This window comes from Enterococcus sp. AZ095a (assembly GCF_050546735.1).
Lineage (GTDB): Bacteria > Bacillota > Bacilli > Lactobacillales > Enterococcaceae > Enterococcus_D > Enterococcus_D entomosocium.
The window spans coordinates 1,125,001-1,240,000 of the sequence record NZ_CP172953.1 but is presented as its reverse complement, the minus strand read 5'-3'; the positions used below and the strand labels follow the sequence as shown (position 1 = coordinate 1,240,000).

Here is a 115,000-nt window from a genome sequence, read left to right as displayed (position 1 = left end):
CAATAAGTCATATTGTTTGGCAATTTGAACAGCTTCAATCAGATCCTTTTCTAGAAAGCCTTGAATCGAGCCAACGGAAGGCAGTAACAAAATATCTGCCCCAGCTTCAGCGTAAGAAATGATGGCTTCTCGATCAACCACAGGCTCATCTGAGCCGGCACTGTGCATTTTTCCAGCGATGATCAACCCAGAGAAATGTTCTTTTGCCAATTTTACTGCTTTAGCGATTTCTCGGTTGGTCACACCTGTTCCAGGATTGCCTGTAAAGCAGAGAAAGTCCACCCCGAGTTCTTGGGCTTTTTTGATGGTGTCAACCGAACTTGTTCGGCCTTGACTGATGCTGATCTTTTCACTCATCATCTCCGTCGTAGCTGGGATCGGCTCAAGATTGATGCCGACAGGTCGTCCAATCAGTTGTTTTAGTTGAGGAATCGGGTTTTCAATCGGTTGTTTAGGATCAAGCAGCTGCTCCAATGTGATACCAGGCATCCCAAAAATAGCTGGGCGATAACAATCAAACCCATTCAACAAAATTAAGTCAGCCCCAAAAGCTGCCGCGACTTCTGCGTTGGTGATATCGCCAGCTTGCGGCATGGTTTGAACCACCGTTTCACAGACGATTACTCGTCCTTCGCTCGCTTTAATGGATTGTTTCAATTCTTGCGCCGACATTTCTTTGATTTCACTATAGTTTGCACTTATCAATCGTTTGACCATGTTTTTCTTCCTTTCTTTTCCTTCTCATCTTGCGAGAAACACGAATAACAGGTAAAATATAGCTATTGTGTTCCCTTAGTTAAATGGATATAACAAGTCCCTCCTAAGGATTAGTTGCTGGTTCGATTCCGGCAGGGAACGTTTTTTGAAGAAAAAGATTCCTTATTTTTAAGGAATCTTTTTTTGTTGGAAAGTAAATACCTCTGCCTCGATTTGCTTAGAAATAATCTTCCAGAATCGGCTTTCCGTCTGGTAAGTTTTCCTGAATCATCACTGCAGCTTCCTTCTCCGTTTCCATTTGCTGGAAAAAGACCAGAGAATCGAGGGATTGTGCCTGCAAGAACAGCTGCACAAAACGCTGAATCGACAAGGTTGCTTTTGGCAGCTTGGTGGCCGTCGTTTTCGTGACCTGATGCTGAGCGTTTTCGATTGTCACTTCATAACACCCATTATTCCATGGGGCATATTCATCCCCTTGAATTTCTATGGCAAAACCGCCGGCTTTTTTCAATGTGAATGGATAACTTTTTAGAAACCCTTCCACATCGATGACGCGCGCCATCATGTCCGGGCGCACTTGGTAGTGAGCCAATGGTTTGGCCGCGTTTGCTTGTAGGACTTCCCCATCAAACCCTGGTCGATAGTTAATCTGTGCTACTGAATCTGCATGGGAGACGATAAACCGATTAAATCCTTGGTAAGCATTCGCAGTCAAATAGCCCCACTCTTGAATATCGAAACGTCCTCCCTCGATAAAGTAAATCAAGTAGCCTTCAGGGACCCCTGCTTCATTGCGATAAATCGCAAACGTATACGGTCGGCGCAAAACAAACTTGATTTCTTCCCACCAGGGTTGGCGAATCAGTCCGCCCTTTTGATGGCGCGGCAATTGATGATAAATCTCGTGAATGATCGGCTGTGCTTCCTCCCAATTCATGCGTTGAATCGTTCCATTTACTTTCTTGCCATCGGGCCATTGATGCGCATCGACTTCATAAACCGTCCGTTCAAAAGTATACTCATACCCATATCTACGATAAAAAGCAAAGGAGAAAGGTGCCAGATAGGAAAGAACGATTTTTTGTTCATAGCAGTCCTTAATGATTTGTTTCATGATCCGATCGATCCGACCTTGGCTGCGATACTCTGGATACGAAGCCACAAAACCGATCCCTGCCATCGGATAACTCGTTCCATGAAAGTTCACATCAAAAATCGTTGCCATGATTTGGCTCGCCAATTTTCCATCCCCATCGTAGGAACCATAATTCCAAGAATTTTCCGCAAGCTTGCGATAGCGCTTGATATTTGTTTCATTCAATTCCCACTGAAAGGCATAAGAAACCAATTCCAGTACTTCTTGCGAACCAAATTCGGTCATTTTTTTGACATCTGTCATTCCTTCATCTCCTCTACTTGAAAACACGCAAGAAACGCAAAAAAGGCGTCAGTCGACCCCTTAATATGTTTCTTCCATCATACTCAACATTTTTTTAAATTGCTTGCGTTTGAAATATCCTAGAATCGTACCTAAGAGCATGTCATTTAATTGCTGAATCATGCCTTCAGAAGTCATTTTTTCTTCATAATGCAAGTTGCAGTGCGACTCGTCTATCGCTTCGATCTGATAGTGTACACGGAAGGTATTTTTTTTCGTCGCCGTTTGGAACGCATAGGCTTGATTCTTCTTGACCGTTTCGATTGTTATGGTGGCATTACTATCTTTATAAAACTGTTTAAGATAGCTGTATCCTTCTAATTGCTCTTCAGTAAGTGTTTGATCTGTCGCTTGTTTAATATCATGTAAAACGGAATCGATGATCGTCTTATATAAAAAGTCAGCGGGTACATTCATTTTTTTAGTGATTTCCATCTTGCGCCTCCTTGTCTTTCTTGTTGCGTTTGTGTCCAATTGAAGCCATGATTCCTCCAATAGCCATTAGAATGACTGACGTGATGAGATTCACCCAGTGGTATTCACCTGACTGCGCGTTAGCGCTGTATATAAATAACATACTACCGATGCTTATAAAAAACAATCCATTTTTAAACATGATATCACCTCACTATTGACTAACGACGTTAAAGTATAGTACTCGACCCCAATCAGTATTTTTGATTGCGTCTTTGGCAAGTTTCGCTGCTTTTTCTTTGTCTTCTGCCGTTGTTTCAAAAATCAACTGAATCCCTTTTTTTTCTTTAAAGGTATACTTGATCTCACCTTCTGTCAGAGACTCAAGTAATGCTTTGATGTTGTCTTGTTGCATCGCGGAATTTACAATAATCATTTTTTCTCCTCCTAAAAAAGATAGCTAGATGGGTGAAGCCACCCATCTAGTTTATTTGATTAGTTCTCTTGGTCTGCTGGATTGATTTTGTTGGCAGCAATAATAAATGGTGCCCAGATCAATAAAGCTACAGCCAAATTGATAATTGTCAAGATGATCGCACGCCAGTCTCCACCGGTAGCTAAGAAGCCGCTTAGGATCGTTGGCATTACCCAAATCACATTTACCACAACTGGTGCAACTAACCCTAAAGTTGTTGCAAAGTAAGCAATCGTTGCTGTAACTAACGGTGCAACAATAAATGGAATGATAAACAATGGGTTTAACACGATTGGTAGACCAAACATTACTGGTTCATTGATATTGAACAACCCAGGTCCAATCCCTAGTTTACCAACTGTCTTATAGTCGGCACGTTTAGAGAATAGCAAGATTGCGATCAAGAGCATTAAAGTCACACCTGCTCCACCAGGCCAAACAAATGCTTCGAATGAACCTGCTACCCATTTATAAGGAACAGCTTCCCCTAATTGATAAGCATTAGTATTTTCAACCATTGCCACACCGTAGATCGATTGTAGAACAGGTCCCATGATATTTGTTCCATGTAATCCAAAGAACCACAAGACATGGACAAGTAAAACAATGATAAATACGGCAAAGTACCCTTGAGAGAGACCCAATAATGGTTTTTGGATCGATTCGGAGATCCAGTCAATTATCGGCATACCGACAAAGCGTTCAAATAAATAGTAAATCAAACCTGAAGCATATAGTCCGGCAATCCCAGGGATAATCGCTGCAAAGGCACGGGAAACTGCTGGTGGCACTGAATCTGGCATTTTGATAATAATATTTTTTTGCATCAATTTTGCAAAGATAATAACTGAAACGAAACCAAAGATGATTGCCGTGAACAATCCAGAGCCACCCATATAGGCGCTAAATGGGAAGTAGCCCCAGCCTGCAGCGCTGATCGTTGAACCATCTGCTGCAAATCCTGATGTAGCACTTGTACTGTTGATCATGTCTACCACGTTTGCTGGTAGTGCTTCTTCTAACGCTAAAGAAAGAGAAGCAGATTGTGGAATACCCATAATAAATGCTGCTAAAGAGACCAACGCACCTGATAGTGCATCAACATTGTAAGCCTTCGCTAAATTATAACCGAATGAAGCTGAGAAGATAACCGCCATAATTGCTAAGGTACCTGTCCAAACTAAACCATTGACTGCGATCACTGGCGTGAAAAATTTCGTGATTGCATTGTCCGCACCAAGATAAGTGTTTGGAAAATCACGCATGAAGGCGTTCAATAATACTGCAATTGCCCCAGCCATCGTTGCTGGCATCATTCCGATAAAAGCATCCCGCAAGGCAACCAAATGCTTTTGCGCACCAATCTTAGCTGCAACCGGGAGAATGTGTCTCTCCATCCAACTTGTTAATCCATCCATTCTTAATTCCTCCTATAAGTTCTATTCGTCAAAGAAGATTTTTTGATTCATCGACAATAACTACTTCTATCCGTTCAAAGATTATTCGTTATTTAGACGTCGATAGACATCAATGATTTCTTTCGCTAAATCGGTAAATGCGATTGATGTCATTAGGTGATCTTGTGAATGCACGGTCAACAATGTCACGGTCATATGATTGCCTTGCGCTTCTTGTGTCAACAATCCTGTTTGCGAATGATGCGCTTCCACAAGAGATGCTTCAGCATCTTTGATTTTTTGGTCAGCTAATTCGAAGTTCCCTTCTTTTGCTGCCGCGATTGCTTCCATTGCGTCACTTTTTGCATTACCACCATACATGATCAATCCCATAATGGCTTCCAAATTTTGCTCATCCATCTTTAAAAATCCTCCTTACACTTCGATCCTAAAAAATCTTAGTTCATTAATGTTTCTGCTTGTTGCAATACTTTTTCGCCGTTCATCATGCCATAGTCTGCCATGTTGATCACGTCCAAAGGAATGCCTTTTGGTGCTAATTTTTGTTCAAATTGTGATTTCATGAAACGTACTTGTGGTCCTAACAATAGAACATCGACTGGTTTTGACTCCAAATGTTGGTCGGCTTCTGAAGCTGAAACAGCAAAGATATCTGCTTCCATTCCTTTAGCTTCGGCTGCTTTTTGCATTTTTGTCACCAATAGACTGGTACTCATTCCTGCTGAACAAACCAGCATAATCGTTTTTTTCGCCATCGCGCATCTGCTCCTTTCTGTTGTAAGTTACACTTTACTATAAAGCAAAAAGTGTGCCAAAAAAAAATAAGTTCAGACCTTTATTTATCAATGGTCTGAACCAATTTCTCGTTTACACACTCGCAGTTTTTTTATTACACACTAAAATTGTGTGCGGATTCATCATAATTTTTGATTTTGTTTTCTAAAAACATTTGGGTTAAATAGGCGATCTCATCTTCAGAAAATTTGATTTGATAATTTTTTTCAATTTGTAATAAATGGGTTCGTAAAACATCCATTTCAATTCGGTACCGTTTTTGGAAAGTAGCTAAGTTGACGAAAGTACGGGAAGGCTCCTTCTTCAATAAACTTTCTACCAAAAAGGCTAAATGAATGACTAATCCTGCATCGACGGTTGGTTCTACAATCACATGCAATTGATTTTGAATCTGATGAACGATTCGTTGCAGACTTTCGATCAGATGATAGACGGACCCAACATGAGTTATCGTATTTTCCAATGAACGCACGATCTTTTCGATCGGCACTTCATCTGAAGCGATTCGTTTTAGCACATTCAAGCGATTGTCATCAAAAACATCATAGGCGGAGAAAAACGGAATGTTTTGATAATCGATCTCGACGGTGCCGGCAATAGCTTTGATCTCATATTCTTCTAGCAAGCCGTCAATATGTTTTTTGAAGGTTTCTTTTTCAATAAATTGCATTTGGATGATCTCGACTTTTGATTGATCGACGACGGGATAAATTCGTTGATAAAGTTTGGCAGCGACACCTTCCCCAGTAAAGCAAGTAACGATGACTGCCTTTTTATTTCCTTTTGCTTCACGAACCGTACGGAACTGTTCTTGTACGATGGTTTCAAAAGAACGCTGAATGTTTTGGTAGATATCTTCTAAACTGCGCCCACTCTCTGCCATCCGCAAAGCTTCTAAAACAATCATCGTGCTGACCATCGAAATAGCTTTCGTACGAATCCCCGTCTCTTCGGAAATCAAATTCGCAAAGGAATTGAGGGAGCCCATATCGGTTAAAAGCAATAAGCCATTGCTCATCTTCTCTTTGTTTTCATTGATATAATTCAACAGCTGGTCATACATTTGCCCGACTTCCATATCCAAAGACATATTCATTGCCTTGCCATGGTCGGTCTCCAGCAGCTCTTGGGCTGTCTCCAGCATACTGCTGGCAGTTGCCTTGCCATGCATCAAGACAATGATCTCGATTTTTTCAAGGGGCAATGGCGAAGGCTGTTTGACTTGAATCGCTAAAAACATACTGATAAAGCCGATTTCATCAAATGGGATCTCGACATGACGTTCCTCTTCAATGATCGTCGATAAATCCATTGCCACTTGAAATTCGGATTTTAAGTTTTTTCTAATCGTGTTCAAATCCGGATGAACGATCATATGTCCCTCTTTAACACGTTCCAGCGTACTTTGCAAATGCAACGCAAAGGCAAAACGGGCTTTTTCACTATAAGTTCGATCTAACCTCTGACCTGCCAAGTCATAAAGAACATTGGTCAGTTTCCAAATGTCTTCTGGAATCAACTCTTTATGAACAGGGTTTTGGATCAATTCTTCGACATATTTTTCAAAGTAGGCATCCACATCCTTAGAGATCAAGTTTTCTAAATCAACATTGGCTACACCGGTTTCAATCAGTGTGCTGACTTTTTCTTCGATCTCATTGTACACCTGCATATTCCGTTGCGGATCACGAGACCAGACAACATCTGGGTCGCCGGGTTCGAAACTCAGAAAGTCGCCTTTGCCATCTAAAAACCGATCCAAGCGTTCTGACATTTCTTTGATCTTCAACAGCCCTTTTTGAACTTGCAGTGAGCAATCGCCTTTTCGAATCAGGAGGTGTTTTTTCCCATAGGTCCGATAATGTAAGAATGCCTTCGCACAGACGAGTTTCAGGTCTCGCTTGATTTGACCGATGTTGCCTTCTGCATCATAGAGCATAAAGGCCAATATCGCATCTCGCTCGACATCGATCCGCTGATTTAGACGGGTCGCCTCTTGCTTGATAAACAAGGAAATGATTTCATACCGTTCATCTAGCGAACGACTTTCCACATTTGGCAAAGTAATAGCCATGGGAATTCGCCGATTGAAGGTCGTCAAAAAGGTTTCTGATGATTCAGTGGTGGCACCAATGATCTGCACGGCGGCTTCATGAACTTGGTTGCTTTCCCCTAATGGGCGGTAGATCCCTTTGTCAATGAAGGTAAAGAGCATTTCTTGGCCTTCTGGCGGCAGTCGATGGATCTCATCCAAGAACAATATGCCGCCATCGGCTTTTGCCATAAGTCCTGGACTATCTTCTGCAGCACCTGTGTAGGCCCCTTTTTTGATGCCAAAGATGTGACCAAACAACAACTGCGGATTTTGTGCATAATCCGCACAATTAAACGATACGAAAGGAGCATCTTTTTCTAACATATTTGATTCAACCGCAAAGTGATACATACATTCGGCAAATAAGGATTTACCGGTACCTGTCTCTCCAAAAATAATGGTATGGAGTCCTCTAGGCGGATATAAAATTGCTGCTTTGGCTTGCTGGATACTTACTTTTAAAGAAGCTTGAACCCCAACAAGACTTTCAAAACTCACTTCAGAGGAAACATCCACATGCACCGTTTCTTCTAATGGCTCATAAACGACCGGACGGCCGGAACGTTTGCCGATTTTCTTTTCTTTATAAAGCTCACTGAGATAACGGCTTGCATTGCTGCGATCGATTTGTAAGATTTTAGCGACGTCAACTGCGGTCAACCCTTGCTTATGCAGTTCGATCGTTTGAAAAATCTCTTCTTTTCGCGAATTCATTCGATAGCCTCCTCATTTTTTTACACACTAATAATAAACAACGTTAATGGTAACACAAAAAGACGCTCAATGGCGTCTTTTTCCTTTGTCTTTTTGCTTTTTCGTCTTTTTCTTGGTCTTTTTAACAGGAGTGTGTAATTTTTCAGATGTTTTCTTGGAAATTTTCTGCACACTTACTATTTTCGTTTCTTTCTTGCTTTCCTTTTCGATAACAGGTGCTTCTGTGTGTAATTGTCCCCCATGCAGATAGACTTCCTTGAGTTCTATGGACAATTGATTCGCGATTTTTTTCAAATCCTTCAACGAATGGTCTTGAACGATCGTGACGACGGTTCCTTCTTTGCCCATTCGTCCAACACGTCCTGCCCGGTGCAGATAGGATTCTTTTTCTAACGGGACTTCCGTATTGATGACATAAGGCAAATCCACCACATCTAAGCCGCGAGAGGCGACATCGGTCGTCAATAATTCTACTAGTTTTCCTTGACGGAAGCTCTCCAGTGCGCCTTTTCGGGCAAGTTTGTTTTGGTCAGATGCTAATGATGCCACCGGCAAGCCGTGAAACAGCAGTTTTTCTTCTGCATTTCCCATTGCGCTTAATTCATTGAAGAAAACCAAGGCTTGAAAGCTTGGTAAATGAGCAAAGCGCCTTAAAGCATCCACGATTCGTCGTTGCGGATAATTCAAATAGTAGTGATGGATCACGCCTTTGCTCTGATCTTCTTGGGTAACATCAATGATCAGCGGCTCTTTTGTCACCAATGGTCGAATCTCATCAATCACTTCGTTAGCGGTTGCTGAAAAGAAACTACGCTGGATTTGTTTTGGCAATGTTTGATTGATCTTGGCAGCCAGTGTGAAGGCCCCTTCTTTCAATAATTGGTCAACCTCATCTAATACCAACGATTGCAACTGCTGGGTCTTGATTTTTTTTGCTTTGATCAATTCTAACACTCGGCCTGGGGTGCCAATCAAGACCTCGGGCTTGTCTTTCAGTCTTTCCACTTGGCGTTTTGTACTTGCGCCACCAATTAGCGGCAGAACGGTCAAACCAATGGCTTGGGCCCATTCCCGGGCCACTTCTGTGACTTGCATCGCTAATTCTTGTGAAGAAGTCAAAATCAGCAACTGATTGCCTTGCTTTGCCTCGACTTTTGTTAACAGTGGCAAGAGGTACGCCAAAGTTTTACCAGAACCGGTCGGTGAGACTCCAATGACAGACTCACCATCTTTTAAAGGGCCAAAGGTTTTCTCTTGTATCAAGGACGGTGCGTGATACCCTGCCGCCTGCCATTTTTCCTGCCAGATGTCTGGCAATTGTGTCAATTCAAATACTGTCATAAATGTTCCATTCCTTATTTTTTATCTGCATCAAAAATGATGCCTGCTTGTTTACGCATAAGAGCGATGGTTTCATTGACACTGCGAGCAAGTTCCACCCATTCCTCATACCGTTGTCCTTGTTGGGGATCATTTTTGTTTTCGATGATGTCTGCAAAGTCTTGTGCTTCTTCGATCATCGGGTTTTCTAAAGCACTTACTGCTAATGCCTGGGTTTGTTTTGTTTTTCGCTCATAAAATGCGGCTTCTTCGATGGCATTGACGGCATTTAGGTCTAATGTACCGTCTTCAAAATAGATTTCTGAACGCAACTCTGAATCAGCGATTTTTCCTGTTTGGATTGTGACATCAAAGTCAGCATAGCGCAACACTGCAGTCCCGATACCATCTACACCAGTCGGTAATTTACGGGCAAAATAATGAACATCTTGCGGTTTGCCAAACCAAGCGACCGCCGCATAAATCGGATAGACGCCCAAATCTGCTAAGGCACCGCCAGAAAAATGTGGAGAAAAAATATTTGGTTCCTCCCCAGCTAGTACAGCGTCATAACGAGACGAATATTTCATATAAGAAAAGTTCGCCCCAAGAATGGCACCGCGTGTCGGTAAGAATTCGGCTACAGTAGAAAAACTTGCTTCATGGATGTTGCGAGCTGCTTCAAAGAATAATACCTGTTGCTGATTTGCCAATTCGATGATCTCCGCCATTTCCTCAGGCGTTGAAAAGGCTGGCTTCTCCACAATGACATTTTTTCCTGCTAAAATACCTTGCTTGGCTTGTTCAAAGTGCAAACTATTCGGAGACGCGATGTAGACCGTGTCCATATGAGCTAAGCCAAAAAAAGTGTCCAGATCGGTCGCATACTCGATATCCCCATATTTTTCTCCAAAACGTTGTGCCGTTGCTAACTTTCTTGAGTATACGGCAACCAATTGATAGCGTTTGGTTTCGTGGGATGCTTGTACAAATTGATCGGTGATCCAATTTGTGCCGATAATCCCTAAATGAATCATGTTTTTTCCTTCTTTCTTCTATAGATTAGGGTCGTCAAAGACGACATTCAAATCAAAAGGGATTGGTTCTTTGACCGTGATCATCCCTTGGTTTACTTGGCAATTATAGGCAAACACTTCGACACCCTTGCTTTGCGCTTCAGCGATTTTAGTGGCCAGATCCGGTTGCATCTGTCGATGGATCGTGGCGATTTGCACCGCTTCAAATTGGATCATAAACAAAACCGCCGCATAATAGCCAGCTTCTTTGGCATGGATCAATTCATTGACGTGTTTCAAGCCACGAATGGTTGGTGCATCTGGAAAAGCACCGACTTGCTTGTTTTCAAGGGTCATTCCCTTGATTTCTAAAAAGCCTTTTTCTTGTTCATCTGTTTCAAAATAAAGGTCGAATTTTGATGTCCCATAGACAACTTCCCTTCGCAAAAGCGCGATTCTCCCTTTGATATTTGGCAACTGGATCGTGCCATCCAAGAGGCCTTCATAGCCTAAACGATTCGGTACTTGACTATCGATGTTGATCCATTGGTCTTGTTTCTTGACTGAGATCAAGTCGTAATTGGTTTTGCGTTTCGGATTGTCCCAATATTGCAGGGTAACAAGCGCACCTTTGTGCAAGAGCTCTTTTCCTCGTCCGGTATTTTTTACATGGACGATTACTTCTTGACCGTCAACGAGACATCGGGCAATGAACCGGTTGTCTCGCACGAGAAACGTGGCTAAAAGGGTATTCGGATAATTCATTTTCTCACCTGCTCTTTTGAATCATAGCATATTTTGATAAAAACTTCTAAACTTCAAACTAAAGTACCATGCTTTTTTACCTTCTCATGGTATACTTATGGCAATTATTTTCTAGTGCGAAAAAGTGGACACCTGTCCACAAGGCACAACTTGATGAATCGTAAATGATAGGACGTGTATAAATGAAGAAAAGGTCTATTTTGATTGGTTTATCTCTTGCAACGGGCGTGGTCAGCTCCTTGCTGTTGCGAAAAGAAAAACAAAAAAATGAGAATCGCCAGAATTTCATTGGTAATTGGCGTTTTACTTCCAAGACAAAAGAAGATGTCACGATAGAAATAGCCAATGATTATTCGTTGACCATCGAAGGCAAGCCTTTGACTGCTTCCATCGTTGAATTGACTCCGATGCGGTTAGTTTTACTGGACACATTTGGCTATCATTTAGTTCTTGAACAAAAAGGCTCCGTCATTACTTTATATGATGAAGCAGAAGATTGCCACTATTCTTTGACAAAAATCATCTAAAATCGCTGAGAAAGACAAGTTCATGTTTTCTTCACATTTTCTTCGGTCAATTCTCAGACTTTTTATCAGCATTTCTTGGCAATCCATGCTATCATTAACTTAACAAGTGGTTGAACAAGGTGTTCCGTTGAGTGATGTTTGATCGTTCATAGATTAAGGTGTAGGTTCGATTCCTACCTTCCACATTTATTTTAAATAGAAAGAAGGGATTTTTATGTTAACGACCTTTATTTCACTCTTTTCCATCTTTGCTTTAGCTGCATTGTTAGCTGGGACATTCTTTTTAGCAAAATTGGCTATGCAACAAGAAACGAAGGCGGTGAAAGTTCCCGTCAGAGTCCAAAACCAAAACCCGAGAATCCATTCCAATCGTCGCTAAGTGAATCAGTTTGACCCTATGTCAATTCACAAAAACTTGCCTTCTATTTTATAGGAAGGTAAGTTTTTTTGTTAGCTATTATTTACAGTAACCAACCTTAGTCACGTAACGTCTCAGTTTGTCTACTGAGGGATCGGTCTTACGCAATTAAATGCTAAGTTTTCTCTTAGAGTATTGCAACGGTGGATACTCTTTGTTAAAATTTTTGCTTAGATACAACTTTAAAGGAGCTACTACATATATGCAGAAAATAACCAAGTTCGGGTATTCCATCGTTGCTGCTTTGGCAATCCTCTTTGCTGCTGCCGGCTTACCCGTCGTTTCGTATGCTGATGATACAGCTATGAGCGCCGAAGAGATCCAAGATTTTTCAGTCGATGCAAAAGCCGCTTACTCCATTGATTTTGACACAGGCAAAGTGTTGTATGATCAAGATGGTGAGACCGCCATGGGCATCGCCTCCATCACCAAGATCATCAGTCTCTACCTTGTAGCTGAGCAAGTAGAGCAAGGAACCATCGCTTGGGATGATCCTGTCCCTATTTCAGATTATGCCGCGAATCTCAGCGTGTCGCCAAACTTATCGAATGTCCCTTTGCATCAAGACGTTACCTATACAGTAAAAGATTTGTATGATGCCAGTTATATCCAATCTGCAAATGCTGCAATCGTAGCGCTCGCGGAGCTGATTGCTGGGTCTGAAAGTGCCTTTGTTGATCAAATGCAAGAAAAAGTGCAATCATGGGGCATTACCGATGCAAAGATCGTTAATGCTTCTGGCTTGAACAATACTTATTTAGGGGACAATATCTATCCCGGGTCAACTTCCACTGACGAAAACGAACTATCCGCAAAAGATGTCGCCCTGATTGCTCGCCATTTGCTGCAAGACTTTCCAGACGTTTTAGAAGTAACAAGTCTTTCCACCAAACAATTTGGCGAAGGTTCCTATTCGCCTGTCGAGATGGTCAATTGGAACTGGATGCTTCCAGGTTTTACGAATACTAAAGATGGTGTTGACGGTCTTAAGACTGGTACGACAGATATGGCAGGCGCCTGCTTTGTCGGAACCGCCGTCAAGGATGGTCAACGAATTATCACCGTCGTGCTAAACGTTAATGGTCATGCGGAAAATCCAAGCGTACGTTTTATCGAAACAGGTCGGTTGATGGACTACTCCTTCGATGCTTGGGAACAAGTAGAAATTATACCAGAAAATGCACAGTTAGAAGATACACAGACGGTGGCAGTCAAAGATGGGAAAGAATTGAGTGTTCCCGTTGCCTTAAATCAAGGTTTGACCTTATGGGTACGTGGAGATATGGATGCAACAGCCTTTGAAACAACCATTGACTTTAATGAGCATTATCGTGATTCTGCCCTGCAAGCGCCATTGACTGAGGGCACAGAAGTCGGTACTGTAAGTGCTTCGATTCCAGCTGATACGCTTGGTTATATTGATGCTTCTGATCATGACGAAACTGCAGGATTGGTCACAACACAAACGGTAGAAAAAGCCAACATCTTTGTTCGTGCTTGGCGCGGTGTGTCTACCTTTTTCGAGAATCTTTTTTAATCCAAACCAAAGAAAAAATCTGTCCTGAGCAAAGATTGCTTCTCGGACAGATTTTTTTTATTCTACCGTTTCCACCGTTGCTGCTGCCAAAGGCTCAACAGGGAAAAACAATTCAACTTCCCCTTCTTTAAAATGAGGAAGATATCTTTCTTGGATCGCTGCTGACAAGTGGACGTTATTTTCTGGTAAAACTTCCATCAACATTTTTTCAGTCATCATGGTCAAGTTTTTTTCATCCGTTTTTACAACGAGATAGGTCATTGCGGGCATTTCCCAACGGACCCAACCGACTGGAGGAAAATTTTCTGTATGGACTTGAACGCCTGCCAAATAACGGCCGGTTTCTTGCCAAGGCTCTAACCAATTAGTGCCATCACTCATTAAGCCCCAAAATTCCAGTTCTTCTGCCTTTTGATCGCTCACTAGAAATTCGATCTCTTCAAAATCCTTTGTTGCAAGTTCCCATAGCGCTGGTACCCAAGAAGCTCCTTCTTCCGCTAATCCCTTGCCTTCTTTTCCGATCACATAAAAAGCGGGCCGTTCAACACGAATCACTTCACCTAATTGCATGTTCCTTCCTCCTTCTTTTCTTCATTTTAGCGAATTGCAAGAAATTCAGCAACTTTGACCTTAGCAACAAGCAATTTTTGTCATTTTTCGGTATACTAGGTGTATCGTTAAAGGAGTGAAAAACATGGATTTTACGCAATTGCTGATTTTTGCCATCAGCTATTTGACGGGTGTGATCGTCGTTCAAAAGTGGCGCAAGAGTAAAGATGAGCCAGATATTTTCTTTTTTGAGTGCTGTTGGACGATTTTAGCCCTGCTGATTTATTTAGCCGTCTCAGAATTACGGACAGGCAGTTTCTTTATTCTAATACCAGTCGCCTTCGCCGGCCTTTTTTTATTTTCTTATCGGCGCAACAAGCACCGACTCGTAAATGGCTTGCTCTTTAATTTGTTTGTCTTAGCATTTGGTGGCTACCTAGTCATTAATCTATACCGAACACAAGATATTCTTGTAGGTGGTCTATTGGCTGTTTTGCTAGCGATCTTCTTTGCTGTATTATTATTCGGCTTAGCCATTCTCGTGGTCTTTCTTTACTGGAATTCCATTATTGTTTTACGAAGAGAGTCGCGATCAATCGCCAATCTATTGACCCTGATCTTAGCAGTGGTTTTGACCGTTTTATTATTTTCAGATACCCTTTTGCACTTTTTCCCAGATTGGATCCGAACCTTATTCGGCGTTGTTCCCCTAAGTCTGATGTATCTATTTGTGGTCTTTTTGAACTTTTTATCGATTTCAGTCATTTATCAGTTCAATCATCCTCGTTACAATCAAGATTTTATCATCGTCTTAGGAGCAGGTCTTTTGAATGGCACCACGGTCTCCCCTTTATTGGCCAAGCGTATCAATAAAGCAATCTCGTTCTACGAAGCGCAATTTAAAGCGAAAAAAACCGCTCCTCGGTTACTGATGTCAGGCGGCCAAGGAAGCGATGAAAAGCTGCCAGAAGCTGTCGCGATGAAAGAATATGCAGTTGCGCAAGGAGTGCCCGAAGGAGAGATTTTAGTAGAAACAAATTCCACGACTACTTATGAAAACATGAAGTTTTCGAAAGAAATCATGGATTCCTTAAAGCCAAATGGCTACAAAGTTATTTTTTCCTCCAACAATTACCATATTTTTCGTGCCGGTCTCTATGCAGATCAAGCACAACTTAAAGCGGATGGTATCGGAGCACCCACCGCCTTTTACTATTTACCAAATGCCTTCTTACGAGAATTCGTAGCGATCCTTTTTATGCACAAAAGACGACACTTAATGGTATTGATCACCTTACTGATCCTTTATGTAGGCGCAGCGATCCTCCAACTTATTTTTGGCTAAGCAAACAAAAAAAGTTCTTTGAACCGGCTGGTTCGAAGAACTTTTTTCTTATTGAATCGTACGATGTTTCTTCCAGAAACGTTGTTGCCATTTTTCTTTCATACTTTCTGTAAGTGGTTCTGATGCTTCTTTGATCGCACAATATTTGTCAACCATTGTGACAATATAGCTTTCTTTATAACGTGGCGGCGCAATCGTTGCTCCCCACATATGTTTCAAGATGATATCTTTTTCTAGATCACTTAGTTCAGTGATTTTTTCAGCATTTTTTACTGCAATTCGTGGATGCATATACGCATGGGTACCTTCATCAAACTTTGTGGTACGCCAGTCATAGTAGAATAAATCATGAAGGAGTCCTGCACGAGCTGTTGCACGAGCATCGCCGCCCCATTTCTTGGCCAATTTGTAACTATAATAAGAGACGCTGATCGAATGTTCCAAACGTGTGGAGTTCATATGCTGCACAAAGTTGGCTAATTTTTTTACAGCTTCTGTTTCTAACAGGTCAGCCACGTAAGACATATATTCGCTATCTTCTTGCCATTTTTCTGTCATAAATTTTTGTCTGCCACCTTTTTTTGATCTGCTTGATTGTTACAAGACAAAGTATAGCACCTATTCATCGAAGATTCTAGGTGAGGTGCAATAGATTCAAATAGTTTAACAGTTCCTTAAAAATCTAACTGACAGAAAAATACATCAAAATTCCGGCTGCAATGGCGACGTTCAATGATTCCGCCTGACCATAGATGGGAATATACACATTTTTGTCAGTCAAAGCCAACAGTTCTGGGTGAACCCCTTGTCCCTCGTTACCTAAAATGAAGGCAGCTGTTTGTTCTTTAGGAATCTCGGTATAAGGAACGGCTTCTTTATTTAATTCGGTGCCATAAATCGTCACGCCAGCTGAGCGTAGCTGCTTTAGAAATGGCGGGATCGCTCCTTCTAAAATCGGTAAATGATAGTTGCTTCCTTGCATGCTGCGCAAGACTTTTGTGCTGTAAAGATCTGCTGTTCCTTCGCCGAGAAACACCCCGCTAAATCCAGCAGCATCCGCTGTTCGAATCATGGTACCAACGTTCCCGGGATCTTGCACATTATCTAAAATCAACCAATTACCCGTCAGTGTCTGTAAGTTTTGCTCTTGCTTTTCCACCACGGCAAAAATTCCTTGTGGTGTTGGTAAATCAGAAAGCATCGCTGCGATCTCCTCTGTGATCAAATAGCTTTCTTCCTGATAATCATCGAGCTGCCCGTTGGCTTCACTTAACCCTCGCGGTGTCACCAACAACGCTTTGATAGGTACTTTGGCCTGCAGCGCTTCTTGCACTAAATGCCAGCCATCGATCAAATACGTATTGGTCTGTGTACGGTGTTTTTTTTGTGTTAGTTTTTTGATTTCCTTGATAAAGGTATTTTTTTTCGATTGAATTTCTTTCATGTGGTCACCTCGATTTATTATAGCATGAGTCAATCGATCTAACTTGTTCTTTTACTGAAAAAACGCTATCATTATAAGCAGAGGAGGGATTGTCCATGAAGAAACTACGAATCCATGTTCAAGGGCGTGTCCAAGGTGTCGGCTTTCGTTATACCACGAAAATGCTTGCCGATCAATTAGGGGTCACAGGATCTGTAAAAAATGAGGCAGATGGTTCTGTTTCGATTGAAGCGATGGGAGATGAAAAAATCATCGATGCCTTTGTTGCCGGAGTGAAAGATTCTCCTTCTCCCGCTGGAAAAGTGAACCAAATCGACATCCAACCAGACGATACCATTAAAGAACGTACTAGCTTTGATGTAGTCTATTATTGATAATTGAATGTTTTCTAAGTCGAAAGATTGATTTTTCAATGAATTTCTCTTTGTACATTGAAATAGTCGGTCTTTTTTAGTATAGTTATTTTTGTCTAAATTTATTGTGAAGAGGAAGAATAGAATGTCTAAAATGAATAAATGGCTGCTTTCATCAGGATTATTTGGCCTGTTATTAGCATTATCAGGCTGTGTCAGTACCAATGCTGATGGTACGCCGAAAGAAACAGGAATGATTTATCGCTTTTTGGTGAAACCTTTAGGTGATATGATCACGATGCTCGTTGAAAACTTCAACTGGTCTTACGGCTGGGCGATCATCGCCGTAACGATCGTTGTCCGCGTCATTATCTTACCATTAGGGATCCATCAGTCTCGAAAAACGATGATTCAAAGTGAAAAAATGCAGTTTCTGAAACCTCAAGTGGATATTGCGCAAGCCAATTTGAAGAAAGCAACCACTCGGGAAGAACAAATGCAAGCGCAAGCGGAGATGCAAAAAATCTATTCTGAAAACAACGTCAGTATGTTTGGCGGTATCGGTTGTTTGCCTTTACTGATTCAGATGCCGATCTTCTCTGCCCTCTACTTCACCGCCCGTTACACACAAGGAATCCAAAACTCTGAGTTCTTTGGCGTATCATTAGGTGACCCCAGCATCCTCTTTGTGGCGATTGCTGGTATTTCCTACCTGGCACAAGGATACATCTCAACCATTGGGATTCCGGAAGAACAGAAAAAAACGATGAAAACCATGTTGATCGTTTCTCCATTGATGATCGTTTTCATGTCAATGAGTGCACCAGCTGGTGTGACGCTTTATTGGGTAGTCGGTGGGGTCTTCAGTTGTATCCAAACATTTATCACGAATGTCATCATGAAACCAAAAATTCGTGCCCAAGTCGAAGCAGAAATGAAAGCCAATCCGCCAAAAACGGTGGTTACGCCTCGCAAAGATGTAACTCCTGAAAAAACAGAAGCTGTCAAAAAAGCGTTGAACACGACAAAGCCTAATGGAAAAGGTCGTAACGCAGGCAAGCAGCAACGTTAGTAATTCTTGACCAAATTGCTCAATGAGTGGTTTGGTTTTTTGTTGTTTTCAAATGGGAATCAGTTGCTTCTTCTTCTGCCTTTCGCTATAGTAAATGAGAGGTGAGCACATGTTTCAAGCATATATCAATATTTTTGTCATTTTCAGTCTCATGTTTATCGGTTATTGGTTGTCTTACAAACAATGGTTTTCTAATCGAACCGCCGATACGTTTTCAAAATTGGTATTAAATGTCTCATTACCAGCCAATATGTTTTTAACGATTATTAAAAATTTTACGAAAGATGAATTTCTTTCATTGGTTTCGGGGATGATCATCCCATTACTTTCCATGATGATCACTTACTTCGCTGGTTATTTATGGCGACGTTTCGCGCAAATTGAAGCCAAACACCAAGGCGCATTTTCCGCCATGTTTACCTTTTCCAATACGATCTTCATCGGCTTACCGATCAATTTAGCTATTTTTGGTGAAAAAGCCGTTCCTTATGTGTTGTTGTACTATATTGTAAATACGACATTATTTTGGACCATCGGTATTTTTGAGTTAGCAAAAGACAATCCTGATTTTGGTGAAGCCCGGATTTCCTTTCATCCATTGGTCATGCTAAAAAAGATTTTTTCACCAGCCTTGATTGGTTTCATCATCGGTTTAATCTGGATGCTATTCACCTTACCGCTGCCCTCATTTGTTGATGGCCTTGGAAGCTATCTAGCAGATTTGACGACACCCTTATCAATGTTTATTATCGGAATCATCGTCTACTTTGGGGGACTCAAAAATTTGCGAATGACGAAAGACATTGTCGGTGTTTTGTTTGGTCGTTTCGTTCTTTCGCCCCTCGTTGTGTGGCTGTTAAGCAGAATCATCCCTGTTCCTGAATTGATGCTTTCTGTGTTTATTATTCAAGCCTCTATGCCCGTCCAAAACTCTGTCCCGATCCTTGTACGAAACTACCAAGGGGATGAAGAATTTGCAACTTCATGTCTAGGCTATTCCGTCTTACTGTACATGGTGTATTTGCCTGTTTTGCTTTTTTTCTTTTTTTAGCTATTTAACGAACTTTGTCGAAAAATACTCGTTACCAAAGGCATTCGCTTCTTTCGGTAACGAGTATTTTTCTCCTCTTTGTATGGTAAAGGTTCGATTGATTCGCTACCAAGGCTGGGCCCCTATGATTTCCCACAATAGACCACGATCTTTCTGATTTTCGTCAGATTGTGGCTGCTTAGATCGATTTCACAAACAAGACAAAAAAGCACATCATGCAGAAACTAGCTATACTAGCCATTATGATGATGTGCTTATTTTTTATCTTAAGTGAACAGCCGGTGGTTTACAACATATCAAACAACGACAACTGATTTTCATCAGGTAAATCTTTTAGAACACCGTTATCCGTCATGTATTCAATCAAAGTCTTAGAAACTTTCCCGCGATTGGCGAGATCTTCTTTCGATAAGAAAGGACCATTTTTCCGTGCTTCCACGATTTGTTTCGCTACGTTTAGTCCCAAACTCGGCACTGCTCGAAATGGTGCGATCAATTTTTTTCCGTCGATCACGAAGTTTTCCGCATCCGATTTATACAGATCGATCATCCCAAATTCATAACCGCGCTCTAACATTTCATTGGCTAACTCCAGAACGGTTAACAGATTCTTTTCTTTCGTTGACGCATCCAATCCTTTGTCAGTGATTTCTTGCATCCGTTCTTTTACGGCGTCTTTTCCTTTTGACATGGCAATCAAATCAAAATCATCCGCCCGGACAGAGAAATAAGCACAGTAATAGAGAATTGGGAAGTACACTTTAAAGTAAGCCACCCGCAACGCCATCAAAACATACGCCGCCGCATGGGCTTTCGGGAACATATACTTGATCTTCGAACAAGAATCGATATACCATTCAGGGACATTGTTCTCCCGCATCGCTTGCAAGTAAGTGTCCCGCAAGTCGTCAGGGATCTTGTTCCATTGCCCTTTACGAACCGTCTCCATGATTTTAAAGGCCATCCCGTCATCTAAGCCAGCATGGATCAAGTACACCATGATATCATCCCGACAGCCGATTACTTCTGCTAGACTGGCATCTCCGCGACGAATCAGTTCTTCGGCATTGCCCAACCATACATCGGTACCATGGGAAAGACCAGAGATCTGCAAAAGCTCTGCAAACGTCGATGGATGGGTTTGATCCAACATCCCCCGCACAAATCGGGTCCCAAATTCTGGGATGCCTAATGTACCTGTTTTGGAGTAGATCTGCTCTTCAGTCACACCTAGCACGTCCGTACCACCAAAAATACGCATCACTTCCGGATCATCCGTGGGGATCGTTTTAGGATCGATTCCTGATAAATCCTGCAGCATCCGAATCACCGTTGGGTCATCGTGTCCCAGGATATCCAGTTTTAAAATATTGTCATGAATGGAATGGAAATCAAAGTGGGTCGTTTTCCATTCTGAATTTTGATCATCTGCTGGGTATTGAATCGGCGTGAAATCATAGACATCCATATAGTCTGGAATAACGATGATTCCCCCCGGATGCTGACCAGTTGTCCGTTTGACGCCAGTTGCACCCTTAGCCAATCGATCGACTTCAGCTGCTCGATAATGGAGATTATGATCGCGCTCAAAGCCTTTTACGAAACCGAAGGCTGTTTTATCGGCTACTGTACCGATCGTTCCGGCACGATAGACATATTCTTCGCCGAAGAGCACTTTCGTATAGTTATGGGCCTCTGGCTGATATTCCCCAGAGAAGTTCAAATCGATATCGGGGACTTTATCGCCATGGAAACCAAGGAAGGTTTCAAAAGGAATATCATGGCCATCTTTGTTCAGACGTGTGCCGCATTTTGGACATTTTTTCTCTGGCATATCATAACCAGAACCATACGAGCCGTCTTCGTAAAACTCAGAATACTGGCAATCGGGACAATAATAATGAGGGGCTAATGGATTGACCTCAGTGATCCCAGTCATCGTTGCTACGAAACTAGAACCGACTGATCCCCGTGACCCTACTAAGTAGCCGTCTTGATTGCTTTTATGAACCAGTTTTTGTGAGATCAAATAGATCACGGAAAACCCATTCCCAATGATCGAATCAAGCTCTTTTTTCAAACGTTTTTCCACAATTTCTGGTAATGGATCACCGTATAGCTCTTTGGCACGGTTGTAACTCAAGTCGGTGATCTCTTGTTCAGATCCGGGAATCTTTGGTGTATACAGATCATCTTTTACCGGAATGACTTTTTCACAGAGATCAGCGATTTTATTTGGGTTCGTCACCACAATTTCTTTCGCTACTTCCGGACCTAAAAACTGAAAGGCGGTCAGCATCTCATCGGTTGTTCGGAAGTGTACATCCGGTAAACTATGTCGATTCAAGGGATTGGCGCCCCCCATCGAATTGATCAAGACCTTACGATAAATGGCATCTTCTTCGTTCAGGTAGTGGGCATTCCCAGTAGCAACAACGATTTTCCCTAACTCCTCACCCATTTGGATCAAATTCCGAATAATGTCTTCTAGGTCTTTTTCGCTTTTCACGAGCTCCGTTTCTAGGAGATGGGCATAAACTGCTTTGGGCATGACTTCGATATAGTCATAAAACTTAGCAAGTTCCCGCGCTGCATCAACCCCTTTTTGCATCATTGCGACAAAGACTTCCCCTTTATCACAAGCGGTTCCGACTAACAATCCTTCCCGCAATTTCACCAATTCTGAGCGCGGGATCCGCGGGACTTTATCATGGAAGTACTTCACATTCGACATCGAGATCAGCTTGAATAAATTCTTCAATCCCGCCTGTGTTCGGGCTAAGATCGTGGCATGAAAAGGCCGAGCTGCTTTATAGGAGTTCTCGCCCCCAACGTGTCGGTTCAAATCTTCGTGCAGCAGCATGTCATGTTTTTCCATCGCTTCTTTGACAAAGATCCACGCTAAATGACCGGTTGCCTCGGCATCGTAGATCGCTCGGTGATGTTGCTCCAAACTAACGCCGAATTTTTTGGAAAGGACACCTAAACCGAATCGCTTAAACTCTGGATACAAATAACGAGCGAGTTCCAATGTATCAATGACGGGATTTTCTGCTTCTGGAATACCGTATTTTCGATAACTTGTATTTAAGAAGCCCATATCAAATGACGCATTGTGGGCAACTAGAATGGCTCCTTCAGAAAACTCACGGAACAAACGTAAGACTTCTTCTTCCGATTTTGACCCCCGAACCATTTCATCGGTGATCCCCGTCAATTCTACGGTCGTTCGTGATAAAGGATGGCCAGGATCGATGAATTCATCAAAGGAGCCTTCCACGTTGCCTTTATGCATCCGCACAGCGGCCAATTCAATGATGGTGTCGTACACTGCAGACAATCCGGTGGTCTCCACGTCAAACACGATATAAGTGGCATCAGTCAGTGGGACAGGCTTCGGATTATAGGCAACCGCTACCCCGTCATCCACGATATTGGCTTCCACACCGTAAAGAATTTTTACCCCGGCTTTTTCTCCGGCGTGATGGGCATCAGGAAACCCTTGTGCGCCGCCATGATCGGTGATCGCAATCGCCTTATGGCCCCACTTGCCAGCTTGAGCGACAAAGTCTGCCACATTGTTGGTTGCATCCATCGTACTCATATTGGAATGCAGGTGAAGTTCGACCCGTTTTTCGCCTTCAGGTGCATAATCTTTGCGGGCCTCGTGTTTGACTTCCAGCAAATCTTGCGCATTCATAACGAGATCTCGCATAAAAGTATCTTCTTGAACACTACCACGCACTTTGACCCAACTACCTTTAGCAATGGCATCAAAGACTTGTTCATCTTTTTCATTATTGGAGAATTTTTTCACACTAAACGACGACGTATAGTCGGTGATTTTCAAAATCAAAATCTTCCGTTTTGAACGCAATTCTCGAACTTCTTTATCAAAGACATACCCTTGGATCGTAACTCTGCGTTCTTCCTCAATGATATTGATCATCGGTGTCACAGGTTCATCGGCAGGAATATTACGTCCCAAGGCAATTGGTCCGTCAAATTCGACTGTTTTGACTTCTTTTTTGCGTTGCTCGTGGGCCATTAAGTTCTCAGCGGCTTGCAATTGGAAGGCTGCCGTTTGTTCTTCTTTTCGTGCTTCAAGTTCTTTCAAGGCTGCCTCAGCCTGTTCTTTGTCTAGCTGCGGCAAGATCCGAAATTTTTGAAACCCGAAAGTCCCATAATTTTCCTCAATGATCGGTAAGTACTGTTGCTGCAAAATCGTGATGACCGCATCATTGTTGACGGGTAAAATCACTTTGTTCTCTTGAATCATAGGCATTTGATTTTTAATCACTTGATGAACTAACGGCCGATCACAATTTTGATTGGCTAACGCTAATGGCCAGTATTCTTGAATGAACTGCTCATCGAAGGAACCATCTTGAGCTTCAATGACAATGCGAACTTCCGCGATCTCTTTAAACGCTAGTTCAATGTGTTGTTTAAAGGATTGATACACCATCACCGGTAATAAACGTTCAAATTGGAAATAAAACGTCCACGCTTTTGATTGTCGATGCACGGTTACTTGTCTGATTTGGGCAGTCTGCATCAACGGATGCTGCCGAAGATTTGGGGCAGCTGCAATTTGGTCTAATAATATCTCAAAGGTCTCTCTTTCTTTTGACAATTGAAGATCCTCCTTTTCTCAGTACTCACTAGTATACCTCTTTTTGTCTTCACTTTCATTAAAAAATCGAGAAAGGATTTCCTCTCTCGATCTACCATTTGTTCCGATTTATTCTTGGTTGGCTAATAAAATCGTCAAGGTCGAAGCGACTTCTTCTTTCCTCACTTCAACGGTTGCGCCAGTATGCTTGATTTTGATCTCCACGATGCCTTCTACGGCTTTTTTACCGATGGTCAAGCGAATCGGACAACCAATCAAATCGGCATCTGCAAATTTGACCCCTGCACGTTCATTGCGGTCATCCACCAATACTTGATAGCCGACTTGGTTCATCATTTCTTCTACTTCTTCACTTAAGGCATTTTGATAGCTATCTTCAATCGACGTTTGGATGATATGCACATCAAATGGGGCAATTTCTTGGGGCCAATCGATCCCAAACTCATTGCCGTATTGTTCGACGATTGTTGAAAGCAGCCGAGAAACGCCCAGACCATAACAGCCCATGATGATTGGTTGTTCATCGCCATTTTCATCGACAACCGTCGCTTCTTGGGCCTCGCTGTACTTGGTTCCTAACTTGAAGATATGCCCAACTTCGATTCCTCGCGTAAAGGTTAAGGTTCCTTTTCCATCTGGGGAAGGATCGCCTTCTTGAACCAAGCGAAAATCGGCAAAGGCTAGTGGTTGAAAATCACGGCCTACATTTGCATTGAGAAAATAGCTCTGTTTTTCTGCCGCTGGGACGATCAGATTCGCCATATCTTGGACATGCTGATCCGCATACAATTGGATCGAATCAGCAAGCTCAATGGGGCTGCGAAGTTGTGTGTCACTGGTCAGATAGGACTCGGCTTCTTCAGCAGTCAGGACCTTCACTTGATCAGCCGCTAAAAAATGCTTGATTTTTGTTTCATTGAGACTGTGATCACCTCGAAGCAATACCATAATGACTTGCTCGTCAACGAGCAGCAAAAATACTTGAACGATTTTTTGCAAATCCGTATCGTGTGTTTTCGCCAGTTCCTCTAACGATAATGATTCTTTATGAACGACTTTTTGTAACTCTAAGTAGGTCTCATGAGATTTTTTAGCGATATACTGACTAGTTGCTAGTTTCCAATTGGCGACATAGTCGCTTTCAGTCGAATAACAGATCAGCTCTTCGCCGATTCCAGACAATGCCAAAAACTCTTTTGAATCTCGGCCACCCATCAAGCCATTATCCCCGACCACTGCCCGATACTCGATCCCACAGCGTTTCAATATGGCATGGTAAGCCATTTCGTAGCGATTATAGGTTTGATCTAAGCTGGCTTCATCGGCGTGAAAAGAATAGCCATCTTGCATGATAAATTCACGGCTGCGAATCAATCCAAAACGCGGCCGCTGTTCGTCCCGATATTTCGTTTGGATCTGATATAAGCTCAAAGGCAGCCGCTTATAAGACGTGATCTCGTTTTTGATCAATGTCGTGAACGGCTCTTCGTGAGTGGGCCCTAAAACGATCTCTCGTTCGTTTCGATCCGTCAACCGATACAAAGACTCACCATACAATGAGGCCCGTCCAGACTCCTTCCATGGTTCATACGGAAGCAAAGAAGGCATCGCCATCTCCACAGCATCGATTTCTGCCAGCTCCTCACGAATGACCCGTTTGATCTTTTCTAACACCCTTTGAGCTAATGGCAAGTAGACATAGATGCCTGCCGCCACTTGTCGAATATACCCTGCCCTAACTAACAGTTGATGACTTAACGTCTCCGCATCGCTGGGGGTTTCCCTCAATGTCGGAATCAAACATTTTGACTGTTTCATTTTTTTCTCCTTTGCTACAAAAAATCATGTTCACCCGATCAACAATTGATTTGCTTGTGCGTCTTATTTTTAAAAGAAGAAACGTTGGATATCATTCCAGGTAACGAGAACCATCAGCAGCATCAAAAACCCAAACCCAATCAGGGTAATGATGCCTTCTTTTTCTTGACTGATTGGCTTGCCTCGCACACCTTCTAAAATATTTAAAACCAGTTTCCCACCATCTAATCCAGGAATCGGCAATAAATTAAAGATCCCCAAATTGATGGAAATCATCGCCATCATGGCGATCACCGTTGTGACACCTTGCGATGCGGCTTGAGAAGACAGTTGGAAAATCGCTACCGGTCCGCCCAATTTATTGATATCTGGTTGGGCGATCAAGTTGCCGACTGCTCTAAAAATAACCAGCGAATTGTCAATGGTCGTTTGTAAGCCACCCAGTAAGATGTCTCCGATCCCAGTTTTTAACGAAGCCGTGATCCCTAAGAAACCGATCGTGGTCTCCCCTGATTCTTGACTCGCAGGAGTTGCTGTCAAATCAAGTGTTTCCGCTCCTCGTTTGACTTCTAGAGTAATCTGAGTAGCTGGGTACTTTTGGATCTCTGTCGTCAATTCTGACCAGTTGGAAACATCGACGCCTTCAACTGCTAGGATTTCGTCGCCATTTTGCAGCCCGGCTTCAGCAGCCGGGGTTCCTGCTTCGATTCCTGTCACGACGGTTGCATCTTGATTCGCGACACCACCTTGCGCAAACACCAACCCAGTGAATAAAACCAAGGATAAAATAAAGTTATTCATCGGTCCTGCAAAATTCGTCAGCATTCGTTGCCACAGCTTTGCAGACTGGAATTGAACGTCTTTTGGTGCGATCCGAACTTCAACGCCATCTTCATGAATGATCGTTGCGTCATGATCCACAGCGTACGTAACCGCTTCTTGTTCATTGCCGTTGATGAAGCCAGTGATCGTCAACTTCTCCTCCAAGTCAAAGTCGGTCACTTCCATGGGGATCGCTTGCGGCAATTGGATCTTTTTGCTTGTATTGATTTTGATGACTCTGCCAGTTGCATCTTGAACCAAGGAGACTGGCATGCCAGGCGTTAATTCAGTCTCATCTTCGCCCCAGCCTGCCATTTGGACATACCCGCCTAATGGCAGCATCCGAATCGTGTAGGTCGTCCCATCTTTCGCTTGATGCGCGAACAATTTAGGCCCCATACCGATGGCAAACTCTCTTACTAAAATACCTGCCCGTTTTGCAAAGAAGTAGTGTCCAAATTCGTGAATCACTACCACCACGGAAAAGATAATGATAAATACAAGTATCGTTTTCATGCTCGTTCCTCTCTTTCACAGCATCCCTCTCATTCAGGGCAGCCTTTCCTTATTTTATCACACCGGTTCCCGTTGAGGAACTCACATTCCCGTTGTAACAAGAATTTAAAAAAAGAAGCGCAAGCCAAGCCTGCACTTCTTAAAAATTTTCTAAAAGACACCGAATAAATACATGATTGGAAACACAAACAACATGCTGTCGAAGCGATCTAAGATTCCTCCGTGACCTGGCAGGATATTCCCTGAATCCTTCACGCCATAGTGACGTTTGATCGCGGATTCCACTAAATCACCAAATTGCCCAGCGATCGAAAAGAGGACCGTCAATAAAATCATGATGGCACTACCGTGTCCAAAATAATCTTTCCCAGGAAATGCTAATAGATACAAACCAGCTACGACCACCGCAGCAGCAATCCCGCCTAGGGCCCCTTCGATGGTTTTATTAGGAGAAATCTCCGGCCATAATTTTCGTTGGCCGTAACGCCGTCCCACCATGTAAGCCCCAATATCCGTTGCCCACACGATAAACAGCCCGAAAACTAAAACAACTAATCCATCCGTTGCTGACCGTGCCGTCAAGAAACGTTCAAACCCGACACCGGTATATAAGCTAACGATCACCGGAAACCCAGCTTCATCGATGGTATACGTATTTTTCGAAATAACCGCGATCCCTAGTAACAAAAGAACGATCAGATAGTACAAGGCACTTTTATCTGTCCCCTCTGGCAAAAAGAAAAACCAGCGTTCTTGAGGCAAAACTAAGATCACCGCTCCGAGGATTGAAAGAATTCCTTCAAAACTGAAAATAGCTAGTCCTTTCATCCGAAATAATTCATAAACACCAATTCCTGCCATTGCTGCTGCCAGCAATTCGACGGCAATACCGCCAACATAAATAATTGGCAGGAAAAAGGCTAATGCGACGACCGCAGTGATTACACGTTGTCTCACTCTTCTTCCTCCTCTGTTTTCAAACCGCCAAAACGCCGGTTTCGTTGTTGAAAGCTCCCAATCGCGTCCTCTAATAACGCAGCATCGAAATCAGGCCAGAGCGCCTTCGTAAAGAATAACTCGCTGTATGCAATCTGCCATAACAAGAAATTACTGACACGTTCCTCACCACTCGTTCGAATCACCAATTCAGGATCCCGCAAAGGGCTTGGTAAAAAACCAGTCATCAAATGCGTCCCCAGCATGTCTTCCGTGAGCTCTGGTAGGGCTTCGCCGGAAGCCGAGAGTTCTTCATAAAGCGCTTGGACAGCTGTCAAAATTTCTGCGCGGCTGCCATAATTCAAAGCAAAATTCAAGATCATTCCCGTATTGTCTTTGGTTTGGTCGATCGCTCGCTTGACCGCTTCTTGCGTGTGTAGGGGTAAAGAATCCGTGAACCCCATCACTTTGACTTGAACATTTTCTTTGATTAGCTCAGGAACAAAGGTGTCGAAAAAGTCGACTGGTAGTTGCATCAAAAAGTCTACTTCCTCGTTCGGCCGTTTCCAATTCTCTGTAGAAAATGCATAAAGCGTCAATACCTTCACACCTAAGTGTGAAGCGTGTTTCGTGATTTTCTTTACCGTCTCCATGCCTTCTTTGTGGCCAGCTACTCTTGGCAAGCGCCGATTTTGCGCCCATCTGCCGTTACCATCCATAATGATCGCGATGTGTTGGGGAATCGGCAGTGATGGATCAAATTCATGTTCAGCCGCTTCTTTGATATATTTGTCTTTTTGTGGAAAAAAACGCAGCATCGTATTCGCTCCTCTTCCAATTCTTGAAATTCATCTTTTACATTATAACAATAATCAGATTTCTTGCCTATGAAAACCAAGAAAAGATTTCCATATTAAGAAAAAACAAAAAAACAGCTGTCATATTCAAGTACATGAGCTAGTTTCGCCCATAAAAAAAGAGCCGCTGAAGCGACTCTTCGTCATTCCTTTTAAACTTCAAGTAATTCTTGTTCTTTTTCAGCTGCGATGGCATCGATTTCTTTGATGCTGTTATCTGTAGCAGTCTGCACTTCTTTTTCAGATTCCCGCAAATCATCTTCTGTGATGTCGCCAGCTTTTTCTTGTTTCTTGTAAGCTTCCATGGCATCCCGACGAATGTTACGGACGGCGATTTTCGCATTTTCAGCTTCTTTTTTCACGTCTTTTGCTAATTCTTTACGGCGTTCTTCCGTTAATTGAGGAATCACCAAACGAATCACTGTTCCGTCATTGGCAGGCGTGATACCAATATCACTTTGCATGATGGCTTTTTCAACTTCTTGGATCATTGTTTTGTCAAAAGGTGTGATCATCAAAATTCTTGCTTCTGGAATCGTAATTGAAGCCATTTGGTTCAAGGGTGTTGGTACACCATAGTAAGTAACCATTACGCGGTCTAAGATGCTCGCGTTCGCGCGGCCAGCACGGATTTGTCCTAGTTCCCGCTGCAAGTTTTCTGCTGCTTTTTTCATTTTGTCTTTTGCTTCTGTTAAAATTTTGTCAGCCATGTTATTTCCCCCTTACTGTCGTTCCAATATGTTCACCTAAAATGGCGCGGCGAATGTTTCCATGCTCATTCAAGTTGAATACGACTAATGGAATATCGTTGTCCATACTTAATGAACTTGCGGTTGAATCCATTACTTGCAATCCTTTGGAAATGACTTCTAAATGAGTCAATTCTTCAAATTTCACAGCACTTTGATCCGTTTTAGGATCTGCTGAGTAGACGCCATCAACATTGTTTTTTGCCATCAAAATGACATCGGCGTTGATTTCAGCTGCCCGTAAGGCTGCGGTCGTATCAGTTGAGAAATAAGGATTCCCGGTTCCGCCAGCAAAAATGACGACCCGTCCTTTTTCTAAGTGGCGTTCTGCTCTACGACGAATATAAGGCTCAGCGATTTGACGCATCTCGATTGAAGTTTGGACACGCGTTGGTACACCAGCGTTTTCTAGTGTATCTTGTAATGCTAAAGCATTCATCACAGTCGCTAGCATGCCCATGTAATCAGCTTGGGCTCTTTCCATCCCCATTTGCGCACCGATTTGTCCACGCCAAATGTTTCCGCCGCCGACCACGATCGCCATCTGTACACCTAATTCGTGGACTTCCTTGATCTCTTTAACGATCTCCTGGATGGTCGGTGGTTTGATCCCAAAGCCTTCGTCACCCGCTAATGCTTCACCACTTAATTTTAATACAACACGTTGATATTTTGGTTTGCCCATCATGATTCCTCCGTACATTCTCCAATACTATTGTAGCATATTGGTGCTCTTTCGTTGAAAATTATCTACACTATTTCTTCAAAAACCGTTTTTGCTTAAAAAAAGGGAGCGCACTTCCATGCGTTCCCATCTGTTCGAGGAACAGAATTATTTTTTCACTTGGCTCATTACTTCTTCAACGAAGTTGTCTTCGCGTTTTTCGATACCTTCGCCGACTTCAAAGCGGACAAAAGATTTCACAGTTGCGCCTTTTGATGCAACATATTTTTCAACTGTCATATCTGGGTCTTTAACGAATGGTTGGTCAACCAAAGCGATTTCTGCTTTAAATTTCTTCAAGCGTCCTTCAACCATTTTTTCAACGATGTTCGCTGGTTTGCCTTCGTTCAATGCTTGTTCTGTCAAGACTTGTTTTTCATGATCCAATTCTTCTTGAGAGATTTGTGCTTCGTTCACGTAGCGAGGGTTGATCGCTGCAACGTGCATTGCAACATCTTTCGCAACTGATTCGTCAGTTGTTCCTTCAAGAACAGTCAACACCGCAATACGTCCGCCCATGTGTAGGTAACCGCCGAAAGCAGCATTGTCATCTTTTTCAACAACTTCAAAACGACGGAAGCTGATTTTTTCTCCGATTACTTGTGTTGCTTCGATCAACGCAGCATCCATTGTGCCTTTAGAGGTTTCTAATTTTAAAGCAGCATCCATATCAGCTGGTTTGTTCGCTGCGATTACTTCAGCGATTTCTTTTACTAAGTCTTGGAACATTTCGTTTTTAGAAACGAAGTCAGTTTCTGAGTTCACTTCAACGATTGCTGCTGTGTTGCCGTTGATTGCTACAGATGCTAAACCTTCAGCAGCAATACGGTCGTTTTTCTTCGCAGCTTTTGCCATACCTTTTTCACGTAATAAGTCAACGGCTTTTTCGATGTCGCCTTCTACTTCAACTAATGCACGTTTTGCGTCCATCATTCCTACACCAGTCATATCGCGTAATTCTTTTACTAATTTAGCTGTTACTTCTGCCATTTTTGTTTCCTCCTAAATGTTTTTAAACAAGATTGCTTGTCTTTAAAAAAAGCTGTTTCAAAGGAGAGTGAGGCTTGGCGCCTAGCCTTTGAAACAGCTCCATCATTTATTATTCAGCTGATGCGTTGTCGCCTTCGACAACATCAACGATTTCTTCGATTGAAGTTGCGTTTTCTGTTGATTCAGCAGCAAAATCTTCTTCTGCTACTTGGTCTTCGCCTTGGTTACCTTCGATGAAAGCATCTGCCATTTTCGCAGTGATCAATTTAACGGCACGAATAGCGTCATCATTTGATGGGATAACAACATCGATTTCGTCTGGATCACAGTTTGTATCGACCATCGCTACGATCGGGATATTTAATTTGCGTGCTTCTTGGATCGCGATACGTTCTTTACGTGGGTCAACAACGTACATTACATCTGGAATTCTTGGCATATCAGCAATACCGCCTAAGAATTTTTCAAGACGTTCGCGCTCTTTGTTCAAGCCAACGACTTCTTTTTTAGGAAGAACAGCAAATGTACCATCTTCTTCCATTTTGTTGATTTGTTTCAAACGAGCAACACGTTTTTGGATTGTTTCCCAGTTTGTCAATGTTCCACCTAACCAACGATGGTTAACATAGTATTGACCTGAACGGATTGCTTCTTCTTTGATTGCTTCTTGTGCTTGTTTTTTAGTACCTACGAACAATGCAACGCCGCCTTCTTCAGCAACATTTTTCATGTAGTCGTAAGCTGCGTCTACTAATTTCACTGTTTTTTGCAAATCAATGATGTAGATGCCGTTTCTTTCTGTGAAGATATATTTCTTCATTTTTGGGTTCCAGCGACGAGTTTGGTGACCAAAGTGTACGCCGGCTTCTAGTAATTGTTTCATTGAGATTACTGCCATGTTGTGTTTCCTCCAATTTGGTTTTTTATTTTCCTCTCTTGCTCTTTTACTCCTTGAAGAACTGAATCGATCAGCACCGCTTCGCAGATGGAACAAGATGTGGGATTGACGTGAAAAACTCACGCCTTAAACAGTATACAGTAGCTAAAAAAGAAATGCAACTGATTCAAATGAAAAACTACGATTCGCGATCCAGCTTTTTTTAACACTCTAAATCTTTTCTTATAATATCTAGGTTTTTTCGGCGTTATCTGCTATGATAAGGCTGACTTAATCAATCATGCTTAAAGGAGTTTACCTATGCGAAAAGCTGATCGCCATTTACTTATTAGACAAATCATTACTGAACATACTGTACGCACGCAAGAAGAATTATTGCATCAATTGGAAGCCCAAGGCGTCTCCGCCACGCAAGCGACTATTTCTCGCGATATTCGTGATTTGAAAATCGTGAAAGTGCCCGATGAGTCAGGTCAGACAAAGTTTGTCATTTTTCAAGGAATGCAAGCTTCTGAGGATGAAAAAGAAGAAGAGCAGCGTTTGATACAGATGATCGAAGACGTTGTCACTAAAGTAGATCGTGTGCAATTCATGACCTTGATCCATACCGTTGCGGACAATGCGCCTTTGCTTTCGGCAGCGATCGATGAAGTGACCATGCCAGAAAAAGTTTGCTCGTTGGCGGGCTTTGATACAGTAGCGGTGATTTCCCGCAGCGACGAAGACGCTGAAACTTTTTATCAATTTATCAGAAACCACGCGGTCTTATAGCGCAAAAACAGCTATAGGATCTAGCTGCATTCTTCACTACAAAAAAGCTGTGCCCTTGTCGAAACAAGAAGCACAGCTTTTTTTGTTACATTTTGTCGGGTGCGTGTAAACCAAGCAACCGTAAATCTTCTTTCAATAGAGTAGTTACTGCATAAACAAGAGCTAGACGTGCGTCTTTTTCCGTATCTTCGGCTAAGATTTTGACATTGGCATAATACTTGTTAAAGGCTTGTGCCAACTTGATGGCATGTTTGGCAATGACGGATGGTTCATATTTTTCCGCCGCTTGCATGACCGTTTCTGGGTAGCGCTGAATCAATTTGATAACTTCCCAGCTCTCAGCGTCTGCCAACGCCAGACTGCTGACAGCAGCGGGATCAAAGTTGGCTTTTTCAAGAATGCTCATGGCACGGGCATGAGAGTATTGCACGTATGGTCCGGTCTCTCCTTCAAAACGGACGACTTCTTCTAGCGTAAAGTCGAAATTATTCAATCGGTCATTTTTCAAATCGTGGAAAACGACTGCCCCGACACCGACTTGTTTTGCTACTTCTTCTTTGTTTTCAAGTGTTGGGTTCTTTTCAGTGATTTGTTCTTTCGCTGAATCGATCGCTTCATTCAATACTTCTTCCAAAAGAACAATCTTGCCTTTTCTTGTAGACAGTTTTTTCCCATCTTTGGTGATCAACCCAAATGGTACGTGGGTCATATCATCTGCCCACTCAAAGCCCATTTCCTTCAAAACAGCTTTTAATTGTTTGAAGTGATAACTTTGTTCATTCCCTACCACGTACAATGATTTTGCAAAATTGTAGGTCCGTTTGCGGTAAAGCGCTGCAGCCATATCCCGTGTGATGTAAAGGGTCGCACCATCGGACTTACGGATCAACGCCGGATTTAAGTCATAGGCAGCCAAATCAACGATTTCTGCCCCTTGGTCTTCTTTTAGCAAGTGTTTTTCTTCTAATAATTCCACGACTTCTGTCATTTTATCATTATAGAAAGCTTCGCCATTCAATGAATCAAAGGAAACTTCCAACATATCATAGATTTTATTGAATTCTTTTAATGATTCATCACGGAACCATTGCCACAAATCCATTGCTTCTTGGTCACCATCTTCTAGTTTCTTGAACCAAGCTCTCGCATCATCTTCTAATTGCTTATCTGTCTCGGCTGCTTCATGAAAATCAACATACAAACGTAATAGTTCGTTGATTGGTTCCGCTTTGACCGCTTCTTCTGACCCCCACTTCTTATAGGCAACGATCAATTTCCCAAATTGTGTGCCCCAGTCGCCTAAATGGTTGATGCGAATTGGCTGATAACCGATTTTTTCTAAAATAAAGCCGATCGAGTTACCAATCACAGTGGAACGCAAATGCCCCATTGAGATGGGTTTGGCAATATTTGGTGAAGACATATCGATCGGTACTGCTTGCTGATTGCCGATGGTTTGATCGCCAAAATGATTTTTTTCTTTGAGAACCAGCTCTAAGACATGGGCAGAGATTGCTTTTTTATCCATAAAGAAGTTTAAATACGGACCGACCACTTCAATTTTTTCAAAAGACGCTTGATCGATTTTTTCTGCTAAGTCTGCGGCAATTTGCTGCGGCGCTTTCCGATAGACTTTTGCTAGCGAGAAGGCTGGGAATGCCACATCCCCATGGTCGGCTGACTTTGGATTTTCCAGTAATTGCTGAACTTGTTCGATCGATAGATCTTCTTTTACTACTTGATGGATCGCTTGTGCGACGATTTCTTTGTTATTCATAGTATCCCTCCTATAATGACTGAACCCATTTTTTGATGAAACGTTGTTTGAAGCAAGCAAACAGTTGTATGTTTTTCATGCAAGAAATGATTGATAAAAACAAAAAAGCCTCTAGCGCATAACTTGCACTAGAGACGAGATTTCCCGCGGTACCACTCTGATTGTCCTTTTCGGACCCACTTTTTTCTGATAACGGCAGAATTCCGTTTGCTTAGCAAATTCTCACAAGTGCGTTTCACAATCTGATCAATTCGGCTTCCACCACCCCGAACTCGCTAACTGATACTCGAATCGCTACTTCTCTTGTTTCATCAAATCAAGGCTATTTACTTCCCAGAAAGTATAGCAAAGAAATGTTTGTTTGGCTAGCGAGATTCTGGCATTTTTCAAAAATTTTATTTTTATACTTTAGGAATAAATAGATCCCCGGCAGTCACTGCCATGATCGCTTTGATTGAGTGCAAACGATTTTCGGCTTGATCAAATTGACGAGCATACTTGCTACGAAAGACCTCGTCAGTGACTTCCATCTCAGAAATCCCATACGCCTGCGCTGCTTTTTTGCCATAAATAGTTTGTTCATCATGAAAAGCCGGTAAACAGTGCATAAAAATCACTTGGTCATTTTGCGTTTTTTCCATCAACGATTGGTTTACTTGATAAGGCAGCAGCTGTTCGATCCGCTCTTGAAATTTTTCTTCTTCGCCCATTGAAACCCAAACATCGGTATACACGACATCAGCGCCTAAAACACCTTGATCCACGTCATCCGTCACCAGGATCTTTGCGCCAGAGTGCTGAGCATAGGCTTGTGCTTGTTCGATAATGTTTGCTTCTGGTTGCAAGGCCTTCGGGGTGACGACATGAATATTGACCCCTAAAATCGCACTCGTCACTAACAAAGAATTGGCGACATTGTTGCGCCCATCCCCACAGTATGCGATGGTCAAGCCAGTCAGTTCACCGAAGTTTTCTTGAATGGTTAAAAAGTCAGCGATCATTTGTGTTGGATGCCAGTCATCCGTTAAGCCATTCCAAACAGGCACGCCTGAATAGTTGGCCAGATCTTCGACGACCTGTTGGCTAAAGCCGCGAAACTCGATCCCGTCAAACATGCGTCCGAATACTTTGGCGGTATCTTCAACGGATTCTTTAGACCCCAACTGAATATCATTGGCCCCTAAAAATTCCGGATGCGCCCCCAAATCCACCGCTGCAACCGTAAAGGCTGCTCGCGTCCGTGTTGAATTCTTTTCAAACAAAAGCGCAATATTTTTTCCTTCTAAGTAGCGATGTGGTTGATTGTTGGCTTTCATCCCTTTTAAGTGCTGGGAAAAATCAATTAAATATTGCAGTTCTTCTTTTGTGAAATCTTTCTCTGCTAAAAAACTGCGTCCTTTAAAAACTGATGTCATTGCATACCCGCCTCTCAAATAATTAATAAATATACATCAGAATATCAAATAATGAAATATAATACAACTATATCTTCTGTTTGCTCATAAATGAAACAAAAAAAACACCTAAGAACGGATCTTAGGTGCAATCATCTTAAGAAATCCTATGGGCAAAGCTGACACTTGGATCAGCATTCAATGAAAGGCCTGCTAGGTGCTGCTTTTTCAACGCAACATGGGCATAGGCACCAATCATGGCCGCATTATCTCCGCAAAGGCGCAACGGTGGAATCAACAGTTCTACCTCCGGCAATTCCTGCATTGCTTTTTGTAAAGCGTCACGCAAGCCTTGATTCGCGGCGACCCCGCCAGCGACGATCAGTTGTTTTACCGGATAGGCTTGGCATGCCCGCACTGTTTTGTGAACCAATACTTCGACTACGCTGGCTTGAAAACTGGCTGCTAGATTTTCTACTGACAATGCTTCCTCTCTTTGCTGTGCATTATGCACAAAGTTGATAAAGGAACTCTTCAAGCCACTGAAACTAAAATCAAAATTATCTTCTTGCATCATTGCTCGAGGAAAGTGATACGTATCACTACCTAGATGTGCAAGGCGATCAATTTCTTTCCCACTAGGATAAGGCAAACCGAGAACTCGACCAACTTTGTCATAGGCTTCACCAGCGGCATCATCTCTCGTTTCTCCGATGATCTCAAAAGAGCCATCTTCTGCCATATACACCAATTCGGTGTGGCCGCCGCTGACCAATAATGCCATTAAAGGAAAAACCAATGGCTTCACTAGGCGAGCTGCATAAATATGTCCTGCCATGTGATTGACCGGAATCAGCGGTAAGCTGTGGGCCCACGCAAAGGCTTTCGCTGCAGAAAGCCCAATCAACAGTGCCCCAACCAACCCTGGACCATAGGTGACAGCCACGGCTGATAATTCTTCTGGTTGTGTGTTGGCTTGGGTCAATGCTTCGTCGATGCACAAAGTAATCTGTTCGACATGGTGACGACTAGCGACTTCTGGTACGACACCGCCGAAGCGCTGGTGGCTCTTGATCTGCGAAGCAACAATGTTACTTAAAATGGTGTCGCCGTTTTTAATCACTGCCACACTGGTTTCATCACAACTGCTTTCAATGGCTAAAATCAATTCATTCATTTGATTTTTTTCCGCCTACTTTCTTTTCCATAATCAACGCATCCTCTTCAGGATGACTGTAATATTTTTTTCTACGACCGATGACCGTATAGCCCATGCGCAAATAAAGGGCCTGTGCTTGTAAATTCGACACACGTACTTCAAGATAGATCCGCCGACCATCGGTTTGTTCCACGAGCGATTCCATTTGTTTCAACAATTCTTTCGCCAAACCATGCCCTTGATATGCTGGTAAAACCGCTACATTAAACAGCTCTGCTTCATCCAGCACTTGCTGAAAACAGAGAAACCCAATCAGCTCTTGGTTGGTTTTTCCATAACGAAACAAATAGCGACTGTTGCTGTTTTGCAAATCTTGCTGAAATTGCTGCAAATTCCAAGGCGAGCCAAAGGGATAGCTCTGATCCGCCAATGACCAGAGCATTTGCGGTGTCGGGATCGTTTGATCTGCTTGTTCGTTAGTCATTTAAAAATTTCACCATATCCAATGCGTCTTCATTGCCTTCAGTGTAATACGCCGTTTTGATCGCCTGTGAAACAAACCCGAGGGTCCGATACAAACGTTGTGCATCACGATTGCCCAGGCGAACTTCTAATGTCAAACGGTCGCATTTGTTTTTCCTCGCATAACGTTCGATTTCTCCTAGCAAGAAAGAACCGATCCCTTTTCCTTGATAATCAGGAATGATCGCGATATTGGTGATATGGGCATCAGCGCCTAAAATCCGCACCCCGATAAACCCAATCATCCGTTCATTATGCAAGATGCCCAAATAAAGATGTTTGACCCGTGAATAAAGTTCTGACAAAAAGGCGCTCTTGGTCCAAGGCAGTTCCCCAGCATACACGAGACGCTCCACCTGCAGCAGCTCTTTAATGTCATCACCGACTAATTCACGAACAACATACGTTTCCCCTCGTATCTCTTTTTTACGCTCTGGATATTGAATCTGACGGAAAAGAGCCAACTTTCCCGTCATCGTTTTAAATTTTTTCAACATAAGCATCCACTCCCGGTTCATGCGAGGCTAACCATTTTTCTTCGGCTTCAACTAATTTTAAATAGTCCGGTACAAAATCATGGATCGAAGCCACCGGCGCTTCTTCTTTCGCAATAGCAGCTAAAATAACGCCATTCGGGTAATTCCAAAACGACACTTGATTGATATGGGCTGTCGGCAGTTCCGCCTCGATCATGTCTTTAAATTTGACGGTATCGGCGCCGACAAATAGCACTTCTTGACCATCAACTGCTTTTAGCTGGGTCAATAACTCAGACAGTGAGATATGCTGGTCTTTGATCCTTGTTTCTAAGGTACCATTATGCCATTGGTAGGCACCTGCGTAGACATTTTGACGGCGAGCGTCAAACAACGGGACGATCACTTGCGATACGCCCACGCAATTGGCAGCGACTGCTTTCAAACTAGAAACACCAATCAGCGGGATGTTCAATGTTTGTGCCAGCGTTTTTGCTGTTGTGACACCGATGCGCAAACCCGTATACGAACCAGGACCTTTCGCAACAACGATTTGCTCCAGCTCTTTAGGGGCCATCCCCACTGCTTGCATCAATCCATCGATGGCAGGCATCAATGCTGTGCTGTGGTTTTTGATCGCCATCGTCTGGCTTTGTCCCAACACTTCTTGACCATCGACCACCGCAACCGCCAGTGTCTGGTTTGAGGTATCAATCGCTAATGTTTTCATCTATCTTCTCCCCATTCAAAAAACTCTCTCATATTCTACCATATTCTAATCAAATGCCCAACCAAGTCTCCAAAAAGATGCCTGTGTTAAGAAAAAAAGCAATAGGACAACAATACCCGAACCTTTGAAAAAAGCAAGCGCGGTTGCAGCTGCAAACCAGCGGGGCTGTTTAAAGGTTCGGGTAAGGCGATATTCATTTTTTTGTTATTTCATTAAAACTCAGTTGACGTGTGTAACGGTATCCTCCGATGATTCAACTGGTTGCTAAGAAGATTGGCGCGTAATCAGCTCCGTTGCGATCGTAACTTTTCGAGGAACGGGTGCTGCATTCGTAATGATATCCAGCAAGGTCGTCACTGCCAGCTCCCCCAGCCATTCCGTATGAACTTTGATGGTTGACAGAGTCGGAAAGACGTACTTTGCGACACTGACATCATTGAAGCCGATAATTGCGATCTCATCTGGAATCTTGATGTTTTTTTCTTGCAAAGCACGCATAGCGCCAATCGCTAAGGCATCACTGGAAGAAAATAAGGCACTTGGCAACTCTTTGTTTTGCTGCAAATACTCTTTCATCGCCTCATAACCGCCCTCTACTGTAAACGGTGCGCTGAGATGATATTGCGGGTGGTGCAACTTCAACCGACGAAGCCGTTCCTCAAAAATCCGGCGCCGAGGGTCTTCGATTTCTTGGTGATGGTCCTTGGTAAACTCAACGCCTGATAACAAGCCGATCCTTTGGTGGCCTTTTGCAATAAAGTCATCGATCACTAAATCGACCGCTTGTTGAAAGTCCACCACCAGAGAATTGACGCCCTGGGCCAATGCGTCAAAATCGACCATCAACAAATTGGATTGGCTTTTTTTCAATTGACGAATCTGGTGATCATCGAATTTCCCTAGCGCGATCGTTCCATCGACGGCGGTATCAGACAATCCTTCATAGGGTTCTTTCAGCAAACGGATCCCTAATTCTTCGGTTTTGTTTTCAATCCCGATACGGATCGCTAAATAGTAAAGATCCGCTAATTCTTCCTCGGTATCAAACCATTGGATCAAGCGCATACTACTGGTTTCTGGCTGACTCTTTTTTTTATGTTTTGTGTAATTGAGTGCTTCTGCGGCTTTAAAAATTTTTTCTTTGGTTTCAGAGCTGACCGATAATTCTGAATCGTAATTCAGCACCCGTGATACAGTGGCTGGCGAGACGCCAGCCTGTTGTGCAATATCTTTGATCGTTGCCATCTTCCAGCCTCCTTTTTTTGCGGGGAACTTTTTTATAAAGTAGCTATAAAGCGAGCAAAGGCCGTTTGCCCTGTCTGGTCTCGTTTAAAGACGCCCGCATGCGTCAATACTTGCGTAAAGACTTCTCCTAATGCATTGCGCAAAATCTGCGACACGTTTTCGGCATTGCATTCTGGGTGCTGGGCTTTGATCGCATCTGCCCACGGTATATGGTAAGCCGCGATCTGATTGGGCTGATCCAATAGATAAGCAGTCACTTCTTCTAGTTCCGGAGCTAAACGCGGTGGGAGAACTGCCAAACCCATGACTTCAATCAATCCGATATTTTCTTTTTTGATATGCTGCACTTCTTGATGTGGATGAAAAATGCCGTCAGGATGTTCTTTGGAAACATTATTATCCCGCAAGACTAAGTCCATTTCAAACAGCTCTCCTTGCTTGCGGGCGATCGGTGTCACCGTATGATGCGCCGTCCCATCTTCTGAAAAAGCATGGATCGAAACACTTGGATCTGAGTACTGTTGCCATTGGGCTAACACATATTGGCAAGCGGCGGCTAATTTTTGTTTGTTTTTCGCTTGTAATCGTATCACCGACATTGGCCACTTCACGATCCCCGCAGCGACATCAGGAAACCCAGTCAAAGAAAAGTGTTGTTCGATTGGCGCTTTTGCCATGGCAAACGTATGCCGCCCTCCTTGGTAATGGTCATGGGACAAGATCGAACCCCCAACGATCGGCAGATCGGCATTGGACCCGACAAAATAATGCGGCATCACTTCAATGATCTGCAACAAGCGAGCGAAGGTTTGCAAATTGATTTTCATAGGCCGATGGTCTAAAGAAAGAAAAATCGAATGCTCATTGTAATAGGCGTAAGGAGAATATTGGAAGCCCCACGCTTCATTATCCAAATTCATACGAATGATCCGATGATTGGTCCGCGCTGGGTAATTGACTCTTCCTTGGTAGCCTTCATTTTCCAAACACAACATACATTTCGGATAATCTACAGAAGTAGCGGTACCTTCTTGGGCAATTTGCTTCGGATCTTTTTCAGGTTTTGATAAATTGATCGTGATCTCGATCTCCCCATACTCCGTATCAACAGGAAAGACGATATTTTTAGCGATAGCCCGAGTCTTGATGTAATCATTTTGACGGCACAGCTCAAAGAAATAATCCGTCGCTTCTTTAGGATCATTGGCATAATGCTGCGCAAAAAAAGCATTGACTACTGAAGGCGGTGGCGTCAAAAAGTCCATCAACTGGGCTTCAAAGATTTCTCTTTCTGCGTGAGAATCGCCAATTTGCTGATTGCTCAATGCACATGCCACCAGTTCGTCCATCAATTCAATCGAGGAACGAGCAACAGAACGAATTTCGCTGGGCTCAAAAACAGCTTCCCCGATCATAGCTAGTACTCGGTTTTGCAAATAAATACGATCCATTTCCATCCAGCCGCCAGCCTTGATTGCTAAAGTGACGAAATCGCTGATTGTTTGGCTGATCGTCATTGGTTATTCCTCCTGCCCTTGATACCCATTTGGATGGCTGACATGCCAATTCCAAGCAGTCTCGATGATTGCTTCGACGTCGGTATAGACTGGTTTCCAGCCTAAAACCTTTCGTGCTTTTTCACTCGATGCCACTAAGGTACTTGGATCACCGGCACGGCGAGGCGCCACTCTGGCTGGGATCTCTTTTTTCGTTACATTGCGGGCCGCTTCCACCATTTCTTTCACAGAGTACCCATGATTGCTGCCTAAATTGAAGACATTGCTCTCATTGCCTTTTTGTAAATATTCTAATGCCAACAGGTGAGCAGCGATCAGATCTTCGACATGGACATAATCACGAACACAAGTCCCATCTGGAGTATCGTAATCCTCCCCAAAAATCGCGACTTCTTTTCGTTGTCCTAAAGCAGCTTGTAAGATGATCGGTACTAAGTGTGTTTCTGGATCATGGTCTTCACCGATCGAAGCATCCGACTTCGCGCCAGCCACATTGAAATAACGCAATGCGACATACTTCATACCATAGGCTTCATCGCACCAACGCATCATTTTTTCCATGATCAACTTGCTTTCGCCATAAGGATTTTTAGGATTTGTTGGGGTTTCTTCCGTGATTGGACTATGATCAGGTTCCCCATAGGTTGCTGCTGTAGAAGAAAAGACAATATGTTTCACTTGATGTTCCTTCATCACTTCTAAGAGGACCTGCATCCCATACACATTATTGTTGAAATATTTCAATGGTTTTTCTACGGATTCCCCCACCAAAGAGCTGGCAGCAAAGTGAATCACGCCGTCGATCGTTTCTTTTTCAAAAACCGATTGTAAAAATGCTTTGTCGCGAATATCCCCTTCATAAAAGGTTGCTGCTGGATGGATCGCTTGGCGATGTCCTGTCAGCAAATTGTCAATGACAACTACTTGTTTTCCTTGTTCGATCAATTGATCGACTGCATGAGAACCGATATAGCCGGCTCCTCCTAATACTAAAATCGCCATATTTTCAGCCTTCTTTCTAAATTCCTTCATCATTTCTTATTCTACAGTTTTCGTGCACCATCATCAATACTTGCTTGATAAATGTCGATTGCGTAGCCGATTTCTGCTAAATAGGTTGCTTTGACGGACGCTTCAAAATCAGCCCATTCACTTGCTTTGACCAATGCGATCCCGCAGCCGCCAAAGCCCGCACCAGTCATCCGCGCACCTAAAACAGCAGGATGCGCTTGAGCAGCTGCGACCAATGTATCTAGTTCACGCCCTGTCACTTCATAATCATCCCGCAATGAAGCATGCGAAGCATTTAACAACTGGCCGAATTCTTCAAGATCACCAGCAGTCAAAGCGGCTTTTGCTTTTAATGTCCGTTGGTTTTCCGTCACTGCATGTTTCGCCCGTTTGATCAAGCGTGGATCATCGATCAATGCTGTATTTGCAAAAAAGGTTGCTTCGTCCAATGCGCCCAATGAATCAACGGCTAATGATTTTTGCAAACGAGCTAATGCTTCTTCACATTCTGCACGTCGTTCATTGTATTTAGAATCAGCCAATTCGCGGCGCTTATTGGTATTCATGATCGCTACGACATAATCACCAAATGCCGCTGGTACGACTTCATAATTTAAAGTGTTCGTATCTAAAAGCAATGCATGGTCTTTTTGACCCATTCCGATCGCAAATTGATCCATGATCCCTGAGTTAACGCCAATAAACTCATTTTCGACTTTTTTGCCGATTTTAACTAAGTCCAAGGTCTTCAGGGTTAAATCAAAGAGATCTTTTAGACAAACCCCCGTCAGCAATTCAATCGATGCAGAAGAAGAAAGACCTGCGCCATTCGGAATGTTGCCATAAAAAGCGATGTCAAAGCCACGATCGATCCCTTGCCCCGCTTCTTTTATGAAACGAACGACCCCTTTCGGATAGTTTGTCCAATCATCTTCTTTTCGGTAATCTAGCTCATCTAACTGAAAGGAGATCACGCCTTTTTCTGGAAAATTCTCTGAATAGAGTTGGATCAACTGGTCTTCACGTTTTCGTGCTACTGCATACGTCCCTAATGTGATTGCCGCCGGGAAAACATAACCGCCATTGTAATCTGTGTGTTCACCGATCAAGTTGATTCTCCCTGGCGCAAAATACATGCCTGTGCCTGCTGTTCCAAATTTATCAATAAATATCTGTTGCAATTGCTCCATTTTTCTCACTCCCGCTTTCTTTTTAGTAAACTTATTGTAAATTATTTACTAAATTATTTCAAGCGTTTTCAATCCCAAAAGTGATTTTTTTTGATATTTTTTCCGTTTTCATTCATAATGAACCTATAACTAAAGGCGAGGTGTTTAATGATGAAACGATTTCTTTCAGGATTTTTAGTAGGAACAGTCGCAACGGTTGCTGCAGCTGCAAGTGTTGTTATGACGGTCAAGAAACAAGTGATTGATCCAATTGACGAACAACAAGCAGATCATGATGAAAAACGGAAACGCGCGATGCGTAAAAGCGTTGCCCGCTAATCATTTGCTAAAAAAGAGCCGTCAGCCTTCAATAGGCTGGCGGCTCTTTTAGGTAATCATTCTGCCTTCTCCAGTAAGTCCTGCAAAATCACGGCTTGATTTTGTTCTTCATTTTTCGCTCCGTAAAGTAAGGTCACGGTCTGTTGTTCAGCAACCAACGCTTTTAACCGTGCCAAGGCATCTTTAGCTGGCGCTTTCTCTAATTCTTGTAGATAGCAGCCTTTAAACGCATCAAAACGTTCAGGATCATGCCCAAACCATTTGCGCAATTCAGTACTTGGTGCGACTGCTTTGAGCCATAGATCGATCTGGGCTGCCTCCTTTTTCATTCCTCTAGGCCAGATGCGATCCACCAATACCCGATAGCCATCTGTCGTTTCCGCCACTTCATAAATTCTTTTTCGCTTGATCAACGCACACTCTCCTTATCGATAGACCTAAGTTCTATAAATAAAGGCAAAAGCCCACAATGTAAATTGAATAATGACTTACTTGAAACACTCCGTTTGGTGTTTCGTCGCTCATTCAAATTTGCTTGTGTTCTTTTGCCTTAAGTTCTCTCTTTTATAAACTATTTTTCTTTTTCGTCTTGCCACTCCAGCCTTCATAACCTTCTTTTAGGATATAGACATTGGTAAAGCCTTCTTTTCGTAATTTATTTGCTGCGCGAATACTCAACGATTTACGCGTGTCATATAAGTAGATTGGTTGATCTCTACGAAATGCGCTGAAGGAATTGGTTAAAACCGTAAAGGGAATATTACGCGCCCCTAAAATATGCCCACTGTCAAATTCATTTTTTTCCCGAACGTCGATCACTTGGGCTTTCTTCATTCCTGCTTTAAATTCATCTTCTGAGATGATCGTTGCTGAACGGCGTCCCATAATTTGAAAATACGCCCAGTTCAAAGCGATTGCTAAGATTATTAATGCCAAAACCAAGTTTAGCCACATAATTGGTGTCATTTCTTCTATTCCTCTCTATTGTAACAAACATTCTTTTTTGATTTATGCTGCTTTAATCTATCATTGCCTAGCAGCTTGTCATCTATGCTTTTGCTGCAAACTGCAAAGCTAATGATGCTGCCCCAATCACACCGGCATCATTCCCAAGTTCGGCCAATTTGATTTCAGTACTTTCCGTTACCTGTGGGAAGGTAAATTGAGCAAAGTAGGCAGCAACCCGTTCACGTAAAAATTCACCGGCTGCTGATACGCCTCCACCTAAAACGATACTTGATGGATTTAATGTGTTTCCTAGGTTTCCGCATGCCAACCCAAGGTAGAAGCACACTTTATCAACGACCATCAAGCCAAATGGATCGTTTGCTTGAGCCGCTTCAAAAATATCTTTACTTGAAACATCTTCCCCATTGTCCAGCTGTTGTTTCAATGCCGAGTCGCCAGCATATTCTTCTGCCAACTGTCGAGCAACTCGCACAACACCCGTCGCACTAGAAACCGTTTCTAAACAACCACGTTTGCCGCAAGTACATTCGAACCCTTCAGGATCAACAGTGATATGACCGATTTCTCCGGCACAACCAGCAACCCCATGAAGCAATTGCCCTTCCATGATGATACCGCCGCCAACACCTGTACCTAGTGTGATAAAGATGACATCAGGATTGTTATCCCCTGCCCCTTTCCAACGCTCACCTAAAGCTGCTACATTGGCATCGTTATCGATGGCAAAGGGGATTTTTGTGCCTTTTTCAATCAGTTCTTTGACTGGCTGAAGTGTTTTCCAGTTCAGATTGTAGGCACCTATGACGGTTCCTTTGTCACGGTCGACACTTCCTGGTGTCCCCATACCAATACCGATAAATGCTTCCGGCTGTAAGCCATATAATTCTAGGCGATGATTGATCGATGCCACGATTTCTGGCACGATATGTGAGCCTTCATCAAGAATATTGGTGTCAATACTCCATTTTTGCTGAATCTCGCCTTCGCTCGTTAAAATAGCGAATTTCACCGTTGTTCCGCCTAAATCAATTCCGATGATTTTTTTGTCCATCACTTGTTTTCCTCCCGGCTTTCTTCAATTCGATGCTCCCGCGTAAGAATTCGCCGGGCAGTCAGATATACATCCCGATCTATCAAGCGACTGTCATAAAAGTTTTTCAACTCGATTTGCATCAGTTCTATATCGTAGATCCGCTTGCCGACATATACGTAAACACCAAATTGTTTCAGTAATTGTTGTACGTCATATAACGTTTCCATTTAACCACTTCCTGCTTATTATACAAGTAATTAATATTTTTTAAAACCATATATCACAAAAATAGCCAATAAGAAAACAAAGAGTCCGCCAGAGAGGATTCTGGTGTGGATCGAATATTTTCCATAGTTCTTTGGCAATGCCAAAAGATTCCCTAACAATAACCCACCGAGGATCCCGCCAATGTGTCCCCACATATCAATCGTTTGATCAAACACCCCAAAAACCAGGTTCAATCCAACGAATAGGGCAAATTGCCGTACCATTGCTTGGATGCGGTAATCATTTCTAAAATGCCAACCTAAAATCAAAAATGCCCCGAAAAGCCCGAATAATGAAGTACTAGCGCCTGCTGATTGAACCCCTATTTGGTTGAAAGCAAAACTCATGGTATTGCCCATGATGCCGCTTAGTAAATACAAGGCAAAAAAACGGCTATGACCATAGATGGCTTCTACTTGTTGCCCCATATAATAGAGAATCACAGAGTTGATCGCAAAATGTGCCAACCCGAAATGCAGAAAGATTGGGGTAACGAAACGCCAATATTCATTTAAATAGACGACAAACGGACCAAACATCACCCCGCCTGATTGAATAGAGGGACTAAAATAACCCAAGATAAACACAATAGTTTGGATAGCTAAAAATAGATACGTGAAGATCGGCTGATTCAGCCATCTTTTCATTTGAGAATTCATTGACGTGCTCCTTTACGTGCGAATAAGCGAATCCGTATAGATTTTATCGATTGGAATGTCGAATACATCTGGTGTCCATTGATCGTTGAATTGTTCTCCGAAGACCAAAGAAACGGTCTTGCCATCAAAAGCAGACAAGAAACGATCATAATAGCCGCCGCCAAAGCCGATGCGATAGCCTTTTTTCGAAAAAGCCAAGCCGGGAACAATGAGTAAATCCAAGTGATGGGCTTCTTGCTCACTGATCGGCTCTTCAACCCCAAATGCCGACGTTTCATAACGCGTTACCGGCTCCACATGATAAAACTGCAATTTTTTTTGTTGTGCTTTCGGCACTGCGATTCGTTTGTTTTGTTCAAATCCTTTAGCAAAAATAGCCGCTGTATCAAATTCAAATGGCAACGAACGGATCACTCCTACTGACTTAGCCGTTTGCCAAAGCTGAGAAGAAAACAGCAACTGCAAAATCACCGTTTCTTTCTGCTGCTTTTGTTTGCTCGGCATTTTTTTTAATGTTTGGATCATGTGCTCTCTAATGACTGGTTTTTCCATTGGATCACTCCTCTCAGAAATAGTACCAAAAACTGTGTCCAAATAGCAAACTAGAATCGCAGATTTCTTGGCAAGATCATGACTATCTGCTCATCCTTCTTTACGCCGGATCAGTAAAAAGACAAAGTACGGTGCCCCCACGATAGAAATGATGATACCAGCTGGGATCTCACCGCTTGTCAATAGTAAACGACCGATCGTATCACTTACTAAGACCAGCAGACTGCCGATCATTCCCGCTAAGAAAAAGGCACAGCGAGATTCTCTGCCGATGAGTCCCTTGGCGATATGAGGCGCCAATAAGCCCACAAAGGCTAAATTACCGGTATAGCCAACCGTACTGGCAGCCAAACCAACCGCAATCACTAAAAACCACGTCCGCAACCGTGTCAAAGAAACCCCTAAGCTAATTGCCTGTTCCTCACCAAAACCAAGCAGATTAAGTTTAGGTACGGTCCAGAAAGCTGCGACAGACAATACGATGACCCAAGGAAGCAGACTGGTAATTTGCTGCCACGAGGTTCCCCAGATAGATCCAGAAAGCCATGCTGTTACAAAGCGATAGCGGTCTTTTGATAATTCCACCGTAAAAAGTAAAGTAGCCGCGGCCAACCCTGCATTGACGGCGATTCCCGCCAGCAGCACTCGCTCCATCGACAACAATTGGCGGTGTTTATAGGCAATCAAATAGACCAGTACAGCAGCCAACAAGCCACCGAAGATCCCAACGACAGGTAAAAGCTGCGATCCTTGGGTATAAACCCCTAAGTAGATCATTACAAAGAGACCCGCGCCATTGTTGATTCCTACGATACTTGCATCAGCCAGCTCGTTTCTCGTCACCCCCTGCAAGACAAAACCAGAAAAACCAAAGGCACCGCCGGCGATCAGCGCCAGACAAGCCCGTGGTAGTCGAAACTCAGTAAACGTCAGTACCTGACTCGAAGAAGCCGTACCTTGAAAGATTGCCCCTAATGTCTGAAAGGTTAAGATTGTTTTTCCCACCATGACACTTCCTAAAAAAGCGGCCATCACCAGTAGAAAAAAAACAAAGAGTGTTTTTTTCATCAGTCTTCCCTCCGTATCTTGACCAATAGAAAAGGCACACCGATCAATGCCATCAGTATCCCAAAGGGTGTCTCAAAAGGGGGATTGATCAAGCGACCTGCCAGATCAGCGGCCATCACTAGGGTCCCACCTCCAATGATCGTCAAAGGCAAAATTAATTGGTAGTTTTTGCCCACCATCCCCCGCACGACATGAGGAACCATTAAGCCGACAAAGCTGACCGGTCCTACAAGCGAAACCGCCATTCCCGCCAAAACTACGACTAACAGTAAGGCAGATGCCCGAATCAGATGCGGGTGCTTGCCTAATGAAATGACGGTGTCATCTCCTAGTGCTAACAGATTGAGGGCTTTTCCTAGCCGTAGCACAAAAACGATGGCGATCAGATAGATGGGGCCCACAAAACGCAGTTGCTGCCAAGTCACATTCGCCGCACCACCGATAAACCAAAAGGCTATCTCTTGGTTTAAATCAAATTGCAATGACAGAGTTTGACTAATGGCTGAGAAAAAAGAACTTAATGCCACACCAGCCAAAATCAGTCCCGTGGGCGACATGCCTAGTTTGGCGTATCTGGTCAGTAAAAAAAGCAGCCCAGTTGCCGCAAACGCACCAAAAAAGGAAAACAGCGCCGCTTGACTCGGTTGCACACTAGGAAAGAGGATAAATGCGATCGCTAGTCCCAAGGCAGCCCCACTATTGACACCTAAAAGACCACCATCTGCCAAGGGATTTCTCGTAATCCCCTGCATGATGGCTCCTGTAACAGCAAAACAACTTCCTACTAGAAAAGCAGCCAAAACACGCGGCAACCGAATATTGCGCAAGACTTGATGCAGCTGATTCTCATAATCAAAAGCAAAGACGGCATCCCAGATCGTTTCAAAAGAAAGGTCCGCTGCTCCTTGAGTGATCGCTAAAAAGAAACAGATAATAAAGCAGCCACTAAAAAGCAGCAGCAGCCAAGGAAACTTTTTCATATCTGCGCTCCTAACTCATAGGTCAAGACCAGCGGCTTTGTACTATTAGGAAAGGTACCTAACACGGCATCGATCTCAAACAAACGCTGCAGCCATTCTTTGGTCAGTACCGTTTCCGGTGTACCGGAAACCAAAAGCTCTCCACCTTTTAATGCGTAAATATAATCAGAAAAACGTGACGCATGATTCAGGTCATGAATCGACATAATGATCGTTTTCCCATAGGTTTTATTGATTTGCTGTAATAAGAGCAAAATTTCTAATTGATGTGCAGGATCTAAAAAGGTTGTTGGTTCATCTAAAATCACGATATCCGTATCTTGCGCCAGTGCCATGGCGATCCATACGCGCTGCTTTTGCCCCCCTGACAGCGTACTGATCACTTCTTCTGCTAGTGCCGTCAAACCAGTTGCTTGCAAAGACCAGTCGATCGCTGCAAGATCTTGTTCCGATAGACTATTCAGTCCTTTTTGATAGGGGAAACGACCGTAAGAAACAATTTCGCGAATCGTCAAGCCAATCGATGAATCGCTAACTTGTGAAAGCAGCGCAATCTTTTTAGCCACTTCTTTGGTTTTGATGTTCTGGAGGTTTTGTGTATCTAATAGGACCTCACCAGACAAAGGCTGTAAAATTCGGGCGAGTGCCTTTAAAAATGTCGATTTTCCACTGCCGTTCGGGCCAATCAAGCCGATGATTTTCCCTTCTGGAATCTCAATTGTTAGATCTTGCACAATTTTTTGTTTTTGATAGCCGACACTCAAGTCAACTGTTCGTAATTTCGCCATATTCGTCCCCAAAATAATTGATTGATAATGCTTATCAATTATGAATGTAATCCTACTATTCGTCAATAGTTCTAAAAAAAGGAAATAAAAAAATAAGATTGACAAATCAGCGTTTCTCCGTAATAATAGCAATCAGCAAATGAGAATTATTCTCAATTAAAATGATAAGTGCTCATCTTTTAACAAAGGAGGAAGTTTTTCTATGAAACAATGGTCAAAAAGAAGTACTTGGCTTACCCTGCTAGCAGCCTGCTCCCTTATCCTACTGGGTGCTTGCGGTACGAATAATGACTCAACGGATAGCAGTGGAAAAGCCACTACTTCTTCAGAAATAGCAACAACCTTTACCGATGCGATGGGAAATGAAGTCACTGTTCCCGAAAACCCACAACGGGTGATCGGTAGTTACTTGGAAGATTATTTGGTCGCTTTAGGGGTAACCCCGGTTGCTCAATGGACAGTCGGCAATGACAGTGATCAAGCATACTTGCAAGATAAACTAGCAGATGTGCCAAGAATCAACTATGATCTGCCCTATGAAGATGTCTTGAGCTTTGAGCCAGACCTACTGCTGATGGATAGCAATTCCATGGTGGAAGGCGACAAATATGATCAGTACAGTAAGATCGCGCCGACCTATGTGGTCACAAATGGCGAGGAAGTAACCTGGCGTGAACGTCTGACAGATATCGCAAAGGTCTTACACAAAGAAGAGGAAGCTGCCCAAGTAGAAGCTGATTATGATGACTTAGTCGCTACTACCAAGGAAACGTACGCTGATCAAATCCAAGGCAAGTCGATTGCTGTTTTATGGGTGGTCAATAATTCTGTCTTCATGGTTTCAGAAACAAAATCAAGTGGTCAACTGCTGTATCACGAACTCGGTTTTGAAGTTCCCTCGCTTGTTTCAGAAATCAGTGAAAGTGCCACTGCTGACTGGTCTGCCGTTTCTCTGGAAAAATTGGCAGAATTGGATGCCGATTACTTGATTTTAGTGAATAGTGATAAAGGCGCTGATTTTTTCAGCGAACAAGTCTGGCAAAATCTTGATGCAGTCAAAAACAATCATTTATGGGAATTCGGTCCTGAATCAAGCTGGCTCTACAACGGTCCTATCGCCTATACCAAAATGATCGAAGATATCCAGAGCAAATTGGACTAATGCGTTTCAAGTAATTCGTCAAGTAAAACTACTTAACAAATTTCAGGAAAAAGCTAGCATTCCCGCACAAAACATGCTATTATATTTTAGTCTGAGAGATTTCTTAGAGGATTCTTGTATCGTTAGGGGGGAAAATCATGCGCGTAAACATCACATTAGAGTGCACTTCTTGTAAAGAACGCAACTACTTATCAAACAAAAACAAACGTAACAATCCTGATCGTTTGGAAAAGAAAAAATATTGCCCACGTGAAAGAAAAGTTACTTTACACCGCGAAACAAAATAATACTATTTAAGAAGTTCGCAAACGCTGATAACCAAGGCGTTTGCGAACTTCTTTTTTTTCAGACATTTTGCAATGATAGCTGCTGCATTTTTATTTCCCTATTTACACAACCACTCCCCTATTTTCACTTATTTGCTTTGAACTTTTGAGCCAACTTTTTCTTTGAAGCGACGTATAAATAAATTTTAATGTATAATGTAAAAAAGAAACTAATGTTCAACAAAGGCGGCACATAGAACATGAACTAGCTTTTTCTTCTAGCTGTCCTTTCAATATACTTTGAGTGCCAGTCGATCCTTTCATGCTATACTGCCTATAGGAGGTGAACCCATGCTTGGCAATTTTACGTATCTACCTAGTAACTATCGTCTGTTTTATGGCGCTTTTCTTTTTGCTCTTATTGGAAATATGCTTTTCATTTTCATTAAACACCCTGCTTGGACCTTTAGCTTACCGACAGTGATTATCCTCTTCTTAATAAATGTCTTCTTTTGGACAAAATACAAGAAGAAAGTTATTCCTTGCACAACTGATGCACTGTTTTATGTTCTGCTCTTCCTATTGGTATTTTACAATCACTAACATAATGCTTATTTTGATACTAATTTTTTCTCTTCCCCCTATTTCGTCATAACGAAGGAGTGTTGATGCGATGGAGATTTCCCATATCACGTTGATCGTACAGAATTTAGCAAAGACGACAACGATGTTGGAAACATTGTTTGAAGCAGAGGAAATTTATGATAGCCGAGACCAGCCCCATTCTTACTTCCCAGAAAAATTCTTTTTGATCGATGGCTTATGGCTTGCTGTTATGGAGGATGCCTCCCAGAAGCTGCCGAAAACGTATAACCATATTGCCTTTAAAATCGATCAAACTCAAATCGATTCCTTGATTACGCGCATCCAAGGACTAGGATTGAAGATCGAAAAAGATCGTTCTCGTATCAAAGGCGAAGGTGCTTCCATTTACTTTTACGACGATGACAACCATTTGTTTGAACTACATACTGGTACGTTGGCTGAACGGTTGCACCATTACCGTCTGACAGAAACGAGGTAATCTTCATTGCTAGCAACTGCATTGACTGTTATGGAAAGAATTCCCACAAGAAAGGAAGAAAACAATGAAACTAGATATGGTTGGTATTATCACAAAAAACATGGAACAGGCACTGGCTTTTTATCAAGTACTTGGCTTCACGCCATTAGGTCAGCACTCAGAAGATTATATGGAATTAGCAAACGACGGGGTTCGCATCTCTTTGAATAGCCGCCAGATGGTTGCCGGGATCTACGGACATGCACCAATGACTGTTGGTGACACAATTGAATTAGCCTTTTTATGTGATTCCCCTGAAGAGGTTGATGCCCTTCATGCAAAAGTCGTAGCTGCCGGGTATCAGTCTTTCAAAGAACCTTGGTGTGCCTTTTGGGGGCAACGCTATGCCATCGTCAAAGATATAGACGGCAATCTCTTAAGTTTGTTTGCAATGCTACCTGCCGAAAATTGATTTAAGCTACGACAGTCGGTCCAATGGATCGGCTGTTTTTTTAATCACACCTTCGGGTAAAAAGACAAAATCACGTTTTTATGTCCAATCGGATTCTGATAACCTGAAATGAATGTATCCCTTATAAAACAACGTTTCCCATCATTATAAGCCAAAAATAATCTCTCTATAAAAAAACAAATCCACCCATCCGCTCCTGTTCGCTTGACAAAAAAGAACAAACGTTCGTATAATCTCGGTAAGGAGTGATAAAAATGGGTGGTTTTAATTATGCGCTCGAGCCAAAACGCGATATCTTATTTATCGATGTCAAAAGTTTTTATGCTTCTGTCGAATGCATCTCGCGCGGCTTAGACCCTATCCAAGCGATGCTGGTCGTCATGTCTCATTCTGACAATACTGGAAACGGCTTAATCTTAGCGGCTTCCCCAAAGGCAAAATCGGCTTTAGGAATTTCAAATGTGACCCGCAATGACAATCTGCCGACGCATCCCGATTTGTACAAAGCATCGCCACGTATGAGTTTTTATATCAAAGAAAACACCAAAGTCAATAATGTCTTTCGCAAATATGTTGGACAAGATGATTTGCTGCTCTATTCAATCGACGAAACGATGATGGATCTGACCCGTACACTGGATCTTTTCATTCCTGATAACACGATTTCTCGCGAAGAAAAACGTTGGCTGATTGCCCAGCAAATTCAAAAAGACATTTACGAAACAACGAAATTGTATGTCACCATCGGTATTGGTGACAATCCTTTGTTAGCAAAACTAGCTTTAGATAACGAATCCAAACACAACCGTTCCTTGATTGCCGAATGGACCTACGAAGATGTCCCGACAAAAGTTTGGCAAATCAGCCCCATGACTGAGTTTTGGGGAATCGGTCGACGCACAGAAAAACGACTTCACTTGATGGGGATTGAATCTATTGAACAATTGGCTCATGCCAGTCCTGATCTTTTGCGCAGTCGCATGGGAATCATTGGTGAGCAGCTCTACCATCACGCTCACGGCATTGACCGCACCATTTTAGCCGAACCGACACCGCAGGTCATGGAAAAAAGCTACGGCAATAGTCAGGTCCTACATCGCAATTATTATTTACAAGAAGAAATCGAGATCGTCATCAAGGAAATGGCAGAGCAAGTTGCCGCTCGAATTCGCCGCCATCATTGTCAGACCGCTTGTATCAATGTTTACATCGGCGTAGCCTTTGGTGAAACTGCCTCTGGCTTTTCCCGACAAATGAAAATCCCGCCAACTGACAATACACGTAAGCTTGTTGCTCATTGCCTATTTCTCTTTCGAAAATTTTATACCGGGCAAGTCGTTCGCCACATCGGTATCACCTATTCAAAATTGGTTTATACAGAAAATGTCCAGCTGGATCTTTTTGAGCAAGCAGAAACGCAATTACGCCAGCGTAAATTAGATTTGATCATCGATAAGATTCGTGAGAAATACGGCTTCACTTCGATCGTTCATGCCACAAGCCGAATGGAAGGCGCTCGTGCCATTGCACGCAGCAAATTAGTCGGTGGTCACGCTGGTGGTCTAGATGGGATCGCCAACATAGGACCTGTCCATCAGCAAAAAGAAAAAGAACCGTTTGCTGATGGTTCAAAAAATACCGGCACTTGACTCGTTTTTCTTTCCTTTTCGATGACAAATCTTAAGATAACATTAACAAACGATCCATTTTTTAAAGATTTATGTAATTTCGAGGCCCCCATCTCCCCCTTTACTTCTTTCTAAGGTACTTTAATAGCAAGGAGTGTGAGCAGATGAAAATTGACAAAATCGAATACAAACGAGTCATCAATGGTGCGGGACACCTTGAGTACGATTTGCTGCAATATTTAGAAAAGAATCGGGCGACTGCTGCACAAAACCTGAAACAGTCTGAGATCGATTACCTTCTGGAAAAAGATATTCAGCATCGGATCATTCAACATGCTCGTAAGAGTTTCTTTGGCGATACAATCGTTTTAAAGGATGAATATGCCGAAGATTATCTTTTATTAAAAAAGTATACGGATATGTTCCAAGAAACATTCTAAAAAAAACGCAGAACCAACTGGTTCTGCGTTTTTCTTATTCTTCGAAATGTTCTTGATAAACATCATCAACCGTTTGATTTGGGTCGATCACGATATACAGACTCTTCGTTTTTTCACTGATTTTTGTTGATTGGTATACATTATCCAATCCTTCCGTATCTTTGTCCTTGTATGGGAAATAAACAAGATCCGGTGTACCGTTACGGTAAAGAATTTCCATCCGTTCAATATCTTCATATTTCAACGCACGAGCAAACATCCCTAATTCAAGTCCGCCTAAGTTGATGTCATGTGTTGCCACATGATCGCCTTCTTGGAAGATTTCAATTTTGAACCCAGCACATGGATGAATCTCAACGAATTCGCTTCCGTGGATACGGCCAAAACTGGTCGTGATTTGTTTGATCCATAAGTCACCGATGTAACGGCGCTCGATCGTCCATGTTTCTCCATTACGGAAATAAAATTTTAAAGCTTTCATTTCTCTAGCCATGACAAAACGCTCCTTTTTATTAATAATACATTTTAATTCTAACACATAGTCGCTACTGGGACACAAATTAACTTTGGTTTTCGTTGACTTTTTTCATAAACCGAGAGATTTCCACCGCCGCTCGTTGATGAGTCCCTTTGGCAATGAGTTGTTGCGCCCCATCGGTCACCTGATAATCAAACTGGAATCCTTGTTCTTTTTCCCATTGTATAAGAACTGTGATTGTCGCTCCGACTGGCGAAGGTTTCAAATGATCGATCGAAAACTTTGTACCAACGGTGGTAAACCCTTTATCTAAAGTAGGCTCAAGGGCTTCCCAACAGGTGTTTTCCACCATTGCGACCAGTCGAGGGGTTGCTAAAACCGCTAAACCGCCAGAACCCAAAACAGCCGCAGTGTCTTGAAGGTCAACGAGAAAGTCTTTTTTGCTTTCCATTCTTCAGTTATCCCTCCTTCGCTAAATATGCTTGAGCAAACGCCAATAGTGCTTCTTTTTCATTAGGGATTTTTCGTGTGATGACTGCAGCTTCGGCAGCGGCCAAGACTTCTTTGAGCCACGGACCAGAAGAACGATCAACTGTCTGCAGTAAATCACGTCCATTGATCGCCAGCTCCTTCAGTGAATGGATCGGTAGCTGCTGATAGCGCTGACTGATTTTTGCAGGATCATTGGGCAGCTTGTCATAACGCAATAATCCTTCAGCTAAACAGGTTGCTTCTAAACCGAACTGATACAACAGCAGATCGTTCCATTCGCCGTTCCGACGCATTAGCAGTGCTTGATAGACCGTTTGTACTTGGCGGATGCAGTCATTCGAACATTTCCAAGCTTTTAAAAAGCTGCGGACTGCCTCAAGAGCTAAACCGATTTGGTCAATGAGCAATACCCAAGCCGTCGTTTCGTTTTCTAATGGGATCGCTGGCAGGTCTGCCATCCGCAGTAACGCCTCACCGTATTCCCGCAAGCCTGGGCAATAGATATAGCATTCGGTTTCTACTAGTGCTCGTAGTGCTTGGTTCCGATGATTGCCTAACAGCAATTTCACGAATTCAATCATGATCCGTTCAACAGAGATTTTCCCCAACAAGGCATGATTCGCATGGATAGCAGCCAATGTTTCTGTTTCTAAAACAAAGCCCAATTGACTGACAAAACGCAGCCCCCGCATCATTCGTAGGGCATCCTCATGGAAACGTTCCTGCGGGTGACCCACTGCTCGTAAAATCTGATTGTCGATATCTGCCAGACCATCGAAAAGATCAATGATGACCCCATCTTCTTGAAGTGCCAATGCATTGATGGTAAAATCCCGCCGCTTTAGATCTTCTTTCAAGGACCTGACAAAATCAACTTTGTCAGGTCTGCGATAATCCTGATAGGCGGCTTCGGTTCGAAAGGTGGTAATCTCATATTGCGCCTGTTCCCACAAGACCAGCACCGTCCCATGCTCGATACCAATGTCAATGGTTCGAGGAAAAAGCGCCTTGATTTCGGCTGGAAACGCACTGGTAGCAATATCGACATCATGGATCGGCTGGCCTAAAATCGTATCCCGCACGCTGCCGCCAACAAAGTATGCTTCATAGCCCGCGGCTTCGATTTTTTTTAGGAGTGGCGCAGCTTCTGCAAATTCTTTTGGTAATTTAGTCAGCTTCATGTACTTTCCCATCTTTTCTTTCAAAACGATACGCATCCCGCTGATTGAATTTTGCCATATTTTCCTCAAACACTTCAGTCAGGTCGATGTCTAGTGAATTGGCCATGATCATCGTCACAAAGAGTACATCGCCCAGTTCTTCTGCCACGGTCTTTTCAACTTCATCGCTTTTTTTATTTTTTTCCCCGTAATAGTGATTTACTTCTCGCGCCAATTCGCCAACTTCTTCAGTCAAACGAGCCATTTGGGCGAGGGGGCTGAAATAGCCAGTTTTAAATTGTTGAATATAGGCGTCGACTTCTTCTTGCATCGATGCCAAGGAACGTTTATCTGTCATCTTCTTCACCCTTTCTCGTTTATCTTACCAAAAGAATGGCTGCCTGCCTAGATAGAGCCCCCTCAGGATTTGTTGTACATTCAATGATTTCGTGCTACATTGATACTTGTGGAAGTTGAATAACGGAGGAAACAGGATGCGGGCATTTTTTTCATGGCGAACGATTCGCGACATTGTTTTGATTATTTTCGGTACGAGTATTTATGGCTTCGGTCTAGTCTATTTAAATATCCCAAATGACTTAGCAGAAGGCGGTGTGACAGGGATCACCTTGATCCTGCGAGCCTTATGGGGAATCAATCCTGCCATTAGTACATTGATCTTAAATATTCCGATCATTTTGATCGGTGGCAAAATTCTTGGTCGACGCTCATTAGTGTATACGATTTTAGGAACCTTTGGTTTGTCTTTTTGGTTGGCATTTTGGCAGAGTGTTCCCCTGTTGATCGATCTACAGCATGATCTACTGATCGTCGCACTCTTGGCTGGTTTGATTGCAGGGATCGGTAGTGGGATCGTCTACAAAGTCGGTGGAACAACAGGTGGCGTCGATGTACTGGCGCGCATTTTAGAGAAAAACTTTGGGGTGACGATCGGGCGGTCGCTTTTGATCTTTGATGTGTTCGTCCTGTTGCTTTCTTTGACCTATATAGATTTGAACCGCATGATGTATACCTTGATTTTTTCTTATGTCTTCACTCGTGTGATCGATTCGATCTTAGACGGCGGCTATTCAGCCAAAGGGATTTTAGTGATCAGCAATCATAGCGAAGAGATAGCTCCTGTTTTAATGGATGAATTGGAACGCGGTGTCACGTTTTTACAGGGCGAAGGGGCTTACTCAAGAGTATCGAAACAAATCATTTATATGGTGGTCAGCGGACGGGAGATTTCTGAAGTCAAGCGCATTGTTCATGACTTTGATCCGCAAGCGTTTGTTTCTGTCATCAATGTCCATGAAGTCGAAGGCGAAGGCTTTACCTACTTAAGACCTAAGTCACGGTTCTTACAGCGCAAAGCAGCGGTCTCTAAAACAAAATAAAGACTAAAAAAGCAGTCCCGGTTAAAGGACTGCTTTTTTATTTGTCAGCGGCTTTCTTCTTTTTGTTGGAGCAAGTGCCGATTTACTTCATCGGAAAGTTCTAAGAAGGCATCACGATCCCCATTTTCCAATGCTAGATCGATCTGCCGATACAAGGTATCAATTTTGGTTTTTGCTTCTTCTTTTTCAAGGTACTGGGTAACATATTGGGTCATTTCTTGATCCAAGTGGTCGTTCCAACGTTCATAAGGATTGTCTTCTAAAACTGCTAAATAAAAGGATTGCGACCAAGAATCTGGAAAGAGACATTCAAGATACAAGGGTTGTTTCCAATTCATGCGAATCTCGTGAAAAATCTGATCAATGTCATAAAAGGTCTGTCCTTCGATACTCAAGACAAAGGGTTCGCCTCCAACTTCCGTACTGCGGACACTTAAGCCCCGTTTGGCTGCGGCTGCCCCTTCTACAAAATGAACATTGGCCAAGATCGCTTCATGGTTCGCCAGATAGTTTAACACCCAAGAGACTTCTCGGCGGCTGAAGGAAACGGTCGAAACTAACCAATTAAGAAACTTTTTCTTTTCTTGTACATTGATGTTCATTTCTCTCACCTATCTTTCTAATAAGTCCTCCACGATCGACTGTACTTCTAAATCACCTGGTTCGTGTGCCAAATAATGTTGTAGCAAATGAAGAGCTTCAGGTAAACGCCCTTCTTCACGTAAGAAAATGCCGTATTCCTTCATAAACGCCGGTTCATGGTGCAAATCAGCATTGGCTTCTTCGTAATATTTTGCTGCTTTGTCAAAATCTTCTAACGCATTGAAGGCTTGCGCTAGATTCCATAAAGCGTGAGGCTGTTCATTGTCTTCCATTCGCTCGATCGCCAAGATCGCTTCTTGCCAACGCTCTTCATTCAAGTATAAATTACTTAAAGTCAGTAATGTATCCTCTTCTTTTTCACCAGTTTCCAGTGCTTTAAGTAAAAATGACTCGGCTGCTTCACTGTCATGAAGTCGGTAAGCATTCTCGGCAGCAAAATGATAGAAATCCACTTGATATGGATCTTCATGAATCCCTTCTTCGATCACACGTTGCGCTTCTTCCAGCTGTTCTTCTTCTTGCAATGCTTCAGCCAAATAAAGATACAAGGCCCGGTATTGGGGATTCATGACCCGCAACTGCTGCAAGTAGCGAATCGCTTGTTCATTTTCCTTCAGCTGCAAATAGACTAAAGCCGTTTGAAAGAGACGCTCGTCCGTCTGTTCGTCTTCTAAGCTTGCTTCAAAATATTCCAACGCCTCTTCAAACTTACCTGCCATACTCAATGAAGTTCCGGTCCGTTCAACGATCGAAATCCCCGAAATATCCGTAATATCTTCTTCCAGCAATCCTTGATAAAGGTCAACAGCTTCTTGATAGCGATCCGTTGAAAAAGCTAACTCAGCTAAGGCAAAACGAATCAAGGGTTCCTCTGGCACAAGGCTTTGCGCTTCTTTTAATTTGGCTTCGCTGACTTCCGGAATACCGATCAGTTGATAGAGATCCGCACTCAATAACAAGGCTTGCAGATAAGCTTCACTCGTTGGTAGTATTTGATCGATATAAGTGAAGGCTGTTTCAATCTGGTCTTCTTCCATCGCAATTTCCGCTAAAGGAAGCAGCAAAGCTTCATTTTCAGGATGCCGCTGCTGCAAGGTTTCAAATAACGTTTTCGCCTCTTCTAAAAAACCGATCTGCAGTAATTCATCGCCTAAAGCGCCAAGTGTCTCATCATCATCTTTTTGCAGTGCTTCGTTAAAATTCAATTGTGCTTCAGCCAACTCTTCTGCGGCTAGTGCTTTTAACATTTTTTCACTATAAGTTTCCATTTAGACCCCTCGAATCTCATTGATTAATCGCTGATAAGTCTCCATCGTTTGGACAAGATCTTTCTCCTCGATTTCCGTTCTGCCCCCTATTGTACCAACTTTTGCCAAAAATAACAGTTTTTTTTCTTTTTGCTGCAATTCTAGTACACGGCTGAAATATTCGCTTAAGGAAAAAGACTCGGGCAATTCGATAGGAAAGCCTAATCGTGCAAGCCATTGGCAAAATACTGGCAGATCGACAGTCAACTGCTGCTGCTGGACTGTCCACATAAAATGAAACAAAAAGCCAAAGAACAATTTCATCGCATCAGACAGCAAGTGACCATTTTCTGTTTGATAAGCAGCATCGGCAAAGAGTTGCCCAAACTCCTCTAATTCGCGTCCCGACTGCTGATACAATTGGATCAGCTGATTGGTATAAGCTGCCAACGAGTGTCTCATCAATGCCTGATGACTGGGGTACGTTCGATAAAGTTCCTTTAAAAAATCGCTATCGGCAAGCACGCCACAACGAATCAGAGTCAAAAAATCGACCAATTTCCCATCGATCTGTTTTTCTGCGATCGTCTGATCGTAAATAACAAATTTGGGTGTATTAGGATTTTCCAGCATCGGGATATCTGGCTTTTTCACAACGATCGCTGTTTCTTTCACACTTTTAGCTAAGGCCCGCAAGGAAACGGGAATCAGCCAAAGCTGTGTCGTCAGAACCGACGTCGCGTGGATAAAGCTGCTCAATGCCAACACGCCTTCATTCCCAAACCCGACGATCAGCAGCGGCTCTTGTTTTGAAAAGCGGCCGAAGAAATCCATTGCAGCTTTAAACTCGGTAAAGTTGTTGCAATACATTTGGTTGGTACAAATATACCAATTGACCTCGCGCGGCAAAAACAGGCGGGTTACTTTTTCTGAAAAGCGGTCATAATAACGCTGATTCGTCAAAATGATCACCTGCTGCGGCTCGATCGACTGTCCTTTCATGACCGATGCCAATGTTTCCCCGTAAGAAATCTGGGTTTCTTGCTCATTTCTGTAAAAAACAGCTTCCATCGGCTCACTCCTTTGTTGCTACTACTTACTATTATAGCAAGAAGCCGCTGAAACACCTACTAAATCGCTAACCATTAGGAAGTATTTTCGCCGATTTGTCCCATGATTCTATGCCAAAAAGCAAAAAACATGGTTTCCTGTATTACAAAGGAAACCATGTTTTTTTCTAAACCAAAAGCGAGTAAAGTGATTGATTTTGCTGAAGGTTGATGTAGCCTTGATCAAACTGTTCAATTCGTGACAGTAATGCGGGTAGATCGTTTTTTTGTTTCAACAAGATTCCCAGCATTACTGGTCCTGTTCCACGATTGATTTTTTTCGTATATTCAAACCTCGTGATATCATCATCAGGCCCTAATACATGGCTAACAAATTCCTTCAACGCACCGGGACGTTGTGGGAAATTGACGATAAAATAATGTTTCAATCCTTGATAAATCAGTGATTTCTCTTCGATCTCTGCCATGCGGGAACTATCATTGTTACCACCACTCACAATACAGACGACCGTCTTGCCTTTGATTTGCTCTTTGATCTCATCCAGGGCTGCCACGCTCAAGGCACCAGCTGGTTCAGCGACGATCGCTTGTTTGCTGTATAATTCTAGAATCGTTTGGCAGATTGCACCTTCTTCCACCGTTACCAATTGATCCACATAGCGTTTGGCATGGGCATAGGTCTGAGCTCCGACTTGTTTGACTGCCGCACCATCGACAAAGGTTTCAATATGCTCTAAAGCCACCGGTCCTTGGTGATCAAAGGCTGCTTGCATCGAGGCGGCCCCTACAGGTTCTGCTCCAACAACTTTTATATTTGGCTGCTTTTCTTTCAAATAGGCTGCGGTCCCGCTGATCAAACCACCGCCACCAATGGCAGCCACCACTAAATCGATCGATACTTGTTTTTTTTCAGCATCCGCCAACATTTCCACGGCTACTGTTCCTTGTCCTGCGATAATATTGGGATCATCAAAAGGAGCAATGAAAGCCATTTGCTTTTCTTTTGCAAATTGTTTGGCAGCCTGCGCCGCCGCATCAAAGGTATCTCCCACCAATTCGATTTTGACGTAGTCGCCGCCGAAAAAGAGAACTTGCGCGATTTTTTGTTGCGGCGTCGTTGTTGGCATGAAAATGACCGCATGGATCTGCTGTTCTTGGCAGGTATAAGCAACGCCTTGGGCATGATTTCCGGCACTGGCACAGACGACGCCACGACTGGTCTGCACAGGATCTGCTTGGGTGATCGCATAGTAGGCACCTCGTAATTTGAAGGAGCGGACTTTTTGCAAGTCCTCTCGCTTCAACAAAACCGTCGCTTGGTATTTTTCAGATAAAAAGCGATCATACTGCAGCGGTGTATGACTAACTGCTCCCCGCAGTCGTTCATATGCTTGTTCGATTGCAGAAATTGTCACCAACAAACGCGCCACCTCTAATCTTTCGCAACAAACGGCATCATTTTCCGTAACTCGCTGCCGACTTTTTCAATTTGATGGTTGCCGTTTTCTTCACGCATTTTATAGAATTCAGGGAAGCCATTTTGATTGTCTTCAATGAATCCTTTCGCGAATTGACCATTTTGGATATCTGTCAATACGGCTTTCATGTTTTCTTTGGCTTGTGCGGTGATCACCCGAGCACCGGAAACGTAGTCGCCATACTCTGCCGTATTCGAGATCGAATGGCGCATTTTTTTGAATCCTCCTTCATAAATCAAGTCAACGATCAGTTTCAATTCATGACAGACTTCAAAATACGCCAATTCCGGTTGGTACCCGGCTTCTACCAATGTTTCAAAGCCCGCTTCGATCATGCTGGTCAAACCGCCACAAAGTACGGCTTGTTCCCCGAAAAGATCGGTCTCGGTCTCTTCTTTAAAGGTCGTTTCCAAAACGCCGACCCGCGTGGCACCAATGCCTTTTGCATAAGATAAAGCTGTCGCTTGTGCGTTGCCAGTCGCATCTTGATAGACTGCAAATAAGGCTGGCACCGCAAACCCTTCGGTAAAGGTTCGACGCACCAAGTGGCCCGGTCCTTTAGGCGCAACTAGGAACACATCCACCTCTTCTGGCGGCGCGATCACATCAAAATGAATATTAAAACCATGCGCAAATGCTAATGCATTGCCGGCAGAAAGATTCGGTTCGATCTCATTTTTATACAACGATCCTTGGATCTCATCGGGTGCCAAGATCATGACTACGTCCGCTTTTTGAGTGGCTTCGGCTACTGGAAAGACTTCAAATCCGTCGTTTCTTGCAGCTTCTGCTGACTTTCCTTCACGAATGCCGATAAAGACTTCATGACCTGTGTCCCGTAAATTTTGCGCATGAGCGTGCCCTTGAGAGCCGTAGCCGACGATCGCAATCTTCTTGTCTCCTAGATTATCTGTAACTTCCTCGTTGTAATATACTTTTACCATACTTGTTTCCTCCGAATTCTTTCTTTATTTTAAGCAATTCAAAATTGCACTTACCCTCTTGTAAAGCCAGTGACACCCGTTCGTGCCAACTGTTTGATCCCGTAGGGACGCAAAACTTCGATGCATGCTTCTACCTTTTTCGTATCACCGGCAACTTGCACAACGATCGTTTTCAGTGCGACATCGACAATGTGCGCTCGAAACGGATCAATCACTGCTTGGATCTCCGAGCGGCTAGTGGTTGGTGCATTGACTTTGATCAGCACCAGCTCTCGTTCGATATGAGGAACTTCTGTAATATCAGAAACCTTCAAGACATCTATTTGTTTATTTAAATGCTTGGTCACTTGTTCTGTTTCTGCCAAATCGTTCACGTTGACAATGATCGTCATTCGTGAAAACTCTGGCCGTTCCGTTGTGCCGACAGAAATACTCTCGATATTGACCTGCCGGCGGTTTAAGACACTCGTGATGCGGCTCAAAACACCTGCTTCATTATGGACGATTGCTGCTAATACCCGTTTCATCCCCTTAGACCCCCATCATTTCATGATTGGCTTTCCCCGGTGGGATCATCGGCAACACATGCTCTGAGGGCGAGACCATTACTTCGATCAGTTGCGGCCCCGTATGTGCAAAAGCTTCCGCTAGCATAGCAGAAAGCTGAGTGGGTTCATCGATCCGACAGCCTTCGATGCCATAAGCTTGTGCTAGTTTAACAAAATCAGGTTGCTGTGCAAAAACAGAGGCAGAGCGTCGTTTGCCATGAAATGTTTCTTGCCATTGGCGGACCATTCCTAACGAACGATTATTCAACAAAACAAATTTGACATTCAAGCCATACTCATTCAAAATAGCAAATTCCTGGTTTGTCATTTGGAACCCGCCATCGCCAACAAACACCACGACCATTTTTTCTGGATGAGCAAATTGGACGCCAATTCCCGCAGGGATACCATAGCCCATCGTGCCTAGTCCGCCACTGGTGATCAACTGCTTAGGAAAGCGAAACGGATAATACTGCGCGACCCACATTTGATGCTGCCCAACATCGGTGATGACGTAAGCCTCTCCTTTGGTCAAACGCCCTACTTCTTCGATGACTTTTTGCGGTTTGATTTCTTGTGCTTGAGTGCGATCATAGCGATAAGGCTTTTCCGTCTTCCGTGTTTGGCATAGATCCGACCAGGCAGACCACGTTCCTCTAGTTGGCGGATACCGTAGCATCTGTTGCAAAGCAGCCTTGGCATCGCCGACGATTGGGATCTTTGTCTCTACAATCTTGCCGATCTCCACCGGGTCGATGTCGATATGAGCAACGATGGCCTGCTTGCCGAACTGACTGCCGGCAGTCGCTAAGCGATCATCGAAGCGAGAGCCGATATTGATAATCAAATCGGCTTCTGATAAAGCCATGTTCGCCGCATACGTTCCATGCATACCGCCCATGCCCAAGAAAAATTGATGATCATTTGGCAGTAAGCCTAAGCCGAGCAACGTTGTGACTGTCGGCAACTTGTACTTGGCAATAAATGCATTTAATTCAGCCGCAGCTTCAGCCGCGATCACGCCTGCACCAGCCAGTACCACTGGTCGCTGTGCTTTTTCTAAAACGTGCATCAATTTTTCAATTTGCAGACGGGAAGGCTCTGCATTCGGTTGATAACTTTTCCTTGTGATCGGCAATGAGCAGGTTTCAGCGGTTTCTTGCAATGTAATATCTTTCGGAAGGTCGATCACAACAGGTCCCTTACGCCCAGTTGAAGCGATGTGAAAGGCTTCAGCGATCACTTTCGGTAAGTCATCCACACAACGGACTTGGTAATTGTGTTTCGTGATCGGCAACGTGATACCTAGAATATCCGCTTCTTGAAAAGCGTCTTTGCCAATTCCTGGTACGGCCACTTGCCCCGTGATAACCACCAACGGTACGGAATCGCTCATAGCATCGGCAATGCCCGTGACGACATTCGTAGCACCTGGACCACTTGTCACTAAAACGACCCCAACATTGCCAGTAGCTTTGGCATAGCCTTCAGCGGCGTGGATCGCGCCTTGCTCGTGACGCGTCAAAATATTCGGAATCGCTGCATCATATAATTGGTCATATAACGGTAAGACGGCGCCACCCGGGTAGCCAAAGATCATTTCGACGCCTTGCTCTTGCAAGCTGTCCACTAACACTTGCGCGCCAGTCCTTAGATGCGATGCTTGATAGTCGATGTTTTCCATTGCTACTCCTCCTCATCAGGTACTCGCATAATCCCGCCCGTATTCGCAGAGGTCACTAAAGCGGTATAACGTGCAAGCCATCCTTTTTTTACTTTTGAACGAAACTTCGGTCGTTCTTGCGCACGCTTGGCAAGCTCTTCTTCTGAAACTTGCAGATTTAGCGTTCGATTTGGCAAATCAATAATGATCTCATCGCCATCGTTGACTAGTCCTAATGGACCACCGGCTGCAGCTTCCGGAGAAATATGTCCAACTGCGATCCCCCGCGTCGCTCCTGAAAAGCGGCCGTCTGTAATCAAGGCGACATCTTTGCCTAACCCACGACCAACGATACTTGAGGTAGGCGCCAGCATTTCCGGCATTCCCGGCCCCCCTTTCGGGCCTTCATAGCGGATCACTACAACATGTCCTTTTTGTACGGTATGATTGTCGATTGCTGCGACTGCTTCATCATGAGAATCAAAACAGATCGCTTTCCCTTTGAACACTTGGACACTTGGATCGACCCCGCCAACTTTGATGACACTGCCTTCTGGGGCGATGTTTCCGTACAAGATCGATAGACCGCCAACTGGACTATACGGGTTTTCTTTCGGATGGATGACTTCTTCGTTGTGGATCTTCGCTTCAGCGACATTTTCTCGTAACGTCTTACCGGTAACAGTCGGTCGATCGGGATGAATCGCTCCTTCGATATCACATAGCTCCCGAATGATCGCTGAAACGCCGCCAGCTTCATGAACATCGTGCATCGAATAGGCTGATGATGGCGCGATTTTTGAGAGATAAGGCACTCTTTTAGCGATTTCATTGACCCGTCTTAAGTCATAATCGATCTCAGCTTCATTGGCGATCGCTAATGTATGCAGCACTGTGTTGGTGGAACCCCCCATCGCCATGTCTAAAGCGAAGGCATCATCAATAGCTTCTTTGGTCACGATGTCTCGAGGTTTCACTTGTTTTTCAACAAGATCCATCAACTTAAAGGCGGCTTGTCTAACTAGTTCTCGTCGTTCTTCAGACACGGCAAGAATCGTACCATTGCCTGGCATTGCCAATCCTAAGATTTCTAAGAGGCAATTCATCGAATTGGCAGTAAACATTCCTGCGCAGGAGCCGCAACTCGGACAGGCATTTTGTTCCATAAACTCAAAATCTTCTTTTGTCATATTACCCGTCTTGTACGTCCCAACGGCTTCAAACATGGAAGATAAGGTTATTTGATGTCCCCGAGGATCAATGCCGGCTTTCATAGGACCGCCGGAACAAAAAATTCCTGGTACGTTGGTCCGCATGGCTGCTAAGATCATGCCAGGAGTGATCTTGTCACAATTTGGGATATAAAATACGCCGTCAAACCAGTGGGCATTGATGACGGTTTCTGCAGAATCAGCGATCAATTCTCGGCTAGGTAGCGAATATCGCATACCGATATGTCCCATCGCAATGCCATCATCTACGCCGATTGTATTGAACTCGAAAGGGATGCCGCCAGCTTCACGAATCGCTTCTTTTGCGATATCTGCTAACTCCCGTAAATGCACATGCCCAGGCACGATATCGATATAGGAATTACATATCGCAATAAATGGCTTGTTCATATCATGGATATTTTTAACTTGTCCTGTGGCATAGAGCAGACTCCTAGCTGGCGCTGCATCGATCCCTTTTTTAATTTGATCACTTCTCACACTCATCATCTCCTGCATTTTGGAATAAAAAAAAGCATCCCGGTTATAAAAAACTGGGATGCTTTGCCAGAATCCCATTTTACTTACGCAAATAGGACTCAAACAAACGGATAATTTTTGCTTCCGTGTTCTAAGTCCTGGTATCAATAATAATGACTAATAAATATTGATTAAAATTACGCATAGAAAATGGCTCCTTCATTAGAAATAGTAACGTTCTTGTAATTGTTTACCAATATACCCTTTGCAAAATCACTTGTCAACGAATTTTCTGAATTTTTTTTCAATAATGACAATTCCAAGGAACCCTTTCTCACATCAGATGTCATTTAATCGCTTGCTTCTTTTGATAAGAATGACTTTTAAATCACCTTTATTCTTGCTTGAGAATTAAAGTGTGCCAGCAACCCATGTTTTTTTTAGACCAAAAGAAAAACAAAAAATAATTTTGAATTTTCTGACAATAACAACCGATTCTTTTCCCATTCGTTCCGCCTGCATGGTGGCAGTCCCTATTTAGACAAAAGAAAAAACCCTTGATTACTCAAGGGTTTCTACAAGACTCAATTATTTCACTGCGTCTTTAAGAGCTTTACCTGGTTTGAATGCAGGTACTTTGCTAGCAGGGATCTTGATTTCTTCACCAGTTTGTGGGTTGCGTCCTTTGCGTTCTGCACGAGAACGAACTTCAAAGTTACCAAAGCCGATCAATTGAACTTTTTCACCGTTAGCTAAAGCGTCTTGAATTGTTGAGAATACAGCGTCTACTGCTGCAGTTGCGTCTTTCTTAGTTAAGTCAGTAGCTGCTGCAACTTTTTCGATTAATTCTGCTTTATTTGCCATGGATGGTTTCACCTCCTGATATTTTTTTTGATGTCATGCATCAACAAAAATCTTGAGTGGTCCAAGGTTTTTGTCAAATATTGATTACCATCAATATTCTGATATAACGTTATCATAAGAACCTTGTAATATCAAGGATTTTAACGTTTTTAGGGGGTTTTTTTTTGGTTTTTTCCCATTTTTCTAGAAAAGGACAGATTTCTTTGTAAAAAGAAACAAAGTATGATAAAATCTCTATTTTCTTCTGCGTGGAATGATCCGAATCGGCGTTCCTTCAAAAGTGAATGCCTTGCGGATTTGATTTTCTAAGAAACGCGCATAAGAGAAATGCATCAGTTCTTCTTCGTTGACAAAAATAACAAAAGTTGGCGGTTTGACAGCCACTTGCGTCGCATAAAAAATCTTCAAACGTTTGCCTTTGTCTGTTGGTGTTGGGTTGATCGCCACCGCATCCATAATGACGTCATTCAACAACGCAGATGGAATACGCATGTTTTGATTCATGCTGACTTCTTCGATCAACTGCGGCAACTTATTCAAGCGCTGTTTCGTCACTGCGGAAACGAAAATGATTGGTGCATAATCCAAATATTGGAATTCATCTCTGATTTCTTCTTCAAAATCACGCATCGTATTCGTTTCTTTTTTCAATGTATCCCATTTATTGACAACGATAATGATTCCACGGCCTGCTTCATGGGCATAGCCAGCGATCCGTTTGTCTTGCTCGCGAATTCCTTCTTCGGCGTTCAAGACCATCAAGACGACGTCTGAGCGTTCAATGGCCCGCATTGCTCGCATGACACTGTATTTTTCAGTAGATTCGTAGACCTTCCCTTTTTTACGCATGCCGGCGGTATCGATCATGGTAAATTCTTGACCGCTTTCGCTGGTAAAATGGGTATCGATCGCATCACGAGTCGTTCCTTCGATATCTGAAACAATTACTCGCTCTTCTCCAAGAATCGCATTGATCAAAGAGGATTTCCCGACGTTTGGTCGACCGATCAAACTAAACTTGATGATGGAATCGTCTTCTTCTTCCGCTTCATTGGTAAAGTGTTTGACTGCTTCATCTAGGACATCACCGATCCCTAATCCATGACTTCCTGAGATTGGGTATGGATCGCCCAGACCTAAACCATAAAATTCATAGATATCGTTGCGCATCTCGGGATTATCAACTTTGTTGACCGCTAAAATCACGGGTTTGTTGCTTTTGTATAACAAACGAGCCACAAGCTCGTCAGCATCTGTTACTCCTTCACGAGCACTCGTAATAAAAACAATGACATCTGCTTCATCGATGGCGATTTCTGCTTGATGCTTGATTTGATCCATAAACGGCTCATCACTTAAATCGATCCCACCAGTATCGATTACGCTAAACTCACGGCCTAGCCATTCACCAGTGGCATAAATACGATCTCTGGTCACTCCTGGAGTATCCTCAACGATCGAAATTCGTTCTCCAGCTATCCGGTTGAAAATGGTCGATTTCCCCACATTCGGACGTCCAACGATCGCTATTGTTGGATTTGACATTTTTTACCCTCCATTTAAAAAAGCAGTCCTTGTACGCTGCTTCTTGTATTCAATCTTACTTAGTTTACCTAAAGCCATGGAAAGTTGCAAGCTTTCTCGGCAAACAAAAAATCAGCTTATAACAAATTCAAACATCGAATCGTTATAAGCTGATGGCATACAATTACTCTTCGTCGCTGTCTTTTAAGGCATCGCCTAAGATATCACCCATGGTAAACCCAGTTGATTCTTCTGGCAATTGATAATCATCCTCTGAAAATTCTTGTGTTTCATTGGTGTTTTCGGCTTTTTCTAATGCTTTGATACTTAATGCGATTCGGTGTTCTGAAGGGTTCACTTCGAGCACTTTCACTTGCACTTCATCGCCTTCTTGTAAGACTTCATGTGGTGTCGCAATGTGTTTATGGGAGATTTGTGAAATATGGATTAGCCCTTCAACACCTGGGAAGACTTCCACAAACGCACCGAAGCTTGTCAAACGTTTAACAGTCCCAGTTAAGACACTGCCAACAGCCGCTTGCTCTTCAATATTGGTCCAAGGTCCAGGCAATGTGTCTTTGATTGAAAGAGACACACGTTCTTTGTCTGCATCAACAGATAAGATACGGACGTTGACGGTATCTCCCACAGACAAAACGTCACTCGGTTTGCCAACATGCCCATGTGAAATTTCAGAGACATGGACAAGTCCATCGATGCCGCCTAGGTCCACGAAGGCACCAAAGTCAGTCAAACGAGCTACTTTTCCTTCTACTTCTTGTCCTTCATATAAATCAGCTAGTAAAGCTTCTTTTTGTTTTGCTTTTTCTGCTTCAACAACAGCTTTATGAGAAAGGATCAAGCGGTTTTCAGAAGGCTCGATCTCAACGATTTTAAAGGTCAATGTTTTCCCTTTGTAATCTTCAAAATCCGCAACAAAATGATCTTCGACCATTGATGCTGGAACAAACCCACGAACCCCTACGTCAACCACTAATCCGCCTTTAACGACGTTGGTGACTGGTGCTTCGATGATTTTTCCTTCTTGGAAATCTTTTTCGATATCTTCCCAAACTTTTTTCGCATCTAAGCGACGTTTAGAAAGGAGATAGCTGCCATTTTCTTTGTCTTTCCCAATTGCTGAAATCACAACTAATTCTAAGACATCCCCTACTTTGACTGCTTCGTTGATGTCTTCAACAGGTAAAGTCGATAATTCTTTTGCAGGAACAACGCCTTCGACACCGGCGCCTTCGATCCCTACGATCGCTTGTTTATCCTCAATGGCCAATACCTCGCCTTTAACGATATCTCCAACTTTTACTTCTTGGAAATTGTCTAAAGCGGCTTCCATTGATTCATTTCCACTCTCAACCTGATTATTTTCAAATTCTGTCATCTCTCATGTCCTCCTAACCAACAATTCTGCAATAATTGCACTACATCTTTTAGTTTAAAATAGAATGAAAAAAAAATAAAGCGATTTCTCTTATTTTCCTAAAAAACTACGGTTTTTTCGTTGAAAAAGTCTTTTCACGTCTGTTTTCTTGCTTGCTTTCATCTTTTTCGTAGGAAAAATAAAAAAACAATGGGGAACACCCATTGTTTTCGCTAGTCGATCTTTTCTTGGATCGTTTTTTTGATCGCTTCTACGACTTGCTCGATTGTTAAACCGGAGGTGTCAATTCGAACGGCATCTGTTGCTTGTTTCAAAGGGGAGACTTCCCGATGAGAATCCAAGTAATCTCTTTGCTGAATCTCTTCTTTTAAAGTTTCATAATCGGTACCGATCCCTTTTTGCTGATTTTCTTTGAAACGGCGCTGCGCCCGTTCTTCCACACTTGCTACCAGAAAAATCTTGACTTCTGCTTGTGGTAAAACCGCCGTACCAATATCGCGGCCATCCATCACGACACCGCCATCTTTAGCGATCATCTGCTGTTGTTGGACTAGTTTTTCGCGGATCGCAGGGTATGCCGATACCTTCGAAACTGCGTTGGTTACTTCTGGCTGACGGATCGCTTCTGTGACTTGCTCTCCTCCTGCAAAGACCTCTTGACCGTGTTCAGTCGGTTCAAAAGTGATGGGGTATTGATCGATCAAAGCAGCGATCGCCGCTTCATCCTCTAATGAACAGCCGCTTTTTAAGGCCAAATACGTGATGCTGCGGTACATGGCCCCGGTATCTGTATAAATAAACCCTAAATCATTGGCGATGATTTTTGCCACGGTACTTTTCCCAGATGACGCCGGACCATCAATAGCGATGTTGATTTTTTTCATTTTTCTTACTCCTCGTTTCCCAACGATGTGTATTCCTTCATCGTTTCTGCTTATCGTTCACCTTGGCTTCTTCCTACCAAGAAAAAAAACCGCCAAAGCGGTTTTTTATTTAATTCGTAATGTGTCGCCAGGGTATAGCATGTAGTTGTTTGGATCAATCCCATTTAATTGATATAGGGTTTCAACTGAGATGCCTGTACGGGCTGCCACTTGTTCAGGACCTTCACCTGCTTGCACCGTCGTGTATTCCTCGGTACCAGTCGCTCCTTGCCCTTGATTATTTTGCGTAGTGTCTTGCCCTGCATTGTTTTCCTGTTGAGCCGGCTCACTACTACTTGATGGCGTTGTTGAAGCTGGTGCAGAACTGCTACTGCTTGATGAAGAACTTGATTCACTTGTTGACGAACTCGTTTCACTTGTCGATTCAGCAGTTGATGATTCCGTTGTTGATGACTCAGTTGTCGAAGATTCTGTCGTACTTTCTACTGTACTGCTCGAACTTGCTGCGGTCGGGGCATCACTGTTATGATTCAACACCCAAATACCGGCACCAACCGGAATTGCCACGATCAAGAAAAGCAAAACTAAAACGATCGTCAAAAAGAGTGAATTCCCACGCTTTTGTTTTCTTTGTTGGGATCTTGATGCAGAATCATCGTATTCTGTATCATAGATTGGTTGTTCCCACGGTTCTTGATTTTCTGAATTGTAGTCATTGTCTTTCTTGCTCACTCGTATTCCCTCCTAGTTTCCTTCCGATGTATTATACCATAGGTAAATAAAAACTGTCCTGCAAAATACGATTCAATTTATATCTTTAAAAATTTTTATTAAACGTTCTTGCCAATGAAGGATGACTTTTTTTTCTAAAAGCTCTTCTTCCGCTGCCAATTCGATCCCGTCATTGTCGCAACAATAAGGATTTGCTGGTGCTTCTTCCCCAAAGTGCGCCAATAAAAACTGGCGACGACAGCCGGTAAAATGAATATAAGCCAACATTTTTTGTAATTGTTCTTGCTTTTGCTGTTCGTTTTGTTTTAGCGTTTCCAGCCAAAACGCAGCCCCCAACTCCTTCATCTTCAGCTGCCATTTTTCTTGCAGCGGTGTCAAAGGTCCTTTCATCTTTTCCTGATCCATTCGTTCTAAAGCACGGCGTTCTTCTTTGTTTTCTCGCTGAAAGAAGTAGTGAATCTGCTCATCGTGTTCCTGATAAAGCAAGATCGCACTGCTTTGTTTGCCATCGCGGCCTGCTCGACCGATTTCCTGACTGTAGTTTTCCAGCGAATCAGGCAAGTCATAATGGATCACAAAACGAATATCTTCTTTATTGATCCCCATCCCAAACGCATTGGTTGCGACGAGCAATTTTAGTTTATTCTGAGAAAACTGCTGCTGCAACGTTTTTCTTTGATCGCTCGCTAGACCACCATGATAATAGCCTACCGAATAGCGCTGACGCAGTTTGTTATAGACTTCTTCGACTTTGCTTCTTGTGGAACAATAGATGATCCCAGCCCCGCCTAAGCGGCTGAGATAGTCTGCCAATGCCGCATCTTTGTCTGACGTTTTCTCTACGAACAAGCCGATATTGCTGCGGTTCATCGAATAACGGTAGACATTGGCGTTCTTTGCTAACAACACTTGCCGAATATCTGCTTCGACTTGCGCCGTGGCAGTAGCCGTCAATGCTAATGTGACGGGTGCCTTCAACCGTTTTTTTACTTCACCAAGCTGCAAGTACTCTGGTCGAAAATCAATGCCCCATTGGGAAACACAATGAGCTTCATCCACCACGAGCATAGCGATCTTAGCTCGTTCGAGTTGTTGCAAAATGGCTTCTTGCACGATCATTTCTGGACTTAAAAACAAAAATTTGTACTGCGATAAATGCTGCATCACATAGTGACGATCGGCAAGGTCCAGTTGACTATTAAACGCAATCGCGCGTTTTTCCCCTTGCTTTTGTAGGCCATAGACTTGATCTTCCATTAAAGAAACAAGCGGTGAGATAATGATTACGATGCCATCTATGAGGTACCCTGGCAGCTGATAACAGAGACTTTTGCCATTCCCGGTAGGCAAAATCGCCAACGTATCTTGCTGCGCTAAAACACTTTCGATGACTTCTTTTTGTCCTTGACGAAATGTTTTGAAGCCAAAGTACTGATTCAGTGCGTTTTCTAACATCGAATCCCCCGTTTCTGAGCAATCTGTAACAAACGGATCGTCAAAAAATCAGTCGTAAGAAGCTCCTGTAATTCTTGATAGCTGTTTTTCCAAGAAGTTTCTGGCAGCTTATTCAGCAATGATGTATCAAAGCGCTGATACGGAAATGTCGGATCAAGCAGTGCCCACTCAATCAAATGATCATTAACAGTTCCTCGTTTGATCCTTCTTTTTTCCATAATCTGCTCGACAGAATCGCCTCGCAAAAACAATGCTCGGCTTTCCACCATGCTTTGGTTTAAATTTCTCTTCAGAAAAGGCGACAATCCTCGAAACAGGATCGTCTGGGGCGTTTTTTCGATCAAGGTTAAAAATTGATGGATCGAAGCTCCTACATAAAGAGTGGCCCAAGGCTTACTTTGAACATTTTCTGGTAAAAGCTGAAAAAACGCCTGCCCTAGAATATCTGGACCCGATAAGGTGCCCGCTAAAAAATCTGCCATTTCTGCGGGAAGCTGGTCAAAAATTGCTGATAGCTCTTGATACAGGCACTTTTTGATGTCAGGATTGTGACGGATCAGCTGACGGACAGGTTCTGTATAGAGTGGCGTGTTTTCAACGGGAATATACTGATTGGTCACGCCTTGATACGCAGCTGCTTGAACCAGCAGCCGAACAAAACGCCAAGCCTCCTCCGTCGTTCGTCCATAACGAAAGTAATTCGCATAACGCAACAATCGTTCACCTGGCTGCTGGCTGTTTCTAGCGGTCGTTTTGAGCAGCAGACCATCTGAATCTCGACTTAGAGCCCCTCGTTGGATCAAGTTAGCGAGCGTCTGTTGATACGCTTTCTCATTCAACTGGGGCAACGATTGAAAGAGACCTAAGCGATCATAAAATAAGGCATAACTCAAGACAGAGCTAGTACGCTTACCAATGAGAATTTGATAAAGTGTTGATGGGCGCAGCTTGTCAGTATCAGAAAACAGCGCTAAAATAAAAGAATCCATATCTTCCTCCCAGAAAGGACTAAAAAATGTCACAACGCTGTAAAATTGTTCCTGAGCGCTGCATTGCTTGTGGACTATGTGCGATCTATGCTCCCGAGATCTTCGATTATGATGAAGATGGGATCGTTTTATTTGCCCAAGAACCGAGTGCACGGCAACAGTTTATCATAGAAGAACAACAAGAAAAAGTCAAAACTGCTTATCGCAAATGCCCCACCAGAGCGATCCTTATAGAAAAATAAAAAAGTCGACCTGCCATTAACAGACCTTTCGTCTGCCACAGCAAGTCGGCTCATTTTTTATTTTCCTATAGCAGAATGATGGGGCTGCTTACGAGCCAACCATGGGAGCAGTTTGGCATGTAGTGCTAAAAAGACGGCACTGACGATCGCTCCTTTAACCAAATTGAAGGGTAAAATCCCGATCGCCACATATTGCGGCAAAGACATCCCTAAAAATTGATCGGCTGTGACCCCGAAAAAGCGTAGATAAAGCGGTGTGATCACAAATAGGTTCGCCACACTCATAAAAATCGTTACCGACAAGATACCGCTGATGACACCAACCATTTTGTTTTTGGTGTGGATACCTTTGCGGAAAAAGTAGTACATTGGCAAAGTAAAGGCACATGATGCTAAAAAGCTTGCCGTATCTCCCACCATATCAGCAGGTGAAAAACCAGATAAGAACAAATGCAGGACCGAACGAATGAAGGCAGTCACTACCCCACTCCAAGGACCAAATAAAAACATCATGATCATCACGGGAATATCACTAAAATCGATCTTTAAAAAGCTGAATGCCGGAAAAATTGGAAAAGCGATAAATTGCAAAATTGTTCCCATAGCAGCACACATGGCGATCGTCACCATTTTTCTTGTTTTGTTGTTCATCAGTATAAATCCTCCTAAGTTCAGGATTCCTCTTCAAACGAACCTATTAAATTTCCTCGGCTTTCTTGTCGGCGCCAGACAAAAAATGCCCTCTTTTTTCCACAGGGAAAAAAGAGGGCATTCGAAATAGCCATAAGCAAATCAAATACGCTCTATCTTCTTTATCCAGACTGTACTGTCGGTATCGGAATTTCACCGATTCAGCTATTTCCGAAGAAATAGGTCGTGGACTATAACCACCGGTCGGGAATTGCACCCTGCCCCTGAAGACGAACCTTTATTCTATTTATTACATGTTTTATTATACACAAAATCTAAAAATTAACAATAGTTACGTTTTCAGATACTTTTCAACTATTTTGCACTGTTTTTCAGCTGGCTGACTTCTTTCTTCGACAACTCTCGGTATTCCCCTGGACGAAGACCTTTTAAATCTAACGGACCATAGTTTTCCCGTTTTAGTTTTTGCACAGGCAAACCAACTGCTTTTAGCATGTTTTTGACTTGATGATTGCGACCTTCGTGGATTGTCAATTGCACAATACTAGATTGTGCCGTTTGGTCTGTCGATAAGATTTCAAAGCGAGCAGGCGCGGTCTTACGCCCTTCGATCCGAATTCCTTTGGTCAATGGGAGCAGTTGCTTTTTATCCGCAATGCCTTTGACCTTGGCAACATACACTTTTTCGACTTCGTGTTTTGGATGCATCAGTGTCTGTGATAATTCCCCATCATTTGTCAGTAGCAGCAAACCGGAGGTATCATAGTCCAAGCGGCCGACTGGATACACCCGTTCAGGGACTTCAGCAAAATAATCCAAAACGACTTTGCGTTTTTTATCATCTGTTACAGCTGAGATCACGCCACGAGGTTTATAGAACAGATAATAGACATGTTGTTCTTGTTCGATCGGAACGCCGTCCACTTCAACGACGTCTTTTGAACCGACTTGGACCCCTAATTCTTTGATTACTTGTCCATTGACTCGCACACGGCCTTCGGTTATCAATCCTTCAGCTTTTCTTCTTGAGGTGATGCCGGCATGGGCAATCACTTTTTGCAAACGTTCCATCTTCATTCTCCTTCTGTTTCTGCTTGTTTGTAGCGGTCGTAAAAAAGATCAAACGGTGCATCTTCTTCAAGTTCATCTTCCATTGATTGGATGTCAGGCAATTCAGCCAAACTTTTTAAGCCAAAATAATCCATAAAGTATTCCGTCGTACCGTATAGGATCGCTCGTCCTGGTCCGTCCACGCGTCCCTTTTCTTCAATCAGCCGCTTTGCCACCAGTTTTTGGACCGAACCGCTGGATTGAACGCCGCGAATCTCTTCTACTTCCATCCGAGTGATCGGTTGCTTATAAGCAATGATCGACAAAGTTTCCAAAGCGGCTTGCGACAATGAACTCCCCATCGGTGATTCGGCGTATTTCTTCAATAAAGGGGCAAATTGCTTTTTAGTGGTTAAAATAAAATGATTGCCAACTTCTAGAATATGCAACGCGGTATGTTCATTTTCTTCATATTGCTGATTTAGTTCCTGCAAATGCTGATAGACACTGGCAGTATTACTTTTGACTAAATAACTCAGTTCTTCAAGTCCGATCCCCTCATCACCGACGACGAATAAGATCGCTTCTAATTCACTATATTTACTCATCTTCTTTACCTGTTGGATAGAGCAGAATCGACGCATAATTGTCTGATTGCTCTACTCGAATCGTTCCTTTTTTCATTAATTCTAACAATGCCATAAAGGTTACCACAACTTCTGTTTTATTGTAAGAAGTAAAAAACGAATCAAAGCTGCGGCCTTTTTTAGCACTCACATGTTGCATCTCCAACTGAATCGCCGCCATCTTTTCATCGATGGTGCTTTCATCAGGAGAAATCTTGGTTTCTAGTACTTGGCGATTTTTCTTTTTCTCGATCATTTTTTGAAAAGCCAAAAAGAGATCGATCGTGTTGAATTGATTGGCTCTTAATTGATCTTCTTCCTCTTTGTATTCATCGACATCCATCGGATCTTTCGTGTAATACAAACTGCGCTCTTCCGCTTTTTCTGAAAGCTGTTCGGCTGCGTACTTAAATTTTCGGTATTCTAGCAGTTGTGCCACCAGCATATCCCGCGGATCTTCTTCGTACTCTTCGACTTCAGCAATCAACTCTTGTTTAGGCAACAGCATCTGGCTTTTGATCGCCATCAAAGTCGCCGCCATGACTAAATACTCTCCAGCGACTTCTAATTCTAAAATTTTCATGGCATGGATGTACTGCATGTATTGTTCGGTGATGGTAGCAACTGGAATATCATAAACATCGATCTCCAGTTTTTTGATCAAATGAAGCAGCAAATCCAACGGTCCTTCAAAGACAGCTAATTTTATTTTGATTTCTTCCATTCCATCCTCGATTTCTAGGCGCGCGGAAAGTGCTGCTTGTACACTTCCGTCATCCGTTTCTTCGTTATATGCGTGTAAATCTGAGTGGTCGAGATGTCTGCGTGCCCTAGCAACTCTTGAACCGTTCGTAGATCTGCCCCGTTTTCTAATAGATGGGTCGCAAAACTATGGCGCAGCGTATGGGGAGTCACATTCTTGGTGATCCCAGCTTGTCGAACCAAGGCTTTTAAATTTTTCCAGATCCCTTGACGAGACAGTTGCGTACCATGGTTGTTTACAAACAGATGGCTTTCATCCGGCGTTTTTCTCGTCAAATACGGACGCGCATCGCTGAGATAGGTTTCGATCCATTGAATCGCTAAGTCCCCTAATGGAACGATCCGTTCTTTGTCGCCTTTTCCGGTTGTTTGCAACAATCCCATACTTAAATGCAGATCGTTTAATTTTAACCCGATCAACTCACTGACGCGCAAGCCCGTCGCATACATCACTTCCAAAATCGCTCGGTCACGGATGCCCAAAACTGCTCGCGTATCCGGTGTTTCGATCAACCGCTCCACTTCTTGTAAACTCAAGGTATCAGGCAGCTTCTGCTGTTTTTTTGGTGAATCAATATGCTGCATTGGATCATGATCGGTAAACCGTTCTTGACGCAAAAATTGATGGAACCTTCGCAAACTGGAAACCATCCGAATCACGGTTGCCGAGGATTTTCCCGCTTCTTGCAGACTTTGCAAAAAAGACAAAACGATCACTCGGTCGATCTGCTGCCACTGAGTGACTTGTTTTTTTTGTAAAAACGCAAGATACTGTTGCAGATCTCGCTGGTAGCTGGCACGGGTATTTTGGGATAGCCCGCGCTCAATGGTCAAATAATGAAGATAATCAATGATTTGTTCGTTCATGGGCTTCCTCTACTTTCAGCTTTTTTATCATATCAAATTCTGGCTCGTTAAGATAGTAGCTTGCCAATAAAAAAGAGGCATCTACCCGTATCTTTTGCCCAAGGAAACACCCGAATCATAGCAGATTTTTCGGTTTCTTTCAAATCGGAAAAAAGAGCACTCTTCCTATTGGAAACCATCTGACTATCATTCGGGTGATAACAAACGTTTATTTAAGATCGCCAAAGTACAATCACTCGGCTTTGCTTTGGCACTTTTGACAGACACCATGAAAGGTCAACCGATGATCCTTTACTAAAAAATGGTACTTTTGTTCAACGATCTCTTCGACACTGCCCAGCAGATCCTCTTCGACTTCTTCAATATTGCCGCATTCCAAACACAACAAGTGATGATGAAAGTGTTTGGCACCTTCTTTACGTAGATCATAGCGAGCGACACCGTCATTAAAGCTGACTTTATCGACAATTTTCAGATCCGTTAAGATCTCCAATGTTCGATAGACGGTTGCCAAGCCAATCTCAGAATTTTTTTTTCGCACAAAAAAGAAAATCTCTTCTGCGGATAAATGGTCTTTCTCATTTTCTAATAAGACCAACAACGTCGCTTCTCGCTGAGGAGTTAATTTAAACCCCGACTCGTGCAATTGTTTCTTGGTCTTTTTTAACGCTGCTGTTGTGTTCATAGTTGCCTCCGTATGCCGTTAATTTATAACGATTCTAATCTGAGTGAAAATCACTCAAGACAAACATTGTAATCATTATAAATTAGAACGATAAAAGAAACAAGTATTCTCAATTAGGTTTTTTGATAAGAATCGTAAAGCCGTCTTTTTGCTCAATCAAACGCTGTTTCATCAAGGTTCCTAATGCCCGTTTAAATTGGCCTTTACTAATACCAAATGTTTGCAAAATCTCTTCTGGGGCTGATTTGTCCGTGAAAGGAATTTTGTTCTCAGGCGCTCGTTCTAAAAAGGTTAGAACCATGGCGGCATCATTTGAGATCGCCTCGTGGGCTCTTGGTTTCAATGAAAGGTTCAAGACACCATCTGGACGAATCCCAATCACTCGCCCTTTGACCACTTCCCCAAGGCGCGGCTCTTGATACCGTTCTGATGGATGGACGAAGCCAATATAAAAATCATCCGTCAGCAAGTAAGTACCCGCTAACTTCAAACGGTACACGCTACCTGTAACATCTAGATTCTTCATTTGCTCCGTACCATTTTTGCTCAATGCCTTAAAAATTTTCTCATCTGCTAATGAAGCCCAAATACGCTCTTTGTCATCGACCCGCAAGCTGACCATCAAACGGTCGCCTTTTTTGGGCCAAAGTTCCCGCATTGTTGGCAATTCATCTAATGAAACCACCATATCTTTGTCTTTCAAACCGATATCGACGAAAACGCCTAAGTCGCGACGGCTTCCTGTGACTGTACCAAAGGCATAATGCCCTTTGCGGCTTTTCGGAATATTCGTAGTGAGCACATTTTCTTGCTTTTGATTTTGATAGCCAAACCCTTCGACGGCTTCACCTAAATGATGTTCGCCTTCTTCCTTGGCTAGTCGGAAGGTAACCCCGCCTTTTTGAACAAAATAATTCTGTTCGTTTTCATCAATGATCAATCCGCTGAATACGGATGCTAATAAGTCTTTCATCTATTCTCTCCTTTTTCTTTAAAACTGCTCGTTCCTATAAAAAGAAACGCAACAGCGCCATAGCAATAACGCCTGTGATAACGATTTTCATCAAATCTTTGGTATAATACCCCACCAATAATGCCGGGATACAGGCAATGGTTTCTTTAACTTTCAAAATGGGGAATTGGCCTTCTCGAAAGATCAGCAAATTTTGCACCAACAATGCCGCCAAAATACACAACGGTAAATAACTCAAAAAAAAGGTGAAAGTTTCCGGGAAGACGAGCTTCTTAGAAAATAAAAAAGGAACGATCCGCGGAAGCCAAGTAACCAATCCACATACTAGCATCAGTATAACAAAATTAGTCATGGTGTGTCACCGTCCCAACCAAACATCCTGCCAGTGTCGCCGCAATTACCGCAATCTCTGCGGTCGAAAAACGCATAAATAAAATCAAGGTCACCACAACTGTCCCTAGTATCAAGAGCGTTTGCTGGGTTTTCTTCTTAAGCGGTCGCTCTACTTGAAATAAAAAAAGACCAACAAACATAGCTACTAAGGCAAAATCTAAGCCTAACGCTTCTGGATCTGGAATAAATGAACCCAATAAACCACCCAAAAACGTCGCAAAAATCCAACTCAAATAAGCCATTACGTTCAACCCGTGGGTCCATTTCGCTGTGACTGGTTTGTCTTGTTGCAGTGCCGTCGTCAAAACGCCATAGGATTCATCAGTCAAAAGTGTCCCGATACCAATGGCAGAAAGCAACGGTGTCTTTTTAAAATAGGAAGCTACTGACAAACTCATTAAAAAGTGTCGTAAATTCACTAAAAAAACTGTTGCGACGATTGTCATGAAAGGTGCTTGAATCGCTAGTAAGGCGCAAATGATAAATTGAGCACTGCCAGCATAGACAATAATAGACATTAAAATAATTTCTAGAATAGACAACCCAACGCCTTTTCCCACAACCCCCATTGCAAAACCAATGCCCAGGTACCCAAGAATCGTTGGTACACAAGCAATGACCCCGTCTTCAAACCGATCATATCTCTCAATTTTCTGCACAAAAACCCCTCCTTGTTTGAACGATTATCTCTCATCATATCGAAAACAAGGAGGGGAAACAAGTATTTTTCACATGTGCATGTAATAACTCTGAAAATTTTCTAGTGACTCAGGAGACTTAGCGAACGGTGTGATCGTTCCCATTGCCTCTGAAATAGCCAGTTTTGGCGTTTACCGTAAATAAGTATAGCGGGAACGCTGAATCATCCGTTCCTTTAAGCAAGCTGCCTTGGGCATTTGTCGCATAAAAATTGTAATAGCCTTCACCATTGACGATTCGTACACGTTCAAAAGTATAGCCGCCTTCTACCACATAACCGCGAGCAATCGCTGTGGCGATGATTTTTTCTTGGACACCATCTGCCCACACCCAGGCGCTATTGTTTACATCATTCAAATCACTTTGGCGGGCTGGAATAATTGGCTGATTGTTGGTATTTGTTGGTGTATTCGGCGAAAGCACATACTCTTCTTCAGAAGTACTTTGCGCGGGCGTCGCAGCGCTTGTAGATCCGCTGCTCGAAGCGGAAGCGTTGTTCTCGGAAGCCGCCGCTTGTGCTGCTTCTTGGGCAGCTTGTTGTTGCGCCGCTGCTTGTTGGGTAGCTGTTTCACGCTTCGTCAAGGCAGTATCGACTTTACGTAGTTCCGTCGTAAGACTTTCAACCAGTGAATCGATTGGCAAAGCTTGGATTTTTTTCATCAAGGCATTGTAGTTCTCACGAGTGACACTCGCCGGTGCTTCACCGTCACCACTTAAAGCCACCATGCTCTTCACTGCATTTTGAACTTCCTCGATCGCGCTGAACTCTTTTTGTCCCATGTCGATGGCTTGATTGATCAACTCATCAAAGGCATCCCCGTTCTCACGCTTCGCCATTGTGACAGCAGCAGCTTCTTTCAACGAGACTTCTTCCAACTGATCCTCCACAACTGCAGGACTGCTGAAATAGCTATTGATCTCTGTCAAAGCTGCTAATTTGTCAGCAATTGTCTCTGCTTCTTGTGACAAGATCTCGTATCGTTCGTGGTCTTGAAAATCTGCCAACTGATTCGTCACAGCCGTCAGCTGTTCTGCTGTTTTGTCGCTTTTAATGAACACTCGCTCATCATTTGTATAAAAATCATTCAACTCATTTTCGATCTGATCTAACGTACGGTTCTCTTGCGCCAGTTGCGTTTGTCGGGCAGTTTCTTGTTGCTGCTGTTGATAGTAATAAGCCCAACCACCACCCGCTGCCACTAACAAACAAGCCGCTGTAATATAGAGTGCTTTGCGAGGGCTCTTCTTGCTTTCACTGGAAGAAGACGTTTCTTCTTCAGCAGTCGCCTTTTGTGGCGTTTCATCCGCTGCGGTGATTGGTTCAGGAATTGGATCGATGACTGGTTCTGGCTGCTTCTCAGCTTCTTCAATAACTGGCTCCGTCACCACTTCCTCCTCGCTTGACGGCAGAGGTTCCTCGCTGGCTTGCATCTGACTTTCCTCTTCAGCAGAGGAAAGATCAATGGCGGTTTCTTCTGCTTCTAGAGCAGCTGCTGCCTTTGCTTCTTCATCAAGTTTGTGCTGTCGGATATAAGCGGCCAAAATCTCAGAGTCATGCTGTTCATCCGTACTCAGTGCATCGGTCTCATTAACTTCTTCACTGGCTGAAATTGTGTGTTCTTCTGTAGACTCAGAGTTTTCCACTGTTTTTGGTTCTTGTTTAGACTCTGATTCAAGTGGTGTTTTTTGCTCATCAGAAAAAGCCTCTTGCTGTGCAAGGTCGATCGTTTCTTCATTCGAGGATGGCCGATCGCCTAAGTGCTCCTCCATTTTTCCAATCGGAACATTTTTAAAGTCAGACCAGCGAATATCATCGTTTTTGTTTTGTAGCTCTTCTGGCGTAACGGAAGAGTCAGATGATGGTTCCTGTTCATTCTCCTTTGCTTGGTTCCATTGAAACCCGCAATTGGGACAAACGGGTGTTTCTTCTATTGCTTGAAATCCACATTCAGGACATGTCTTCTTCATTGATTCAAACTGACTCCTTTTGTTTTTTGCATTTCCTTCTATGAAGCAGTACCCTACCAGATCAAACGCTTGACGCGCCCACTGCTTCCTATTTCAAAGACCGACAAATAATGGGTCTTTTTTCGCATTTCTTTTTTATTACTCAATTGTGCAGATGCACAAAATTAAATTTATCACATTCTAGGCAATTAGCCAACACTTGCTTGGTTACGTTTTTATTAAGTTCTTTACTTATCCTATGGAGAGATGACAAAACCTGAACAAAAAAGACTTTCCAAAGGGGACCTTTGGAAAGTCAATAAACCTTAATTATTCTAAGAAATCTTTCAATTGTTTTGAACGAGATGGGTGGCGTAGTTTCCGTAACGCTTTTGCTTCAATCTGACGAATCCGTTCTCTGGTTACCCCAAAGACTTTGCCGACTTCTTCTAAGGTCCGAGTACGGCCATCATCGATTCCGAAACGCAAGCGTAGCACATTTTCTTCACGGTCAGTTAACGTATCCAATACATCTTCTAATTGCTCTTTCAAAAGCTCATAAGCCGCATGCTCTGCCGGACTTGTAGCATCTTGGTCCTCAATAAAATCACCTAGATGAGAATCATCTTCTTCACCGATTGGTGTTTCTAATGAAACGGGCTCTTGAGCGATCTTCAAGATTTCACGAACTTTTTCCGTTGGCAAATCCATTTCTGCGCCGATTTCTTCTGGTGTCGGTTCGCGTCCTAAGTCTTGCAATAATTGCCGTTGGATACGAATCAATTTGTTGATGGTTTCCACCATATGCACTGGGATCCGAATGGTTCGAGCTTGGTCAGCGATGGCACGAGTGATCGCTTGACGGATCCACCAGGTCGCATAGGTCGAGAATTTAAACCCTTTGCGATAATCAAATTTCTCAACGGCTTTCATCAAGCCCATGTTTCCTTCTTGGATCAAATCAAGAAATTGCATTCCCCGACCCACATAACGTTTGGCGATGCTGACTACCAAACGTAAGTTGGCTTCTGCCAAACGCTGTTTCGCTTCTTGGTCGCCTTCTTCGATTTTCAGAGCGAGAGCCACTTCTTCTTCTGCGGTCAAAAGCGGTACCCGACCGATCTCTTTCAAGTACATCCGCACAGGGTCATTGATTTTCACACCAGTCGGTGCAGACAAATCTTCTTGAGGTTGGGTTTCTTGTCGTTTTTCATTACTCTTTAAACTATGGACTGAAGGCTCTCCATTTTCATCCACGACACTGATGCCGGAATCCTCCAGTTTTTGAATTAGTTTGTCCATTGCATCAGCATCCAAAGTATAAGGCGTTGCTAAACGATTGGTAATGTCATCGTAAACAACTTGCCCCTTTGTTTTGTTTTCTCGGATGTATTCGGCAACTGCTTTGTCATACGTTTTTTTTGTTTCTTCTGCCATGAAAGAAAGCCCCTTTCAGTTCGCTATTTAGCTTGTTTCAACCGTTTGGTCAAATCAATGATTTCGATTGCAAGTTCAAGTTCTAATTGCTGGTTTCCTATTTGTCTTGCTTCTTGCTGCTGGATTCGTTTTTGATTGATTTCTTCAGCAATGCCCGACTTTTGAAAGACCTGCAGAATGTCCTGAAATTCTTGTTCAGTCCCTTCCTCAGAAGCTTTAAGATCTGCAATATCGATCACCATTTTTTTCATTGAATCTTCTTTTAAAAAATCTAAGAACTTTGCTAAAACAAAGTGTTCTTCTGTTTCCATATACGCATCAAACAGCAGATACAGTTGTTGATAACGATCATGGATAAAGGATATACCACTCGCTCGGAAGCGATGGTTTAACGTACTGTCATGAAACAAACGGTACAATAATAATTCTTGCGCTTTTTCCACCTGTGTTTTGGGCTGCTGCCGTGTAGGCGGCGTAAAGACCACAGGGGTGTCTGTTGGCGGCGGTGGCGCTACATCTTGCATCGTCCGTTGCTCTTGCCGGTTTTGCTTAAGCTGCTGCTGCAAGGTCTCACGACTCAAATTGAACTCTGTAGACAACTGAGTCAAATAGCGGTCTTGCTCCAACAAAGAATCCACACGCTGCAATTCATTTAAAACAACTTGGACATAGTCCAGTTGCTCCTTCTCATTGGCTAAATTGCGATTCATCCGATGATAATCCATCTTGAAGGCAAAAACGGTTTCTTTGCCGTGGACAGCTAGTTTATAAAAAGCTTCTGTCCCATATTTGCGCAAATACTCATCTGGGTCCATCCGTTCCGGCACTCGCACCACAGATAATTTCAAACGGCTATTGTTTTGCAGAAGCTCGATCCCGCGGTTTGTCGCTTCAACCCCTGCACTATCTCCATCGTAACAAAGAATCACTTCTTGTGCCACTCGCTCGATATGGGCGATCTGCTGATTGGTCAAACTGGTCCCCATTGAGGCGATCCCATTTTCGATTCCTGCCTGCCAAGCGGCAATCACGTCCATAAATCCTTCAAATAAATACACTTGGCCATCTTTGCGCATCGCACGGCGTGCTTTGTCAAAGTTGAACAGAACCTCGCGCTTGTTGAAAAGGATCGTTTCTGGACTATTTAAATATTTCGGCTGGTCTTGATCACCAACTTTTTCGCTTGCTAGCCAACGACCAGAAAAACCAATTGTTTTTCCTTGAGGATTACGGATCGGAAACATGATTCGTTGGTAAAAGCGGTCTGCCAATGAGCCATCGTTTCGTTGAACAAAGAGCCCTGTATCAGGAAAAAATTCAGCTTTGGCTTGTTCATTCAAAAAGACTTTCTCCAAAAACGAGCGTTCATTCGGCGCAAAACCAATATTGAATTCTTCGATCAATGCCATCGTCAATCCGCGATCCAATAAATAATCAAGCGCTTCTTGGCCAGCAGCCGTATTCACCAACATGTGATGATAGACCTCGGCGGCTTTTTCATGCAGCGCAATCAATTGACTCGTTTGTGAGGTCGCTTCATTGATGCCTTCTGATTGCTGGTATTGCGGATCAAGAGGAATATCGTTCATTTCTGCTACTTTGACGACTGCTTCAGGAAAACTGATGCCTTCAAGCTCTTGCAAAAAACCGTAAACATTGCCCCCACGACCGCAACCAAAACAATGAAAAATTTGTTTGTCTTCTGCAACGGAAAAAGAAGGTGATTTCTCATTATGGAAGGGACACAAACCAAAATAATTCTTTCCAGATTTCTTTAACTGGACATACTGTCCCACGATATCAACAATATTGCTGCGTTCGCGAATATCGTCAATGATCGTTTGAGGAATTCGTGCCATCCACTCACCTCCATTTGGTAAGTATTCATCGTTTATTAGGTAAAAAAACGCACTAATAGGTATCAGTGCGAAGAATAATTAGACGGAATCACTCATAATGATTTTACCATATTCTATTTGTATTTCAAGCTTTTTTACTTCAGTTATTTTGTGACAATCAGGAAAAGAACCCTGCCGTAACATCGATTTTCCATCGGTTCAATTTTATTAGATCCGCATAGAACATATTGCCGCCATTGTGATACAAATGACCGCCATTATAAAAGACCGATTGGATGCCCCAATAACGATAGGTCTGTTCTGTATCATTGCCTAATAACGGGGATAAAACCTCTCTGGAATATGTTTCTGCTAATTCTAAGGTGTTCACGCCACCCCGTTCAGCGACATAATCAATATAATCTGTACCAAAATTATAAGCCTGGACTGCGGTCCAAAGATCACAGTTCATTTGCTCTGCTTTTTCGATCAACTCGGCTAAATAAGAAACCCCTTGTTCGATGCTTTGTTCTGGCGTATCAAATTGGTTTTGTTTTCCATATACACTTTCAGAACTTTGCATCGGATCATTGCCTTGTCCTTTTGACTCCGTCAGCATGATACTCATTGCTAAAGACTGATATTCAGAGATGTCGTGGGCTTGTGTCTGCTGTGCGATTTCCGCTTCATACGCATAGACAGCTTTCAATGCCGTGTAGTTTCGATAGCCCCAAACCCCTGCTCCAATCAGCAGCAGCAAGAGCGCAAACTTCAGTACAAATCCTAGGAAACGTCGAATTTTTCTCATCAAATACATCCCATCTTTTCTAAGTCAGAATCTATCGTACTATGAAATGAACAGGCTGACTAGAATTTTTTCTCTCCTAAAAAATCCTTAATAAAATCACAAGATTATTTAGAAAAAAACAAGCAATCCTAAGCTGATGGAGGGATTGTTGCTGGTTTGACATGAAAAAGGAAACAGTGCTCCTTCAGATAATGGAAGCACTGTTTCACTGTTTTTTATTTTTCGATCGTGGTCACGATACCAGAACCAACTGTTCGTCCACCTTCACGAATGGAGAAAGTCGTTCCATTTTCCACAGCGATTGGATGGATCAATTCCACATCGATCGTTACGTTGTCACCAGGCATAACCATTTCCGTTCCTTCTGGTAAAACGATATTCCCAGTTACGTCCGTTGTACGGAAGTAAAATTGTGGGCGATAGTTATTAAAGAATGGGGTATGGCGACCGCCTTCTTCCTTTGTCAACACATAGACTTCTGCTTGGAATTTCGTATGTGGTGTGATGGAACCTGGTTTTGCTAACACTTGGCCCCGTTCAATTTCATCCCGGGTGATTCCCCGTAATAATACCCCTACGTTATCACCAGCTTCCCCAAAGTCCATCGTCTTACGGAACATTTCTACTCCTGTCACGACTGCTTTTTGTGTTTCAGGTTTGATTCCGACGATTTCTACTTCATCACCGACTTTTACTGTTCCGCGATCGATCCGACCGGAAGCAACGGTTCCCCGTCCAGTAATTGAAAAGACATCTTCGATCGGCAATAATAATGGTTTATCAGTGTCTCGTTCAGGTGTTGGGATATATTCATCTACCGTATCCATCAGCGTTAAGATCGCTGCTTCAGCCTCTGGGTCACCTTCCAAGGCTTTTAAGGCAGAGCCTTTGATCACAGGAATGTCATCACCTGGAAAATCATATTCAGTCAGCAATTCTCTGACTTCCATTTCAACTAAATCGATCAACTCATCATCATCGACAAGGTCTGTTTTATTTAAAAAGACGATCAAATGTTTCACACCCACTTGACGAGAAAGCAAAATATGTTCACGGGTTTGCGGCATTGGGCCATCTGTCGCTGATACGACCAAGATTGCGCCGTCCATTTGGGCAGCCCCTGTAATCATATTTTTCACGTAATCCGCGTGTCCTGGTGCATCGATATGGGCATAGTGCCGTTTTTCTGTTTCGTATTCTACATGGGCAGTATTGATGGTGATACCACGTTCGCGTTCCTCAGGAGCCGCGTCGATACTTGCGTAATCTTGCGGATTGGCAAGTCCTTTTTTCCCAAGAACTGTGGTAATAGCAGCAGTCAAGGTTGTTTTCCCATGGTCGACGTGTCCTATCGTTCCGATATTAACATGGGGTTTGCTACGATCATAATGTTGTTTTGCCATATTGTTTCCCTCCTAGAGAAAGTTGAGTCGTTCTTTGACTCGAATCATATTTTGCGATTTACGCTTCCAAATTCATAAGTATCAACTTATTTTTTGTAAGTTTAAATCTACTCTTATTATAGGTCAAAATTAGTCAAAGTCAAGTGAGATGTCTCGTCTGCTAATCCCTAAGAATTTCTTTGCTTTTTTCGATCTATTGGACGTAGGACAATTTTTATGAATAATAGAAGATGAGGTGAGAAATGTGAAAAAAATCATTGCAACGCTGGTTTTTGCAGCAATTTTCCTTGGTGGCTGTTTTGCTACTTATCATTATTACTATGGTGGAAGTGACTACTATACAGTCATCAGGGATGCCGGCGAGCACGACACGGAAATTAGTGATAACGGAGTTGCCGAAGATGTCTACCGTTACACACAAGACGCTTACAGTTCCTCTGGAGAAGTCAAAACGGTCAAAATGAATGAGCACCGTTCCGCGCCTTTAAGAGAAGGTGCCTATTTGAAATTATTGGTCAATCCTAATAAAGGTGTTCTGAGCTGGGAAGAAGTTTCTGAAGAAGACATTCCCAAAGCCGCCCTTGAGAAACTGACCGATCAATAATTGCTGATATTGATCAAAGATATCCAGAAAAAAAGCAGAGACTCCTCATTACTTAAAGAGGAATCTCTGCTTTTTTGTGCTCGTTCTATGTTGTTAGCTCCGCATCATCCACACATAAGACCTTTGTCCTACATCCGATTAATTACTTCTTCTACATTTTTGATCGTTACGGAAATCGTTCCGTCTGGATTATTGATAAATTCGATCAAATTTGGATCTCGGTAAACATCCAAAGGAACGATCAATTCGATCCCGTTAGATAATTTTAGTTTTTGTTTCCCGAATTTTTTCTCTGAGATCTCACGGACATCCCGCATCATTGGTGCCTGATTGACAAATCCTTTTTCAGCCACTTCTTCTTGAAAAGAAAGCTGAGCGGTAATATTGTCTTTAAAGACTTTTTGCGCCACTTCACTGACATCAATGTGTCCTGACTCTTCGATCGTGTCGTAAACCGCTTCTTTTAGATCGGCAACAACGTTATAGGTAGGTGTTTCAAATTTCTGACCAATTTTTTCCGCTACTTTTTTGATGACTTTGACGTTTTCTTCTAACGAGGGAATCGGTTCGGCATCAATGACTTTCGTTGAAAAGTAGGCATATTTTTCACCTGAAAAGCTATATTTCTTTTCAATCAGTTCAAAGTCTAAGCTCTCCACATCAATTGTGATCCCTTCATCGGCCTTTTGAGTTTTACCTGCTAGTAAGGCACGATGCAAAATCAGATTGTTTTCGATCCCAGCTTCCCCATTATCAATAAAGTGCGTATAGCCGTCTTGATAGTTGACCTTCAAAAACGCCAACTGCATTCTTGTATCAAATTCATACAAGACCACAAAGGCATCCGCACTTGGTGCATCTTCACTTTCCTTGTACGCTTCATACCACCGTTGGACGATCGCTTCACTGGCTGCGACAAAGTCTTCGGGTGCTTGTTTGACCAGTTGAGCGATCATTGATGTTTCGAGTAAACGCCCTGTTTTGGTTTGCGGTGTTGCAAGTTTCTGTATTTTTTTCGTCAAATAATCGCGGATGTATTCCGTGGTCAAATCGAGTTCAACTTGAGAAAAAACCGGATCACCAGTTTGACGGTCAATAATGTGTAATATCGCATGTTTCAAATAAATATCCATTAGTTACGCTCCTTATCCATTTGTCTAGTGTACAAAAAAAATAGGCGAACTGACAAGAGCCAAACGTCATTTTTCTTATTGGCCACTTCCTTTTTGAAAGATGCATTCATTGGAAAATCCGTCCTCGTCTGCTAAACTAAAGGTATCACAGAAAACGGAGGAATGAACATGAACAGCTATACGTTATCAAACAATGTAACCATCCCTGAGTTAGGTTTTGGCACATGGCAAACACCAGACGGCGACGTTGCCGTAGCATCAGTCAAAAAAGCACTGGAAGTAGGTTACCGCCATATTGATACAGCCCAAGGCTATAAAAATGAAGCCAGTGTTGGTCAAGCGATCAAAGAAAGCGGCATTCCCCGCGAAGAACTCTTTTTGACTACAAAATTGTGGAATGCGAACCATTCCTATGATCTTGTGATGTCTTCTTTTGAAGAGTCCTTAGAGAAACTACAAACAGACTATATCGATCTTTTCTTAATCCATTGGCCAAACCCAGTAGCCTTTCGTGACAACTGGCAAACAGCGAATGCAGAAACATGGCGCGCTTTTGAAGAACTGTATCAGGCAGGCAAAATCAAAGCGATCGGGGTCAGCAACTTCTTGCCTCATCATTTTGAAGAATTGAAAAAAACAGCGACCATCTTCCCAATGGTCAATCAGATTTTCCTTGCACCTGGCGAGTTACAAGAAGAAGTGGTAACTTATTGCCAAGAACACGATGTATTGCTTGAAGCATACAGCCCATTAGGTACCGGGAAGATATTTGATGTACCAGAAATGAAAGCATTAGCTGAAAAGCATCAAAAATCAATCGCTCAAGTTGCATTACGCTGGTCTTTACAACATGGTTTCTTGCCATTACCAAAATCAGTCACATCGAGTCGGATCGAAGAAAACATCCATGTCTTTGATTTTGAGCTATCTGAAGAAGACATGAAAACGATCGATCAATTAGATGGTGTCGTTGGGAAAGCGACCAATCCAGATACGACAGGGTTTTAATTTTACTCTCTATAAGGAGAAGCCTATGAAGACAACTGATTTGATTCACCTCTCCCCTGCTGTTCAAAAAGCCTTACATGCTGATTTTGTTTTTCTTGTATGGCCAGACAAAGTCCAACATTTTCCGGCGCGTCAATGGTCGTCTAGCGACTATCAGCAGATGCTGGCTGAGAAACTCACTGGGGAAGTACGCTTTTTTCTTTGGGAAAACTACTTAGTCGCCACTGGAGACAAGGAGCTTTTGATCCTAATGCCTAAGTACCATCAAATCAATGATCTAGTAGAAACGCCAACGCCGCTTCTTTAGCAGCGCTGGCGTTTTTTCAGGAAATATATAATTTTTTTTGTATTTTTTCATGAGAATGACTGTTCTTTTCTGCAAATTTTCCTTATAATCGATAGTGATCGAGAGGAGAAGATTATGAAAAAGAAACAATTAGCAAAATTGAAACAACAATTCCGCCCGTCTTATGAAACAGCTCGACAACAGTTGTTTACAGCGATCGAGCGCAAAACAGCAGATAAGTTCGACCTTCCGACAACTGTTTATATCAATCCTAAAAATCAAGAGGAATTATTGATTGAATTGTTGAAGGAAACACCCAAAGAACAAAAAATCGCTGTTCCTTTAGATGAGAACTTCAAAATCGTCGTGAAACGAATTCAACGCTTAGAAGCTGGCTTACTTGATCGTTTCAGCGATAACTTAGTCGATGAGATCGCTGCTTACTGGTTACCGACCAATCCGCAAGAAAGTGCGGCACCTACCTCCGCTCCTGCGAAAGAACCAGCAGAAGTGAAGGAAGAAACGGCACCAACTATACCTGCATCAACTAAAACTAAAGAAGTGGAAAAATCAACGGCTGATGATTCTGACGAATCCATGACTTTTTCAGCATTTGCCGAAAAAATCGCAGCATTCCCTAAATTTTCTGCAAAACAATCTTCAGGAGAAACGACCGTGATCGAAGCTTCCCCGAAAGAAGATCGTGTTCTAGCAACAATTTCTGAAACAGAAAGTGATACTTTTACCATCGAAACCGCTCTAGAACGCAAATACAAAGTTAAACTAGAAGTCATTCCATTGATCGAGGCGTATGCCCACACGGCGATTTCTAAACGATAAACAAAAGGTTCTCTAGGAATTTCCCTAGAGAACCTTTTTTAGTTGCGTATTTCTGTTAAAAATTTACGGGCTTGCTCTTGGTTCATTTGACTCGCCGCTCGCAGCTTAGCTGCCAGCTGATCGATCTCAGTTCCTTTTGCCCCAACTGAAATAGCTAATGAACGGGCTTGCATGCTCATATGGCCTTGCTGAATTCCTTCTGAAACCAATGCCCGCAAAGCTGCCAGATTCTGAGCCAACCCGACACTTGCCGCCAGCGAAGCTAACTCACTCGCCGTTTCAACACCGGTCAAAGCCAACGCCGCTTGGGCTTTTGGCAATACTTTTGTGGCACCCCCGACTGTGGCGATCGCCAACGGAAGTGTGATACTACCAATCAAACGGTCTTCTACTATTTTCCAAGAAGTCAGCCCTTGCATGCGACCATTACGGGCAGCATAGCCATGACAAGCTGCCGAAACGGCGCGAGTGTCATTTCCGGTAGCCAAAATCAGCGCTTCAACGCCATTCATGATCCCTTTGTTATGGGTGGCGGCACGATATGGATCAATCTTGGCAAAATCAGCTGCATGAACGATTTTTTCGGCAACTTGTCTACCCTTTCCGGTCTTGCTCAGTTTGTCAAAAGGCACGGAGCAAGTGGCTGTTACTAACGATTCCGTGGCAAGATTACTTAAAATACTAAAGAGAATTTCTTCTTCTGGGAACCACTTCCGAAAGAGGTCGGCCACTCCTTCTAAAATCGAATTGATGATGTTGGCGCCCATTGCATCTTTGACATCAACCAACAAATCGAGTGAGACATAGGCTGTTGCTAATTCAGATTCTGCTGGCGCAAAGTTCCGACTAATCACTCGTCGTAAGCCCCCGCCGCGTTTCACGATAGAAGGATACGTCTCATTCGCCACTTCAAAGATCGCTGCTTGCTCGGATTCAACTTTTGCCAAAATCGCTTCCGAATCCTGAACATCCATAAAGACGATCTGGCCTCGAAGCAAACGTTCTTGACTGGTCGTTGTAATGGGCCCAGCCATTTTTGCTCCATTGCTCATCGCTGCAATCACAGAAGGTTCTTCTGTGGCTAACGGGACATTGTATCTCTTGCCATTCACTTGCAGATTCAACCCCACACCTAAGGGAATCTCCACTTCACTGATCTGGTTTTCGATCAAGTGATTGGCGGTTTCCTTGTCTAATGCCATTTCTTGAAAAACCAAGGATTCGGCTGCTGTGATCGCCCCTTGTGCTTCAAGAAAGGTTAGTCGTTCGTTAGGCGTAAGGGCGTAAAACTTTTTTTTTTCTGTTTTTTCTGATGCCGACTCTTCATGAAAATCGGTTTGACTTGCTGCCGCCGAAGGGTTTTCTAACAGCATCGCTAGCCCTAACCCGCCACCGACACATAAAGAGGCGATCCCATAACGTTCTTGTGTGTCTTTTAGCTGATAAGCGACGGTCGTTGCGATCCGAGCACCGGTTGCTCCAATCGCATGGCCAAGGGAAATGCCCCCACCGTAACGGTTGACTTTCTTGGGATCCAAACCAAGTTCACGTTCTACTACGATCGAGGAAGCTGCAAAGGCTTCATTGATTTCAAAAATACCGATGTCTTCAATCGACAGTGCTTGCTTTTTCAGCAAAGTATCGATTGCTTTGATTGGTGATATTCCCATGATCTCTGGGGCAAAGCCAACTTCAACGATCTCTTTGATCACTGCCAGATAAGGAATCTGATGCTCCTCACAATAGCTTTTTGAGGCGATCAAGACCATGGCAGCCCCATCATTGATGGTTGAGGCATTCCCAGCAGTCACCGTACCGTCCTTTTTGAAAACCGTTTTTAGTTCAGCTAATTTTTCGACTGTCGTAGCGGCGCGAATGCCTTCATCCTGGGAAACGGTAGCAGACTTTTCGGTCACGGGTACGATCTCTTGCTCAAATTTCTTTTCCGCTTGTGCTTTGGCAGCCTTCATTTGGGAGTGGTAGGCAAATTCATCTTGTTCTTGTCGAGTGATGCCATATCTTTCTGCAACAGTTTCAGCCGTTAAGCCCATCGGTTTGCTGCTAAAAGCGTCTGTTAAGCCATCATGCATCATTGTCGATACTGGATTTGAATACTGATCATCCGCCTTGTTATAATAACTGAATAGCGGCGCATTCGTCATACTTTCGATCCCACCAGTCAAGACGACTGATGCCTTGTTTAACTGAATTTGCTCCATGCCCATCAGAATCGCTTTCATTCCCGAACCGCAAACTTCGTTGATCGTTGAGGCTGGAATATCTGAAGAAAGCCCACTTTGCAGGGAAACTTGGCGACTTGGATTTTGCCCACTGCCTGCTTGCAGGACATTTCCGATAATCACTTGTGCGATATGTTCTTTTGCTTGTTGGTTTCTTGCCAACAAGGCTTTCGCAGCAATTGTTCCTAATTCTACTGCTGAATATTCTTTTAATGACCCATGGTATTTGCCAATTGGCGTTCTTAGTGCGTCGATAATGACAACTTCTTCCACGTACGTCACCTCCTCTTGAAATATATCATTAAATCCTCCAAAAAAGAATACCCCACATCAGCTTGCTGTGCCCTTTTCTACTTTCTTTAATAAAGTTTAAATTCTAATCAATTCTTTTTCATTTTTTTCAAAAAATATGATACCTTAGAACGTGTAGCCTACTAAGTACGTAGAACATAAAGGAGCGACGGAATGAACGTTGGTATTGATAAAATAAATTTTTATGTCCCCCCCTATTTTATAGATATGGTTGATCTAGCTCACGCCCGAGAGGTCGACCCAAATAAATTTACGATCGGGATCGGTCAAGATCAAATGGCGGTCAATAAAAAAACGCAAGATATCGTCACCTTTGCCATGCATGCGGCAAAAGATATCCTCACAAAAGAAGATTTACAAGCAATTGATATGGTGATCGTCGGCACAGAATCCGGCATCGATGAATCAAAGGCTTCGGCAGTGGTTTTGCATCGCCTATTGGGTATTCAACCATTTGCCCGCTCCTTTGAAATCAAAGAAGCGTGTTATGGCGCAACAGCAGGCTTACAGTTTGCTAAAGCCCACGTACAAGCCAATCCAAAAAGCAAAGTTTTGGTGGTGGCTTCAGACATCGCCCGGTATGGCTTAGCTTCCGGTGGAGAGCCCACTCAAGGCGTAGGTGCAGTTGCTATGCTGATCTCTGCAGATCCAGCGATTTTGCAGTTGGATAACGATAATTTGATGTTGACGCAAGACATTTATGATTTTTGGCGTCCCGTTGGTCATCAATATCCAATGGTAGATGGCCACTTGTCAAATGCCGTCTATATCGATTCCTTTAAACAAGTTTGGCAAGCCCATTGCGAAAAAACGCAACGCACAGCAAAAGATTACGCTGCATTGAGTTTCCATATTCCTTATACAAAAATGGGAAAAAAAGCCTTATTGGCTGTTTTTGCCGAAGAAGAAGAAACGCAACAAGAACGCCTGATGGCTCGCTATGAAGAATCGATCGTTTACAGTCGTCGTACCGGCAACTTGTATACGGGTTCATTGTACCTAGGCTTGATCTCTTTATTGGAAAATTCCTCCAGCTTGCAAGCCAATGATCGGATAGGACTGTTTAGTTACGGCTCAGGAGCGGTTGCTGAATTTTTCAGCGGCGTATTGGTACCCGGTTATGAAAAACAGTTAGCACAAGCTGCTCACCAAACGTTACTTGATGCCCGTCAAAAACTAACGATTGCTGAATACGAAGCAATGTTCAATGAGACCATCGATATTGATCAAGATCAATCCTTTGAGGATGATCTGCTTTACAGTATTCGTGAAATCAAAAATACCATTCGTTATTATAAAGAAGAAAACGAGTGATGTTAAGAAAAACTTTGTTTATTTTCAAGCAAGAAAGCTTGATGAAACAAAGTTTTTTTCTTTCTTTTTAATTTGTTGAAACAAAGCATCTTTTTCAGACTTTTTCTGATTGTTATTCAAAAATTTTCAGATAATTCAGGAAAAACATTTGACAGTCCGCTTTTTTTTGTCTATACTAAAAACAATTCAAGTATGGAGGAACTTTTTTATGTTAAAAACGACCGTGTCCCCACAACTGAATATCTTTTACTTTAGCTACTTTAGATAGTTTGTATTCATAACACATTATGGATGCAAACCGCAAAACGAGTTTTGTTTGTATCTATGATGGCTAAAGCATTTTAACTTGAACTTGCAGCCATGTAGAAAATCTTCTAAATGGTTGCCAATATACGTTTACGCTTGGTATAGGATCGAATCCATTTAGACGATTGTCTGAATGGATTTTTTTGTTCAGGTAAACCCCAATTAAAAAAGAAACGTTTATAGGAGGAGTTACAATGAAAATGAAAAAATGGATCACAACTGGATTATTAACGGCTTCACTACTGGCACTGGCAGCTTGTGGGGAATCAAACAATGCTTCTGAGGGAAACGACGGATCAAAAACAGTCGGTATCTTGCAACTCGTGGAACATGGCTCCTTGAATGCCGCCTACGAAGGATTTAAAGAAGGCTTAGCAGAAGCGGGCTATACAGAAGGTGAAAACCTGACGATCGAATACCAAAATGCGCAAAACAGTCAAGACAACTTAAAAAGCATGAGCGAACGCCTAGTGAATGCCAACCCTGATCTTTTATTGGGCATCGCTACTCCTGCTGCTGTTTCGTTAGCAAATGAAACCACTGATACCCCAATCGTGGTTACCGCAGTTACTGACTTAGTTGGGGCAAAATTAGCCGACTCAAATGAAGAACCCGGTCGCAACATCACCGGTACGTCAGACATGGTACCCATTGAGCAGCAGATCAATTTGCTGTTAAGCATCGTCCCTGACGCCAAGACGATCGGCATTATGTATAATGCAGGTGAAGCTAACTCGAAAATTCAAGCAGACTTGGCAGAAGAAGCCTTAAAAGCTGCTGGAGTCGACGTTAAAGTATTGACCGCCAATACCACCAATGATGTGCAGCAAGTGACCACTAGCCTGGCAAAAGATGTCGATGGCATTTATATTCCAACAGATAATACCTTTGCCTCTGCTGCTGCAATCGTCGGTGAAGTGGCGAAAGAAACCAAAACACCGATCGTCGCAGGTTCCGTGGAACAAGTCGATGATGGAGCTCTAGCAACTTATGGTATTGACTATAAATCACTAGGCATTCAAACAGGAAAACTAGCAGCAAAAATTTTAGATGGCGATGCAGAACCAGCTACCACACCCGTTGAAACAGCGGAGAATTTAGAGTTAGTCGTCAATGAAGAAATGGCTGCAGCTTTAGGGATTGATCCTGCCAGCATCACTGCCCCAGAATAACCATACTATTTTAGATTTGAGGAAATCATATGAATTTAGTCGACACGTTCTTACTATTACTACAATCTGCCACCTCTCAAGGGATCCTTTGGGCATTGCTGGCAATCGGAGTATTTTTGACCTTCCGTATTCTGGATATCGCTGATTTAACTGCAGAAGGAAGTTTTCCATTAGGTGCAGGGATCGCTGCAATCAGTATTACGAATGGCGTCTCCCCCATACTAGCCAGTTTGATGGGCTTTGGCGGTGGCATGTTAGCCGGCTTGGTATCCGGACTACTGCATACAAAACTAAAGATCCCAGCCTTGTTGGCCGGGATCATCACGATGACTGGGCTTTATTCCATCACAAATCGTGTGATGGGTGCTCCCAACATTGCCTTGTTAGGACAAGACACGGTCTTCACCCAATTTCAAGCAATGGGTCTGACCAAAAACAATGCCGTGATTCTTGCGGGCTTTCTCTTCGCAGCTATCGTCATTTTGTGCTTGTTCCTCTTTTTCCGTACAGAGATCGGCTTAGCATTGCGCGCAACAGGCGATAATTTAGCTATGAGTGAAGCCAACGGCATCAACACCGATAATATGAAGATCATCGGTTACATGATCTCTAATGGCTGTATCGCCCTTTCAGGTGCTCTTTTAGCCCAAAACAACGGTTTTGCTGACCTAAACTCCGGAATCGGTACGATCGTGATTGGCTTAGCATCGATCATTATTGCAGAAGTTTTATTTGCCAATAAATCTTTGCTTTTGCGGTTGATCACCATCGTGATTGGAGCGATCGTTTATCGCTTTATCCTGGCCGTCGTTTTCGAGTTCAATGTCGAAGCCAATGATATCAAACTGGCATCCGCAATCGTCTTAGTCATCTGCCTCTCGTTACCGCAGCTTCGTTCAAAACTAGGACTTAAAAAGATGCTGCCAAAAACCAAAGGAGGCCAATCCTAATGACTTCAGTCTTAACAATCGAAAATCTACACCAAACCTTTGAAAAAGGGACGATCAATGAGAACCATGTCTTGCGAGGCATTGACCTGACGATGAATGCCGGAGATTTTATCACGATCATCGGTGGCAATGGTGCCGGAAAATCGACCCTTTTAAACAGTATCGCAGGAACGATCCCAACAGAACAAGGAAAAATCACCTTAGATGGGAAAGACATCACCCGTTTATCCGTTACGAAACGCTCAAAGGATATTAGCCGAGTCTTTCAAGATCCACGTATGGGGACAGCGGTTCGTTTGACTGTTGAAGAAAACTTAGCACTTGCTTACAAACGGGGCCAAGTCCGAGGGTTTGCGACAGGCGTCAAAGCAAAAAATCGCGCGTTTTTCCAAGAAAAATTAGCCAGTCTAAACTTAGGCTTAGAAAATCGTCTTTCTGCCGAGATCGGTTTGTTATCAGGCGGACAGCGTCAAGCGATTACCCTCTTGATGGCAACATTGCAACAACCTAAATTGATTTTATTAGATGAACATACCGCTGCCCTAGATCCAAAAACCTCGTTGACTGTCATGGCATTGACCGATCAATTGATTCGTTCACAACAGTTGACGGCCTTCATGGTTACTCATGATATGGAAGATGCCATTCGCTATGGCAATCGCCTGATCATGCTTCATCAAGGCAAGATCGTCGTGGATATTGCCGGTGAGCAAAAGCAACATTTAACAGTCCCTGAATTGATGGAAATGTTCCATCAAAATAGCGGTGCTGAATTAAAAGATGACCAACTGCTCTTACGCTCTTAACAAGCAAAAAGGCACGTAGAAAGGAACCCCCTTCTACGTGCCTTTTTTGATTCTTCCAAATGATTGGCAAAATCCTTATTTTGCTTCATTTTCCGCAATGATATCTGTGACCTTCATCAAGCGGGTCAATGTTGCTCGTTCGTCTTCTGCCAGATTGCTTTCGATGTATTGAATGGTTTCCGTCAGCTTGGGAATCGTCATATACTCTAACGCATTGACTCTTCGCCTCGTCCGCTCGATCTCATTGGCCATCAGTTGACAGGTTTTCTCGATTTCGGCCAACTGAAGCATCACTGGCAGCATCTGATCAAGATGAGACAACGAGAGATCCAGCTCACTGGTGGTACTTACAAAACCGTAGGAAAAGTCATCATCGGAGCTCTCTTCTTCGTAAACAGGATTTAACACTGGCACATCCATATTCATGATGGTCCGACTTTGTACATCTAGGGTCACTTTATTTAAAGGGATCATAAATGCTTCTTGCAAAACGACATCGGGAATACTACTAGAAGCCAGCACATACTCTTCCATCCCTGCTTGCAGCGCAGTTTCCATTTTTTTACGAAGCTTCTGGTTTTTCTTTACTAGCTGAATGAATTGGCGCACCAGCTCATCTTGCTTGTCTTTCAATAATTTGTGACCACGGGTTGCCGTCGTCAGCCGTTTTTTCAAACGACTTAGTTCCATCCGAGTTGGATTGACATTTAAGATCGCCATTAAGAACTCACATCCTCGTCCGTTGGGTAATAGGCGTCGATAAATTCTTCTTTGATACGGCTCAACTCTTGTTTTGGCAAGGTAGCTAATAGCTTCCAGCCTAAATCTAACGTTTCTTCAATCGTCCGGTTGGTTTCAAATCCCTGGTTGACATACTCTTTTTCGAAAAGATCTGCAAAACGCGCGTACTTTTTATCAAGATCAGACAAGGCAGACTCTCCTAAAACGATCGATAACTCTTTGGCAGCTTTCCCATCGGAATAGGCGGCATAAATTTGATTCATCGTTGCCGCATGATCTGCACGGGTCTTACCTTCTCCCGTTCCTTTGTCCTTCAACCGAGAAAGACTTGGCAAAATATCCACTGGCGGATTGATATTGCGTTTGTAAAGGTCCCGCGACAAAATGATTTGTCCTTCTGTGATATAGCCAGTCAAATCAGGAATCGGGTGGGTTTTATCGCCATCTGGCATCGTTAAGATCGGAATCTGTGTGACCGATCCTTCTTTGCCCATCAAACGTCCTGCCCGTTCATACAGTGTAGCTAAGTTGGTGTATAGATACCCTGGGTAGCCGCGACGTCCCGGAACTTCTCGGCGGGCAGCGGAGATTTCTCGCAATGCTTCGCAGTAGTTCGTCATATCGGTCATGATCACTAAGACGTGCATGCCTTTTTCAAAAGCCAAATACTCTGCTGCAGTCAATGCCATCTTAGGAGTAGCGATCCGTTCGATTGCTGGATCGTTGGCAAGGTTCATAAACAAAACAGATCGATCTAATGCACCGGTTTTGCGGAATTCATCCACGAAAAATTCAGCTTCTTCAAACGGAATCCCAATTGCTGCGAAGACGATCGCAAAATTGCCTTCTTGGCTGGGTACTGTTGCTTGTCGTGCGATTTGAGCAGCGATCTCTTTATGAGGCAAACCAGAAGCAGAAAAGATTGGTAATTTTTGTCCACGAACTAATGTATTTAAATGATCGATCGTTGAAATCCCAGTTTGGATAAATTCATCCGGGAAGTCCCGTGCCATCGGATTGATGGCTTCACCATTTACATCGATGCGTTTTTCGGGCAAGATTCTCGGGCCATTATCTTTTGGTTTTCCTAAACCGTCAAAAACCCGACCCATCATATCTAGAGAAACCCCTAAAGTTAAACCAGTTCCTAGAAACCTTGCTTTGCTTTCTTCAGCACTCAAATTACTTGTACCCTCAAATACTTGGACAACAGCATTGTCATCACTGACTTCCAGTACTTGTCCTTGACGGATCTCGCCTGTGTCCATGCGGACCTCAACGAGTTCGTCGAATTTAACGCCTCGAACATTTTCGACCACCATTAAAGGGCCGGCAATTTCGGAAACTGTACGATATTCTTTTAACATCAATGAACACCTCCAGTTTCAATGATTCGTTGTAACTTTTCTTTGATGTCATGCTTGATCGTATCCAAGCGGGTCAATTCTTCTTCAGGAATGTATTTGCTGCGGGCGATGCGCTCACGCAGATCAACCGTTCCTTTTGTGATCTCATCTAAGTAAGCACCTAGCTGCAGTGCACGTTGGGCTTGTTCATTAAAGTAAAGAATATTCTCCAACATTTTGAACTGCTTATTGCGAGATGTATACGTGTCAACGTCATCAAAGGCGTTTTGCTGCAAGTAATCTTGTCTCAAAGAACGGGCTGTCATCATTGTCAAACGGTCTCTTTGAGAAAGAGAATCCATCCCTACCAATTGAACGATTTCTTCTAAACGGCTTTCTTCTTGGAGAATCGCCATTGATTCATTGACTAGCTCCGACCAGCGATCGCCTAATAATTGATCTAAATAAGAATTGATTTGATCTTCGTAAAGGGAATAGGAATTCATCCAGTTGATGGAAGGAAAATGCCGTTTTTGCGCCAGCATACTATCCAATGCCCAGAAGACTTTCACGATTCGTAAGGTATTTTGGGTGACCGGTTCTGAGATGTCTCCACCAGCAGGTGAAACCGCACCAATTGCGGTAATGCTTCCTTCCCGAGGCTGTGTGCCTAATGAATGGAAACGCCCTGCTCGCTCATAGTATTCCGCAATTCGACTTCCAAGGTACGCCGGATAGCCTTCATCTCCTGGGATCTCTTGCAATCGTCCACTCATTTCCCGCAGCGCTTCTGCCCAACGTGATGTTGAGTCTGCCATGATAGCAACACTATAGCCCATGTCACGGTAATATTCTGCAATCGTGATTCCTGTATAGATTGAGGCTTCCCGAGCAGCAACTGGCATATTCGACGTATTGGCGATCAAGACCGTTCGTTCCATGATGGACTTGCCGGTATTTGGATCGATCAGTTCAGGAAATTCATTCATAACATCCCGCATTTCATTGCCTCGCTCGCCACAGCCGACATAGACCACGATATCCACATCCGACCATTTAGCAATTTGGTGCTGAACAACCGTTTTTCCGGCACCAAATGGTCCGGGAACGGCAGCTGAGCCGCCTTTTGCCACTGGAAAATAGGTGTCGATGACGCGCTGTCCAGTGACCAGTGGTTCGCCTGGATTTAATTTAGCAGTAACGGGACGTGGTTGACGAACCGGCCATTTCTGAACCATCGTCAAGTTTTTTTCACCCTCAATGGTTTCTAAGACACAGATCACTTCAGTAATAGCAAAATTCCCTACCATGATTTCTTTGACGGTTCCTTCATAGTTTGGTGGCACCATGATCTTATGCTCGATCACCGATGTTTCTTGTACTGAACCTAAAATGTCGCCACCTTGTACGGTATCACCGACTTGTACTTGAGGGACAAAGGTCCATTTCTTTTGGCGATTCAGTGGATCGATGGTAACCCCTCGTTCCAAAAAATCACTTTCTGTTTGCGACATAAACGTATCTAATGGTCGTTGGATCCCATCAAACATCTGAGTCAACAAACCTGGTGCTAGTTCGACAGACAATGGTGCGCCTGTCGTTTCCACGGGCTCGCCTGGTCCGATTCCCGCTGTTTCTTCGTATACTTGGATCGAAACCAGCCCTTTTTTGATCTCAATGATCTCACCGATAAGGCCCTTGTCACTGACTTTGCAGATTTCGTGGATTTTTGCGCCACTTAATCCTGAGGCGGTGACCAGTGGTCCCGATACTTTTTCAATTGTGCCAAATGCCACATTTATTCCTCCTAGCTGGCTGACTTGTCTGTTATGAATCTAATATATTCATTCCTACCGCTTTTTCCACATTTTGCTGAATTCGTGCCATGCCGATCCCTAAACTACCCGTACTACTTGGAATCGGAATGATCGCTGGTGTCGGTACTTCTTCATAGCGGCGAACGATCGGTTCTAATTGTTCGATCAGTCGCTCAGTCAAAAAGATTACCCCATAGGCTTCAGCCATTTCTTCTAGTTGTTGGGCGGCTTCATCCAAATCGCTGACTGGAAAGATGTCGATCCCTAGCCCTTTGAAAGGCAAGATCGAGTTCTTACCACCCATCATTGCTATTTTTTTATGCATAACTATCACGCACCCGACTTCTTAAAATCTCTTCCGGCACCTTATTGATTTTCCCAATCAGGAGAATACGCAAGTTCTTGCTTTCAATTTCCTTGGCGTACAAGTAACCTGCCAATGCTGAAGGGCCAAAAGGAACAATTTTATGTTCTTTGAGCTTCGCCATTAGAAAATTGTCTTTGCGTATATCAAAGGTATTCAAGGTCTTCTTCTCTACCAACTCTTCATAGCTGTGATTGATCAGTTCTTTATAAGGAGTCCCTTGCAAATATGCCACAAATGCCTCAAGGGAAGTCGTGATCTCAGCTAACAATTCTTTTGCAGGTAGGTTTCCATGATCGGCTAAAACTGCGCTGATAAAGCCGCGCTTGCGTTTCATCGCGTAACTGCGCAACGTTGTTGAAATGTTGAAAATATCGATTTGTCGACGAATCAAGCTTTGCAGCAGATCGTCGTCGTATTCTTTGCCAATCGTCCACAATTGTTCCCAATAGTGGTTATCAAAGATGATGTCGATCGATTGGACCTCATGGTAGTTCTCAATATAAGAGAAGACTTCTTCCACACAATCAACCATCTCTTTGGCAACAAGATTGCTTTTTCTGGTCTTGACCAGATCCTTAAGGACGGAAAGCGGCTGGGTACCAATTGGGACAAGATATTCAGAAAAATCTTCTTGCATGTACGCCGCTTTTACCAAGACTTTCAGATTTTGATAGTCATATTTCAAAGCAAAGAAATCAACGATCGCTTTTTCCGGTGTCAGCTGATACATCGTGTCGTATACCCGTTTCAACTCCGCCATCAACACATGTTCAAAGTCGTGTACACGATCATCCTCGTTGATGAAGTCACCATAAACCGTTTCTTGCAACATACCGTAGATTTCTTCTGCGCTAGCAGCCGAGAGCATCCGCTCATAGCGGCTGCGATCGAATAATTGCGATTCATACGTCCGAATTCTCGTATTTAAGGTATTGTATTTGATGTCATTCATCTGTTTGCACCTGCTTACTGTTCAAAAATCAATTGCAGTAACGTATTGCTTAACTCTTCTTTGTTGGCTTCTAGTAGCGCATCAAAAGTAAAATTCAACTCGATCGCTTCTTGTCGCAACAAAAAGCCACCCTTACGAGGGATCGTTTTATTTACCAGTTTCAGCTGAACATCTGGGGCAGATGCCTGCAATTTAGCGAGGAGCTCCTCATCCACTAAATGGCGGGTCTTCTCACCTAAAAGCAACTCAACCTCACCAGTTAACCTTGCATTCGCCAAGCCATTAGCGATAAACGCATAAAATGCTGCTTGATCCATCGTATTTAAACGGGTCAAAGCCTCAGTAAACAGCTCATCTAAGACCGACTGCTTTGCTGCCAAGACCTTGTTTCTTGATTGAATATGCACATCTGAGATTTCCAAATACATCGTCGCACGTTTTTCTTTTTCATAAAAAGCTAACCGTTCACTAAGTTCTTTTTCTAATTGCGTTCGCTTTAAGTTTTCTTGATTTTCACTTTCTTTTTTCGCTTCTTTGATTTGCAGCTGGTATTTCTTTTCCGCATCAGCGGTTATTTTGTCAGTTAAACGTGTAATATCAGACATTCACTTTTCCCTCCTCTTAATTCAAGACAAGCAAGAAGGAAATAACGAACCCTAAAATACAATACGTTTCCATCATCGCTACCAAGATAATCCCTTTGGTCACATGTTCTGGTTTTTTGGCTAGAATCTGCATCGCAGCACTTGCGGCACGTCCTTGCCATTTTCCGGCTACGATCGCTGTTAATGCGATTGGCAACGAAGCAATAAACAAGTACAATCCGCGATCGAATGAGAGCGAACCGCTGATCTGACCAAAGATCATAAAGGAAATTACGAACCCGTATAACCCCTGAGTACTAGATAGCAACTCTAAGATCAACGCTTGTCCGAATTTCTCTGGCTGCTCTGAGATCAAGCCTGACGCTGCTTCACTGGTCATCCCAACACCAATCGTTGATCCGATACCGCCGCAAATCGTTGCGGTCGCTACACCTAAAGCTGCAAAAACAATTCCACCATTTTCGTAAAAGAAACTAATCCAATTTTCCATTATTGTCCTCCTGTAACTTCTCTTCTGAGATGATCTCTACATAGTTTTCATTTGATTTGAAGGGGTCAAAGGCACGTCCGCCCCCCGTAAAGAATTTTCCAAAATACTCTAAATACTGCAAACGGATACCATGAACATACGCACTAAGGTAACTTAAGAAAATATTTAGGCCATGCAATGCCACAAATAATAAGATACCAACCGTAAACCGGGCTGCTGGCGGCAGGTAGCTGATGATCAAGTTGAAGGCTGAGGCGATACTTCCGCCGGCAACCCCTAACGCCATCAGACGGGTGTAACTGATCAAGTCACCAACATAATTGGTCACATCCATCAATCCGTACAATCCAGAACCGATTTTTCCTGCTAAGGTTTTACCTTCTAAACTGCCTCCGATGGCCACTGCTAATAGACTGGCAGCGATCATTACGATCCCAATCATTTGTAACGGTGTGTCAGGGAAAAGCAGCATTCCTGCGGCAACAAAAGCCACACTGATCAAAAAGACGATCCATGAACCGGCTTGGAACATCGCAGCCAGTTTCTGGTCTTTTTTCTTCCATAGAATATAGAATTTCAGCGCCAAACCAAACATGATCTGGATGTACCCAAAGATCACGGATAAGACTAAGATCTGGTTGACATCATCCTGGGCAGACAACAGTTGGAATGAGAATTCAAATCCGAAGAAGTTGCCATAGATCAAGCCCCAAATAATCGTGGGGATCGAGCATAACTGAAAGAGGGTCAAGTTTTGTTCCAGCCCTTTGCTGAGGTGGAACAGCTTTTTCCCAAGAAACGTCGCCAGAAACAAAAGCAAACCATAGCCAAAATCGGCAACCATCATCCCGAATGCCACCATATAAAAAGGCGCCATAAATGGTGTCGGATCTAACTCGTCATATTGCGGCAAGCTGTACATCCGAACAAGTCCTTCAAAAGGTTTGATCCAACGTGCGTTTTCTAATAAAATCGGCACATTACTAATCTCTTTTTCCGTCACTTCTTGGTATTCGAGGTAATAGTTATCCGTAGTTCCTTTTTTGATGCGTTTTTCTAATTCGGCCGTTCCATCAACAGGAACCCAGCCAGAAAGCGAGACCGCATGAGTAGAACGTAAAAGCATCTTATTGCTTTTTAAGCGGGTGATTGCTCCATCTAAATACTCGGCAACGATCCGCAAAGTTTCTTGCTCGTTTGTCATTGCACGAAGAGAGGCTTTGATCTCTTTTTCTTCATCAATTAAACGTTGGGATTTTTCTTTCATCGTTTGCAGATCTTCTTCTGGGATGCCCTCATAAGGGTAGATGTATTGCTCAAAGGCTACTTTTTTAAGAAGTGAAGTTACTTTTTCTTTTACATCTTTGTGGAAAAGGACCAGTAAATAAGTGGTTGTTTGTGATTGATAAACAGTTTCCACATAGACGAGCGGCAGCTTCTCACTGTTCGTCGTAAAGTCAGCCATTTCAGAAGTGGGAATCGAACCTAGCAAGCCACCTGATTTTTTTAATTCCTTTAAAACCGCTGGACGCTCTTTAAAATACTTCCAAATCGACAGCTCTGCTTCTTGTGCTAATACATCGCGTTTTTCTTGATCGATCAAGCGAAGACGTTTGTCTTGTTTACGAAGGGTCTGGCATAATTCTTGCCAGGGATAGGTGTGGGCTGTTTCAGCCAATTCTTGAAGGGTATATTTTTTGATTGGTTGCCGCAGTTGTGCCAGCATTCCTTTTTTGGGTACATATTCTTCTAAAAAATTTAAGCTCCAGTTGACTTGACCAAACTGGTTCTCCATTTCTTCTTCAGACTGTTCCTCGCGAACCGGTGTCAAAACACCCGTCGTTTCTTCAGAATCGTAGTATTTCTCCGAAGAAAGCAGTTCTACGCCCTGAAAGTCTTGCAGCTGCTCTAAAACAGCTTCTTTCTGATCGTAAAAGGTCAACAGACTGAACTTTTGCATTTTTGCAATTGCCATTTATGTCACAACCTTATTTATTATTATTGCCAATGCTTCTTCCTTTAACTCATTAGGGATCGTTCGTAGTGTTTCCACTTCTGCTTTCGTTTTAGCCATGAGCGGTTCTTTTGACTGTGTTAACTCAGCTGCGATTTTTTGATTGATTGCTTCTTTTTGTTGGGCTTCTTTTTCTGCCAACTCTTTTTTAAACGCCTTCAACCGTTCTTCGCGTTCTTGTGCCAATTGTTTTTTTTCTGCTTCCGCTTCTTGGTTTTTATTTTCAGCAAATTGCTCTGCTTCTTGTAATAATCGAATTGCATCTACTGCCATTTTCTCACCTGCTTTCCCTTTTTTTCCGCAAAAAAAACCACTACAAATCAAGCATATGGCATTCGCTGATCGTAGGGTGTCAAAAATCAATAAGTGGCAAATACCTTCACCTATTTCCGTTTTCTAATATAACCGTACCATAAATTTAGCGATAGAACAAGGTTCCTAGCGTTTTTTTATAGTCTTTACATATAAAAGTCACAAAAATTACACATTTTCACAAAAAGAAATCCTTTTCAATTTATAGGGGGTTAAATGATGACAAAAAAGAAAGATTAGAAACAGAATGCCGTTTCAAATCTTTCTTTTATTTTTCTCTCTTCTATTTCTTAACTTTCATAATTTCAAAGCAAAAATCCGCAATTAAAATAACAAAGATTCGTCCTACTCACGAATAAATGGCATACTCATACAGCGTGGACCTCCACGTCCGCGAACCAATTCACTTCCTGAGATCTCATTCAACTTGACGCCTGCCTCTTTTAACAACCCGTTGGTGATGGTATTGCGGTCATAGACCACGACTTCCCCTGGGGCGATCGCCAATGTATTGGAACCATCATTCCATTGTTCTCTGGCTGCTGCCGCTAAGTCGTCACCACCACAGCGAATCAAGTGTACTTCAGGCAAATCTAAATAACGGCAAAGAATGTTTTCCAACGTATCTTTTTCCTCATATACTCGCACACCGTCCTTGTGTTTAGTGATTGAATACAGCGAAAGTTCTCCCTCGATTTCTGGATGGATCGTGAACTTATCATGATCCACCATCGTAAAGACCGTATCTAAGTGCATAAATTTTCGTTCTTCACCAATATTAAATGCCAAGATATGTTCAAAACTCGGTTCTGTAGCAAAAATCGTTTCGGCAATTTTTTCGATAGAAGCAACCTCGGTTCGTTGAGAGATACCGATCGCCACGATTTTATCAGATAAAATCAGCTGATCGCCGCCTTCCATCCGCGTCGTTTCGTCCCGATGATACAAAAAGTTCGTCTCATTGCGGGAAAACATCGGGTGGTGCGTAAAAATTTGTTTTCCGTAGAGGGTTTCTCGTCTTCTCGTTGCAGAATACATTCGATTCAAGGAAACGCTATGACCAATCGTAGCAAACGGATCTCTCGTGAAATACAAGTTTGGCATTGGATCGATCAAAAAAGGATATTCCGTTTCAACGATCGCCGTTAACTTGCTAGCTCTTGGAATTTCTACCTCACTTTTTTTCAAGCCCGCCATCGTATGATCGATAAAGGAGCGATTATCTTTGATCGACAGGAAAAAATTGCGCACTTCGTTGCGAATCTCTTCATCAAGGATCGTTGTCTCATTTAAATAATCTTCTAAAAAAGCTTCTTTGGCACCGGTCGTCGACAATGTCTCTGCAGCAAGATCTTCCAAATAAAGGACTTCCACCCCTCTGTTTCTTAACGTCTCGGCAAAAAAATCATGCTCTTTTTGTGCTTGGTCTAGAAAAGGAATATCATCGAACAACAAGCGATCAAGATAATCCGGCATCAAGTTTTCCAATTCTGCTCCTGGACGATGCAACAGCACCCGCTTTAAGGGCGCAATCTCAGAAAAGATCTGTATTGGCTGGTTCATGGACGTGTCTCTCCTTTTTCGCATTTTTTGTGGAATAACTTATGTCATTCCTCGTTTATGACTCCTCGACACATAATTATTCATTTCTTTGACTCATAGTAATCTTCTGCTAATGTTTAATAGTTTTTTTGATCTGTTGGTTATAAACATGCATTTTTTTATAAAGAAACTATTAATAAAAAAACAACTACTTAGAGAGATAAATTTTAGATGTTTTAATTTACCGCCTTTTTCAATTGTATATTTTTGTTAAAAAAACAGCAAGGCAAAAGAACTGGCGGACTATAGCCCTAGTTGCGAAACCAGATTGAACTATCTTTGTTTTTTTGGATCATTTCATGATTTTCAAATGATACCGCTATCAAACAGATGAATATTTGATATGATTCAAGTATCTTGATACTAAAGAAACGTCTATAAAGGAGCGATTTGATGAAAACGCAACGTCAGCTTTACTATGGTGCCGACTACAATCCTGAACAATGGTCTAAAGAAGTCATTCTTGAAGATATGCGCTTAATGAAAGAAGCAGGTGTGAACTATGTAAGTATCAATATTTTTGGCTGGGTCAATCTGCAGCCAGATGAATCCACCTATGATTTTGACTTTCTGGACTGGTTGATGGATCTTTTATATGAAAACAATATCATGATCGACCTAGCCAATGGAACAGCTTCTCCTCCCGCTTGGCTTGTTCAAAAACACCCTGAGATGCTGCCTGTGACCATTCATGGCAATCGACTGGTTCATGGTGCGCGCCAGCACTACTGTCCGACTTCCCCTATCTATCGTCAATATGCCGCCGATTTGTCTGAAGCAGTCGCAAACCGTTATGCTAATCATCCAGGGCTGGTCATGTGGCATATCAATAATGAATATACGTGTCACATCCACGAGTGTTATTGCGATCATTGTCGGAAAAGATTTCAGACATGGTTAGCAGAGAAATATCTGACCATCGCTGGATTGAATGATGCTTGGTCAACGAAGTTTTGGAGTCAATCCTATGGCAGCTGGGAGGAAATTTTCTTACCAGAGGCAATGCCAACCTTCAAAAATCCTGCACAGCAATTAGACTACCGTCGGTTTCTTTCCGACATGAATCTGGAACTTTATCAAATTGAAAAGGCGGCGATTGCAAAATATTCCCATGACATTCCTTATATGACCAATCTTATGGGCTTACACAAATACGTAGATGGATTTAAATGGGCACCTGAAATAGATGTGGTCAGCTGGAATTCGTACCCGAATCCCTTTGAAAAAATCCCTTACCCGCAATTTCTTGCTAACGATTTAACCCGCAGTTTGAAGAAAAAGCCATTCTTGATCATGGAGCAAGCCACCAGCGCCGTTAATTGGCGACAAATCAACGGGGCCAAGACCCCCAACCAGTTGCGTCTTTGGAGTTATGAAGCGCTCGCTCATGGTGCTGATGGTATCATGTTCTTTCAATGGCGACAGTCTCGTGGCGGTGCGGAAAAATTTCATAGTGCGATGGTGCCTCACGGAGATCCTCAGTCAAGCCGTATCTTTCGTGAATGTGCACAATTAGGCAACGAATTTTCGCAACTATCCGAAATCGTTGGGACGCGCTTCTTGGCTGATGTCGCAGTTGTCTTCGACTGGGAAAATTGGTGGGCGCTGGAATTGGATGCCAAACCAAGAACCTTAAAATACATTCATCAGTTACGCAGCCTGTATGCCGCACTTAGGGCGTTAAATCTGAGCGTAGACTTTGTCCATCCTTCCGAATCCCTAGGCGGCTATCCTTTAGTGATCGCCCCAAATCTCTATTCAGCACCCGAAGCATTCGGTAAGAAGATCCATGATTACGTGCGACAAGGCGGCATCTTCTTGACCAATTTCTTTAGTGGGATCGTCAATGAATATGACCAAGTCTATCTTGGGGGCTATCCAGGACTGTTTAGGGACACCTTAGGGATCATTGTAGAAGAGTTTTACCCAATGAGAGCGGCTACCCATCACCAAATTGACTTCCAAGGTCGTCGGTACGACAATTCTCTATGGGAGGAAGTCATCCATCTAAAAGGTGCGAAAGCTTTGGCAACCTTCCATTCCGGTTATTTGACCGATAAGCCAGCCATTACCATGAACCGGATCGACGATGGATATGCGTATTACGTAGGAACAGAATTGTCCCTTGAAGGTCTAACAACATTTTTAACGAGCATTCTGGAAAATCACAATTTAACGACTCATGCCCAGCTCTTCTTGGCTGCTCCTACTGAAGTCTCCGTTACCTGCCGCAAAGGTGCTGGCTATACACTCGTCTTTCTCTTAAACCATACCGAGCAGACAACAGAAGTGAAGCTGAAAGCCGCTGGAGTAGACCTTCTAACCAAAGAGACCAAACAGTTGACAGTTCTGAAACCAAAAGAAGTCGCAATTCTTAAGTATATTGATTGATCTAAGGAAAGAACCTCCATGAAGCGATCGCTTCATGGAGGTTCTTTTATTGAGGTTACTAGATTAGAAAGGTTCATTAGACTAACGATAGGCGTTTTCTAAATAAGAGCTTATCTTTTGTCTTCGCTCTCCATCTCTTTTTTCTGAATAGTGATACTCTGGATTAGTCCAATGGGATTTGTCATACAACCAAACAGGCATTTTTTTTGCTTCGTTAGTTTCCCATTCATAACGAGGAAAAAGATGTGCATGAAGAAAGTTATCGGTATTTCCCAATAGTTCATAATTGATTCTCAATGGAGAACACGCCTGTATTATAGCATCTCCTAAAAGAGTCATATCAGTTAAGAAAATCTGACGCTCGCTTAAATCTAGATCATTTAAAGAAGCCACCTCTCTTTTAGGTAATAATACACAATATCCGGGAAGAAATTGGACATCGCCATAAACAGCAAAACTGCCAGGCAATTCTTTGATCACCATTGGATTTGTCCCATCTATCGCCGATTTGATTCTATTCTCAT

At 43.0% G+C, this 115,000-nt stretch carries 115 protein-coding genes, 1 tRNA gene, 1 riboswitch and 1 other annotated feature (2 of these 118 running past the window's edge); of the genes, 28 read left to right on the top strand and 88 right to left on the bottom strand.

All coding sequences use genetic code 11. The annotated features are described in order from the left end of the window. Positions 1–717, bottom strand: partial view of a hypothetical protein gene (locus tag IGJ26_RS05810; RefSeq protein WP_016613182.1) — the 5' portion only. 216 nt of this gene lie to the left of the window's left edge; only the first 717 of its 933 coding nucleotides appear in the window; it begins with the start codon at positions 715–717; its stop codon lies beyond the left edge, outside the window. 69 nt (positions 718–786) lie between these two features. On the opposite strand from IGJ26_RS05810, the gene IGJ26_RS05805 reads away from it, so the two are divergent. After that, a tRNA-Arg gene (locus IGJ26_RS05805) sits at positions 787–858 on the top strand. 76 nt (positions 859–934) lie between these two features. On the opposite strand, the gene IGJ26_RS05800 is transcribed toward IGJ26_RS05805, so the two are convergent. The 10 genes from IGJ26_RS05800 to sfsA all read right to left on the bottom strand — a co-directional run bounded on the left by IGJ26_RS05800 (position 935) and on the right by sfsA (position 11,167). Beyond that, on the bottom strand, positions 935–2,116 hold the full coding sequence (locus tag IGJ26_RS05800) for a GNAT family N-acetyltransferase (RefSeq protein ID WP_430599944.1): 1,182 nt from the start codon (positions 2,114–2,116) through the stop codon (positions 935–937). Positions 2,117–2,176: 60 nt separating this feature from the next. Further along, entirely contained in the window at positions 2,177–2,590 is a 414-nt protein-coding gene (locus tag IGJ26_RS05795) for a DUF3284 domain-containing protein (protein WP_430599943.1), read from the bottom strand. Between the two features lie 193 nt (positions 2,591–2,783). Beyond that, entirely contained in the window at positions 2,784–3,005 is a 222-nt protein-coding gene (locus tag IGJ26_RS05790; RefSeq protein ID WP_005236947.1) for a hypothetical protein, read from the bottom strand. Positions 3,006–3,064: 59 nt separating this feature from the next. Further along, positions 3,065–4,462 (bottom strand): PTS sugar transporter subunit IIC, encoded by a 1,398-nt coding sequence (locus IGJ26_RS05785; protein ID WP_005236948.1) that lies wholly within the window; start codon positions 4,460–4,462, stop codon positions 3,065–3,067. Positions 4,463–4,543: 81 nt separating this feature from the next. After that, complete coding sequence (locus IGJ26_RS05780; protein ID WP_005236949.1) at positions 4,544–4,861, bottom strand: PTS lactose/cellobiose transporter subunit IIA; 318 nt, start codon at positions 4,859–4,861, stop codon at positions 4,544–4,546. 38 nt (positions 4,862–4,899) lie between these two features. Continuing rightward, complete coding sequence (locus tag IGJ26_RS05775; protein ID WP_005229471.1) at positions 4,900–5,217, bottom strand: PTS sugar transporter subunit IIB; 318 nt, start codon at positions 5,215–5,217, stop codon at positions 4,900–4,902. 134 nt (positions 5,218–5,351) lie between these two features. Beyond that, positions 5,352–8,066 carry a sigma 54-interacting transcriptional regulator gene (locus tag IGJ26_RS05770; protein ID WP_016613177.1) on the bottom strand — a complete coding sequence of 905 codons (2,715 nt, stop codon included), beginning with the start codon at positions 8,064–8,066 and terminating at the stop codon, positions 5,352–5,354. Between the two features lie 66 nt (positions 8,067–8,132). Continuing rightward, entirely contained in the window at positions 8,133–9,407 is a 1,275-nt protein-coding gene (locus tag IGJ26_RS05765) for a DEAD/DEAH box helicase (RefSeq protein ID WP_086299621.1), read from the bottom strand. 14 nt (positions 9,408–9,421) lie between these two features. Beyond that, a complete protein-coding gene (locus IGJ26_RS05760; RefSeq protein WP_430599942.1) occupies positions 9,422–10,423 on the bottom strand; it encodes a Gfo/Idh/MocA family protein in 1,002 nt (333 codons plus the stop codon). A gap of 18 nt (positions 10,424–10,441) precedes the next feature. Continuing rightward, on the bottom strand, positions 10,442–11,167 hold the full coding sequence (sfsA, locus tag IGJ26_RS05755; protein WP_016613175.1) for a DNA/RNA nuclease SfsA: 726 nt from the start codon (positions 11,165–11,167) through the stop codon (positions 10,442–10,444). A 182-nt stretch (positions 11,168–11,349) separates the two neighbouring features. On the opposite strand from sfsA, the gene IGJ26_RS05750 reads away from it, so the two are divergent. The 3 genes from IGJ26_RS05750 (at position 11,350) to IGJ26_RS05740 (ending at position 13,649) form a co-directional block, all read left to right on the top strand. Further along, on the top strand, positions 11,350–11,694 hold the full coding sequence (locus IGJ26_RS05750; RefSeq protein WP_008381130.1) for a DUF4828 domain-containing protein: 345 nt from the start codon (positions 11,350–11,352) through the stop codon (positions 11,692–11,694). A gap of 214 nt (positions 11,695–11,908) precedes the next feature. Next, positions 11,909–12,073, top strand: a complete 165-nt coding sequence (locus IGJ26_RS05745) for a hypothetical protein (protein WP_008381128.1) — start codon at positions 11,909–11,911, stop codon at positions 12,071–12,073. 241 nt (positions 12,074–12,314) lie between these two features. Next, positions 12,315–13,649, top strand: coding sequence for a serine hydrolase (locus IGJ26_RS05740; protein WP_430599941.1), 1,335 nt, complete (start codon positions 12,315–12,317; stop codon positions 13,647–13,649). A gap of 57 nt (positions 13,650–13,706) precedes the next feature. On the opposite strand, the gene IGJ26_RS05735 is transcribed toward IGJ26_RS05740, so the two are convergent. Next, the gene (locus IGJ26_RS05735; protein ID WP_008381124.1) at positions 13,707–14,219 is read right to left on the bottom strand and encodes a GyrI-like domain-containing protein; all 513 of its coding nucleotides are present in this window, start codon (positions 14,217–14,219) and stop codon (positions 13,707–13,709) included. Positions 14,220–14,343: 124 nt separating this feature from the next. Between IGJ26_RS05735 and IGJ26_RS05730 the strand changes: the two genes are divergently transcribed. Beyond that, entirely contained in the window at positions 14,344–15,543 is a 1,200-nt protein-coding gene (locus tag IGJ26_RS05730) for a YdcF family protein (protein WP_008381122.1), read from the top strand. Between the two features lie 48 nt (positions 15,544–15,591). On the opposite strand, the gene IGJ26_RS05725 is transcribed toward IGJ26_RS05730, so the two are convergent. After that, on the bottom strand, positions 15,592–16,101 hold the full coding sequence (locus IGJ26_RS05725) for an HD domain-containing protein (RefSeq protein ID WP_005236965.1): 510 nt from the start codon (positions 16,099–16,101) through the stop codon (positions 15,592–15,594). 124 nt (positions 16,102–16,225) lie between these two features. Next, a complete protein-coding gene (locus IGJ26_RS05720; RefSeq protein ID WP_194199422.1) occupies positions 16,226–16,987 on the bottom strand; it encodes a TrmH family RNA methyltransferase in 762 nt (253 codons plus the stop codon). 95 nt (positions 16,988–17,082) lie between these two features. Here IGJ26_RS05720 and IGJ26_RS05715 point away from each other — a divergent pair, with 95 nt between their 5' ends. From IGJ26_RS05715 to IGJ26_RS05705, 3 genes are all read left to right on the top strand, one after another. Then, positions 17,083–17,361, top strand: a complete 279-nt coding sequence (locus IGJ26_RS05715) for an acylphosphatase (protein ID WP_005236969.1) — start codon at positions 17,083–17,085, stop codon at positions 17,359–17,361. Positions 17,362–17,485: 124 nt separating this feature from the next. Continuing rightward, complete coding sequence (gene yidC / locus IGJ26_RS05710; RefSeq protein WP_005236971.1) at positions 17,486–18,412, top strand: membrane protein insertase YidC; 927 nt, start codon at positions 17,486–17,488, stop codon at positions 18,410–18,412. 109 nt (positions 18,413–18,521) lie between these two features. Next, complete coding sequence (locus tag IGJ26_RS05705) at positions 18,522–19,463, top strand: AEC family transporter (RefSeq protein WP_061053921.1); 942 nt, start codon at positions 18,522–18,524, stop codon at positions 19,461–19,463. 286 nt (positions 19,464–19,749) lie between these two features. Here IGJ26_RS05705 and IGJ26_RS05700 read toward each other — a convergent pair whose 3' ends face one another. The 9 genes from IGJ26_RS05700 to rpsB all read right to left on the bottom strand — a co-directional run bounded on the left by IGJ26_RS05700 (position 19,750) and on the right by rpsB (position 32,409). Continuing rightward, a complete protein-coding gene (locus IGJ26_RS05700) occupies positions 19,750–24,099 on the bottom strand; it encodes a PolC-type DNA polymerase III (protein ID WP_005236975.1) in 4,350 nt (1,449 codons plus the stop codon). A gap of 108 nt (positions 24,100–24,207) precedes the next feature. After that, positions 24,208–25,917 (bottom strand): proline--tRNA ligase, encoded by a 1,710-nt coding sequence (locus IGJ26_RS05695; RefSeq protein ID WP_008381112.1) that lies wholly within the window; start codon positions 25,915–25,917, stop codon positions 24,208–24,210. A gap of 69 nt (positions 25,918–25,986) precedes the next feature. Continuing rightward, positions 25,987–27,255: an RIP metalloprotease RseP gene (gene rseP, locus IGJ26_RS05690; protein WP_194199421.1), complete on the bottom strand. Its 1,269-nt coding sequence runs from the start codon at positions 27,253–27,255 to the stop codon at positions 25,987–25,989. A 150-nt stretch (positions 27,256–27,405) separates the two neighbouring features. Beyond that, positions 27,406–28,212, bottom strand: a complete 807-nt coding sequence (locus IGJ26_RS05685) for a phosphatidate cytidylyltransferase (protein ID WP_005236992.1) — start codon at positions 28,210–28,212, stop codon at positions 27,406–27,408. Further along, positions 28,209–29,009: an isoprenyl transferase gene (locus IGJ26_RS05680; protein ID WP_005236994.1), complete on the bottom strand. Its 801-nt coding sequence runs from the start codon at positions 29,007–29,009 to the stop codon at positions 28,209–28,211. Before IGJ26_RS05680 ends, IGJ26_RS05685 begins: the two co-directional genes overlap by 4 nt. 191 nt (positions 29,010–29,200) lie before the next feature. Continuing rightward, entirely contained in the window at positions 29,201–29,758 is a 558-nt protein-coding gene (gene frr / locus IGJ26_RS05675) for a ribosome recycling factor (protein WP_005229434.1), read from the bottom strand. 1 nt (position 29,759) lies between these two features. After that, positions 29,760–30,482 (bottom strand): UMP kinase, encoded by a 723-nt coding sequence (gene pyrH, locus IGJ26_RS05670; protein WP_005229433.1) that lies wholly within the window; start codon positions 30,480–30,482, stop codon positions 29,760–29,762. A gap of 147 nt (positions 30,483–30,629) precedes the next feature. Then, on the bottom strand, positions 30,630–31,511 hold the full coding sequence (gene tsf, locus IGJ26_RS05665) for a translation elongation factor Ts (protein ID WP_005229432.1): 882 nt from the start codon (positions 31,509–31,511) through the stop codon (positions 30,630–30,632). Positions 31,512–31,620: 109 nt separating this feature from the next. Further along, positions 31,621–32,409 carry a 30S ribosomal protein S2 gene (gene rpsB / locus IGJ26_RS05660; RefSeq protein ID WP_005229426.1) on the bottom strand — a complete coding sequence of 263 codons (789 nt, stop codon included), beginning with the start codon at positions 32,407–32,409 and terminating at the stop codon, positions 31,621–31,623. A gap of 300 nt (positions 32,410–32,709) precedes the next feature. Between rpsB and IGJ26_RS05655 the strand changes: the two genes are divergently transcribed. Continuing rightward, positions 32,710–33,180: an arginine repressor gene (locus tag IGJ26_RS05655; protein WP_016613165.1), complete on the top strand. Its 471-nt coding sequence runs from the start codon at positions 32,710–32,712 to the stop codon at positions 33,178–33,180. Between the two features lie 85 nt (positions 33,181–33,265). Here the strand turns inward: IGJ26_RS05655 and argS are convergent, their stop codons facing one another. From argS to IGJ26_RS05605, 10 genes are all read right to left on the bottom strand, one after another. Then, positions 33,266–34,957: an arginine--tRNA ligase gene (gene argS / locus IGJ26_RS05650; protein WP_005237000.1), complete on the bottom strand. Its 1,692-nt coding sequence runs from the start codon at positions 34,955–34,957 to the stop codon at positions 33,266–33,268. 127 nt (positions 34,958–35,084) lie between these two features. Continuing rightward, positions 35,085–35,278, bottom strand: a binding site (T-box leader). 80 nt (positions 35,279–35,358) lie between these two features. Next, on the bottom strand, positions 35,359–36,372 hold the full coding sequence (gene argF / locus IGJ26_RS05645) for an ornithine carbamoyltransferase (protein ID WP_005237003.1): 1,014 nt from the start codon (positions 36,370–36,372) through the stop codon (positions 35,359–35,361). A 136-nt stretch (positions 36,373–36,508) separates the two neighbouring features. After that, the gene (gene tsaD / locus IGJ26_RS05640) at positions 36,509–37,528 is read right to left on the bottom strand and encodes a tRNA (adenosine(37)-N6)-threonylcarbamoyltransferase complex transferase subunit TsaD (RefSeq protein ID WP_194199420.1); all 1,020 of its coding nucleotides are present in this window, start codon (positions 37,526–37,528) and stop codon (positions 36,509–36,511) included. Beyond that, entirely contained in the window at positions 37,521–37,994 is a 474-nt protein-coding gene (gene rimI / locus IGJ26_RS05635) for a ribosomal protein S18-alanine N-acetyltransferase (protein WP_016613163.1), read from the bottom strand. The genes tsaD and rimI (IGJ26_RS05635) overlap by 8 nt, the downstream gene beginning before the upstream one ends. Then, a complete protein-coding gene (gene rimI, locus IGJ26_RS05630; protein ID WP_005237007.1) occupies positions 37,987–38,529 on the bottom strand; it encodes a ribosomal protein S18-alanine N-acetyltransferase in 543 nt (180 codons plus the stop codon). The genes rimI (IGJ26_RS05635) and rimI (IGJ26_RS05630) overlap by 8 nt, the downstream gene beginning before the upstream one ends. Next, positions 38,513–39,238 carry a tRNA (adenosine(37)-N6)-threonylcarbamoyltransferase complex dimerization subunit type 1 TsaB gene (gene tsaB / locus IGJ26_RS05625; RefSeq protein ID WP_430599940.1) on the bottom strand — a complete coding sequence of 242 codons (726 nt, stop codon included), beginning with the start codon at positions 39,236–39,238 and terminating at the stop codon, positions 38,513–38,515. Before tsaB ends, rimI (IGJ26_RS05630) begins: the two co-directional genes overlap by 17 nt. A gap of 264 nt (positions 39,239–39,502) precedes the next feature. Beyond that, positions 39,503–40,483 carry a LacI family DNA-binding transcriptional regulator gene (locus IGJ26_RS05620; protein ID WP_061053918.1) on the bottom strand — a complete coding sequence of 327 codons (981 nt, stop codon included), beginning with the start codon at positions 40,481–40,483 and terminating at the stop codon, positions 39,503–39,505. A gap of 32 nt (positions 40,484–40,515) precedes the next feature. Further along, positions 40,516–42,000 carry a UDP-glucose--hexose-1-phosphate uridylyltransferase gene (gene galT, locus IGJ26_RS05615; RefSeq protein ID WP_005237015.1) on the bottom strand — a complete coding sequence of 495 codons (1,485 nt, stop codon included), beginning with the start codon at positions 41,998–42,000 and terminating at the stop codon, positions 40,516–40,518. 3 nt (positions 42,001–42,003) lie between these two features. Next, positions 42,004–43,002, bottom strand: coding sequence for a UDP-glucose 4-epimerase GalE (galE, locus tag IGJ26_RS05610; RefSeq protein ID WP_034878687.1), 999 nt, complete (start codon positions 43,000–43,002; stop codon positions 42,004–42,006). A gap of 41 nt (positions 43,003–43,043) precedes the next feature. Next, on the bottom strand, positions 43,044–44,201 hold the full coding sequence (locus IGJ26_RS05605) for a galactokinase (protein ID WP_194199419.1): 1,158 nt from the start codon (positions 44,199–44,201) through the stop codon (positions 43,044–43,046). A 150-nt stretch (positions 44,202–44,351) separates the two neighbouring features. On the opposite strand from IGJ26_RS05605, the gene IGJ26_RS05600 reads away from it, so the two are divergent. Further along, positions 44,352–44,519, top strand: coding sequence for a DUF3042 family protein (locus IGJ26_RS05600; protein WP_017144401.1), 168 nt, complete (start codon positions 44,352–44,354; stop codon positions 44,517–44,519). 56 nt (positions 44,520–44,575) lie between these two features. Here IGJ26_RS05600 and IGJ26_RS05595 read toward each other — a convergent pair whose 3' ends face one another. The 9 genes from IGJ26_RS05595 to IGJ26_RS05555 form a co-directional block, all read right to left on the bottom strand. Further along, complete coding sequence (locus IGJ26_RS05595; RefSeq protein WP_005237034.1) at positions 44,576–44,932, bottom strand: DUF488 domain-containing protein; 357 nt, start codon at positions 44,930–44,932, stop codon at positions 44,576–44,578. A 151-nt stretch (positions 44,933–45,083) separates the two neighbouring features. Continuing rightward, on the bottom strand, positions 45,084–45,485 hold the full coding sequence (locus tag IGJ26_RS05590; protein WP_005237036.1) for a rhodanese-like domain-containing protein: 402 nt from the start codon (positions 45,483–45,485) through the stop codon (positions 45,084–45,086). An 82-nt stretch (positions 45,486–45,567) separates the two neighbouring features. Next, a complete protein-coding gene (locus tag IGJ26_RS05585) occupies positions 45,568–46,539 on the bottom strand; it encodes an ROK family glucokinase (protein ID WP_005229395.1) in 972 nt (323 codons plus the stop codon). After that, on the bottom strand, positions 46,539–46,748 hold the full coding sequence (locus IGJ26_RS05580; RefSeq protein ID WP_005229394.1) for a YqgQ family protein: 210 nt from the start codon (positions 46,746–46,748) through the stop codon (positions 46,539–46,541). The genes IGJ26_RS05585 and IGJ26_RS05580 overlap by 1 nt, the downstream gene beginning before the upstream one ends. Positions 46,749–46,778: 30 nt before the next feature. Then, positions 46,779–47,447, bottom strand: coding sequence for a rhomboid family intramembrane serine protease (locus IGJ26_RS05575; RefSeq protein WP_005237037.1), 669 nt, complete (start codon positions 47,445–47,447; stop codon positions 46,779–46,781). Positions 47,448–47,459: 12 nt separating this feature from the next. After that, positions 47,460–47,999: a 5-formyltetrahydrofolate cyclo-ligase gene (locus IGJ26_RS05570; protein WP_016613156.1), complete on the bottom strand. Its 540-nt coding sequence runs from the start codon at positions 47,997–47,999 to the stop codon at positions 47,460–47,462. 90 nt (positions 48,000–48,089) lie between these two features. After that, positions 48,090–49,067 carry a FecCD family ABC transporter permease gene (locus tag IGJ26_RS05565; RefSeq protein ID WP_194199418.1) on the bottom strand — a complete coding sequence of 326 codons (978 nt, stop codon included), beginning with the start codon at positions 49,065–49,067 and terminating at the stop codon, positions 48,090–48,092. After that, positions 49,067–50,047 (bottom strand): FecCD family ABC transporter permease, encoded by a 981-nt coding sequence (locus IGJ26_RS05560; RefSeq protein WP_005237040.1) that lies wholly within the window; start codon positions 50,045–50,047, stop codon positions 49,067–49,069. The genes IGJ26_RS05565 and IGJ26_RS05560 overlap by 1 nt, the downstream gene beginning before the upstream one ends. Then, entirely contained in the window at positions 50,044–50,835 is a 792-nt protein-coding gene (locus tag IGJ26_RS05555) for an ABC transporter ATP-binding protein (protein WP_005237041.1), read from the bottom strand. The genes IGJ26_RS05560 and IGJ26_RS05555 overlap by 4 nt, the downstream gene beginning before the upstream one ends. A gap of 202 nt (positions 50,836–51,037) precedes the next feature. Here IGJ26_RS05555 and IGJ26_RS05550 point away from each other — a divergent pair, with 202 nt between their 5' ends. The 7 genes from IGJ26_RS05550 (at position 51,038) to IGJ26_RS05520 (ending at position 55,866) form a co-directional block, all read left to right on the top strand. Continuing rightward, positions 51,038–51,997, top strand: a complete 960-nt coding sequence (locus IGJ26_RS05550) for an ABC transporter substrate-binding protein (protein ID WP_086372706.1) — start codon at positions 51,038–51,040, stop codon at positions 51,995–51,997. 137 nt (positions 51,998–52,134) lie between these two features. Continuing rightward, the gene (rpmG, locus tag IGJ26_RS05545; protein WP_005229384.1) at positions 52,135–52,284 is read left to right on the top strand and encodes a 50S ribosomal protein L33; all 150 of its coding nucleotides are present in this window, start codon (positions 52,135–52,137) and stop codon (positions 52,282–52,284) included. Positions 52,285–52,614: 330 nt separating this feature from the next. Beyond that, the gene (locus IGJ26_RS05540; RefSeq protein ID WP_005237045.1) at positions 52,615–52,866 is read left to right on the top strand and encodes a hypothetical protein; all 252 of its coding nucleotides are present in this window, start codon (positions 52,615–52,617) and stop codon (positions 52,864–52,866) included. Between the two features lie 70 nt (positions 52,867–52,936). Further along, complete coding sequence (fosX, locus tag IGJ26_RS05535) at positions 52,937–53,347, top strand: FosX/FosE/FosI family fosfomycin resistance hydrolase (RefSeq protein ID WP_008381069.1); 411 nt, start codon at positions 52,937–52,939, stop codon at positions 53,345–53,347. Positions 53,348–53,411: 64 nt separating this feature from the next. Further along, a complete protein-coding gene (locus IGJ26_RS05530; RefSeq protein WP_061053912.1) occupies positions 53,412–53,798 on the top strand; it encodes a VOC family protein in 387 nt (128 codons plus the stop codon). A 254-nt stretch (positions 53,799–54,052) separates the two neighbouring features. Further along, the gene (locus tag IGJ26_RS05525; protein ID WP_194199416.1) at positions 54,053–55,447 is read left to right on the top strand and encodes a Y-family DNA polymerase; all 1,395 of its coding nucleotides are present in this window, start codon (positions 54,053–54,055) and stop codon (positions 55,445–55,447) included. Positions 55,448–55,590: 143 nt separating this feature from the next. After that, positions 55,591–55,866, top strand: coding sequence for a hypothetical protein (locus IGJ26_RS05520; protein ID WP_008381063.1), 276 nt, complete (start codon positions 55,591–55,593; stop codon positions 55,864–55,866). A 34-nt stretch (positions 55,867–55,900) separates the two neighbouring features. On the opposite strand, the gene IGJ26_RS05515 is transcribed toward IGJ26_RS05520, so the two are convergent. From IGJ26_RS05515 to IGJ26_RS05500, 4 genes are all read right to left on the bottom strand, one after another. Next, positions 55,901–56,359, bottom strand: a complete 459-nt coding sequence (locus IGJ26_RS05515) for a hypothetical protein (protein WP_008381061.1) — start codon at positions 56,357–56,359, stop codon at positions 55,901–55,903. Between the two features lie 67 nt (positions 56,360–56,426). Continuing rightward, the gene (locus IGJ26_RS05510; protein WP_008381059.1) at positions 56,427–56,795 is read right to left on the bottom strand and encodes a thioesterase family protein; all 369 of its coding nucleotides are present in this window, start codon (positions 56,793–56,795) and stop codon (positions 56,427–56,429) included. A gap of 7 nt (positions 56,796–56,802) precedes the next feature. After that, positions 56,803–58,017, bottom strand: a complete 1,215-nt coding sequence (locus IGJ26_RS05505; protein WP_016621022.1) for a CCA tRNA nucleotidyltransferase — start codon at positions 58,015–58,017, stop codon at positions 56,803–56,805. Further along, positions 58,004–58,354 (bottom strand): nucleotide pyrophosphohydrolase, encoded by a 351-nt coding sequence (locus IGJ26_RS05500; protein ID WP_008381054.1) that lies wholly within the window; start codon positions 58,352–58,354, stop codon positions 58,004–58,006. The genes IGJ26_RS05505 and IGJ26_RS05500 overlap by 14 nt, the downstream gene beginning before the upstream one ends. A gap of 136 nt (positions 58,355–58,490) precedes the next feature. Here IGJ26_RS05500 and IGJ26_RS05495 point away from each other — a divergent pair, with 136 nt between their 5' ends. Then, a complete protein-coding gene (locus tag IGJ26_RS05495; protein WP_005237068.1) occupies positions 58,491–59,396 on the top strand; it encodes a YitT family protein in 906 nt (301 codons plus the stop codon). A gap of 44 nt (positions 59,397–59,440) precedes the next feature. Here the strand turns inward: IGJ26_RS05495 and IGJ26_RS05490 are convergent, their stop codons facing one another. The 15 genes from IGJ26_RS05490 to IGJ26_RS05420 form a co-directional block, all read right to left on the bottom strand. Next, on the bottom strand, positions 59,441–59,998 hold the full coding sequence (locus tag IGJ26_RS05490; protein WP_194199415.1) for a YpiB family protein: 558 nt from the start codon (positions 59,996–59,998) through the stop codon (positions 59,441–59,443). Between the two features lie 9 nt (positions 59,999–60,007). After that, a complete protein-coding gene (locus tag IGJ26_RS05485; protein ID WP_194199414.1) occupies positions 60,008–61,267 on the bottom strand; it encodes a tetratricopeptide repeat protein in 1,260 nt (419 codons plus the stop codon). Continuing rightward, a complete protein-coding gene (locus IGJ26_RS05480; protein WP_194199413.1) occupies positions 61,268–62,317 on the bottom strand; it encodes a hypothetical protein in 1,050 nt (349 codons plus the stop codon). It abuts the gene before it with no gap. A gap of 166 nt (positions 62,318–62,483) precedes the next feature. Next, the gene (gene ilvA / locus IGJ26_RS05475) at positions 62,484–63,746 is read right to left on the bottom strand and encodes a threonine ammonia-lyase IlvA (protein WP_194199412.1); all 1,263 of its coding nucleotides are present in this window, start codon (positions 63,744–63,746) and stop codon (positions 62,484–62,486) included. Positions 63,747–63,748: 2 nt separating this feature from the next. Continuing rightward, the gene (gene ilvC, locus IGJ26_RS05470) at positions 63,749–64,738 is read right to left on the bottom strand and encodes a ketol-acid reductoisomerase (RefSeq protein WP_008381047.1); all 990 of its coding nucleotides are present in this window, start codon (positions 64,736–64,738) and stop codon (positions 63,749–63,751) included. Between the two features lie 50 nt (positions 64,739–64,788). Further along, a complete protein-coding gene (gene ilvN, locus IGJ26_RS05465; RefSeq protein WP_005229349.1) occupies positions 64,789–65,265 on the bottom strand; it encodes an acetolactate synthase small subunit in 477 nt (158 codons plus the stop codon). Positions 65,266–65,269: 4 nt separating this feature from the next. Next, positions 65,270–66,970, bottom strand: a complete 1,701-nt coding sequence (ilvB, locus tag IGJ26_RS05460; protein ID WP_086316991.1) for a biosynthetic-type acetolactate synthase large subunit — start codon at positions 66,968–66,970, stop codon at positions 65,270–65,272. A 2-nt stretch (positions 66,971–66,972) separates the two neighbouring features. Continuing rightward, entirely contained in the window at positions 66,973–68,661 is a 1,689-nt protein-coding gene (ilvD, locus tag IGJ26_RS05455) for a dihydroxy-acid dehydratase (RefSeq protein WP_194199411.1), read from the bottom strand. A gap of 567 nt (positions 68,662–69,228) precedes the next feature. Beyond that, on the bottom strand, positions 69,229–69,504 hold the full coding sequence (locus tag IGJ26_RS05450; RefSeq protein WP_003126821.1) for an HU family DNA-binding protein: 276 nt from the start codon (positions 69,502–69,504) through the stop codon (positions 69,229–69,231). A gap of 234 nt (positions 69,505–69,738) precedes the next feature. Beyond that, positions 69,739–71,049 carry a ribosome biogenesis GTPase Der gene (gene der, locus IGJ26_RS05445; protein ID WP_005237082.1) on the bottom strand — a complete coding sequence of 437 codons (1,311 nt, stop codon included), beginning with the start codon at positions 71,047–71,049 and terminating at the stop codon, positions 69,739–69,741. Positions 71,050–71,212: 163 nt separating this feature from the next. Further along, on the bottom strand, positions 71,213–72,427 hold the full coding sequence (gene rpsA / locus IGJ26_RS05440) for a 30S ribosomal protein S1 (RefSeq protein WP_430599939.1): 1,215 nt from the start codon (positions 72,425–72,427) through the stop codon (positions 71,213–71,215). A gap of 212 nt (positions 72,428–72,639) precedes the next feature. Further along, positions 72,640–73,311 (bottom strand): (d)CMP kinase, encoded by a 672-nt coding sequence (cmk, locus tag IGJ26_RS05435; RefSeq protein ID WP_005237085.1) that lies wholly within the window; start codon positions 73,309–73,311, stop codon positions 72,640–72,642. Positions 73,312–73,416: 105 nt separating this feature from the next. Then, a complete protein-coding gene (locus IGJ26_RS05430) occupies positions 73,417–74,043 on the bottom strand; it encodes an SAG1386/EF1546 family surface-associated protein (RefSeq protein ID WP_005237087.1) in 627 nt (208 codons plus the stop codon). Between the two features lie 72 nt (positions 74,044–74,115). Next, positions 74,116–75,498 carry a RecQ family ATP-dependent DNA helicase gene (locus IGJ26_RS05425; protein ID WP_005237092.1) on the bottom strand — a complete coding sequence of 461 codons (1,383 nt, stop codon included), beginning with the start codon at positions 75,496–75,498 and terminating at the stop codon, positions 74,116–74,118. Next, positions 75,492–76,487, bottom strand: coding sequence for a helix-turn-helix domain-containing protein (locus IGJ26_RS05420; protein WP_194199410.1), 996 nt, complete (start codon positions 76,485–76,487; stop codon positions 75,492–75,494). Before IGJ26_RS05420 ends, IGJ26_RS05425 begins: the two co-directional genes overlap by 7 nt. Before the next feature lie 26 nt (positions 76,488–76,513). On the opposite strand from IGJ26_RS05420, the gene IGJ26_RS05415 reads away from it, so the two are divergent. Next, positions 76,514–76,729: a ferredoxin gene (locus IGJ26_RS05415; protein ID WP_005237096.1), complete on the top strand. Its 216-nt coding sequence runs from the start codon at positions 76,514–76,516 to the stop codon at positions 76,727–76,729. Positions 76,730–76,786: 57 nt separating this feature from the next. Here the strand turns inward: IGJ26_RS05415 and IGJ26_RS05410 are convergent, their stop codons facing one another. The 14 genes from IGJ26_RS05410 to tuf form a co-directional block, all read right to left on the bottom strand. Beyond that, a complete protein-coding gene (locus tag IGJ26_RS05410) occupies positions 76,787–77,380 on the bottom strand; it encodes an ECF transporter S component (RefSeq protein ID WP_016613081.1) in 594 nt (197 codons plus the stop codon). A gap of 150 nt (positions 77,381–77,530) precedes the next feature. Next, positions 77,531–77,655, bottom strand: a riboswitch (FMN riboswitch). Between the two features lie 79 nt (positions 77,656–77,734). Next, complete coding sequence (locus tag IGJ26_RS05405; protein WP_034872188.1) at positions 77,735–78,451, bottom strand: pseudouridine synthase; 717 nt, start codon at positions 78,449–78,451, stop codon at positions 77,735–77,737. A gap of 2 nt (positions 78,452–78,453) precedes the next feature. Beyond that, positions 78,454–79,038, bottom strand: coding sequence for an SMC-Scp complex subunit ScpB (gene scpB, locus IGJ26_RS05400; protein WP_005229316.1), 585 nt, complete (start codon positions 79,036–79,038; stop codon positions 78,454–78,456). Then, a complete protein-coding gene (locus IGJ26_RS05395) occupies positions 79,031–79,780 on the bottom strand; it encodes a segregation/condensation protein A (protein WP_008381030.1) in 750 nt (249 codons plus the stop codon). Before IGJ26_RS05395 ends, scpB begins: the two co-directional genes overlap by 8 nt. A gap of 14 nt (positions 79,781–79,794) precedes the next feature. Then, positions 79,795–80,685 (bottom strand): site-specific tyrosine recombinase XerD, encoded by an 891-nt coding sequence (gene xerD, locus IGJ26_RS05390; RefSeq protein ID WP_005237104.1) that lies wholly within the window; start codon positions 80,683–80,685, stop codon positions 79,795–79,797. Positions 80,686–80,917: 232 nt separating this feature from the next. Beyond that, on the bottom strand, positions 80,918–81,370 hold the full coding sequence (locus IGJ26_RS05385) for a Fur family transcriptional regulator (RefSeq protein WP_005237105.1): 453 nt from the start codon (positions 81,368–81,370) through the stop codon (positions 80,918–80,920). A gap of 109 nt (positions 81,371–81,479) precedes the next feature. After that, the gene (locus IGJ26_RS05380) at positions 81,480–82,343 is read right to left on the bottom strand and encodes a CvfB family protein (protein ID WP_005237107.1); all 864 of its coding nucleotides are present in this window, start codon (positions 82,341–82,343) and stop codon (positions 81,480–81,482) included. A 34-nt stretch (positions 82,344–82,377) separates the two neighbouring features. Further along, complete coding sequence (locus IGJ26_RS05375) at positions 82,378–82,695, bottom strand: AzlD domain-containing protein (protein WP_194199409.1); 318 nt, start codon at positions 82,693–82,695, stop codon at positions 82,378–82,380. Continuing rightward, positions 82,688–83,395, bottom strand: a complete 708-nt coding sequence (locus IGJ26_RS05370) for an AzlC family ABC transporter permease (RefSeq protein ID WP_005237112.1) — start codon at positions 83,393–83,395, stop codon at positions 82,688–82,690. Before IGJ26_RS05370 ends, IGJ26_RS05375 begins: the two co-directional genes overlap by 8 nt. 118 nt (positions 83,396–83,513) lie before the next feature. Then, positions 83,514–85,403 carry a cell division site-positioning protein MapZ family protein gene (locus IGJ26_RS05365; RefSeq protein WP_194199408.1) on the bottom strand — a complete coding sequence of 630 codons (1,890 nt, stop codon included), beginning with the start codon at positions 85,401–85,403 and terminating at the stop codon, positions 83,514–83,516. Positions 85,404–85,712: 309 nt separating this feature from the next. Beyond that, positions 85,713–86,819 (bottom strand): RNA polymerase sigma factor RpoD, encoded by a 1,107-nt coding sequence (gene rpoD, locus IGJ26_RS05360; protein ID WP_005229298.1) that lies wholly within the window; start codon positions 86,817–86,819, stop codon positions 85,713–85,715. 23 nt (positions 86,820–86,842) lie between these two features. Next, a complete protein-coding gene (gene dnaG / locus IGJ26_RS05355) occupies positions 86,843–88,678 on the bottom strand; it encodes a DNA primase (protein WP_008381016.1) in 1,836 nt (611 codons plus the stop codon). A gap of 157 nt (positions 88,679–88,835) precedes the next feature. Next, the gene (locus IGJ26_RS05350; RefSeq protein ID WP_016621009.1) at positions 88,836–89,465 is read right to left on the bottom strand and encodes a lysozyme family protein; all 630 of its coding nucleotides are present in this window, start codon (positions 89,463–89,465) and stop codon (positions 88,836–88,838) included. Between the two features lie 215 nt (positions 89,466–89,680). Further along, a complete protein-coding gene (tuf, locus tag IGJ26_RS05345) occupies positions 89,681–90,868 on the bottom strand; it encodes an elongation factor Tu (protein ID WP_005237121.1) in 1,188 nt (395 codons plus the stop codon). A 244-nt stretch (positions 90,869–91,112) separates the two neighbouring features. Here tuf and IGJ26_RS05340 point away from each other — a divergent pair, with 244 nt between their 5' ends. Then, on the top strand, positions 91,113–91,472 hold the full coding sequence (locus IGJ26_RS05340; protein WP_086332196.1) for a YxeA family protein: 360 nt from the start codon (positions 91,113–91,115) through the stop codon (positions 91,470–91,472). Positions 91,473–91,600: 128 nt separating this feature from the next. Here the strand turns inward: IGJ26_RS05340 and IGJ26_RS05335 are convergent, their stop codons facing one another. Beyond that, the gene (locus IGJ26_RS05335) at positions 91,601–92,605 is read right to left on the bottom strand and encodes a nucleoid-associated protein (protein ID WP_005237126.1); all 1,005 of its coding nucleotides are present in this window, start codon (positions 92,603–92,605) and stop codon (positions 91,601–91,603) included. A 162-nt stretch (positions 92,606–92,767) separates the two neighbouring features. Between IGJ26_RS05335 and IGJ26_RS05330 the strand changes: the two genes are divergently transcribed. The 3 genes from IGJ26_RS05330 to IGJ26_RS05320 all read left to right on the top strand — a co-directional run bounded on the left by IGJ26_RS05330 (position 92,768) and on the right by IGJ26_RS05320 (position 94,739). Beyond that, entirely contained in the window at positions 92,768–93,613 is an 846-nt protein-coding gene (locus tag IGJ26_RS05330; protein WP_016613071.1) for an aldo/keto reductase, read from the top strand. 25 nt (positions 93,614–93,638) lie between these two features. Further along, positions 93,639–93,920 (top strand): hypothetical protein, encoded by a 282-nt coding sequence (locus IGJ26_RS05325; protein ID WP_016613070.1) that lies wholly within the window; start codon positions 93,639–93,641, stop codon positions 93,918–93,920. Between the two features lie 114 nt (positions 93,921–94,034). After that, the gene (locus IGJ26_RS05320; protein WP_005237132.1) at positions 94,035–94,739 is read left to right on the top strand and encodes a hypothetical protein; all 705 of its coding nucleotides are present in this window, start codon (positions 94,035–94,037) and stop codon (positions 94,737–94,739) included. Positions 94,740–94,777: 38 nt separating this feature from the next. Here IGJ26_RS05320 and IGJ26_RS05315 read toward each other — a convergent pair whose 3' ends face one another. Beyond that, positions 94,778–97,252 (bottom strand): hydroxymethylglutaryl-CoA reductase, degradative, encoded by a 2,475-nt coding sequence (locus tag IGJ26_RS05315; protein ID WP_016613068.1) that lies wholly within the window; start codon positions 97,250–97,252, stop codon positions 94,778–94,780. A gap of 192 nt (positions 97,253–97,444) precedes the next feature. Between IGJ26_RS05315 and IGJ26_RS05310 the strand changes: the two genes are divergently transcribed. The 4 genes from IGJ26_RS05310 to IGJ26_RS05295 all read left to right on the top strand — a co-directional run bounded on the left by IGJ26_RS05310 (position 97,445) and on the right by IGJ26_RS05295 (position 101,839). Then, the gene (locus tag IGJ26_RS05310) at positions 97,445–98,605 is read left to right on the top strand and encodes a hydroxymethylglutaryl-CoA synthase (protein WP_016613067.1); all 1,161 of its coding nucleotides are present in this window, start codon (positions 97,445–97,447) and stop codon (positions 98,603–98,605) included. A 500-nt stretch (positions 98,606–99,105) separates the two neighbouring features. Further along, a complete protein-coding gene (locus tag IGJ26_RS05305) occupies positions 99,106–100,083 on the top strand; it encodes an ABC transporter substrate binding protein (protein ID WP_430599938.1) in 978 nt (325 codons plus the stop codon). A 29-nt stretch (positions 100,084–100,112) separates the two neighbouring features. After that, positions 100,113–101,033: an ABC transporter permease gene (locus tag IGJ26_RS05300; protein ID WP_005237148.1), complete on the top strand. Its 921-nt coding sequence runs from the start codon at positions 100,113–100,115 to the stop codon at positions 101,031–101,033. Next, positions 101,033–101,839 carry an ABC transporter ATP-binding protein gene (locus tag IGJ26_RS05295; protein ID WP_005237149.1) on the top strand — a complete coding sequence of 269 codons (807 nt, stop codon included), beginning with the start codon at positions 101,033–101,035 and terminating at the stop codon, positions 101,837–101,839. Before IGJ26_RS05300 ends, IGJ26_RS05295 begins: the two co-directional genes overlap by 1 nt. Before the next feature lie 75 nt (positions 101,840–101,914). On the opposite strand, the gene IGJ26_RS05290 is transcribed toward IGJ26_RS05295, so the two are convergent. The 10 genes from IGJ26_RS05290 to arcA all read right to left on the bottom strand — a co-directional run bounded on the left by IGJ26_RS05290 (position 101,915) and on the right by arcA (position 112,046). After that, positions 101,915–102,559 carry a V-type ATP synthase subunit D gene (locus IGJ26_RS05290; RefSeq protein ID WP_016613064.1) on the bottom strand — a complete coding sequence of 215 codons (645 nt, stop codon included), beginning with the start codon at positions 102,557–102,559 and terminating at the stop codon, positions 101,915–101,917. Continuing rightward, entirely contained in the window at positions 102,559–103,947 is a 1,389-nt protein-coding gene (locus IGJ26_RS05285) for a V-type ATP synthase subunit B (RefSeq protein ID WP_005237151.1), read from the bottom strand. Before IGJ26_RS05285 ends, IGJ26_RS05290 begins: the two co-directional genes overlap by 1 nt. Next, positions 103,947–105,722: a V-type ATP synthase subunit A gene (locus IGJ26_RS05280; protein ID WP_008380990.1), complete on the bottom strand. Its 1,776-nt coding sequence runs from the start codon at positions 105,720–105,722 to the stop codon at positions 103,947–103,949. Before IGJ26_RS05280 ends, IGJ26_RS05285 begins: the two co-directional genes overlap by 1 nt. Positions 105,723–105,753: 31 nt before the next feature. Beyond that, a complete protein-coding gene (locus IGJ26_RS05275; protein WP_005229240.1) occupies positions 105,754–106,068 on the bottom strand; it encodes a V-type ATP synthase subunit F in 315 nt (104 codons plus the stop codon). Then, the gene (locus IGJ26_RS05270; protein ID WP_005237156.1) at positions 106,061–107,062 is read right to left on the bottom strand and encodes a V-type ATP synthase subunit C; all 1,002 of its coding nucleotides are present in this window, start codon (positions 107,060–107,062) and stop codon (positions 106,061–106,063) included. Before IGJ26_RS05270 ends, IGJ26_RS05275 begins: the two co-directional genes overlap by 8 nt. A 14-nt stretch (positions 107,063–107,076) precedes the next feature. Then, positions 107,077–107,667, bottom strand: coding sequence for a V-type ATP synthase subunit E (locus IGJ26_RS05265; protein WP_016621387.1), 591 nt, complete (start codon positions 107,665–107,667; stop codon positions 107,077–107,079). A 16-nt stretch (positions 107,668–107,683) separates the two neighbouring features. Beyond that, positions 107,684–108,157, bottom strand: coding sequence for a V-type ATP synthase subunit K (locus tag IGJ26_RS05260; protein WP_005237160.1), 474 nt, complete (start codon positions 108,155–108,157; stop codon positions 107,684–107,686). Then, positions 108,141–110,132 carry a V-type ATP synthase subunit I gene (locus IGJ26_RS05255; protein ID WP_008380982.1) on the bottom strand — a complete coding sequence of 664 codons (1,992 nt, stop codon included), beginning with the start codon at positions 110,130–110,132 and terminating at the stop codon, positions 108,141–108,143. The genes IGJ26_RS05260 and IGJ26_RS05255 overlap by 17 nt, the downstream gene beginning before the upstream one ends. Then, positions 110,133–110,444, bottom strand: a complete 312-nt coding sequence (locus IGJ26_RS05250) for a hypothetical protein (RefSeq protein WP_008380980.1) — start codon at positions 110,442–110,444, stop codon at positions 110,133–110,135. Between the two features lie 384 nt (positions 110,445–110,828). Next, complete coding sequence (gene arcA, locus IGJ26_RS05245) at positions 110,829–112,046, bottom strand: arginine deiminase (RefSeq protein WP_008380978.1); 1,218 nt, start codon at positions 112,044–112,046, stop codon at positions 110,829–110,831. A 432-nt stretch (positions 112,047–112,478) separates the two neighbouring features. Here arcA and IGJ26_RS05240 point away from each other — a divergent pair, with 432 nt between their 5' ends. Then, entirely contained in the window at positions 112,479–114,476 is a 1,998-nt protein-coding gene (locus tag IGJ26_RS05240) for a beta-galactosidase (protein WP_194199407.1), read from the top strand. A gap of 81 nt (positions 114,477–114,557) precedes the next feature. Here the strand turns inward: IGJ26_RS05240 and IGJ26_RS05235 are convergent, their stop codons facing one another. Then, positions 114,558–115,000, bottom strand: the 3' portion of a protein-coding gene (locus IGJ26_RS05235; protein WP_194199406.1) for a hypothetical protein. It continues 10 nt past the right edge of the window; 443 of the gene's 453 nt are visible here — the last part of the coding sequence; the start codon falls outside the window, past its right edge — the gene reads right to left on this strand; its stop codon occupies positions 114,558–114,560.

Excerpts from the sequence above, each read along its gene's own strand:
- IGJ26_RS05800 (WP_430599944.1), bottom strand. The coding sequence starts at position 2,116 with ATGACAGATGTCAAAAAAATGACCGAATTTGGTTCGCAAGAAGTACTG.
- IGJ26_RS05795 (WP_430599943.1), bottom strand. The coding sequence starts at position 2,590 with ATGGAAATCACTAAAAAAATGAATGTACCCGCTGACTTTTTATATAAG.
- IGJ26_RS05790 (WP_005236947.1), bottom strand. The coding sequence starts at position 3,005 with ATGATTATTGTAAATTCCGCGATGCAACAAGACAACATCAAAGCATTA.
- IGJ26_RS05785 (WP_005236948.1), bottom strand. The coding sequence starts at position 4,462 with ATGGATGGATTAACAAGTTGGATGGAGAGACACATTCTCCCGGTTGCA.
- IGJ26_RS05780 (WP_005236949.1), bottom strand. The coding sequence starts at position 4,861 with ATGGATGAGCAAAATTTGGAAGCCATTATGGGATTGATCATGTATGGT.
- IGJ26_RS05775 (WP_005229471.1), bottom strand. The coding sequence starts at position 5,217 with ATGGCGAAAAAAACGATTATGCTGGTTTGTTCAGCAGGAATGAGTACC.
- IGJ26_RS05770 (WP_016613177.1), bottom strand. The coding sequence starts at position 8,066 with ATGAATTCGCGAAAAGAAGAGATTTTTCAAACGATCGAACTGCATAAG.
- IGJ26_RS05765 (WP_086299621.1), bottom strand. The coding sequence starts at position 9,407 with ATGACAGTATTTGAATTGACACAATTGCCAGACATCTGGCAGGAAAAA.
- IGJ26_RS05760 (WP_430599942.1), bottom strand. The coding sequence starts at position 10,423 with ATGATTCATTTAGGGATTATCGGCACAAATTGGATCACCGATCAATTT.
- sfsA (WP_016613175.1), bottom strand. The coding sequence starts at position 11,167 with ATGAATTATCCGAATACCCTTTTAGCCACGTTTCTCGTGCGAGACAAC.
- IGJ26_RS05750 (WP_008381130.1), top strand. The coding sequence starts at position 11,350 with ATGAAGAAAAGGTCTATTTTGATTGGTTTATCTCTTGCAACGGGCGTG.
- IGJ26_RS05745 (WP_008381128.1), top strand. The coding sequence starts at position 11,909 with ATGTTAACGACCTTTATTTCACTCTTTTCCATCTTTGCTTTAGCTGCA.
- IGJ26_RS05740 (WP_430599941.1), top strand. The coding sequence starts at position 12,315 with ATGCAGAAAATAACCAAGTTCGGGTATTCCATCGTTGCTGCTTTGGCA.
- IGJ26_RS05735 (WP_008381124.1), bottom strand. The coding sequence starts at position 14,219 with ATGCAATTAGGTGAAGTGATTCGTGTTGAACGGCCCGCTTTTTATGTG.
- IGJ26_RS05730 (WP_008381122.1), top strand. The coding sequence starts at position 14,344 with ATGGATTTTACGCAATTGCTGATTTTTGCCATCAGCTATTTGACGGGT.
- IGJ26_RS05725 (WP_005236965.1), bottom strand. The coding sequence starts at position 16,101 with ATGACAGAAAAATGGCAAGAAGATAGCGAATATATGTCTTACGTGGCT.
- IGJ26_RS05720 (WP_194199422.1), bottom strand. The coding sequence starts at position 16,987 with ATGAAAGAAATTCAATCGAAAAAAAATACCTTTATCAAGGAAATCAAA.
- IGJ26_RS05715 (WP_005236969.1), top strand. The coding sequence starts at position 17,083 with ATGAAGAAACTACGAATCCATGTTCAAGGGCGTGTCCAAGGTGTCGGC.
- yidC (WP_005236971.1), top strand. The coding sequence starts at position 17,486 with ATGTCTAAAATGAATAAATGGCTGCTTTCATCAGGATTATTTGGCCTG.
- IGJ26_RS05705 (WP_061053921.1), top strand. The coding sequence starts at position 18,522 with ATGTTTCAAGCATATATCAATATTTTTGTCATTTTCAGTCTCATGTTT.
- IGJ26_RS05695 (WP_008381112.1), bottom strand. The coding sequence starts at position 25,917 with ATGAAACAGTCAAAATGTTTGATTCCGACATTGAGGGAAACCCCCAGC.
- rseP (WP_194199421.1), bottom strand. The coding sequence starts at position 27,255 with ATGAAAACGATACTTGTATTTATCATTATCTTTTCCGTGGTGGTAGTG.
- IGJ26_RS05680 (WP_005236994.1), bottom strand. The coding sequence starts at position 29,009 with ATGCTGCGTTTTTTTCCACAAAAAGACAAATATATCAAAGAAGCGGCT.
- frr (WP_005229434.1), bottom strand. The coding sequence starts at position 29,758 with ATGGCTGACAAAATTTTAACAGAAGCAAAAGACAAAATGAAAAAAGCA.
- pyrH (WP_005229433.1), bottom strand. The coding sequence starts at position 30,482 with ATGGGCAAACCAAAATATCAACGTGTTGTATTAAAATTAAGTGGTGAA.
- tsf (WP_005229432.1), bottom strand. The coding sequence starts at position 31,511 with ATGGCAGAAGTAACAGCTAAATTAGTAAAAGAATTACGCGATATGACT.
- rpsB (WP_005229426.1), bottom strand. The coding sequence starts at position 32,409 with ATGGCAGTAATCTCAATGAAACAATTACTAGAAGCCGGCGTACACTTT.
- IGJ26_RS05655 (WP_016613165.1), top strand. The coding sequence starts at position 32,710 with ATGCGAAAAGCTGATCGCCATTTACTTATTAGACAAATCATTACTGAA.
- argS (WP_005237000.1), bottom strand. The coding sequence starts at position 34,957 with ATGAATAACAAAGAAATCGTCGCACAAGCGATCCATCAAGTAGTAAAA.
- argF (WP_005237003.1), bottom strand. The coding sequence starts at position 36,372 with ATGACATCAGTTTTTAAAGGACGCAGTTTTTTAGCAGAGAAAGATTTC.
- tsaD (WP_194199420.1), bottom strand. The coding sequence starts at position 37,528 with ATGAATGAATTGATTTTAGCCATTGAAAGCAGTTGTGATGAAACCAGT.
- rimI (WP_016613163.1), bottom strand. The coding sequence starts at position 37,994 with ATGACTAACGAACAAGCAGATCAAACGATCCCGACACCGCAAATGCTC.
- rimI (WP_005237007.1), bottom strand. The coding sequence starts at position 38,529 with ATGTTGAAAAAATTTAAAACGATGACGGGAAAGTTGGCTCTTTTCCGT.
- tsaB (WP_430599940.1), bottom strand. The coding sequence starts at position 39,238 with ATGAAAACATTAGCGATTGATACCTCAAACCAGACACTGGCGGTTGCG.
- IGJ26_RS05620 (WP_061053918.1), bottom strand. The coding sequence starts at position 40,483 with ATGGCAACGATCAAAGATATTGCACAACAGGCTGGCGTCTCGCCAGCC.
- galT (WP_005237015.1), bottom strand. The coding sequence starts at position 42,000 with ATGACGATCAGCCAAACAATCAGCGATTTCGTCACTTTAGCAATCAAG.
- galE (WP_034878687.1), bottom strand. The coding sequence starts at position 43,002 with ATGGCGATTTTAGTATTAGGAGGAGCCGGCTATATCGGTTCTCATGCA.
- IGJ26_RS05605 (WP_194199419.1), bottom strand. The coding sequence starts at position 44,201 with ATGGAGCAATTGCAACAGATATTTATTGATAAATTTGGAACAGCAGGC.
- IGJ26_RS05600 (WP_017144401.1), top strand. The coding sequence starts at position 44,352 with ATGAAACGATTTCTTTCAGGATTTTTAGTAGGAACAGTCGCAACGGTT.
- IGJ26_RS05590 (WP_005237036.1), bottom strand. The coding sequence starts at position 45,485 with ATGACACCAATTATGTGGCTAAACTTGGTTTTGGCATTAATAATCTTA.
- IGJ26_RS05585 (WP_005229395.1), bottom strand. The coding sequence starts at position 46,539 with ATGGACAAAAAAATCATCGGAATTGATTTAGGCGGAACAACGGTGAAA.
- IGJ26_RS05580 (WP_005229394.1), bottom strand. The coding sequence starts at position 46,748 with ATGGAAACGTTATATGACGTACAACAATTACTGAAACAATTTGGTGTT.
- IGJ26_RS05575 (WP_005237037.1), bottom strand. The coding sequence starts at position 47,447 with ATGAATTCTCAAATGAAAAGATGGCTGAATCAGCCGATCTTCACGTAT.
- IGJ26_RS05570 (WP_016613156.1), bottom strand. The coding sequence starts at position 47,999 with ATGGAAAAACCAGTCATTAGAGAGCACATGATCCAAACATTAAAAAAA.
- IGJ26_RS05565 (WP_194199418.1), bottom strand. The coding sequence starts at position 49,067 with ATGAAAAAAACACTCTTTGTTTTTTTTCTACTGGTGATGGCCGCTTTT.
- IGJ26_RS05560 (WP_005237040.1), bottom strand. The coding sequence starts at position 50,047 with ATGAAAAAGTTTCCTTGGCTGCTGCTGCTTTTTAGTGGCTGCTTTATT.
- IGJ26_RS05555 (WP_005237041.1), bottom strand. The coding sequence starts at position 50,835 with ATGGCGAAATTACGAACAGTTGACTTGAGTGTCGGCTATCAAAAACAA.
- IGJ26_RS05550 (WP_086372706.1), top strand. The coding sequence starts at position 51,038 with ATGAAACAATGGTCAAAAAGAAGTACTTGGCTTACCCTGCTAGCAGCC.
- rpmG (WP_005229384.1), top strand. The coding sequence starts at position 52,135 with ATGCGCGTAAACATCACATTAGAGTGCACTTCTTGTAAAGAACGCAAC.
- IGJ26_RS05540 (WP_005237045.1), top strand. The coding sequence starts at position 52,615 with ATGCTTGGCAATTTTACGTATCTACCTAGTAACTATCGTCTGTTTTAT.
- fosX (WP_008381069.1), top strand. The coding sequence starts at position 52,937 with ATGGAGATTTCCCATATCACGTTGATCGTACAGAATTTAGCAAAGACG.
- IGJ26_RS05530 (WP_061053912.1), top strand. The coding sequence starts at position 53,412 with ATGAAACTAGATATGGTTGGTATTATCACAAAAAACATGGAACAGGCA.
- IGJ26_RS05525 (WP_194199416.1), top strand. The coding sequence starts at position 54,053 with ATGGGTGGTTTTAATTATGCGCTCGAGCCAAAACGCGATATCTTATTT.
- IGJ26_RS05520 (WP_008381063.1), top strand. The coding sequence starts at position 55,591 with ATGAAAATTGACAAAATCGAATACAAACGAGTCATCAATGGTGCGGGA.
- IGJ26_RS05515 (WP_008381061.1), bottom strand. The coding sequence starts at position 56,359 with ATGGCTAGAGAAATGAAAGCTTTAAAATTTTATTTCCGTAATGGAGAA.
- IGJ26_RS05510 (WP_008381059.1), bottom strand. The coding sequence starts at position 56,795 with ATGGAAAGCAAAAAAGACTTTCTCGTTGACCTTCAAGACACTGCGGCT.
- IGJ26_RS05505 (WP_016621022.1), bottom strand. The coding sequence starts at position 58,017 with ATGAAGCTGACTAAATTACCAAAAGAATTTGCAGAAGCTGCGCCACTC.
- IGJ26_RS05500 (WP_008381054.1), bottom strand. The coding sequence starts at position 58,354 with ATGACAGATAAACGTTCCTTGGCATCGATGCAAGAAGAAGTCGACGCC.
- IGJ26_RS05495 (WP_005237068.1), top strand. The coding sequence starts at position 58,491 with ATGCGGGCATTTTTTTCATGGCGAACGATTCGCGACATTGTTTTGATT.
- IGJ26_RS05490 (WP_194199415.1), bottom strand. The coding sequence starts at position 59,998 with ATGAACATCAATGTACAAGAAAAGAAAAAGTTTCTTAATTGGTTAGTT.
- IGJ26_RS05485 (WP_194199414.1), bottom strand. The coding sequence starts at position 61,267 with ATGGAAACTTATAGTGAAAAAATGTTAAAAGCACTAGCCGCAGAAGAG.
- IGJ26_RS05480 (WP_194199413.1), bottom strand. The coding sequence starts at position 62,317 with ATGGAAGCTGTTTTTTACAGAAATGAGCAAGAAACCCAGATTTCTTAC.
- ilvC (WP_008381047.1), bottom strand. The coding sequence starts at position 64,738 with ATGGTAAAAGTATATTACAACGAGGAAGTTACAGATAATCTAGGAGAC.
- ilvN (WP_005229349.1), bottom strand. The coding sequence starts at position 65,265 with ATGAAACGGGTATTAGCAGCAATCGTCCATAATGAAGCAGGTGTTTTG.
- ilvB (WP_086316991.1), bottom strand. The coding sequence starts at position 66,970 with ATGGAAAACATCGACTATCAAGCATCGCATCTAAGGACTGGCGCGCAA.
- IGJ26_RS05450 (WP_003126821.1), bottom strand. The coding sequence starts at position 69,504 with ATGGCAAATAAAGCAGAATTAATCGAAAAAGTTGCAGCAGCTACTGAC.
- der (WP_005237082.1), bottom strand. The coding sequence starts at position 71,049 with ATGTCAAATCCAACAATAGCGATCGTTGGACGTCCGAATGTGGGGAAA.
- rpsA (WP_430599939.1), bottom strand. The coding sequence starts at position 72,427 with ATGACAGAATTTGAAAATAATCAGGTTGAGAGTGGAAATGAATCAATG.
- cmk (WP_005237085.1), bottom strand. The coding sequence starts at position 73,311 with ATGAAAAAAATCAACATCGCTATTGATGGTCCGGCGTCATCTGGGAAA.
- IGJ26_RS05425 (WP_005237092.1), bottom strand. The coding sequence starts at position 75,498 with ATGTTAGAAAACGCACTGAATCAGTACTTTGGCTTCAAAACATTTCGT.
- IGJ26_RS05420 (WP_194199410.1), bottom strand. The coding sequence starts at position 76,487 with ATGGATTCTTTTATTTTAGCGCTGTTTTCTGATACTGACAAGCTGCGC.
- IGJ26_RS05415 (WP_005237096.1), top strand. The coding sequence starts at position 76,514 with ATGTCACAACGCTGTAAAATTGTTCCTGAGCGCTGCATTGCTTGTGGA.
- IGJ26_RS05410 (WP_016613081.1), bottom strand. The coding sequence starts at position 77,380 with ATGAACAACAAAACAAGAAAAATGGTGACGATCGCCATGTGTGCTGCT.
- IGJ26_RS05405 (WP_034872188.1), bottom strand. The coding sequence starts at position 78,451 with ATGGAACGTTTGCAAAAAGTGATTGCCCATGCCGGCATCACCTCAAGA.
- scpB (WP_005229316.1), bottom strand. The coding sequence starts at position 79,038 with ATGAGTAAATATAGTGAATTAGAAGCGATCTTATTCGTCGTCGGTGAT.
- IGJ26_RS05395 (WP_008381030.1), bottom strand. The coding sequence starts at position 79,780 with ATGGAAGAAATCAAAATAAAATTAGCTGTCTTTGAAGGACCGTTGGAT.
- xerD (WP_005237104.1), bottom strand. The coding sequence starts at position 80,685 with ATGAACGAACAAATCATTGATTATCTTCATTATTTGACCATTGAGCGC.
- IGJ26_RS05385 (WP_005237105.1), bottom strand. The coding sequence starts at position 81,370 with ATGAACACAACAGCAGCGTTAAAAAAGACCAAGAAACAATTGCACGAG.
- IGJ26_RS05380 (WP_005237107.1), bottom strand. The coding sequence starts at position 82,343 with ATGAAAGACTTATTAGCATCCGTATTCAGCGGATTGATCATTGATGAA.
- IGJ26_RS05375 (WP_194199409.1), bottom strand. The coding sequence starts at position 82,695 with ATGACTAATTTTGTTATACTGATGCTAGTATGTGGATTGGTTACTTGG.
- IGJ26_RS05365 (WP_194199408.1), bottom strand. The coding sequence starts at position 85,403 with ATGAAGAAGACATGTCCTGAATGTGGATTTCAAGCAATAGAAGAAACA.
- rpoD (WP_005229298.1), bottom strand. The coding sequence starts at position 86,819 with ATGGCAGAAGAAACAAAAAAAACGTATGACAAAGCAGTTGCCGAATAC.
- dnaG (WP_008381016.1), bottom strand. The coding sequence starts at position 88,678 with ATGGCACGAATTCCTCAAACGATCATTGACGATATTCGCGAACGCAGC.
- IGJ26_RS05350 (WP_016621009.1), bottom strand. The coding sequence starts at position 89,465 with ATGAGAAAAATTCGACGTTTCCTAGGATTTGTACTGAAGTTTGCGCTC.
- tuf (WP_005237121.1), bottom strand. The coding sequence starts at position 90,868 with ATGGCAAAACAACATTATGATCGTAGCAAACCCCATGTTAATATCGGA.
- IGJ26_RS05335 (WP_005237126.1), bottom strand. The coding sequence starts at position 92,605 with ATGGATATTTATTTGAAACATGCGATATTACACATTATTGACCGTCAA.
- IGJ26_RS05330 (WP_016613071.1), top strand. The coding sequence starts at position 92,768 with ATGAACATGAACAGCTATACGTTATCAAACAATGTAACCATCCCTGAG.
- IGJ26_RS05325 (WP_016613070.1), top strand. The coding sequence starts at position 93,639 with ATGAAGACAACTGATTTGATTCACCTCTCCCCTGCTGTTCAAAAAGCC.
- IGJ26_RS05320 (WP_005237132.1), top strand. The coding sequence starts at position 94,035 with ATGAAAAAGAAACAATTAGCAAAATTGAAACAACAATTCCGCCCGTCT.
- IGJ26_RS05310 (WP_016613067.1), top strand. The coding sequence starts at position 97,445 with ATGAACGTTGGTATTGATAAAATAAATTTTTATGTCCCCCCCTATTTT.
- IGJ26_RS05305 (WP_430599938.1), top strand. The coding sequence starts at position 99,106 with ATGAAAATGAAAAAATGGATCACAACTGGATTATTAACGGCTTCACTA.
- IGJ26_RS05300 (WP_005237148.1), top strand. The coding sequence starts at position 100,113 with ATGAATTTAGTCGACACGTTCTTACTATTACTACAATCTGCCACCTCT.
- IGJ26_RS05295 (WP_005237149.1), top strand. The coding sequence starts at position 101,033 with ATGACTTCAGTCTTAACAATCGAAAATCTACACCAAACCTTTGAAAAA.
- IGJ26_RS05290 (WP_016613064.1), bottom strand. The coding sequence starts at position 102,559 with ATGGCGATCTTAAATGTCAATCCAACTCGGATGGAACTAAGTCGTTTG.
- IGJ26_RS05285 (WP_005237151.1), bottom strand. The coding sequence starts at position 103,947 with ATGTTAAAAGAATATCGTACAGTTTCCGAAATTGCCGGCCCTTTAATG.
- IGJ26_RS05275 (WP_005229240.1), bottom strand. The coding sequence starts at position 106,068 with ATGCATAAAAAAATAGCAATGATGGGTGGTAAGAACTCGATCTTGCCT.
- IGJ26_RS05270 (WP_005237156.1), bottom strand. The coding sequence starts at position 107,062 with ATGAATGACATCAAATACAATACCTTAAATACGAGAATTCGGACGTAT.
- IGJ26_RS05265 (WP_016621387.1), bottom strand. The coding sequence starts at position 107,667 with ATGTCTGATATTACACGTTTAACTGACAAAATAACCGCTGATGCGGAA.
- IGJ26_RS05260 (WP_005237160.1), bottom strand. The coding sequence starts at position 108,157 with ATGGAAAATTGGATTAGTTTCTTTTACGAAAATGGTGGAATTGTTTTT.
- IGJ26_RS05255 (WP_008380982.1), bottom strand. The coding sequence starts at position 110,132 with ATGGCAATTGCAAAAATGCAAAAGTTCAGTCTGTTGACCTTTTACGAT.
- IGJ26_RS05250 (WP_008380980.1), bottom strand. The coding sequence starts at position 110,444 with ATGGCAGTAGATGCAATTCGATTATTACAAGAAGCAGAGCAATTTGCT.
- arcA (WP_008380978.1), bottom strand. The coding sequence starts at position 112,046 with ATGAACCAGCCAATACAGATCTTTTCTGAGATTGCGCCCTTAAAGCGG.
- IGJ26_RS05240 (WP_194199407.1), top strand. The coding sequence starts at position 112,479 with ATGAAAACGCAACGTCAGCTTTACTATGGTGCCGACTACAATCCTGAA.